Origin of the sequence: Bartonella sp. AA74HLJMH (assembly GCF_042197045.1) — a bacterium.
Lineage (GTDB): Bacteria > Pseudomonadota > Alphaproteobacteria > Rhizobiales > Rhizobiaceae > Bartonella.
The window spans coordinates 115,343-215,954 of the sequence record NZ_JBHIRJ010000004.1 but is presented as its reverse complement, the minus strand read 5'-3'; the positions used below and the strand labels follow the sequence as shown (position 1 = coordinate 215,954).

The window sequence follows — 100,612 nt, the reverse complement described above, 5'->3', positions numbered from 1 at the left end:
AAAACCGGAGGACCGATACCAGTAAAGCGAGATGTTTATCGTCATAAGAGAACACTTTCGCACTTAGTGTCGGTTATATAAGATATAATACTAAAAAATGAAATAAAGTCAATAGGTTGTGTGAAATTATTTTATATGAATCCACTCAAGAATCCACACTTTTATACGTGATTCATTTGACCATTTTTTATAAACAATTGCCATGTATGAATAGACCATAAAAAGCAAATCATGATGTAAATATTATAACGTATGTAAACGTTCAAATGAAATGAAAAGCCGATATCATTCATAACAGTTCATAAATTTTATGACACGTTTTTATCACAGCACAAATCACATTGTTTAAAAATTTAGTCGTTTGGAATTATCGATTATACGTTTAAAGAATGGTATGAGTTTTGCTCTTTTTTGAGCGAAACCTTAAAAAGGAATAGTAGGTTTAATTTATAAAGATTGCATAAAAGGATTAAGGATAAGAACGCTTTTAAAACGCTTACTAAAAGTTAAAAAACGATAAAGAGGTATTTTATATCTTATGAAATGAAAAGCCTTTTAATGAATAGATTGCAGACTAGTTTTTAAGAACGGAATTATTCGTTTCCACAAAAAAATGGAGGCGGGTAATACCATAGCAGTAAAATACTATTTTACCTTAGATATGGTACTAAAAAACGTTTTAAAAGTTACCATTTAAAAGTACAGAGCACAAATATAGAGCGATTAATTTGCAAAGAAGTTCTGTTTAAAAGAAACTTATGAAAGCCTTTCTAAATGAACGTTTAAACATTTGAAACAGATGTTTATAACAGTTTTTAAAGCCTTGCGTATTGATTGTTCTTTTCTCTAAGCTTTCTACATCTTCTAAATTTTTTACATCCCTTAAGTTATTTACATCTTCTAAATTTTCTACATTATGTACATAAAAGTTAATTTGGATATTTTCATCTTTCTTTAAAAAAAGTAAAGGAAGAAGATGATAGTAAATTTCATTATGAACTAAGTTTATATCTAACACATTTTGTTTATAAGGTCCTTCAAAAGATAAATGTGTATTCCACCATTTATCTTTTTCGCCATTTTCTTTTTTAAAAGAATCTTGTGTAAACTGTGGAGTGAAATTCAGTGAAATTTGAGCATGATGTTCATCTTTGCTAAAACTAATGATTTTAACTTCTTCGAATATTTTCAAGTAAGTAATACGTCCAACCCCTTTACATCCTTCTTGAATTTTATAATCACTTATTATAAGTAGAGAAAGATTTGATATTCTCTTTTGTAAATCCATCTCCATTATCAAAAACACTTATAGAAAAAATTGGTTGATTCTCCCACAAATCTGCATTGCCATAAAGTTAGAATAAAATATCAATTTTTGTTGCATGAGCTTGTATAGAGTTAACGATAGATTCCTTAAGAACTGTAACGATATTCGTTTCTGAAGAAAGATCGCGGATTATAGCATTAAGATTGACAAGCATAAGTACACCAATATATTTTATTTATATATCTCGTTGTAATATTTAAATTTTATAATGATATTAAACGCACTATTCCTGATGAAAAGTTAATAATTTCTCACCATAAGAGATATTGTATATGCTTGATAACGGTTTTTGTATAGAGGTATTGGACAAGATCTCCACACACTAAAAATAAAGACTAACCAAAATTTGAAAAACTTTATTAGAATCAGAATAAAATACTTATTCTTTCTAAAGGATTTTTCAAATGTTACCCCCTTTGGTAAAACTTTACGCAAACTTCGTATTGTTCGCTCAGAACGCCTCTATAGATATGGCTAAGAAATTAGACATATCTGTATCATTTTTATCTTCTGTAGAAATTGGCAAAAAATCTGTTCCTGTAGGACTGTAGGAAAAGATAATTGAACTCTATGCTTTAGATCAAGAGAAGGCTTTACTCTTAAGAAAAGAAGCTTATGTTTGTCGCAAAAGTTTGACAATCAAGACTTCTGATCCGTTGAGGCGTGAAGCTGTTGGTGAGTTTGTTAGAAATTTAGAGAATTTTTCACAACAAAACTTAGCAGAATTAAAAGACGTTCTTGAGAAAGTTTGCAAAAAAAGAGGCGTCCTATAGAGATAGGTTGAAAAATCCTATTCCCTTAACTTTATTAAAGCATCCCTCTCAGTAAAAAAGATATGAATTCCAAAAACTTAATAGGAATATAAAGCTATATGGTGGGCGATGAGAGACTCGAACTCCCGACATCCTCGGTGTAAACGAGGCGCTCTACCAGCTGAGCTAATCGCCCAATGCAATGATCAGCAATTGAATGGAGACTATTTAAGGAAGAATTTTTCTAAACGCAAGAATAAAGATGGGATTTGATAATTTTTTTTTTAAATGCAGAATCCTTCTTGACATAAACGCATGAACCCCTTACACGACCGCTTGTACCAAATTAAATTGGTTCGAAAAAAATGCGCGGGTGTAGCTCAGTTGGTTAGAGTGCTGGCCTGTCACGCCGGAGGTCGCGGGTTCGAGCCCCGTCACTCGCGCCATTTCGTGATTCCTTATGAAATTTCCTTTTTAAAATATCCATATGCTATGAGTAATGTGGTGGAGTGTTTGATCGGGGAATAAATATGTTTTTTCTTTCTTTTTATATGGTTTATAAGAATAGGGCTTGCGTCTTTCTTTGCTCTGCGTTACCTATGCCGATAAGAAAAGTATCGCTCTGTATGCCTTTGAAGCAGTATGAATAGAGTTAATAGAGCGATTGTTAAATTTGTCTGTTTGGTCACGCAATATTGAATCATTGTGTTAAACTCAGGCATTTCGTTATGATGGAAGAGGGTTATGGCTTATTTATTGAGCTCTTATTTACCAGTCTTGATTTTCATTATTATATCAGCGGTTATTGCTGGAGTTTTGTTGATTACACCTTACATTGTAGCATATCGTTCTCCCGATCCTGAAAAATTATCGGCTTATGAATGTGGGTTTAATTCATTTAGTGATGCACGCATGAAGTTTGATATTCGTTTCTATTTGGTATCAATTTTATTTATTATTTTTGATCTTGAAGTTGCTTTTCTTTTTCCTTGGGCTGTTTCATTCGAATCAATAGGTATGTTTGGCTTTTGGTCGATGATTGCGTTTTTAGCGATTTTGACTATTGGATTTATATATGAATGGAAAAAAGGAGCCCTTGAATGGAATTAAGATATAATAATTCAACGATTGAGGCTCCAAAACCAAAAGGAATCATTGATCCAAATACTGGTGGGCTGATAGGATCTGAAGATGAGTTTTTTCGTGATATCAATGCTGAATTGTCAGATAAGGGTTTTTTAGTTACCTCGGCAGATGCTTTGATTACTTGGGCACGTACCGGTTCTTTAATGTGGATGAGTTTTGGTTTGGCTTGTTGTGCTATCGAAATGATGCAGTGCTCAATGCCTCATTATGATAATGAGCGTTTTGGATATGCACCACGAGCTTCACCCCGCCAGTCAGATGTGATGGTGGTGGCAGGTACTCTAACAAATAAGATGGCTCCTGCTTTAAGAAAAGTGTACGATCAGATGCCAGAGCCACGTTATGTGATTTCTATGGGATCATGTGCAAACGGTGGGGGATATTATCATTATTCCTATTCAGTAGTGCGGGGATGTGATCGTATCGTGCCTGTCGATATATATGTCCCAGGGTGTCCACCTACAGCAGAGGCATTATTATACGGCATATTGTTGCTACAGAAAAAAATCCGTCGTACCGGATCCATAGAGCGATAGAGAGTTTTCTTGTCATGGTGGATGAAACATTGGTTGAGCTTGCTGCTTATTTGGAAAACAAATTAAAAAATAAGCTTGAAGAGACTGTTCTTGCTTTTGGTGAATTGACCATTGTGGCACGTCTTGATGCAATTATCGATGTCTTAATGTTTGTTCGTGATGATTCTCGTTGTCAATTTATTAATCTTACAGACATTAGTGGTGTGGATTATCCTTCTCGCGATAAGCGCTTTGATGTTTCTTACCAATTGTTATCTCCTCGTGAGAATTTACGCTTACGTGTAAAAGTTCGTACAGATGAAAATACTCCTGTTGCTTCAGCTTGTACGGTTTATCCTGGCGCAGAGTGGTATGAACGTGAAACGTATGATATGTATGGGATTTTATTTTCAGGACATCCGGATTTGAGACGGATTTTAACAGATTATGGGTTTGAAGGATATCCTTTACGCAAAGACTTTCCTGTGACAGGATTTGTTGAATGCCGTTATGATAATGAAGCAAAGAGGGTGATTTATGAGCCTGTTGTTTTGCGCCAAGAGATGCGTAATTTTGATTTTCTTTCTCCTTGGGAAGGAGGACAGTATACTTTGCCATGTGATGGGAAAGCAGATGAAAAAAAATAATATTGGTTTTGATAAGGCATTATATTAGGGTACTGTATTTCTTAAATAATTAAATATTTTTTTAGCGTGATAGATTTTTTTGATATTTGATATGAAGTTTTTTAAAAAGCAAGGGGTTGATTGTGGCTGAGGTCAATGTTCGAAACTTTAATATCAATTTTGGTCCGCAGCATCCTGCGGCGCATGGGGTTTTGCGCATGGTTCTGGAGCTGGACGGTGAAGTTGTTGAGCGTGTAGATCCACATATTGGGTTGTTGCATCGCGGTACTGAAAAATTAATGGAAACAAAGACTTATCTCCAAGCTGGTCCTTATCTAGATCGTTTGGATTATGTTGCTCCTATGAATCAGGAACATGCTTTTGTTCTTGCTATTGAAAAGTTATTAGATATAAAAGTTCCTAAAAGAGGGCAATTAATACGTGTTTTGTTTTCTGAAATTGGGCGTATTCTTAATCATTTGCTTAATGTAACGACACAGGCAATGGATGTTGGTGCTTTAACACCACCGCTTTGGGGATTTGAGCAACGTGAAAGATTGATGATTTTTTATGAGCGCGCCTGTGGTGCTCGTCTTCATGCAAATTATTTTCGTCCTGGTGGCGTGCATCAAGATTTACCAGAATCTTTAGTTGAGGATATTGGTGATTTTATTGATCCATTTCTTGTTTCTCTCGGAAAACTTGACGCGCTTGTGACCCCAAATCGGATTTTTAAGCAGCGTAATGTGGATATTGGCGTTGTAAGTATTGATGAAGCTTGGGCACGCGGTTTTTCTGGGGTTATGATTCGTGGAGCTGGTGTTCCATGGGATTTGCGTAAAAGTCAGCCTTATGAATGTTACGATGAAATGGAATTCGATATTCCTATAGGTAAAAATAGCGATTGTTATGATCGCTATCTTATTCGTATGGAAGAAATGCGTCAATCAGCGAAAATTATGCGCCAATGTGTGGAACGTTTACTGAGTACTGAAAAAAATGGACCAGTTTCGAGCTTGGATCGCAAAATTGTACCACCGACGCGGAGTGAAATGAAAAGCTCGATGGAAGCACTGATTCATCACTTTAAACTCTATACGGAAGGTTTTCATACACCTCCTGGAGAAGTATATGTTGCTGTGGAAGCTCCGAAGGGTGAGTTTGGTGTTTATCTTGTTTCTGATGGAACCAATAAGCCTTATCGTGTCAAGTTGCGTGCTCCTGGGTTTGCTCATCTCCAAGCTATGGATTTTTTAACCAGAGGTCATATGTTAGCAGATGCTACAGCTATTTTGGGTTCGATTGATATTGTTTTTGGGGAGGTTGATCGCTAATGTCCGTACGCCGTCTTGCAGATGATGTTTATCAGCCCGCTGAGTTTTCTTTTACAAAAGAAAATCAGATATGGGTAAAAAATACCATAAAAAAATATCCTGCAGGGCGTGAGCAGTCTGCTGTAATTCCATTATTAATGCGTGCTCAAGAGCAAGATGGTTGGGTGACACGTGCAGCGATTGAGCATATTGCTCAGATTCTTTCCATGGCTTATATCCGTGTCTTAGAAGTTGCTACTTTTTATACTCAGTTTCAGCTTAAGCCTGTTGGAACAAAAGCGCATATTCAAGTTTGTGGTACAACGCCTTGTATGTTACGTGGTTCTGATGAATTGATTAAAGTTTGTCAGAAAAAAATTCATCATGAACCTTTTGCGACCAATCAGGATGGAACCTTATCATGGGAAGAGGTGGAGTGTCTTGGTGCTTGTGTGAATGCTCCGATGGTTATGATTTTTAAAGATACTTATGAAGATCTTACAGCTGAACGCCTTGAAGAAATTATTGATGCATTTGAAGCAGGTAAGGGTTCTGAGATAGCGGTTGGTCCGCAAAATAGTCGTAAATCGTCGGAACCGATTAGTGGTTTAACTTCTCTTATTGATGATGAGAAAGAAAAAAAGATCTCTCAAGTCTTCACCAAAAAAGGATAAGGAAAGAATGGGGAACATAATTAAGTATTTTTCTTGAGAAAATATTTTATTATTCTACCCATGACGGCAACATTTAACGAAAAGTAAGAAGTCTTGAAAAGATATTTAAAAACTGCATTTGAGGAAAAGCGGAAAATGCTATGGGTAATAGAAAAAAAGGTGGGGTATGCTAACTGATAAAGATCGTATCTTCACCAATATTTATGGTTTAAAAGACAAATCATTAAAGGCTGCGATGTTGCGTGGGCATTGGAATGGTCTGAAAGAAATGATTGACAAAGGTCGTGATTGGATCATTGATGAAGTGAAGGCATCGGGTTTACGCGGTCGTGGTGGTGCTGGTTTTCCTACTGGAATGAAGTGGTCCTTTATGCCAAAGCAGAATGATGGGCGTCCTCATTATTTGGTTGTCAATGCCGATGAATCTGAACCTGGAACTTGTAAAGACCGTGATATTTTACGTCATGACCCCCACACTTTGATTGAAGGATGTGCAATCGCTACTTTTGCTATGGGAGCCAATGTTGCTTTTATTTATATTCGTGGTGAATATATTCGTGAACGTGAAGCGCTTCAAGCTGCCGTTGATGAATGCTATGATGCGGGTTTACTTGGCAAAAAAACGAAATATGGGCATGCTTGTGATATTGTTATTCATCATGGAGCGGGTGCTTATATTTGTGGTGAAGAAACAGCTCTTCTTGAAAGTCTTGAGGGAAAAAAGGGACAACCTCGGCTTAAACCACCATTTCCTGCCAATATGGGGATTTATGGCTGTCCAACAACAGTAAATAATGTAGAGTCTATCGCCGTTGTTCCAACGATTTTGCGGCGGGGTGCTTCGTGGTTTTCATCAATCGGACGAGCAAATAATGTTGGAACGAAATTATTTATGGTTTCAGGGCATGTTAATGCACCTTGTACATTTGAAGACGCTCTTGGTGTTTCATTCCGTGAATTAATTGAAAAACATACGGGTGGTGTTCGTGGTGGATGGAATAATCTTTTAGCAGTTATTCCAGGGGGGGCTTCTTGTCCAGTCGTTCGTGGTGAGGATATGATCGATGCGATCATGGATTTTGATGGGATGCGAGATGTCGGGTCTTCTTTTGGCACAGGGGGAATGATTGTTATGGATAAATCAACCGATATTATCAAGGCAATTTGGCGTATAGCTGCTTTTTTCAAGCACGAGAGTTGTGGTCAGTGTACACCGTGTCGTGAGGGGACGGGATGGATGATGCGTCTTTTAGGGCGTATGGTTGAGGGAAGAGCGCAAAAACGCGAGATTGATCTTTTGTTTGAAGTGTCTAAACAGGTTGAAGGACACACTATTTGTGCGCTTGGTGATGCTGCCGCATGGCCTGTACAGGGGTTGATACGTAATTTTCGTCCGGAAATCGAGCGTAGAATTGATGAATACACGCGAAATGTAGTCCAAAGCAAAAATATTGCTTTAGAAGCGGTTTAATAAAGGATTTTGTTTTAAGAGCAACCGAATGCAAATTTTAAGTGGGTTATCCGCAGGTTGGATGGGTGATGATAAATATCAAAGTTGATGGCAAAGAGATTGAAGTTCCTGATTACTACACGTTGCTTCAGGCTGCTGAGGCGGCTGGGGCAGAAATTCCACGTTTTTGTTTTCATGAATCTTTGTCAATTGCTGGAAATTGTCGTATGTGTTTAGTTGAGGTTAAGGGTGGTCCACCAAAACCTCAGGCTTCTTGTGCTATGGGGGTTCGTGATTTACGATTAGGACCTAACGGTGAGGCACCTGAGATTTTTACCAATACACCGATGGTAAAAAAAGCACGTGAAGGTGTTATGGAATTTCTTCTCATTAATCACCCTTTGGATTGTCCAGTGTGTGATCAAGGGGGAGAGTGTGATCTTCAAGATCAAGCAATGCTTTATGGACGAGATTGTTCTCGTTATACAGAAAATAAACGTGCTGTAGAAGATAAATATATTGGACCTCTTGTCAAAACTGTTATGACACGGTGTATTCATTGTACACGGTGTGTTCGTTTTACAACGGAAGTTGCAGGTATTTCTGAGCTTGGTTTGATCGGTCGTGGTGAAGATGCTGAAATTACGACGTATCTTGAAAAAGCTATGACATCTGAATTACAGGGAAATATTATTGATCTTTGTCCAGTGGGAGCTCTAACTTCAAAACCTTATGCGTTTCATGCCCGTCCGTGGGAATTGGTAAAAACGGAATCGATTGATGTGATGGATGCGCTTGGTAGTGCTATCCGTATTGATAGCCGCGGCCGTGAAGTTATGCGGATTATGCCGCGTACGAATGAAGATGTAAATGAGGAATGGATCTCTGATAAAACGCGTTTTATTTGGGATGGATTACGGACTCAGCGGCTTGATAAGCCATATGTACGCAAAGATGGAAAGCTTCAACCTGTCAGTTGGACAGAAGCTTTTGCAAAAATTAAAATGGTAATCTCTAAAATTTTTCCAGAAAAAATTGGAGCCATTGCGGGGGATCTTGCTTCTGTTGAAGAAATGTATGCCCTTAAAGCATTATTGAGTTCTTTGGGCTCAGCGCTTTTTGATTGTCGTCAAAGAGGGGGGGCTTTATCGCCAGAGTTTGGGCGCTCGAGTTATATTTTTAATCCTACAATTGTAGGTATTGAACAGGCTGATGCACTGCTTATTGTGGGATCTAATCCACGTCATGAAGCAGCTGTTTTAAATGCGCGTATTTTAAAGCGCCAACGGATGGGCAATTTTCCTATTGCATTAATTGGAGAGAAAGTCGATTTACGTTATCCTTATTCTTACCTTGGATCTGGGAGTGATACATTAACGACACTTATTCGTGGAGAGGATGTTTTTTTTAATGTCTTAAAAGAAGCGAAGAGGCCCCTTATTCTTATCGGAGAGGGAGCGGTTTCAGGAAGTGAAGGTTTATCTGTTTTAAAAAGTCTTGCTAAATTAGCTGATAATATAGGTGCTCTTAGTGAGACATGGAATGGGTTTGGGGTTCTTCATAATGCAGCATCGATTGTTGGAGGGTTGGACATAGGCTTTACTTCTAAGCTTGGGGTTGCAAATATACTTAAAACCTGTGAAGTTCTATTTTTGCTTGGTGCTGATGAAGTAGAATTAGCCAATACAAAAGCTTTTACAGTTTATATTGGGAGCCATGGTGATAATGGTGCACATGCTGCTGACGTTATTTTGCCTGCATCTGCTTACACTGAAAAATCAGGGCTTTATGTGAATACAGAAGGACGTGTTCAAATGACAAATCGGGCTGGTTTTGCTCCAGGTGAAGCAAAAGAAGATTGGGCTATTTTGCGTGCTTTATCGGATATTTTAGGACAAAAGCTCCCTTTTGATTCTCTTTCTCAATTAAGGCAATGCTTGTTTAATGATTATCCACACCTTTGTGCTGTTGATGATATAGTGCCTTCTGATATAAGTGGTCTTAAGGCGCTTGGTTCAAAAATGGTTTCTCTCGAGAGTCAAGCATTTACTTCTATGGTTAAAGATTTTTATTTAACAAATCCGATAGCACGTGCTTCTGCTGTTATGGCTGAATGTTCATCTCTTGCAAAAAACCGTGCTACACAAACAGTAAAGTAAGGGCAAAGGAAAAGGAATAATGATGTATGATTTCTTTATGACTTGGCTGTTGCCATTACTCATTATAATCGGAAAAACACTTCTTCTTTTGGTCGTTCTTTTGGTCTTAGTTGCTTATCTTCTTTATGCAGATAGAAAAATTTGGGCAGCGGTACAATTGCGTCGTGGACCAAACGTTGTTGGACCGTGGGGTTTGTTACAGTCTTTTGCAGATTTAATTAAATTTGTTGTTAAGGAGCCTATTATCCCTGCAGGTGCAAATAAGGGTGTTTTTCTTTTGGCTCCTTTTGTTTCAGCGACACTTGCTTTATCAACTTGGGCTGTTATTCCTGTCAATGAGGGTTGGGAGATTGCAAAGATTAATGTTGGCTTGCTTTATATTTTAGCCATTTCATCTCTTGAAGTTTATGGTGTTATTATGGGGGGATGGGCATCAAATTCAAAATATCCTTTCTTAGGAGCTCTTCGTTCGGCGGCACAAATGGTTTCTTATGAAGTTTCCATTGGTTTTGTGCTTGTGACTGTCATTTTAATAAGTGGTTCGTTAGATCTCACAACAATTGTTTTTAAACAAACGCACGGGCTTGGTACAACTCTTGGTCTTCCTTTTAACAGTTTTCTCGATTGGAATTGGTTGGTCCTTTTTCCAATGTTTATTATATTTTTTATTTCTGCGCTTGCAGAGACAAATCGTCCTCCATTCGATTTGGTGGAAGCAGAATCTGAACTTGTTGCTGGTCATATGGTAGAATATTCTTCAACGCCTTACATGCTCTTCTTTCTAGGTGAATATGTTGCGATTGTTTTAATGTGCGCATTAACAACCATTCTATTTTTAGGCGGTTGGCTGCCTCCCTTAGATGTTTGGTGGCTTAATTGGGTTCCTGGTATCATTTGGTTTGTTTTAAAAGTCTGTTTTGTATTTTTTTGGTTTGCTATGGTTAAAGCATTTGTTCCACGTTATCGCTATGATCAGCTCATGCGGCTTGGTTGGAAGGTTTTTCTTCCTCTCTCACTAGCAATGGTTGTGATAACTGCTGCTTTTTTAAAGTTTACGGATTTCGTTTAAGAGGAGATTTTACGATGTCAGGTTTTATTCAGGCGGCAAAGTCACTTCTTCTATTGGAATTTGTGAGTGCTTTTTTCTTAGCTATGCGTCAATTTTTTTCACCAAAACCCACGATTAATTATCCTTATGAAAAAGGTTTTGTATCTCAGCGTTTTCGTGGTGAGCATGCATTGCGTCGCTATCCAAATGGTGAAGAACGGTGTATTGCTTGTAAATTATGTGAAGCGATTTGTCCTGCTCAAGCGATTACAATTGAAGCTGGGCCACGGCGCAATGATGGTACACGTAGAACTGTCCGTTATGATATAGACATGGTTAAATGTATCTACTGTGGTTTTTGTCAAGAAGCCTGTCCGGTTGAGGCTATTGTCGAAGGTCCAAATTTTGAGTTTGCGACGGAAACACGTGAAGAACTTTATTATGATAAAGAAAAACTTTTATTGAATGGAGATCGCTGGGAGCGAGAAATTGCTCGAAATATATTGATGGATGCGCCTTATCGTTAAGTGTATCGTTAAATGAGGTGTCGGATATTTTTCCGATAAATTGTAATCTGGTATGAAGTTTATACCAATTGTTTGAATAATTAAGGAGAAGCCTATGCTAACAGATCTAGCGGCGGCATTTTTCTATTTGTTTGCTTTTATTATGCTAACAAGTGCAGTTATTGTTATTACAGCACGCAATCCAGTGCATTCTGTTTTGTTTTTAATCCTCGCATTTTTTAATGCAGCAGCTTTGTTTTTACTTGCAGGAGCAGAGTTTTTAGGGCTTATTCTGCTTGTTGTGTATGTTGGAGCTGTCGCTGTTTTATTTTTATTTGTCGTTATGATGCTTGACGTTGATTTTGCTGAGTTAAAGAGTGGAACTCTTCGGTATGCTCCTATTGGAGCTCTTATTGGTGTTATTATCGCTGTAGAATTGATTGTTGTTTTTATGAGTAGCTATTTTTCTCCAGTCTTGAGAACGCATGTTACGCAACCAATGCCAGATTTAGCGCAGCGAACAAATACACAAGCATTAGGTGATATTCTCTATACGGATTATGTTTTCTATTTTCAAATTGCTGGAATGATTTTATTGGTTGCAATGATTGGAGCTATTGTTTTAACACTTCGTCATAAATTAGGAGTAAAGCGGCAATCTATTGCGGAGCAAGTTTCTAGAACGGTAGAAAGTGCCATTGAAATCAAACAAGTTGAATCAGGCAAAGGTATGTAAGGGGGGCTATGCAGATGTATATTGATATTACACATTATCTCACTGTTTCTGCTTTGATGTTTACAATTGGTATTGCTGGAATTTTTCTCAACAGAAAAAATGTGATTATTATCTTGATGTCCATTGAGCTTATATTGCTTTCAGTTAATCTCAATTTTGTTGCATTTTCAGCATTTCTTCATGATCTCGTTGGTCAGGTATTCGCTTTATTTGTCTTAACCGTAGCAGCTGCTGAAGCTGCCATTGGTTTAGCAATTCTGGTCGTTTTTTTCCGTAATCGTGGTTCCATTGCGGTTGAAGATGTTAATGTAATGAAAGGCTAACCAGTGATGTATTATACGATTGTCTTTCTTCCGCTTTTGGGTTTTTTAATTGCTGCACTAGGTGGAAAAACGATAGGAGATCGTGCGAGTGAATTGATAACATGTAGCTTTATGGTTGTTGTTGCCATATTATCGTGGATAGCATTTTTCAGTACTGCACTTGGTCATATTCCAGCGATTGATGTATTGGTATTACATTGGATGACTGTTGGTGACTTAAGCTTTAATTGGGCTTTACATGTTGATGCATTAACAGCTGTCATGCTTATTGTTGTGAATAGTGTTTCGGCATTGGTGCATATTTATTCAATTGGTTATATGCACCATGACCCTTCAAGGTCTCGTTTTTTTTCTTATCTTTCTTTGTTTACATTTATGATGCTTATGTTGGTCACATCCAATAATTTGATTCAGATGTTTTTTGGATGGGAAGGTGTCGGACTTGCTTCTTATTTACTCATTGGTTTTTGGTTTCAGCGCGATTCTGCTAATAAGGCCGCAATGAAAGCTTTTGTAGTTAACCGTGTTGGAGACTTTGGTTTTCTCTTAGGAATCTTTAGTATTTTTGTTTTGTTCCAATCGGTTGATTTTGCCTCTATTTTTGCAAAAGCTGCCGACAAGAGCTTTATACAAAATATGACATTTTTAGATTGGCAATTTGGTGGGCAGACGGCAATTACCATTACATGTCTTTTATTATTTATTGGTGCGATGGGAAAATCCGCACAATTTCTTTTACATACTTGGCTGCCTGATGCAATGGAAGGGCCAACCCCTGTATCAGCGCTTATTCATGCCGCTACAATGGTAACGGCTGGTGTTTTTATGATTGCGCGTATGTCGCCAATTTTTGAACTTTCTTCAACTGCTTTGACCGTGATTATTATTGTTGGTGCAACAACAGCGTTTTTTGCAGCAACTGTGGGGTTGGTGCAGAATGATATTAAGCGTGTTATTGCTTATTCTACATGCTCTCAACTTGGTTATATGTTTGTGGCATTAGGTGTTGGAGCTTATGGCGCTGCTGTCTTTCATCTTTTTACGCATGCTTTTTTTAAAGCCTTATTGTTTCTTGGTGCAGGTTCTGTGATTCATGCTGTATCTGATGAACAAGATATGCGAAAAATGGGTGGGTTACGCAAACATATAAAGGTCACCTATTGGATGATGATGGTCGGGACCATTGCCTTGACCGGAGTTGGAATTCCAGGAACACTTTTCGGGACTGCAGGTTTTTTCTCAAAAGATGCGATTATAGAGTCTACTTTTGCATCTCATAATATTGCTTCAGGATATGCTTTTTATCTTCTTGTTTTTGCTGCCTTTTTAACAAGTTTCTATTCATGGCGACTTATCTTTATGACATTCCATGGTAAACCACGGGCAACAGTTGATGTGATGCATCATGTTCATGAATCGCCTCCAGTTATGTTGATTCCACTCTTTCTTTTATCCATTGGAGCAATATTTTCTGGTGTCGTTTTCCAACCTTACTTTTTTGGTGACTTGTATAATGCTTTTTGGAAGGGAGCATTGTTTACAAGCAGCCATAATCATATTCTTCATGATGCTCACCATGTTTTTAATTGGGTAAAATGGTCGCCTTTTATAGCAATGATTCTTGGGTTTATGTTGGCTTATTTATTTTATATTGTGGCTCCCTCTCTTCCCAAGAAAATGGCGCGTATTATGCCAGGAGTGTATCACTTTCTTTACCAAAAGTGGTATTTCGATCAATTATATAACTTTTTATTTGTTCGTCCTACCTTTAGAATTGGTTCTTTTCTTTGGAAAGTGGGAGACGGTAAGATTATTGATGGTCTAGGTCCCAATGGTATTGCAGCGCGTGTTGTTGATATTACAAATAGAGTTGTTCGAATGCAAACAGGCTATCTTTACCACTATGCATTTGCAATGCTTATCGGCGTTGCATTGCTCATTACATGGATGATGATCGGGGGCGTAAACTAATGACCGATTGGCCTATTCTTTCTACGGTTACATTTTTGCCGCTTGTTGGTGTTCTTCTGATTTTGTTTATCAAAGATGATAGTGAAGTAGCACGCCATAATATACGTAATGTCGCATTTTTTACGACTCTATTTGTTTTTATTATTTCTTTAATTATTTGGATAGGATTTGATTCTAGCAACCAAAATTTTCAAATGGTTGAAAAATCCAGTTGGTTAGGGGGTGGTATTAGCTATCATATGGGGGTCGATGGTATTTCTATTCTTTTTGTTGTTCTCTCGGCTTTTCTTTTGCCTTTCTGTATTTTAGCAAGTTGGGAGAATGTTAAAGAGAGATTAAAAGCCTATATGATTGCGTTTCTTCTTCTAGAAGTTGCGATTATTGGTGTTTTTTGTGCTCTTGATGCAATGCTATTCTATGTTTTTTTTGAAGGCAGCCTCATTCCAATGTTTATCATTATAGGTGTATGGGGAGGAGCACGTCGTGTTTATGCAAGTATAAAGTTTTTCTTATATACTTTACTTGGTTCAGTGCTTATGCTGGTTGCTCTTATGGTTATGTATTGGGAGGCTGGGACACTTGATATACCAACTTTACTCAATTATCAGTTTCCTGCTCATATGCAAATATGGTTATGGCTTGCATTTTTTGCTTCTTTCGCAGTTAAAATGCCAATGTGGCCAGTTCATACATGGCTCCCTGATGCTCACGTAGAAGCACCGACAGCGGGTTCTGTTATTTTAGCTGGTGTCTTACTTAAATTAGGTGGGTATGGTTTTCTTCGTTTTTCTTTGCCTATGTTTCCTATCGCTTCAGCAGATTTTGCGCCTTTTGTTTTCACATTATCGCTTATCGCTATTATTTATACATCACTGGTTGCACTTGTTCAAAGTGACATCAAAAAACTTATTGCATATTCCTCAATAGCGCATATGGGATATGTAACGATGGGTATTTTTGCTGCGAATGAACAGGGGATACAAGGGGCTATTTATCAGATGCTATCCCATGGAATTGTTTCAGCAGCATTGTTTCTTTGTGTTGGGGTTATCTATGATCGCTTGCATACACGTGAAATTTCAGCGTTTGGTGGTTTAGTGAATAATATGCCTAAATATGCTGTTGTTTTCTTAATTTTCACTATGGCAAATGTTGGTTTGCCTGGAAGCTCAGGATTTTTGGGTGAATTTTTAACCTTAATAGGTGTTTTTCAAGTAAATAAATTGGTTGTTGTTTTAGCAACAACAGGTGTTATCTTATCGGCAGCCTATGCCCTTTATCTTTATCGGCGTGTGGTTTTTGGTTCCTTGGATAAAGAGAATTTAAAAGTATTAATAGATCTTTCTTTAAGAGAAAAATTCCTCCTTTATCCAATGGTTATTCTTACAATATTCTTTGGTATCTATCCAACGCCTATTCTTAAGGCAACGGCGTTTTCCGTAGAAACCCTCATCAATAAACTGCACTAGATAAGGGAAGAATGCACATGCAAACTGAAATAATAGCGCAATTAGTCTTAATTCTTCCAGAGCTTTTAATTGCATTAGGAGCTGTCGTGCTGCTTATGATTGGTGTTTATTCCAATACACGTGCTTCTTTAACAGTGACAGGTTTAGCTATGGCACTTCTTGTGGCAACCATTATTATTCTTATAGTTTTTCCGAAAAATGGTTCATTTCAAACCAATGCGCTCGTTATCGATTCCTTTAGTCGTTATATGAAAATTTTAATGCTTATTGGTGCACTCTTTTCTCTTATCATGTCTGTTGGTTTTGCCAATGCACAAAAGTTTAATATATTTGAGTTTCCAGTACTTGTTCTTTTAGCAACCCTTGGAATGATGTTTATGATTTCAGCGGGTAATATGCTGTCGCTTTATATGGGGTTAGAGCTGCAATCTTTAGCTTTATATGTTTTAGCAGCGATTAATCGTAATAATGTAAAATCTTCTGAAGCCGGTATAAAATACTTTGTTTTAGGAGCATTATCTTCAGGGTTGCTTCTTTATGGTATTTCTTTGCTTTATGGTTTTACCGGTCAAATTGGTTTTCACGAAATTGCTCTTGCTTTAAAGGGCAAAAATGTACAATTGGGGGTCATTTTTGGAATTGTCTTTATTTTAGCTGGTTTGGCTTTCAAAATTTCTGCTGTTCCGTTTCATATGTGGACACCTGATGTTTATGAAGGAGCGCCCACACCGATTACAGCATTTTTTGCTGGTGCCCCTAAAGTTGCTGCAATGGCTTTAATCATCCGTATTATTGTGGTGACCTTTATTCCCCTAGGGCGTGTTGATAACGTGATGCCTGCATGGCAACAAATTTTGGTGTTCATGGCGATTACATCAATGATACTGGGTGCTTTTGCTGCAATCGGTCAGAATAATATTAAGCGCTTAATGGCTTATTCGTCGATCAGTCATATGGGTTATGCACTTGTTGGTTTATCTGCTGGAGATATGCTTGGGATAAAAAGCGTTATCCTTTATATGACTATTTATCTTGGAATGACGCTTGGTTCATTTGCCTTTATTCTTGGAATGCGCTCTCAGAATGGAAATGTTGAAAATATTTATGATCTTTCAGGGTTAGCAAAGACGAATCCGTTTATGGCTTTTGTGATGACAATACAGCTTTTTTCTTTAGCAAGCATACCTCCTATGGCTGGTTTTTTTGGAAAGTGGTATACATTTTCTGCTGCTGTCCACGCTGGACTTACGCCACTTGCTGTCGTTGGGATGATAGCGTCTGTAGTTGGGGCTTTTTACTATTTGCGAGTCATTAAAATTATGTGGTTTGATGATGCAAAAGCGCATTTTGTTGCTTTATCGAAAGAGCTTCAATTTTGTCTTGGTCTTTCTGTATTCTTTATTTTATTTTACGCGCTTTTTGGAGTTTGGTTCGCTGAGCTAGCAGAAAAAGCAGCAACAGCATTGTTTTAATGAATATGGTTTATACTTTATCAGATTTTGCACAAAAACAGGGATACACTGTTGAAGCGTATGATAGTGTTGATTCAACAAATCTTATTGCGCAACGAAAAGCGCAAACTGGTCATCAAGGTAATCTTTGGATTGTTGCACAAGAACAATCACAGGGAAGAGCAAGAAGAGGGAGGACTTGGTCTAGTCCAAAAGGGAACCTTTATTCTAGTCTTTTATTAATTGATGATATTGTTCATCAAACTGCGGCTCAACTTGGTTTTGTTGCTGGAGTAAGTGTGGCAGAGGCAATAAAACAATTGATAAAAGAGGAAAAGCAGACAAACAATATTGTGAGCTTAAAATGGCCAAACGATATTTTGCTCAGAGGAGAAAAAAGCTCTGGAGTTTTGCTTGAGATTTTAAAATTGTCATCACAACAATATGCCTTGGTTATTGGTATTGGAATAAATGTGAAATATAATTATGAAGATGCACCTTATTCCACTTCAAGCTTAAAGAATATCGGGTTGCGTATTGATGCAGAACAATTATTTACGGTTTTGACGGAGTGTTTTTCTAAAAATTACCTTCTTTGGAAACAACCAAAAGGATGTGAAATAATCCGAAAAAAATGGCTTTTATATTCCGCTCACCTTGGAAAACATGTCAAAGTGGTGAATGATGAAAAAGTCATTGAGGGTATTTTTGATGGTCTTGATAGTGATTTTAACTGCATCATAAAGCAAAAAGACGGTCAGACAGCCATTATAACAGCTGGAGATGTTCATTTTGGTTCCGCTGATTCTATTAATGCAGGTCGTTATTGAAAAATTATTTTACCATCAGATACCTTAATGATTTGGGAGATGTTTATGGTTGCAGCCAATAAGAATGAATTTGTTTTTTTACCTCTGGGAGGTGTAGGTGAGATAGGGATGAATTTAGCTGCTTACGGATTTGGTCCCCAAAGTCTTCGTGAATGGCTGCTGGTTGATATGGGGGTTAGTTTTGCTGGTTCTGAATTACCAGGTGTCGATCTTGTTTTGCCTGATATTCGTTTCCTAGAAAGTGAAAAACATAATATACGGGGTCTTGTTTTAACACATGCACATGAAGATCATTATGGGGCCGTTCTTGATTTATGTCCAAAGTTACAAGTGCCAATTTACTGTACGCCTTTTACGGCAGGGTTATTGGAAACTAAAAAACAATTAGATTTTGAATTTCAAAAAATTTTACTCAATATTTTTCAAGCTGGTGATTGTTTTCAGGTAGGTTCCTTTGCTGTAGAGGCTATAGCCGTTAACCATTCAATACCAGAATCTGTATCTTTAGCAATTACAACCTCTTTGGGGACTGTGATTCATACTGGTGATTGGAAAATTGATCATACCCCTTCACTCGGGGCTGTAACCGATGAAAAAAGATTTCGTGTTTTAGGCAAAAAAGGTGTTTTAGCATTACTTTGTGATTCTACAAATGCATGTCGGGATGGTATCTCTCCTTCAGAACAGCAAGTTCAAGCCAGTCTTTCAGAGATTATTTCTAAAGCTGAGGGGCGCGTTGCGATAGCAACTTTTTCTTCTAATATTGGTCGGATACGTTCTATTGCTCTTGCAGCTGAAGCTGCTGGACGTAAGGTGCTTGTCATTGGGCGTTCCCTTAAGCGAAGTATTATGGTTGCACAAGAGCTTGGTTATATGAATGGTTTAGCGCCATTTGTAACGGAAGATGATTATGGCTATATATCGCGAAAAGATCTTGTTTTAATTGTCACTGGGAGCCAAGGTGAGCCATGTGCAGCTTTGGCTAAACTGTCACGTGATGGAATGAAAAATATTGCACTTTCCGCTGGTGATACCGTTATTTATTCATCACGAAGTATTCCAGGAAACGAAAAAGCGATTATTGAGGTACAAAATCGTTTCATTGATTTGGGTATTGAAATTATTACGAATGAAGATGCGCTTGTTCATGTTTCAGGTCATCCACGTCGTTCAGAACTTTTACAGATGTATGATTGGATAAAGCCACAAATACTTGTTCCTGTACATGGGGAAGCAATGCATCTTAAGGCTCAGGCAACTTTAGCACGTCAAGCAGGTATTAAAACTGTTACGGATATCAGAAATGGACATATTTTACGTCTTGCACCAAAGCCTGTAGAAGTTATTGATCAAGTTCCTGTTGGCCGCATCTATAAGGATGGTTGCTTAATTGGAGATGAAGATGAATTAGGGATTCGTGAGCGCCGCAAACTAAGTTATGCTGGTCATGTTACTATTTCTCTCCATATAAATAGTAAGCATGAATTATTAGGGGATATAGGTCTAACAACATTCGGGTTACCTGAAAGTAATGGAAAGGGGGAAAGTTTAAAAGATATTCTTTTAGATATCGTAGAAAATACAGTTTATAATATCCCACGCATGAAACAGAAAAATAATGAACTTATTCGAGAGGCAACACGACGTGCAGTAAGAGCGGCTGTTCATGAAATTTGGCAAAAAAAACCTATCTGTACAGTTTTTTTACATCGGTCAAAATAAAAGAACTTTCCTATTACGTTATTTAAAAAGAGAAGAGCATTTTTATTTTATTGCTAAATAAGAAAAATAGAGAATAAAGCACAATAAATTTTTAAATGATAAGATCGTTATATTTGCAAGTATTCAGAATGCGGCTATAGATGAATAGAGGGTGTGATAAATTGTTCCGATATGATAGATCTGATTAGGAGTTAATTATTTCAATGCGTCTTTCTCAATATTTCCTTCCACTTTTAAAAGAGAATCCTAAAGAAGCAGAAATTGTTTCTCATCGCTTCATGTTGCGCGCTGGAATGATTCGACAACAAACATCAGGGATTTATTCTTGGCTTCCTTTGGGAAAAAAAGTGCTTGATAAAGTTTGTAAAATTATTCGTGAAGAGCAAGAACGTGCGGGTGCAATAGAAATATTGATGCCTACAATTCAGTCTGCTGATCTTTGGCGTGAAAGCGGTCGTTATGATGATTATGGTTTGGAAATGCTCCGCATTAAAGATCGTCAAAAGCGTGATTTACTTTATGGTCCAACCAATGAAGAGATGGTAACAGATATTTTTCGCTCTTATGTTCGTTCTTATAAAGATCTTCCGCTTAATTTATATCATATTCAATGGAAATTTCGTGATGAAATTCGTCCACGTTTTGGTGTGATGCGAGCACGAGAATTTTTAATGAAAGATGCTTATTCTTTTGATCTTGATTATGAAGGCTCTGAAACATCTTATAATCGTATGTTTGTTGCTTATTTACGCACTTTTTCTCGCCTTGGCTTAAAAGCAATTCCTATGCGTGCAGATACAGGTCCAATAGGGGGGGAACTCAGTCATGAATTTATCATTTTGGCTGAAACAGGAGAGAGTGCTATCTTCTGTGATAAACAATTTCTTGAACTTACCGTTCCTGATAGTTCAATCGATTTTAGTGATAAAGCTGTTTTAGATGATATTGTTAAGCAATGGACATCTTTTTATGCAGCAACGGAAGAAATGCATAATGAAGAGGAGTGGGCTAAAGTTTCTGATCATAATCGTCTTTCAGCGCGTGGTATTGAAGTAGGGCATATTTTCCACTTTGGTACTAAATATTCTGCTCCAATGGGAGCAAAAGTTATGGGACAAGATGGAAAAGAGCATGTGGTCTCTATGGGATCTTATGGTATTGGGCCTTCGCGTCTTGTTGCTGCCGCTATTGAGGCTTCTCATGATGAAAATGGTATTATTTGGCCAAAGTCTATGGCACCGTTTGATTTTGGGATTATCAATATGAAGCCCGATGATGAAAAATGCACACAGGCATGTGAGTTTCTCTATCAGGGATTAAAGAAGGTTGGTTTTGATCCGTTATTAGATGATAGAAATGAACGCCCTGGATCAAAATTTGCAACAATGGATTTGATTGGTTTGCCAACGCAAATCATTGTTGGTCCTAACAGTATTGCACAAAATGAAGTTGAAATTAAAGATCGAAAAACAGGAATAAAAAAATCTCTAAAGGTTGAAGATGTGCTCAGCCAACTTTCTATAATTTAATAGGAAATATTATGAAGAGGCTGAAAAACAAATGCTTTTCATCTTATGAGTGGATGATCGCTTTTCGTTATATGATTCCCAATAAAAAACATGTCGTTGCATCTGTTATTTCAATTATTTCTCTTATTGGGATTATGTTGGGCGTATTTGCTCTGGTTGTTGTTATGGCGGTGATGAATGGCTTTCGTACAGAACTTCTCAATCGTATTCTTGGTATGAATGGGCATCTTATTATTCAAACAGTTGATTCTGGTTTCTCTGATTATAAGACTCTTATTTCTTCTTTAGAAACTACAAATGGTGTGAAGTTTGCTTTACCTGTTATTGAAGGTCAAGCGCTTGTTCAAGGTGAAGTTCAAGGTGGCTCTGGCGCGTTAGTTCGTGGTATGCGCAAACAAGATCTAGAAAAGCTTAAAACAGTCTCTCAAAACATTAAATTAGGATCGATTTCTCGGTTTGATCAAGAAGAAGGTGTTGCAATTGGAAGTGGCTTAGCAGAAAAATTAGGACTGACAGTTGGAAGAGATATTCGTATTATTACTCCAGATGGTGATGAGACTCCTTTTGGCGTTACCCCACGTGTGAAAGCTTATAAAGTCGTTGCTATTTTTGAAGTTGGTATGTCTGAATATGATTCAATATTTATCTTTATGCCTCTCCATGAAGCACAAATGTTTTTTAATTTGGGAGATAAGGTTCAGTCTTTGGAATTATTTCTAAATGATCCTGATGCTGTTGATCAAATAAAACCTGTTGTAGAAAAAGCAGTTGAACAACAGGTCTATTTAATTGATTGGCGTACACGCAATCAGGCTTTTTTTTCAGCCTTACAGATTGAACGAAATGTTATGTTTTTCATTCTTTCTCTGATCGTTCTTGTTGCTGCTTTAAATATTATTTCAGGGCTGATTATGCTTGTAAAAGATAAAAGTCATGATATTGCAATTTTACGCACGATGGGGGCTCAACAGAGTGCGATTTTGCGTATATTTATCATTACAGGAATGATGATTGGTTTTATTGGAACTATATTGGGTTTAGTTTTAGGTGTTATCGCGACCGCGAATATTAATCATATCCAAGATTTTATATCTTGGTTATTTAATGTCGACGTTTTTAATCCTCAACTTTATTTTTTAACAAAATTGCCTGCACAAATTGAGTGGAAACAGACCATCTTGGTTGCTATGATGGCTTTATTCTTGTCGTTTCTTGCTGCTCTCATTCCGGCATGGCGTGCTGCTAAGCTAGATCCCGTACAAGCTTTGAGGTATGAATAATGACAGCTATTTTAGAGCTTGTAGAGATTGAAAGACACTTTTTCGAGAGTCATAAGCCACTCATTGTTTTAGATAAAGCGAATTTTATTCTTAATCGTGGAGAGCTTGTCGCACTTGTTGCACCATCTGGTGCTGGAAAATCAACACTTCTTCATATTGCTGGATTATTAGAAAAACCAACAGCTGGTGATGTGATGTTACGGGGTGTTTCTTGTGCAAAGCGCTCTGATAGTGAGCGAACAGCTATAAGACGAAATGATATTGGTTTTGTTTATCAATTTCATCATTTACTTCCAGAGTTTACGGCGTTAGAAAATGTCATGATACCCCAAATGATAGCAGGATTAAAAAAATCTATAGCAGAAGATCGTGCGCGCAAATTATTGACGTATCTGCGTGTTTCTCATCGTGCGAACCATCGTCCCTCAGAGTTATCGGGAGGAGAACAACAACGTGTTGCTATTGCACGTGCAGTAGCAAATGGCCCTTCGGTTCTTTTGGCTGATGAACCTACAGGAAATCTTGATCCAGTAACTTCAGCTTATGTCTTTCAAGCTTTATCTATCCTTGTTCGTCAGTCTGGTCTTTCTGCTCTTATTGCAACACATAATTACGCTTTGGCTAAGCAAATGCATCGTCGAATTACACTTAAAGAACAAAAGATTATAGAACTTCCTTAAAGCAAGGTAAAAATTTTATACGACTAATTGAATAGTTTATATTACTTTATTCAAGGAGATTTTTTATGACAGTTTTTGTCGTTGACAAAAATCAATTAGATGCTCGTCGTCGTCGATTGATTTTTCGTGCATGGCATCGCGGTATTCGTGAAATGGATCTCATTTTTGGACATTATGTCGATGCTCATATTACTGGGATGAATGATAGAACGCTCTCTGAGCTTGAGTATATTATGTCTTTTGATGATCGTGATTTACTCACATGGATTACTGGAGAAATTTTGCCCCCCTCTGAAGTTGATAGTCCACTTTTCCGTGATATTGCCAATTATCGTACTTGCTTAAGTTATTAATCCCGATGCCTATATTTAAAAAAATTGTTATTCCCAAAAATAATTCTGTTCGTATGATTTTAGATAGCGTTACTGATGGATTTGAAGCCTTTGCGCTTGCTAAATTAAGTTCAGAAATTGCACAAGGTAAACCGCTCATCTATGTTGTCCGTGACGGAACAAAAATTGCGCATTTACAACAAGTTTTAAATTTTATTGAACCCAATTTACCCGTACTTCAATTTCCTGCATGGGATTGTTTGCCTTATGATCGCGTATCACCAGGAATTGCTGTTATGGCACGTCGACTATCAACATTGGCACACATAGCAAATTTACGAAAAGATCCATATTCTGCAATTATATTAACAACAGCAAATGCAATTATGCAAAAGTTGCCTCCTCGTGAAATGATAGAAGCTCAGCTTATTCACGCACGTGTTGGCCAGCGCAATAACATGGGAAATCTTATTCAATTTCTAGAAACCAATGGTTTTGAACGCGTTACGGTTGTCCGTGATGTTGGTGAGTTTGCTGTAAGAGGAGGAATACTTGATATCTTTTCTCCGATGGATGTTGAACCTTTACGCCTTGATTTTTTTGGAGATACCCTAGAAAGTATCCGCGTATTTGATCCAGAAAGTCAAAGGACAACAGGCCAAAAAACTGAACTTTTATTACAGGCAATGAGTGAGGTTGTTCTTACACCAGAACGCATCAGTCGTTTTAAAAGCAATTATACCCGTACATTTGGTGTATCACAAAAAAATAACATGCTTTATGAAGCAATTTCTCAAGGTCGGCGTTTTGCCGGTATGGAACATTGGCTTCCATTTTTTTATGAAAACCTTGATAGCTTTTTTGATCATTGTGGCAACTTACCGATAGTTTTTGAGCATCTCATAGAAGAAGTCTTCATTGAGCGGTATCGTCTTATTGAAGACTATTATAATGCGCGCAAAGAGCGCGAAAGTGATGAAAAAAATTCTACTTCTTATCATCCAATAGATCCTAGTCTTTTTTATTTAACGCTAGAGCGTGTTTTGGAAGGTGCGCAACAGTCTTCACAGCGTATTGATTTTTCGCCTTTTAATGTTCCACAAAGTTTGGAACAAACTGTTATTCACACCAATGTTAAACAAGGATATGATTTTGTAAAAGAGCGTAATGCGCAGGAAAAAAATGTTTTTTCAAGTGTTATTGATCATATCGCATCTTTACGCGCTGCTGGTAAAAAAGTGCTTTTAGCGTGTTGGAGTGAAGGATCTCTCAATCGTTTGTTACAAGTTCTCGATGAGCATGGATTGAAAAAAATAGATGTTGCAAAATCTTTGCAAACAGTCAAAGCAACACCTCGGGATCGCATATTAGCAGCTGTTATCATGATAGAACATGGTTTTGTGGCTGAAGATTTGGCTATTATAGCAGAGCAAGATATCCTTGGCGATCGTTTTATAAGATCGCCAAAGCGGCGTAAGAATAATACAAATTTTATTTCTGAAATTTCTGCTTTAAATTCTGGTGATATTATTGTGCATATCGACCACGGTATTGGCCAATTTGTTGGTCTTAAAACCATCAGAACCACTGGAATTTTACGAGACTGCCTTGAAATTAGATATGCTGGAGGTGATTTACTCTTTTTACCTGTTGAAAATATTGAGCTTCTCTCACGTTATGGCTCAGAAGGAACAGAGGTAACTTTAGATAAATTAGGAGGTGTTGCTTGGCAAGCACGTAAAGCTCGGCTAAAAAAACATTTATTGGAAATGGCAGGGCAATTAATCCGTATAGCTGCAGAGCGTATGACTCGTGCTGCGCCTGCTTTACTTCCACCAATTGGACCATTTGATGAGTTTGTTGCTTGCTTTCCCTATGAAGAAACGGAAGATCAAATGAATGCAATTGATGCTGTTTTGGACGATCTAGCCTCAGGCAAGCCGATGGATCGCTTGATATGCGGTGATGTTGGTTTTGGAAAAACTGAAGTAGCCATTCGAAGTGCTTTTGTTGCAGCATTAAATGGATATCAGGTTGCTGTTGTTGTACCGACAACTTTGCTTTCACGTCAACATTACAAAACATTTATTTCGCGTTTTCAAGGATTACCGGTTAAAATTGGACATGCTTCGAGGCTTGTAAAAGCGAAAGAACTTGCACGAGTAAAAAAAGGTGTTTCAGATGGTACAATCGATATTGTCATTGGAACCCATGCATTATTAAGTGGTGCAGTTAATTTTTTACGGTTAGGTCTTCTTATCATTGATGAGGAACAGCATTTTGGTGTCAAACACAAAGAGCGTTTAAAAGAGCTTAAAAGTGATATTCATGTTCTCACACTTTCAGCAACTCCCATACCACGCACTTTAGGGTTAGCTTTATCGGGTGTACGTGAACTTTCATTGATAACAACCCCCCCCATTGATAGAATGGCGGTTCGTACTTTTATTTCACCCTTTGATGCACTTGTTATACGAGAGACCCTGCTTCGAGAATATTATCGTGGTGGACAAAGTTTCTATGTTTGTCCTCGTATTTCTGATCTGGCTTTTGTAGAAGAATATCTCAAAACACATGTGCCAGAACTGAAATTCGTTGTGGCTCATGGACAAATGCCGGCTGGACAACTTGATGATATCATGAATGCATTTTATGATGGACAATATGATGTGCTGCTCTCAACAACCATTATTGAATCAGGTCTTGATATTCCAACAGCCAATACCCTAATTGTGCATCGTGCTGAGATGTTTGGTCTTTCTGCCCTTTATCAGTTACGTGGTAGGGTAGGACGTTCAAAACAACGTGCGTATGCTCTCTTTACATTTCCTGCTGGTAAAGTTTTAACAACTGCTGCTGATCGCCGTCTTAAAGTGTTACAATCTCTTGACACCTTAGGGGCCGGTTTTCAATTGGCAAGCCATGACATGGATATCCGCGGTTCAGGCAATTTTTTAGGTGAAGAGCAATCGGGGCATATCAAAGAAGTTGGATTTGAACTCTATCAAAAAATGCTTGAAGAAGCTGTTGCTGAATTAAAAGATGGAGAGCTAAATGAAGATAAGCAATGGTCACCTCAAATTTCCCTTGGTACAACAGTGATGATACCAGAAAGTTTCGTGCCTGACTTATCATTACGTATGGGACTTTATCGTCGTTTAACAGAACTTGATGGTTTAGAACAAATTGATGAATTTGCAGCGGAGTTAATTGATCGCTTTGGTCCTTTGCCCCTTGAGGTTCAACATCTTCTTAAAGTCTTTCATATTAAAACATTGTGTCGAAAAGCACATGTAGAGAAATTAGATGTTGGACCAAAGGGGATTGTCATACAGTTTCGTAATAACTATTTCGCAAATAGTGTTGCTCTTGTTCAGTGGGTGGGAAAACAAGGTTCAATGGCAAAAATTCGACCAGATCAAAGTATTGCTCTTATTCGTGATTGGTCCTCAGCGGATGAAAGGCTTGTTGGAGCAGCGAATATTATGACACAGCTTGTCGAAATGGCAGAACAACATTCTGTTTAAAAAATTTCTTTATTGTTTCAGAACTGTTACTCATTTTTATAAAATTATTCTATAAAAACAAAAAGTTATTGATTTTTTATAAGAATAAAATTTAAGTTTATAATAAAGAACCCTTTATATATTTATTTAGTCTTTATTATATACGTATTGATATAATGAAGAAAATAGATTAGACGGTTTAACCGCATTAAATAGCACTTGCATATAATAAGCTAATAAGCTCCTGTAAATTTTTTAGAAAGAAAAAATTTAGGTAAAGATAGCATGCTTTCTTCATTACAAAAGTGTCTAACTATCGTCTTTTTATTACTCACTTTGATATATGGCGTAAAAAACGCTCACGCTGAGTTTAGCTTAACTGAATTATCTCTTTCTGGTTTAACGCTTGATGAGAAATATAAGCGTATTAAAGAAAGACTACAAGTTATTGAAAAGAGGATGAAATTCATTGAAAAGACATTTGCTGATTTAACACTTTCGCAAATACGTTCTCATAATATAGAACATGATAAGCTGCTACAAGAACACGGAGACCTTAATGAAGAGCGTTATAAGCTTTCTTCAAAACTAAGTGATTTAGCGCAAGAAATGGAGAATTTAGCATATAGAGCGCATAGGGCAAGAGAGTATAGAGTAGGAGAGTATGAAAGAAAATTAAGTAAAGCAACAGAATATCTAAGGTCTCGAAGCGCTTCTGAATTAGGAATGAGTGATGATACAGCAAATGTAGAAACTCTTAACGATAGAGCGATTGATGAAACGATACGACTCTATCCCTTTATGGTTCTTTCTTGTAAAATTCAAGAGAGTCTGTTGGACAGTGATATAGGGGATTTATTACGGAAAGATTTTGGTTGGAGGAAAAAAGATTTTAGATGGGCAAAAGATGCAATCAATTCAATAGATCCTGAATTAATAAAGCACTTTGAAGAACGAATGGTGATTAGTGTCTCAGATTTTGAAGAAGAGATAATTAGTGGTATAAAGGATATGGTGATGCGCAATCCTTCGAATGTAAAATCTGCTCCTTTATTATGTAGAAGCACGAGAGAAATATATAATATAATGCTGCCAGAAAAGAGAAAGAGTATTATGAATCGTATGCGTTCCCATGTTGAAGAGTTATTCAATTAAAAATTTACTCATATAAATACAGAGAAATTAAGCTGATATACTAAACAATAGTTAAAACATATTAGTAATAATATATTTTATTTTTTGAGTTATTACTTATTATTTATAATAAAATAATATTATACACGTAATATATTATCTGTTATTCTTATCATATAAGATTTAATATATATATTAAATAATAAACTCATATATCTTTTTTATGTTTTCTTTTTATGCATAATTTTTTGTGCTTGTAGTTTTTTATTTTTATCTGATTAATTATTTTAATGACGATACATCTCATATCATAAATATTGTTTCATTAATACGATAAGAGAAATATTTTATAGATCTAAATTGTGTTATATAGGGAAACAAAATGATACTTTGAATTCATTTTTTCTTAAAACTTAAATCATTAACGATTTATATCTTTGATGTTGTGAAAGCTGAAAAGAATTTATCATTTTAGAAGCTTCTTTTATTTGAGAAATAACTTAAAATAAATTGATAAAAGCTACATTTTTTATTCACGTTATAAAGCTGAGAGATGATATTTGTACAGAGATGCAATAATAGATGTATAATATATAAGCATAAATTTATTATGGCTTTGGGCACGTGAGATGATTCATAGGGGGGGGGCCTTTGTTCAGTAGTTTTATCTATAAAACTAACTCCGCTTGTGATGTACAAGTGGATAAATTTTATTGATTCAATATAAGAGAGGTTTGCGCTATTAGGATCTTTCATACAATATAGAAATAGAAAAAAGATAAATTATTATTATAAATTAATATGTTATTATATTTTAAGAAAGTTTATTATAAATAAAATATTTTCAGCAGTTATAGATTTTCTCTCTAAGAAAATGTGTTGTTTAATTAAGAAAAAAGCACTTCTTTAGTAGCGTATTTTTAAACTAAACTGTTTAGTTAAACGCTATGGAATATAAAATTTTTATTACAAAAGCGTATCACCATTATTTTGTAAACAAGGGCAGAAAATTGTTCATTAGCAAAAAGCTCTCTTACAATTATGCAGAAATTTTAGACAATCAGTGGTTTTAATTCATTAAATATTTCAATAATATCGTAGATAATTTTGTTTTTGTGTATCACACGAGGCACATAAGGAAAACAGTAAAATTTATCTGATATTTTGGAGCTTCCTGCATTACAACACCTGTTGCTAAGGTTCTATAAGCTTAACATGAAGAGTAATAAATGTAAAAATTTTAATTAGTAAATTTTTTAGAGTAGTATCAGAGTTTATTTTAATTAATATTGCAATATTGATTCGTTTGTGTAATCTTAGTTTAAATGCACAGAGGTGTTTTATGGATAGATTGCATCAAATACCAATGTGATGAAGAGGGGAAATGATATGAGTGTATAAAAATTAGAATGGCTCGTCGTATTTTTTTCTCTAAATTTGACTTTTTTTTTTATATTGAAGTAAAAATAGTAAAATTAATTGTTATTTCATTATAATTTAATAAATTAAGTTGGAATTATATTTAATATTTTTTTGAAGTTACTTAAGAGCGCGTTGAAAGGATTAACTTAATCATGTCGCATAAAAATGTTTATTCTGCTGTTTCAGTATTAGTTGGAGCCGCTGCCCTTTTTCTTATAGCTGGTATTTCTGCAAATGCGCAAACTTTATCACAAGGTTGGTACAAAGTTTGCAGTAAGCAGCATGATGTTGATATTTGTAATACAATGAATACTGTATTATCGAATACGGGACAACCTTTAACGGCTTTTAATCTTGTTGAAATAAAAGGGAAGCAAAATGAGAAACGTATAGGTATTCAAGTACCTACAGGTCGTTTTTTGCCAGAAGGTGTTCACATTAAAATTGGTGACGAGTTCTCTAAAAAAATTCCTTATATTATTTGTAATGGACCAAGTTGTATTGCTAATGATGTCTTAGATGATAAGCTTATAGCAGCTATGAAAAGTGGTACAAAAATGGTTGTAACCACAGTTAATTTCCGTGGTTCAGCTAATCCTATTGAATTTTCTCTTAATGGGTTTACAGCAGCCTATACTGGTCCTGGTATGGAGGAAAAAGATTTCCAACAAGAACAAATAAAGCTGCAGCAAGCCATTCAATCAAAGCAAAAAGAAATTGAAGAGCGTATGCGGGCTGAGCAAGAAAAAGCGAAACAAAAGTAATAAAACCACACCATAAAAGTTGGTCAAAACGTTTTCTATAATTGTTTATTTGAACCGCCACAGTTTTCTGTGGCGGTTTTTTTAATCCTTAATTTTTCGAAAGAGTTCTACGTTTCCACCAACCAATACGTTCAGTTTTGGAAGAATCATTAGGCGTTGATGAAATAACAACGGGTTGATTAATTGTTTCTTCAATTTGGGAAGGAGAGGTTTCGATAACTTTCTCCATCTCGATTACAGTTTCTTGCTCTAATATTTTTTGTATTTGCGTTGTCTCTTTAGAAGATGATTTTTTACGTGTTCCACGTGTTGATTTTTTACTCTTTTCAAGAGCTTTATCTTCTACCTCATGAATAGCTTTGTCTGCTTTTTTTGTTTTAGTTTTACGCACCGGACTGGTTGTAGGTTTTTCTTCAAGAGATTTTTGTTCTGCAATATTTTGATCATTCTCTAAAGAAAGTTGATTTTCTACTACTTTTGAAGAACGTGTTTTACGTTTTTTAGGTTTAATACTTGTATCATTTTTTTCAGATTCACTCTGTTGTTGTATATCTAGAGCTTGTGTATTATTTTTTGTTTCTTCAAGTTCAAAAGATTTAACAGGTGAAACACGACGTTTGCGATGCGCTGCTTTAATTTCTGCTAAAGCTTGCTTAGCAAAATCTCCTACTGGTTCTGCATAAGGAACGCGAATCTGATGAAAATTATTATCTTGATTGCGTCGACCACCACGACGTCCTCGACGACGTCCTCGACGATAAGAATCATCATTCAAAGTATCTTCTTTTTTATGAACGTTGGAGAGAGAATGATCAGTAATTTCACCGTGACGATTTTTGCGCCGACGCTTTTGGTTTGTTTCAATGGGAGAAGGATTTTCAATAGATTCACTCTTTATGAAAACAGAATCTTCAATTTCTTGCTCATTGGCATCTTCCAATGAAGATCGAGAAATGCTCTCTGCTATTGAGCCTTTAGAAATAACAAGATGTTGCGTTCCAATACTATCATCTGCTTCAATACTAATATTAAGTTTAAAGCGATCTTCTAAATTAACAAGAATATTGCGTTTATGATTTAATACATAAAGCGCTGTTGCTACGGGGGTGCGCACGATAATATTATGTTGCGAATTATGAAGAAGATATTCTTCAATTGAGCGCATGACATGTAACGCAATTGATGATTCAGAACGTATATTTCCTGTTCCTGCGCAATGTGGGCAGGGCTGTGTCGTACTTTCTAAAACCGATATGCGAATACGTTGACGACTCATTTCTAAAAGGCCGAAGTGTGAAATATGACCTACTTGAATACGAGCACGATCGTTTTTTAAACAATCTTTTAATTTTTTTTCGACCAGCTTCACATTGCGTTCTTCAAGCATATCAATAAAATCAATCACAATTAAACCAGCAAGGTCACGCAAGCGTAATTGACGCGCTACTTCTTCAGCAGCTTCAAGGTTAGTTTGTAAGGCTGTCTTTTCGACAGAGAATTCTTTCGTAGAGCGGCCAGAATTTACGTCAATAGCAACAAGTGCTTCTGTTTGATTAATAACAAGATAACCACCAGATTTTAAAGAAACCTGTGGTTGCAACATTTTATCAAGTTGAATTTCAATATTATTTCTTGCAAAAATGGGCGTAGGATCACGGTAAGGTTGCACAACTTTTGCATGACTTGGCATGAGCATACGCATAAAGTCTTTCGCTTCACGATATCCTTGGTCTCCAGAGACAAGAATTTCACTAATGTTCTTATTATAAAGATCTCGTATAGAACGCTTGATGAGATTGCTTTCTTCATGGACAAGGCATGGTGCCGTTGACTCGAGTGTCAAAGTGCGAATAGTATCCCATAACCGCATAAGATATTCATAATCACGTTTAATTTCAGCTTTTGTTCTATTGGCACCAGCGGTTCGTAAGATAACGCCCATACCTTTTGGAACGGCTAATTCTTTTACGATTTCTTTAAGACGCTTACGGTCTTGTACGTTCGTAATTTTTCGTGAAATACCACCACCACGTGCTGTGTTGGGCATTAGAACAGAGTAACGACCAGCTAGAGATAGATATGTTGTAAGGGCAGCACCTTTATTACCACGCTCTTCTTTGATAACTTGTACCAACAAAATTTGACGTCGTTTAATGACTTCTTGAATTTTATACTGGCGCCCTTGTTTTCTTTGATAAATCGGGAGCTCTTCACGGATGTCCTCAGCACCGACCATTTCAATCTCATCATAAGAGATATTGGCATTTAATGCTTCTTCTGTATTATCAATTATTATCGCTTCAGATGTGATATCATTTTCAATATCGGCTGCTATAACATTGTTTTTTTCACTTTTTTTTGTTCTTCTGGAGCGTTTTTTATTTTTAGTTGCTTCTTCCGTAAAGGTATCTACAGAATTTTCTCCTACAGCTTCTTTTTCTTCTTCTTCAAGAAGAGCAAGGCGATCAGCAATAGGAATTTGATAATAATCAGGATGAATTTCAGAAAATGTTAAAAAACCATGTCGGTTTCCACCATATTCAACAAAAGCCGCTTGGAGAGACGGTTCTACACGCGTAATACGTGCGAGATAAATATTCCCCTTGAGCTGTTTTCTATGTTCTGATTCAAAATCAAGTTCTTCAATTTTGTTGCCGTGAACAACAACAACACGTGTTTCCTCCGGATGGGAGGCATCTATAAGCATTTTGTTTGACATAAGTTAATATCCTGAAGGCGACATGCACAATTTTATTCAAACGAATGCCATAACTATTCGTAAACATAAAAGGCTGTCTGCCATAAAAGGGAGGTACCAGAAAAACAGGACGAAACACCACGTGCAAAGGCATGACTGCATTTACACCATTTCTCATCATTATTTCCATCTGTTTTTTATGACTCATATTTTCTTAAAAGTCTCCGGTAAAATAATCTTTAAAACAGTTCGGATATCCGAACCAACGAATCTTAAGTAATGCAATCCTAATGTTACAACATAGAAATTTTTCATCCATAAAAAAGTCTCAACGCATAATAGACAAAAAACTTCTAAAGACAACTTAATATGAGTTACAGATAATTTAGATGACTATTATCAGCTAGGAAGCATAAATATTCTTTTATGTTGATATCATGCGTTTGGCAAGTAACAATGTAAATCATGTATAATTATAATATCTTTATGACCTTAATTTCGTTTTGAGGTGTTTATTTAGCTTTTATTGAAAAATAGATAATAAATTGGTGTATCGTTTTATGTAACCAAGATAAATTATTACAAAGGTAATGTAGAGTATTTTGCTTATGATAAGAGTTTTTTTTACCAAAAAGCTGAAAACAGCTTATGGGGATGTTATTGTGCTCGTCACATACTTTTTATTATCTTTTTTGCTACTCCAAACTAGTGTTCAAGCCGCAGATCCTCTGAGACTTATTAATTTTCGAACCATTGGTGATAGTATTCATACGCGTATTATTGCGGTTTTTAATTCAAAACCAAATGTTCGTTTACAGATTTTGGACAGGCCCGCACGTTTGGTTATCAATTTACCTACAATTGACTTTTCGATGCAAAATACGCCTTTAAAGAAACGGAATACATTATCCGTTATGCTTTCAGATGTGCGTTATGCTTTCTCTGACATACAGACTTCACGCATTATTTTGACAAGTAAAACGGCTTTTGTGGTTGAAAAAAATGTCGTAAAAAAATTAAATAATGGTTTATGGCAGTTGCTGATTGATATTCGTAAAAGTACACAAGAAAAATTTGATGAGATATTAAAAAAACAGCAAAGAAGCAATTTTGATACAAAAACACAGTTAATGCCAGCATATAATTTCCGTGTTGTTCTTGATCCTGGTCATGGTGGTATTGATGGTGGTGCACGGGGTGTTACTGGAATTTTAGAAAAAGATGTGACTTTAGACTTTGCGCGTGCATTGCGAGACGAATTACAAAAGGATTCTCATATTACCGTTGCTTTAACACGAGATTCCAATATTTTTTTAAGACTAAGTGAAAGAGTTAAAAAAGCGCAAGAGTTTGATGCTGATCTTTTTATATCTATTCACGCAGATACGATTGATCTACATTCTCTTCGCGGTGCCACAGTGTATACCATATCAGATAAAGCCTCTGATGCCATTGCAAAATCTTTAGCTGAAAATGAAAATAAAGTTGATTTGCTTGATGGTTTGCCTGCAGATGAAACGCTCGAAGTTACAGATATTTTGATGGATCTTACACGACGTGAAACACATACATTTTCGGTTAATTTTGCAAATAGTGTTATTTCAAGTTTATCAAAGAATCATATTAACTTGATTAATAACCCACATCGGTATGCTAATTTTCAAGTTTTAAGAGCTTCAGATATACCCTCAGTCTTGATAGAGATAGGTTATTTATCCAATAAAGAGGATGAAAAGTTATTAAATGATCCTCATTGGAGAAAACAAATGGCAGCCTCTATTGCTCATTCTATTCGTCAATTTGCTGATTATAGGCAGAAAATGATACAGCCTCTTTAAATTTATGAGAAAATAGAGTATCAATATGGGCTTCTAGTGTACCCTGGTATAAATAAAAGATAGAAAACAATTTCTCTTGATCTCAATCTTGTGGTGATATCCACTTGGTGTGTTTGAAGTAACGTATTTTTTCTTTAATTAATTCTTAAGAAAGCGATAGCCGTTTTTATGATGATTTTTTTAAGATATCTTCTTCGTTTTTTTATTGCTATTGGACTTTATGGTGCAATAACGTGGGGTGTTATGACCAGTGGTCAAGCAAATGCACTCCCTGATTATGAAGTTCTTTCACTTTATGAGCCGCCGGTAATGACCCGTGTCCATGCTTCTGATGGCCGTCTTATGGCAGAGTTTGCAACAAAACATCGCCTCTATTTACCGATTCAATCAATACCAAAGCTTGTTATAAATGCTTTCATTTCGGCTGAAGACAAAAACTTTTATCATCATTTTGGTTTAGATCCTGAAGGACTTTCTCGAGCTTTGATCAATAATATTCGTAATATTGGTTCTGGAAGACGTCCAGAGGGTGCATCAACTATAACGCAACAAGTCGCTAAAAACTTCCTTTTAAGTTCAGAAACAACGTTAGAACGTAAATTTAAGGAAGCTATTTTAGCAATGCGTATTGAGAAAACTTATTCAAAAGATCATATTCTCGAACTTTATCTCAATGAAATTTATCTGGGTCGTGGCACTTATGGCATAGCTGCTGCTTCATTGACCTATTTCAATAAATCCGTCAATGACCTGACGCTAGAACAATGTGCTTATTTGGCTGCTCTTCCAAAAGGACCAGCAAATTATGATCCATTTAAGAATACACAACGTGCTATTGATCGGCGTAATTGGGTTATAGACCGGATGATTGCAAATGGATATGTAACGCGTGAACAAGGTGAAAAAGCGAAAGCTAAACCTTTAGGAGCGACAATACGTGGGAGTGATAGCTATGTTTTTGCGGCTGATTATTTTACTGAAGAAGTACGGCGTCGTTTAATACATCGCTATGGGGCTAAAACACTTTATGAAGGTGGGCTTTCCATTCGTACAACGCTTGATCCGCATTTACAACTTATTGCGCGACGTGCTTTGCACGATGGATTAATTAGATTTGATCATGCGCAAGGATGGCGTGGAGCTTATGCGCATATTGATGAGAAAGGTGATTGGGGGACAGAACTTGCAGATATCACAGGGCTAAGTGATGTTCCTGAATGGCGTTTAGCTGTTGTTCTTTCTACTAATTCCAACAAAGTAGAGATTGGTTTACAGCCACAGCGCGAAGCTTCAGGTATATTATCAAAAAAACGGGAAATTGCTGTTTTATCTGAAGCTGATTCAAAATGGGCACTCCATGTTGTAAAAGAAAATGGTTATCGAAAAACTGTTCAGAGCTTATCTCATGTTCTGCAAGTTGGGGATGTCATTTTTGTTGAAAAACTATCCAATACAAACAACACTTATCGTTTACAACAAATTCCAAAGGTTGAAGGTGCAATTGTTGCTATGGAACCTCATACAGGGCGCGTTCTTGCTATGGTGGGAGGATTTTCTTTTGCAGCATCTGAATTCAATCGTGCAACCCAAGCTTACCGACAACCGGGGTCTGCTTTTAAGCCTTTTGTTTATGCAGCAGCTCTTGATAACGGATATACACCAGCATCCGTTGTTTTAGATGGCCCCATTGAAGTTCGTCAATATAATGGTGAAGTTTGGCAACCCAAAAATTATGGGGGTACCTTTGCAGGACCTTCAACGTTGCGTTATGGTATTGAGCGTTCTCGTAATCTTATGACAATACGGCTTGCCAATGATATGGGAATGCCTCTTGTCGCTGAATATGCAGAACGCTTTGGGATCGTAGATAAATTGCAGCCTTATCTTCCCATGGCTTTAGGGGCTGGCGAAACAACAGTATTACGAATGGTTACAGCTTATTCCGTTATTGCCAATGGCGGACGCTCTATTAAACCTTCTCTGATAGACAGAATTCAAGATCGTTATGGGAAGACAATTTATCGTCATGATGATCGTATTTGCGAAAATTGTAATACGAATTCATGGAATAATCAAAGTGAACCCACATTGATTGATGAGCGAGATCAAGTTCTTGACCCTATGACGGCTTATCAAATTACATCGATGATGGAAGGGGTTGTTCAGCGTGGTACTGCGGCACGTTTACGTTATCTTAATCGACATATTGCTGCTAAAACAGGAACAACCAATGACTCTAAGGATGTCTGGTTTATGGGATTTACTCCTGACATTGTCGTTGGTATTTTTGTCGGTTATGATCAACCAGCTCCGTTAGGATATAATGGAACAGGAAGTTCATTAGCTGCACCTATTTTTGGTGATTTTATGGCAGATGCTCTTAAAGGGAAGCCAGATGTTCCCTTTAAGATGCCAAAAGGTATGATTTTAATGCCAATTAATCGGAAAACAGGAATGCTTGCCGAAAGAGGAGATCAAGATGTCATTATAGAAGCATTTAAACCAGGGACTGGGCCTGCTGATATATATCAAGTTATTGGGAGTACAAATTCTTTTCAAGAAGGTGTTCCTGCAGTAACGACTTCTCCACAAGTCAACAAAGCACTTGAAAGTGGGACAGGTGGGCTGTATTAATCGACAAAATCTCCTTTTGCCATGAGTCATGGTTTTTATCTCTTTTTTACAATGTCGGTTCTATAAATAGAGTGATAGAACTGTACCATTTTCTGATAGCAGCTATTAAATTTGTATAAAATGCTAAGAGATACAAACAAAAAGAGTTTTTAAAAATACGGTGTTAAATTATGCGAGCAGAAATAGAAACATTAGTTGATGAAATCCAGAAAGCAATACAATTGCTAAGGGGGCATCTTTGACTGGGATCAATCACTAAAGCGTCTTGAATATCTTAATCAAAAAGCGGAAGATCCATCATTATGGGATGATGCACAACGAGCACAGGATATGATGCGTGAGCGTCAACGTCTTGATAATTCAATCAATGGTCTTTTATCATTTACAAAAAAACTTGAAGAATGCATTGAGCTTATTGCGATGGGCGAAGAAGAAAGTGATGTGGAAATTGTCGCTGATGCAGAAAGATCAATACGTAATCTTAAAAATGAGATAGATAAAAGGCAAATTGACGTACTTCTTTCAGGAGAGGCAGATCCGAATGATACCTATTTAGAAGTTCATGCTGGAGCAGGGGGAACAGAAAGCCAAGATTGGGCTTCTATGCTCTTACGTATGTATATGCGATGGGCTGAACAGCATGAAATGAAGGTTGAGATTTTAGAAATTCATGATGGAGAAGAGGCAGGAATAAAGTCAGCGACTATTCTTGTAAAAGGGCATAATGCTTATGGAATGTTAAAAACAGAATCAGGTGTTCATCGCTTAGTGCGGATTTCTCCATTTGATTCGAATGCAAAGCGCCATACCTCTTTTGCGAGCATTTGGGTTTATCCAGTTATTGATGACAATATTGAAGTTGATGTTTCAGAGGCAGATGTGCGTATTGATACATATCGTGCATCTGGAGCAGGAGGACAACATGTTAACACGACAGATTCTGCTGTTCGCATCACACATATAAAAACGGGTATTGTTGTTCAATGTCAAACAGAGCGTTCTCAACATAAAAATCGCGCTACGGCTTGGTCGATGTTGCGTGCACGGCTTTATGAAGAAGAGCTTAAAAAAAGAGAAGAAGAAACCAATGCTGCTGAATCTTCTAAAACAGAAATTGGATGGGGGCATCAAATTAGATCTTATGTTCTTCAACCCTATCAGCTTGTCAAAGATTTGCGTACAGGAATTGAAAATACGGATCCACAATCCGTACTTAATGGTAATTTAGATGCATTTATAGAGGCAGCACTCGCACGGCGTATTTATGGACAAGACAAAGAAATTGAGGATATTCGTTAATTATATATCCTTCCTTCAAGCCATGTAGATTTTTTCTTAAGCTGTTCGTTTCATGGATGCTGTGATGTTATATAGCCTTTGATACTTTAAAGGTTTAAAGGGGGATTTTCTTGTTCCTTTCTTCAACTTTTTCTCACACGCTAATTCTGCTTATGATATTGCAAGTGATAGGAAGAATCTGAAATCAGAAAATTTTGCGATATTCGGGGGACTAATATAAATGTAAAACAATTCATTATCCTTATAAATCAATATATTGTAAAAATTGAATCCGTTGAAAAACTAAAATCAATTAGGGAGAATAACTTTTGCTTTTGAAGGTAAATCAAACACTCAATTTACAAGTTACCATTATGATATAAAAGTGTTGCAGTAGCTAAAACATTTTCAGCATGCCCAGATACGCTTACTTTGCGCCATTCTTCTGCTATTATTCCATTTGCATCAATTAAAAAAGTGCTCCGTTCAACTCCCATATATTTGCGTCCATACATGCTTTTCTCAACCCAAACACCATAAGCTTCGAGGGTCGTTTTTTCTTCATCAGAAACCAAGATGACATCAAGTTCATGTTTTATTTTAAATTTATCATGTTTTTTTACATTATCTGGAGAGATTCCAATAACAGAAACACCGATTTCATCAAATTTCATCTTTAATTTTGTGAAATCAAGTGCTTCACTTGTGCAACCACTGGTGTCATCTTTTGGATAAAAATATAAAACAACAGGCTTTCCTTTAAAGTCAGAAAGACACACTGTCTCTCCTCCATCGCGCGGCAAAGTAAAATCAGGAGCAAGAGCACCTTTCATTGGTCTTGTCATTGTTTTCATCTTTCTTTTTTGTGTAACAGGTATAAAATATCAGAGTACACAGAAGAAAAGAACTATTCAACTCTCTAGAATTTTATCGTTTTGAAGAGACTTTTATTTCCCTAACAAAATTTGCCCTATCACAACGATTGAATTGAAAGAACAAGCTCGACGTGAACAACATAAACAAAACAGCAAAAGATTATACTGGTTTCATCACAACATGTTTTTTCTTACCAAAAGAAAGTTTAATGGTTCCTTCTGCACTGACATCCCCTTCAATAATAAGATGTGTTTCATCCTCAATAATTTGATCATTTACACGGACACCTCCACCTTGAACGTGTCGGCGTGCCTCACTATTAGATCTAGCGAGTCCTGCTTGTACTAAAAGAGTGAGCAATCCAACACCTTTTTTTAATTCTGAGGCATTAATTTCAACAGTTGGAAGATTTTCTCCCAGAGTTTTTTCTTCAAACGTCTTGCGAGCCGTTTCTGCTGCTGCATCAGCAAGAACACGTCCATGCAACATTGCTGTAATTTCTGTTGCAAGAATTTTTTTTGCTTCGTTAATTTCAGTTCCTTGTAATAGAGAAAGTTTAAGAATCTCATCCATCGGCAATGGAGTATAGAGCTTTAGAAATCGTGTTACATCAGCATCTTCTGTATTGCGCCAGTATTGCCAAAATTGATAAGGTGAAAGTTTATCCGCATTTAGCCATACAGCCCCATTCAATGATTTACCCATTTTGGCACCGGAAGAGGTTGTCAGCAATGGTGATGTTAACGCATATAATTGCGGTGTTCCTAAACGATGTCCTAATTCGATTCCGTTAATAATGTTGCCCCACTGATCAGAGCCCCCCATTTGCATACGCAACCCATAACGTTTATAAAGTTCAACAAAGTCATAAGCTTGCAGAATCATATAATTAAACTCTAAGAATGACAAAGAGTGCTCACGCTCAAGTCTGAGTCTGACAGAATCAAATGACAACATACGGTTGACAGAAAAATGCTTTCCTACATCACGCAAAAATTCTAAGTAGTTTAAATTGCATAACCATTCAGCATTATTCACAATACAAGCATCGGTTTCTCGGTCACCGAATGTCAAATAGTTAGCAAATACCTTTTTAATACCATCAATATTTGCAGCAATATCATCTTGTGTCAGAAGGCGTCGCGCTTCATCTTTGAAGGAAGGATCACCAATCAATCCTGTCCCTCCGCCCATTAAAGCAATGGGGCGATGACCCGTTTTTTGTAACCAATAAAGCATCATAATCTGAAGAAGACTTCCAGCATGTAAACTCGATGCTGTTGGATCAAATCCAGTATAAGCGCTTACAGTTTCTTTTGAAAAAAGATCATCTAAGCCTTTTTCATCTGAAATTTGGTGGATAAAACCACGCTCGCTCATAATGTGTAAAAAATCAGATTTAAAGGCAAACACAGATTTAATTTCCTAATTTAAGAGTGCATTATTTTATATAATAGGCGATTATATAATGAATTATTAATGCGTTATCTATCATAACTGACACACACCTCACAAGAGAAAGAGACATATTGGTAATATAAAGATAATAATACAGGTATTATTTCCTTTTTACGCTAAAAAAGAGACTTTTCAGTGATAGAAAACAGGTATGCTGTTATTCTCATTTCTATCCTGAAATAAAATTTAGAAAAGTTTTAAATGCAGACTAAAAAAATTACTTTGTTATGATCAGAGACGATTTTTGCTAATTTTTTATAAATCTATCGTATGTTCCTAAGTTAGTGAAAGTATTTCAGGAGGAGGAGCGAGAAGTTCATTGGAGATATGGTTATCCAAATAGTGGGCACATCGTTCAATAAGTTCTTCATGACATCCACTGAAAAAGTGATTAGCTTCTTCCAATATTTCTTGTGTAATGATGATGCCTTTTTGTGTTTTTAATTTATCGACAAGTATTTGAACATCTTTTGGAGGGGCAACTTTATCGATACCGCCATGAATGATAAGTCCAGAAGAGGGACAAGGTGCAAGAAATGAAAAGTCATAAACATTAGGCTGAGGGGCAACTGAGATAAATCCCTCAATTTCCGGTCGGCGCATTAAAAGCTGCATACCAATCCATGCTCCAAATGAGTATCCTGCTACCCAACAATTTTTAGAGTCTGGATGTTGTGTTTGAACCCAATCGAGAGCAGCAGCAGCATCTGAAAGTTCTCCTATTCCATAATCAAATTCACCCTGACTACGACCAATACCACGAAAGTTAAAACGTAAAGTTGTAAAGCCACGTTGTTGGAACATATAAAAAAGGTCATAGACAATTTTATGATTCATAGTTCCACCAAATTGGGGATGAGGATGCAAGATGATCGCAATGGGTGCATTTTTTTGTTGTGAAGGTTGATAACGCCCTTCGAGCCGACCCGCGGGACCGTTAAAAATAATTTCTGGCATAAAATGCTCCTTAATGCAATAAAAGGCTCTCTTTGACCCTGGTCGACTTTTACCATAGAATCTCTTAAATAATTATTAGATATTCTTTTTTTAGTGCACTTTTCAAGAAAAATGCGCTATTTTTTCAATCAATTCATAAGATTAATGATTGCGATGTAAAATGGTTATAAAACGCCGATATTTTGATCATAACGCAACAACACCACTCAAAAAAGTGGCACGGATAGCGTTACTGGAATCTTTAGAGATATTTGGTAATCCATCATCGGTTCATAAGGAAGGGCGTGCCGCTAAAACTTTGTTGCAAAAGGCCCGTCGGCAAATCGCTGAAAATCTTAAAACAGATCCAGATCACGTGGTATTTACCTCTGGTGCGAGTGAAGCCGCAATGACTTTGTTAACACCTTTTTACAATATGGGGAAAGCAAAAGTTAAATTTTCTCATCTTTACCTTGGAGCGACTGAACATCCCTCTGTTGCAGAGGGAGGACGTTTTTCTAAAGAATTGATAAGCGTCATTGATGTTGATCAAGATGGGCTCATACAACAAGATAAATTAACATCACTCTTAACGGTTCACGATAAAACAAAAGGTTTACCTCTTGTTGCTATTCAAGCTGCAAATAGTGAAACGGGTGTTATTCAACCGTTAACAGAAATCGCCGCTATTGTTCGGGATTTAGGAGGCACTCTTATAGTTGATTTGACACAATATGTAGATAAAAATTTTGTGGATATTCATCAGCTAGGAGGAGACTTTTTTATACTGTCTGCACATAAAGTTGGCGGTCCTAAAGGAATCGGTGCTTTTGTTTCATGTGGTAATCTTCTCATGCCACACCCTCTTATTATTGGGGGAGGACAAGAAAAAGGTCTCCGTGGAGGAACAGAAGCATTGCCCCTTATTGCTGCTTTTGGGGCAGCAATGACTGATTGCTTCACACAGGAGGAAATAAAACAGTTAATATATTTACGCAATAAATTAGAAGCTGGACTACAAAAAATAAGTAAAAATGTTGAGATTTTTGGCAAAAGAGTTCAACGTTTGCCAAATACAACTTACTTTACCGTGAAAAATATAAAAGCTGAAACGATGCAAATTGCTTTTGATTTAGAAGGGTTTTCTTTATCATCCGGCTCTGCCTGTTCTTCGGGAAAAGTAAAACAAAGCAAAGTGTTGGAGGCAATGGGGTATCATGTTCCAAATGGTGCCATTCGCATTTCGCTAGGACGTGGCACAACTTCTGAAGATATCGATGATTTTCTGTCGTTTTTTTCTCAAATTATAAGCAGGAAAAAAGGGGAAGATTTATCATCAGAAAGTTATAAAAATTAGAATTATTTTAAAAATAAAATAAGTTTGATTGAAATTTTTGCACTTTACCTATAGCCTAGGAGATAACTTGCTTACTTTAATCTTGTAAAAAACAAGACTTTAGTTACCGGTTTTTGACGCCAAAAAATGGAGAAAATTTATGCCGGCAGTACAAGAAACGATACGCCAAGTACGTGAAATAGATGTTGACCAATATAAATATGGTTTTGAAACCAATATTGAAACCGATAAAGCTCCAAAAGGCTTAAATGAGGATATTATCAAATTTATTTCCGCTAAAAAAAATGAGCCTGAATGGATGCTAACATGGCGCTTAAAAGCTTACCGCCGTTGGCTGACAATGCAAGAGCCTCATTGGGCGCGTCTTGAATATCCTAAAATTGATTTTCAGGAGCTTTATTATTATGCTGCTCCAAAAAATCATACAGGACCAAAATCTTTGGATGAAGTGGATCCTGAGTTATTAGCAACGTACGAAAAACTTGGCATTCCCCTTAAAGAACAAGAGATTTTGGCAGGAGTAAGAAAACAGTCTGATCCCTCCACTTTTGATGACAGTATGTCTGTATCGGGGCAGGTGGCTGTTGATGCAGTCTTTGATTCTGTTTCTGTTGTAACAACATTCAAAAAAGAGCTGGCACGTGCTGGTGTGATTTTTTGTTCTATTTCAGAGGCGATTATTGAACATTCTGAGCTTATTAAAGAATATTTAGGAACAGTTGTACCTATAAGTGATAATTATTATGCGGCCTTAAATGCAGCTGTCTTTACAGATGGTTCATTTGTTTATATTCCTAAAGGGGTTCGTTGTCCTATGGAGCTTTCAACTTATTTTAGGATTAATGAACGCAACACTGGCCAATTTGAACGAACATTGATTATCGCCGCTGAAGATTCCTATGTTTCTTATCTTGAAGGGTGTACAGCACCCCAACGTGATGAAAACCAACTTCATGCTGCTGTTGTTGAGCTTATTGCCCTTGAAAATGCAGAGATTAAATATTCTACAGTACAAAACTGGTATCCTGGCGATAAAGATGGAAAGGGCGGTATTTATAATTTTGTGACGAAGCGTGGAGATTGTCGAGGTGATAGCTCTAAAATTTCATGGACACAAGTTGAGACTGGTTCTGCGATTACTTGGAAATATCCATCCTGCTTACTCCGTGGTAATAATGCGCGTGGAGAATTTTATTCTATTGCCGTTGCAAACGGTTATCAACAAATTGATTCCGGTACAAAAATGATTCATTTGGGAAAAAATACTTCCAGTCGCATTATTTCCAAAGGTATTTCTGCAGGTTTTTCAAATAACACGTATCGAGGACAAGTCACAGCGCATCGAAAAGCACAAAATGCGCGTAACTTTACGCAATGTGATAGTTTGTTAATCGGGAATGATTGTGGTGCGCATACAGTTCCTTATATTGAAGCAAAAAATGCAACAGCTCAGTTTGAACATGAAGCCACAACATCAAAAATTTCTGATGACCAACTTTTTTATGTTATGCAAAGAGGAATTCCCGAAGAAGAAGCTATCGCATTAATTGTAAATGGTTTTGTAAAAGAGGTCATTCAAAAACTTCCCATGGAATTTGCTGTCGAAGCACAAAAGCTTATTAGTATTAGCCTTGAAGGTAGTGTTGGATAATTTTATTTAATTAAATAAATAGAAGACTTTATGTAAAAAGGCTGTAACGGTAGCACATAATGCTAAAAATGACCTCTATGGTAATTACAAAAGTAGATGGATGCTAAGGTAAAATAATACGCATTGATATCTGAAAAACAGCCAAAACAGGATTAAATTATGTTAGAGATCAAAAATTTGCACGCCCGTATTGCTGAAACCGATACAGAAATTATTCGTGGTTTAAACTTGACAGTTCAAGATGGAGAAGTTGCCGCTATCATGGGACAAAATGGAGCCGGAAAATCAACTTTATCTTATTTGCTTGCTGGTCGTGATGATTATGAAATAACAGAAGGAGATATTCTCTATAATGGACAATCACTTTTAGAAATGGATCCAGCAGAACGTGCTGCATATGGTGTTTTTCTTGCATTTCAATATCCAATGGAAATACCAGGGGTAGCAACAATGGAATTTTTAAAAGTTGCGATGAATTCTCAACGCAAAGCGCGAGGTGACGAAGAACTTAAAATTCCTGAATTTATAAAATGTGTTAAAGAAGTTTCAGCCAAACTTGAAATAGATATGGATATGCTAAAGCGTCCATTAAATGTAGGTTTTTCAGGTGGAGAAAAAAAACGCGCTGAAATTTTACAAATGGCACTTCTTGAACCTACACTTTGCATTTTAGATGAAACGGATTCTGGCTTAGATATTGATGCACTAAAAATTGTTGCAGATGGTGTTAATAAACTTCGGGATTCAAAACGTTCATTTTTGGTGATTACCCATTATCAACGGCTGCTTAATTATATTATTCCTGATACGGTACATGTTCTTTATAAAGGACAAATTATCAAAAGCGGTGATAAATCCTTAGCGCTTTATTTAGAGCAAAATGGGTATGCTGATCTTATTAGGGAAGCGGTTTGAGGTTATTAAATATGAATGCACAGCAAAACTTGTTAGCGGTTGAAGAAAATATACTCAGTAATTTCAATCAGTATGTAAACCACTTACCTGGTGATAAAGCTGTACAGGAAATCCGCAAGAAAACTATTGAGCAGTTTCAAACGACACGGCTTCCTTCCCGTAAAATCGAAAGTTGGCATTATACCAATCTGCGTACCTTACTGAAGTCTATTAGCAATTTTTCAAAAGTTCAAGACAATCAATTGGTTGATGCATTGCTTTCAGAAAGTGCTGTTTTCTCCATAAACAATGGAAAAACATCGATAGAGTCAAAGGTAGACAACATTGCAGTAAAACGCCTTTCAGACGCATTAGAAGATAATTCTGTACAGATAAATCAAAACATTTCTGATGAAGATTTTATTGGACAGTTAAATACAGCTTTTGTTACAGATGGTTGGCTTTTTCACATCCCTGAAAATACAAAGTTAAATATCCCCATTGAATTACAAAATATACAAATGGGGGGACAATCTCATATTTTTTCGGATATAAAAGTTGATAAAAATAGTCAAGTTATGTTTATTGAACATCAGGTTGGCAATGATAAAGATACCTTTGTCAGTTCAATATTTTCATTAAATGTTGCTGCTGATAGTGATGTTACGTGGATTCTCATTCGCAATCGTGATTTTAATTCTACACAATTTGGTCGATTTTGTGCTGTCCTTGATCAAAGAGCGAAGTTATCACTTTATGTCATTAATATAGGGAGTCAATTAAATCGCCAAGAAATCGATATTGAATTACAGGGAGAAGAATCTGATTTTCAATTACGCGTCATAAATTTATTATCAGGACAAACACATAGTGATCTTACAATGACTGTTCGTCACGTGGAAGAAAAATCAACATCAACCGAAATTATACGCAATGTGGTTACAGATAAAGCTGTTGGTGTTTTCCAAGGAATAATACGTGTTTCTCAAAAAGCGCAAAAAACAGATGCACGCATGGCTTGTAATAGCCTTATTCTTTCAGATGATGCAGAATTTAATGCAAAGCCTGAACTGGAGATTTTTGCTGATGATGTTGCATGTGGTCATGGTGCAACAGTTGCTAATATTAATCATGATTATCTTTTTTATCTTATGACACGTGGTATCCCATTTAAAACGGCGCGTGCACTTTTGATTAAAGGATTTATCTCTGAGCTCATTGATGACATCAAGCAAGATAATATTCAAATCGTTTTGGATAATATCATTAGTAAATGGCTTGAAAAAAATGTTTAAGGTAGAAAAAATGGAAAATAACGTACAAACATTTACTTATAATGTCGAAGAAATTCGGCGTGATTTTCCTATTTTGCACCATCAAGTTTATGGAAAGCGATTAGCATATCTTGATAGTAGTGCTTCTGCCCAAAAACCAATGTCAGTACTCAATGCAATGAATAATTATTATCACTATAGTTATGCTAATGTGCATAGGGGAATGTATTTTTTAGCCAATATAGCAACACAATCCTATGAAAATTCTCGTGAAACCGTTCGTGTTTTTCTAAATGCTCAAAAAGCTGAAGAAATTGTTTTTACGAAAAATGCAACAGAAGCTATTAATACTGTTGCTTATGGTTGGGCGATGCCAAAACTCAAAGAAGGTGATGAGATTGTTCTAACGATCATGGAACATCATTCAAATATTATTCCTTGGCATTTTCTCCGTGAACAAAAAGGTGTAAAACTTATTTTTGTTCCTGTCGATGAAAATGGTGTTCTGCACATTGAAGATTTCCAAAAGGCTTTAAGCGAAAAAACGCGGCTTGTTGCTATAACGCATATGTCCAATATATTAGGAACGGTGCCTCCTGTTAAAGAGATTATTAAACTAGCACATCAAAATTCTATTCCGGTTCTTGTTGATGGTTCTCAAGGAGCAGTACATTTAACCGTTGATGTGCAAGATCTCGATTGTGATTGGTATGTCTTTACAGGTCATAAGCTTTATGGACCCACTGGTATTGGTGTTTTGTATGGTAAAGAAGATAGATTAGAAGAAATGCGTCCTTTTCAAGGGGGAGGGGAAATGATCGAGGAGGTAACAACCGATAAGGTTTTTTATAATGCTCCTCCTTACCGTTTTGAAGCAGGCACTCCTCCTATCGTTGAAGCTATTGGATTAACTGCGGCTATTGATTATATACAAGAGAAAGGTCGTAGCACGATTCATGCCCATGAGAGGTCCCTTTTAGCTTATGCGCAGGAAAAACTTAAAATGGTTGAGTCATTGCGTATTTATGGTCATTCTCCCAATAAAGGAGCTATTATATCATTTACAATTGAAGGGATTCACGCCCATGATATCGCTATGTTTATTGATAGAAAAGGGGTTGCGATACGTGCGGGAACTCATTGTGCACAGCCTTTATTACAGCGCTTTGGTCTAACATCTATTTGCCGCGCATCGTTAGCCATGTATAACACTCAAGAGGATATAGATCAATTAGTAGAAGCATTGCAAGAAACAAGGACATTTTTTAATGGCTGAATCAATTGAAGAGCGTCATTCTACAGAATCCGTTGAAACTGTAAGCGAAAATAAAAAATCTTACATATCAGCAATTCCAGCAGACGAAATTGATCGTATGACAAATGATATTATTGCTGCTCTCAAAACAGTTTATGACCCAGAGATTCCTGCTGATATTTATGAGCTAGGACTGATTTATCGTATTGATATTGAAGATGATCGTTCAGTAAAAATTGAAATGACTCTTACAGCACCGGGATGCCCTGTTGCTGGTGAAATGCCGGGGTGGGTAGAAAATGCAGTCAATGCAGTTGAAGGGGTTTCGTATGTTGAAGTCACTATGACTTTTGATCCACCATGGACACCTGATTGTATGTCAGAAGAAGCTCAAATTGCTGTCGGATGGTACTAAAAGTATTGTTAAGAGACTCTAATTTAGCCATTCATGAATAAGCTGTTTACTTTTCACAAGCATTTGAATTTAAGGACGATCGCATGAGTTATAATAAACAAAAACTAGAACTCACTTGGATTGGAAAAGAAAAACGCCCAAAACTAGAGCCTCGTATCTTATTAGAAGATCTTGAAAAATCTTATCACGCTTCGCATCGAATATCATCCCAAGATATTTTTGATAATAAACTTATTTTTGGTGACAATTTGCTCGCACTCAAAGCGCTTGAACAAGAATATATGGGGAAGGTAAAATGTATCTATATCGATCCGCCTTATAATACAGGCAATGCCTTTGAACATTATGAAGATGGTTTAGAGCATTCCATATGGCTCAGCCTTATGAGAGACAGACTAGAATTGTTACATCATTTACTGGCGGATGATGGAAGTATCTGGATATCAATTGATGATGATGAACAAGCCTATCTTAAAGTGATGATGGATGAAATTTTTGGTCGCCAAAATTTCATCAACAATATTATTTGGCAAAAGAAATATGCTCCACAAAATGATACAAAATGGCTTTCTGATAATCATGATTTTATAATGGTTTATGCTAAAGATAAAACGATTTGGCGCCCACAATTGCTTCCTCGTTCAAGCGATATGGATGCGCGCTATAAAAATCCTGATAATGATCCTCGCGGTCCTTGGAAATCAGATAATCTTTCAGTTAAGACTATGAATTTAAAAGATGTTTATGAAATTGTTACGCCTTCTGGGCGCAGTGTGATGCCTCCTGCTGGAACGAGTTGGCGCGTTAGTAAACAAAAATTTGCTAAGCTATTAGAAGATAATCGTGTTTGGTTTGGTCCAACAGGAAGTAATGTTCCTTCTATGAAACGTTTTTTATCAGAGGTAAAAAATGGTATGGTTTCAATGACCATTTGGCCTTATCAGGAAGTTGGCCATAATCAAGATGCAAAAAAAGAAGCCAAAGTCTTCAATTCTGATAGTGTCTTTACAACTCCTAAACCGGAACGTTTAATGGAACGCATTATTCAACTTGCCACTAATCCCGGTGATCTTGTACTGGATTCTTTTGCTGGTTCTGGCACAACCGGTGCTGTTGCCCATAAAATGGGAAGGAAGTGGATTATGATTGAACTTGGTGAGCATTGTCACACCCACATTATCCCTCGTTTAAAACAAGTCATTGATGGAACTGATCAAGGGGGAATTTCCAAAAGTGTCAATTGGCAAGGTGGCGGTGGATTCCGTTATTATCGCCTTGCACCTTCTCTGTTGCAAAAAGATCCATGGGGACAATGGATTATTAGTCGCGAATATAATGCTGCGATGCTTTCAGAAGCAATGTGCAAACATATGGGATTTACCTATGCACCTAATGAAAATCATTATTGGATGCAAGGGTATTCAACCGAAACAGATTATATTTATGTCACAACAAGCGCTATGACCCATGAACAACTCCGTATAATGAGTGAAGAGGTAGGCTCTCATCGCACGTTGCTGATTTGTGGTACAGCCTTTGATACAAAATCAGCATCCTTTGAAAATCTGACACTCACTAAAATCCCCCGTGCAATATTAGAAAAATGCGAATGGGGAAGGGACGATTACAGTTTAAATGTAGCTAATCTTGAACCAGTAATTGTGGTAAAAGAAAACAGCAAAAATAAAGATATTGCGCAAGCAGAATTAGATCTATTTGAATAATATATAAAAAGCGGAGTTTTTCATGAACACTGTTGAAAAAAGGATTTCTGCTCGCTTATCGTTGCGTGATCCTCAACGTGAATCTTTAAATATTTTGGTAAAAATCTTAGAAAATATAGAGCTTTCTAAAAATGCTGATTTGGTTGCAGAGTTAGAAGTGATAAAAAATCTTTATCCTTCTGTACAAGATTTTGAACGAAACTTTCCCTCTTTTTGTTTTGCTTTAGCAACGGGTGTTGGGAAAACGCGACTTATGGGGGCTTTTATCAGCTATCTTTATTTAACAGGTCGTAGTCGCCATTTTTTTGTTTTAGCGCCAAATTTGACTATTTATGAAAAGTTAAAACAGGATTTTAGTCCCCAAAGTCCGAAGTATGTTTTCAGTGGAATGAGTGAATTTATTGCCAATAGACCCGTTATTATTACAGGTGAAGATTATGAAAGTGGTAAAGGTATTCGCGTTGATGAACACCATATTCAAGGACAAAAGCGTTTGTTTGAGAATGGAGATACGGCCTTTATCAATATTTTTAATATTTCTAAAATTAATACAACGGATAATAAAAAAGGCGCACTAAAATCTAGTATTCCGCGAATTAAACGCTTACAAGAAACGATTGGTGAAAGTTATTTTGATTATCTCGCAAATCTTCCTGATTTAGTTTTGTTAATGGATGAAGCACATCGTTATCGAGCTTCTGCTGGTGCGGCAGCAATTAATGAGTTAAAACCTGTTTTAGGAATAGAGCTTACAGCGACACCAAAAACAATAGGTGCAAAACCCGTAGATTTTAAAAATGTTGTCTATAGTTATTCACTTGCAGAGGCTATGAGAGATGGTTTTGTAAAAGAGCCTGCTGTTGCTACACGTAAAGATTTTCAACCTCAAAATTATACATCTGAACAATTAGAACATATCAAATTACAAGATGCAATTCATGCCCATGAAAACGTGAAAGCTGATTTAATTGTCTATGCAAAAGATTATAACAAAAAGTTCGTTAAGCCTTTTATTTTAGTTGTCGCTCAAGATACAAATCATGCACAGAAATTGCGTGATTTATTGGAATCAGATGATTTTTTTGCAGGAGCTTATAAGGGAAAAGTTATAGAGATTCATACAAAACAGTCGAATATAGAAGAAGATCAAAATATTCAAAAGCTGATTGCAATTGAAGATTCTCATGACTCAACAGAAATTGTTATTCACGTTAATAAATTAAAGGAGGGGTGGGATGTTACGAATCTCTATACTATTGTACCGTTGCGTGCATCGGCTTCAGAAATTTTAACAGAGCAAACAATTGGGCGTGGATTGCGTTTGCCTTATGGGTATAGAACAGGCGTGGAAGCTATTGATCGTTTAACAATTATTGCGCATGATCGTTTTCAAGATATTATTGATCGTGCAAACGATCCAAACTCAATTATAAAAAAGCATATTGAGATTGGAACAGGAGGGAATATCCCCTTTGAAAAGACCGATATAGTGACAGTTCCAAGTCAAGTAGAAGCTTTATTGATGCAAACGATGGTAATACGTAATTCCGATATAAATGGAGCATCTTCTGATTTACAAGGTATCATATTACGTCATACAGATTCCCCTACATTAACACCTGAAGAGCAAGATATTGCAGCGATCGCGTGGGATCTTATCAAAGAGAATGATAAATTGCCAAGTTCTCAAATGCTTTGTTCTGCACAGATACAAGAAAAAATTGCTAATAAAGTTATGAATATTAAGCCTTCATCACAAAAGTCTCTTGTATCAAAAGTGGTGACAATTCTGACAAAACAATTAACAGAACTGATAATAGATATTCCAAATATTATACTCATTCCTTCGCGTGATGTTACTTATGGTTTTTATGATTTTGATTTGGAAAATTTAGAAAACTTAAATTTTCAACCTGTTAGTAAAGAACTTTTAATTCGAGAATTGCGTACCCATAAAAGCATTTTTCTCACATCTAAGAATGAATATGTCAAAGAGCCTTATCTTGAAAACTACATCATTCGTGGTTTGATTGATAATGACTTTGTCGATTATGATAACCATACGCTCTTATTACGAAAATTAGCTAGTCAGATAGTAGAACATTTCCGATCTTATTTACCCAATGATACAGCTGTTGAAAACGTATTAATTCACTATCAGCACAAGCTTACTAGTTTTATTGTTGCGCAATTAAGAGAACATCAATGGGAAACGCAAAAAGATTATGCGGTTAAAGTTACACGAGGTTTTACAACTTTACAACCTATCCATTATGTGTTGCCGCAAGGGACGTCTCCTCTTGACTTTCGTAATATTCCTGCCATTAAAAGCGATATTAAAAAACTTGTATTCAGCGGCTTTAGAAAATGCTGTTATCCTTTACAAAAGTTTGATTCAGTAGAAGGGGAATTACGATTTGCTCAAATATTAGAGGATGATGCACAAGTCTTGAAATGGATGAAACCCGCTCGAGGTTTTTTCAAGATAGAATATGATAAAGGATCAATCTATGAACCAGACTTTGTTGTAGAAACGAAGGATGCCAAATATCTTTGTGAGCCTAAAAAAGCCTCTGAAATGCAAAATCCTATTGTTTTAAAAAAGAGAGAAGCTGCAGTTCAATGGTGTTGTCATGCAACGCGCTATGCGGCGACTTATGGCGATAAAAAATGGTATTATGCTCTTATTCCCCATGATGCTATTAAAGCAAATAGTAGTTTTGAAGGTTTGTGTGCAGAGTTTACCATTTCAGAATCTATACTTGAGAGCTTATAACTTTTTGCTTCAAAAATAAAACACATAAGTTTTTTAATTGACGGGTGTGAGGTTTAATCAAATGTTTGAATAATTATTTTTAACTTTTTTCTAACGACGTTAAAATAAAAAGAAAAATGTATAGAAAAGTTATACAAGATTATGCTTTTGTATGGGGATTTGTAGCACATTTACACTTTTTTATAAAAGTACAATCTTATTTTCGTTATGTGAAAAGATCTTTGAGTTATAGTCATAAATTAAAAAAAATATTTTAATTTTATTGAGTAATTTGATAAATGTTCTTTTTTTAAAAAACTTAAACAGTTTATTGTTCTTTCATTTAAAACGCCTGAATATAATGAAATACCCAGAGGATAAAAGGGGGAGTTTTTCATATGACTTTAAATTTAACAAACACTGTTTTTAATTTTTTAAAGAAAAACCCGACAAAAAAGTTTACAGCTCGAGAAATTGCTCAATGGATATTTGAAAATTACCCAGAAAAATGCCGTCAAAAACAAAAGAATTCAACGGCAATAATCACTCTCCTTAATAGTGATGCAGCTCTTATTCAGCAAATTGTTGCTGAAATAGGGGCAAAACGCCCTCAGTTACAAAAGCGTTATTCAGAAATTAAAACCACTGAAGGACGACCGCGACAATATTATTTTACTGAACAAACAGATAGTGCTGAAATTGATGCAATAGAGGACAATGCAAAGAGTAGAACAGAAGATGGCTCTGTTAAAGAGCATGATCTTTATCCATTATTATCTAAATTTTTATGGTCAGAGCTTGCAGTTTATAGCAAACGCATTAATGAGAAATGTTCTCGTAATAAACATGGTGCAGGCGGAAATAAATGGCTTTATCCAGATCTCGTAGGGATGCAAGATTTAAGCAAGGAATGGAATCGTGAAATCAAAGACTGTGTTTTGCAATATTTTGATAAAAAGACAAAGCTTTGGTCTTTTGAAGTAAAAATTCTCATCAATCGTTCAAATTTACGAAAAGCATTTTTTCAAACAGTTAGTAATTCTTCATGGGCTAATTTGAGTTATTTAGTTGCTAGTGAAATTGAAGGAGTTGATACATTAAAAGAGCTTCGGATGCTTTCAAGTTTGCATGGAATTGGATTTATAAGACTTAATAAGGAAAACTCTTCCGAGAGTGAGATCTTAATTCCTGCCAAAGAACGTAGTGATATTGATTGGGATACTGCTAATAGATTAGTGGAGGAAAACAAAGATTTTCTTGATTATATTAAGCTCATTCGTCAATTTTATCAAACTGGTGAGATGCGTCCTCTAGATTGGGATCATATGTATCTATGAGGGGTATTTTTTAAAAGACTCTATTGTTTAAAAGTCTTTTTTCAGAATGATGAAAAATTACTCTAACTATTTTATTTGTCTTATTATATTGGTATAATATGTTGATTTACTAATGATAATTAGTCTTTAAACTTAAATGAGGGGAATGAATATCCTAGTATTCAATCCTTTCAAACCATCTCATATTGATATTGTATCAATTAAAATTTTTCTCACGTACCTCATGAGTAGGGTTGAGTAGGGGAAGAGTAAAAATTCTGTTTTAAGCCTGTTCTATTTTGTGCATTGAGCGTGATTCCATTAGATACTAGACTTAATGATTATAATTTATTATAAATTTGCTATTATAGAGGGTGAAATTCGACTTTTTTGCTTTGTTTACATCAAGCATAGAAAATATTACTTCCTCATATTGAAGTCTTCTTACGGAGAATTTACACTACTATTTCTTTAATTTCCATTGCTGTTCGTTTTGATGATTACTAAGCTTTTTGTTATCCGAAGTAAACATTCAAAAAAACATTAATTTTATAAAATATTCACATAGTTTACTCAATTTCTTGAAATAGATTTAAAAAATAAATTTCTCTCACACCTTATGGTAAAGGAAGTGTGTACTGTCGCAGTCTGCCACAATACTCTCTTTATTTTTCAATAATACCGCACGCTAAACGTGCACCACCTCCGCCAAGCGGTAATGGTTTATCTGATTGATTATCAGCCCCTAAATGAATGACTAAAGAGCGCCCTTTAATTTCAGAGATTTTTTTTAATCGTGGAGCAAGAACGCTCATTATGGCATATCCCTGCTTATCAACATAAAGTGCTGGTAAATCACCAAGATGACCATTGACATTATAAGGTCCTAAATGTTTTCCGGTATGTTCCGGATCATAATGTCCACCTGCGCTTCCACCAATTATGCCATCTTTTGTATCACATGAAGGATTTACATGTACATGAAAACCATGCATTCCTTCTGATAAAGTAGATAAATTAGGGATGAAAATCAAACCGTATGTGGTTTCTTCAATTTTAATGCTACCAATAGCCTTTTTGGAATTGTTATATTCTAATTTATAAATATTTACTTGTTTTGATAGTGCTAATGCAGAATTTTTATGAATTAAAAATGCCATAAAAAACAATAATGATAATAATATTTTTTTCATAAAATACCTTTATAATTATATTTTAATATATTGTTGTCTATAAATAACAATCTATATTAATGATATATTATATAAATGTCTTAAATTTAACTTTAAGAAAAATAATTTACATAGAAATATTCTGTTATTAGAAAGAGCAAATAAATTAAAGTGTGTTTATATATATTTCTGAACATAACTTTTATTTTTTGATCTATAAAAAATACAGCTTTTATGGATGGATAATTATATCTCACTTACATTTCTTCAAGAGATGCTTTTAAAAAATCTACTTTTTGAGGTATAATAAGAAATTAAATAAGGAATTTTAGTAAGTTAGCTATTATTTCATTTATAATATGATGATCGTTTCATCAAAAAAAGAACATATAATTTGTTGATGATTTAATTGTTTTTCATAGAAAAAATGACGAGAAATTTCTATTCATTATGAAATTTATAAGAGAAAAAATTATTATGATTCATATAAATTTCCCAATAAAATACAGCATATACCGACACTCCCTCCCATTCCTGATCCTATCAGTGCTCCTATTATTATTCCGGAAGAAAGTGCTACTCCTATACCCATTGCGATAACTGGACCAAATCCTGGAAGAGCAATATAACCATAAGCTGCAAGAGTTGCCGCGATAGCTCCTGATATGCTACCATTTAAACCGCCAATGAAAGAAAATTCTTTAATAGAATGGCAGTACTTTTTTAATTTTTTTTTCTTACAGCTGTGAAAAGAAACGTTGCTGTAAGTTTTTAAATCAATCATATTCTTTTCTTTCATTTTGAATGCTAACTGTTCCTGAATAGTCAACGGATACGAAAAAATGGGACTTTTTAAATTTTACTAAAGCACGCCAGATACCATTGTCATCTAAGCGCAATCGTTTAATATTCTCAAAACCATTTTGCATAAGACAATTTTTAACTTGTGAAGCAGTAAATGAGTTCTGACCTATTTTAGTGACCTTTTGAGTAGAGCTATAGGTAAAGGTTTGACAATAAGGAAGGTGAAAAACTTCACTTATTGAAGTCGTGACTATCAACGAGACACATGCAATCATTATAAAAAAAGTACTTAATTTCAAAAAATTATTTAGTGTCATCTTGTTACCATTTGTTGAAACAACACTTCATTAACCTCTGTGTTACTAACAGGTTCCAAAGATGATTTTATTTTTAATATTATACTTAACAATAAAAATTTTTGAAAATATATTGATTAAATAAAACTGTTTTTATTTATTTTCTTATTAAAATTAATTTAATGAAATAAATTTTTCAAAACGGTATTATTTTTCATTTTATTTATAGTTCTAAATTTAACAGCTATGATTTAGCAAGATATCTTTATAATTTAATTTGTAGTCTATAATTCAGTTTTCTCTTATTTCATATCAACATACTAAATAATATAATAATTTTTAATAAAAAATAATTTACAGTTATATTAATTAAACATTTTATTATTATAAATAAATCAATAAATATAATTAATTATTTTAATATAATTTGTTACTTCTTAGAAATAACAAAAATATTTTTTTACATCAGTAATAGATATGATTCAAAATACAATTTATTATTTTTTATCTTACGTTATTATTCATTATTGCTTAGTAGAGCTGTTTTGATGATTTTGTTGGAAATATTTGCATAATTTCCTTGAATCCATAACCAGGATACATTCCTTCGCGCATAAATAAATTACGTAATGGTGGGAAACTATGCAACAAACCAAGCCCAATGCTTCGTATGATATGAACAGGCAACATATGAGAAAGTAGAGCAGAGTTCAGTGTATGAACAGCTCCACTTCGGATTAATATATCTGGTTTGCGGCATTTGTTATAATGTGCAACAATCATTTCAGAGTTAGAATTGGATATTTTATTGGGTAAAATATCAATTAAAGTTTGGACATCACGGAATCCTAAATTCAATCCCTGTGCCCCAATAGGGGGAAAAACATGAGCGGCTTCACCCACTAAAATTGTTCGATTAGCAGCAAAATGATGAGAAAGAAGTCCGAAAAGCGGCCATGCTTGAATTGATGTTTCTAAGCTTAGCTTTCCAAGCATTGATTGCATTTGGTTTTCGATCATTTTTGCAATTGTTTTTGGTTCTATATTTAATAATTCCTCAGCGCGGGAAGGATGAACAACCCATACAAGACTAGATCTTCGTCCTGGTAGTGGAACCTGTGTAAATGGACCGTGTTCTGTATGAAATTCAGTTGATGTATTTTGATGAGAAAACTCATGAGAAAAGTTGAGAACAAGTGCTTTTTGGGGATAATTCCACTGTTTGACACTTATCCCTGCTGCGGCACGTGTAAGAGAGTGACGTCCATCAGCTGCAACAACAAGTGGTGCTTGAATAATTCTATGATCAGCAAGAGTAATGCATACATGGTTTTTTGTGTGATGAACAGATTTGGCTGCAGAAACAAATCTTGTAATATTGGGCGTATGTGTAACAGCGTCGACTAAAGCACTGTTCAATTTTACATTAGGTATATTATAGCCAAAAGCTTTTTCGCCAATTTCAGTAGAAGAAAAATGCACCGTAGGAGCATGCACAATTCTAGAAGTTATATCTATAATTCTCATGGACGATAAAGCAGCTGCATGTTTTTGAAGATTATCCCAAATATTGAGTTTTTGAAGCATGCGTATTGCAGGCATCATAAGAGCCGTTGTCCGTAACTCATCTGTATGAGCAGGGGGCCCAACAAGAAAAACAGAAAGCCCCTTCTGTGCAAGACTCAGCGCGGCTAACATTCCGACAGGACCTGCACCAATAACAGCAATATCTTTATGCTCTTCCTTTTCAAATATCACAACGATTTGAACCTTTATTCATTGAGAAAATATTTTAACATTTCCAAATGATCTCTCTCTTTTTATTATATGAAGCTCTTCTATTATTATAGTATGTAATAAATAATGCGATATAAAAAAGTAACCTTTTTATGATTTTTTTAAATGCTGAGTTATATCATCGTTAAAAAATGGCGTATTGATAGATGGTTGAAGACTTTAAAAACGAGGATAAGAAAACCTTGAAACGTAAATTAACAAAGAAAATCAAAACAAATGCTAAATTATTACGCCATAAAAAAGTAACAATGCCACAAGCAAAGGCCTTTTCCGTTCATTTACTAACAGCTTCGGGATCATTTTTAGCGTTTCTTTCTCTTATATCAGCCTCTCAAAAAGAATGGACAGCTATGTTCTGTTGGCTTGGGCTTGCTCTTCTCGTTGATGGTATAGATGGACCAATTGCACGCAAACTTGATGTTAAGTACGTTCTTCCAACATGGTCTGGAGAGCTGTTAGATAATATTATTGATTACGTGACTTATGTCTTAATTCCTGCCTTTGCACTCTATCAAAGTGGTTTCATGGGGGTAGGATTATCATTTTCATTGAGTGCAATTATTGTTATTTCATCTGCTATTTATTATGCAGATACTAGTATGAAAACCAAAGAAAACTTTTTTAAAGGATTTCCTGTTGTTTGGAATATGATGATTTTTACGCTTTTTGTCGTCAGACCAGGAGAGTGGATTACTTTTATCATTATTGTTTTATCGGCGATTATATCTTTTTTGCCAATTTATTTTATTCATCCAGTAAGAGTCCTTCGTTTACGTAGAATTAATTTTCCCATTTTTCTCTTATGGTGTTTTTTTGGTATTTCTGCCTTCTTTTATCAACTAGAGGCTCCCTATTGGGTTAAAATAGGAATTTCGGTAACAGGAATTTATATATATTGTATTGGCGCAATCATGCAAATATTTCCTAAACTTGGGGCAAAAAGTATAAAAAAACAATGAAATAATTGTTTTAAGAAGGGTGTGAGATGCAAATTAATTTTGGAGCAGATGATGATATTTCTTTTACGAAAGAAGGGCGTGCTGGTATTATAAAGCTCACACGTCCTTCAGCATTAAACGCTCTTAATCAACGAATGGTTTCAGCTTTAAAAAAAGCTCTCAGAACATGGGAAACAGATGATAATGTTTCTTGTGTCTTAATTGAAGGGGAAGGGCGTGCTTTTTGTGCTGGTGGAGATGTTGTAGAAATCTATCATATGGGGAAAAGTGCTGCTGCTTGTCAATACTTTAGAAATGAATATAGTTTAAATGCTTATATCAAACATTTTTCAAAGCCCTACATTTCTTTCTTAAACGGTATTTGGATGGGAGGAGGGGTAGGTATTTCTCTCTATGGCTCGCATCGAATTGTTACAGAAAATACAGTTTTTGCTATGCCAGAAGGTGCGATTGGATTTTTCCCAGATGTAGGTGCAAGTTTTTTCTTACCATCTCTTCCCAATCATTTTGGTATCTATCTTGCATTAACGGGCGCACGTATAAAGTGGGGAGATTGCTTAAATTTAGGATTAGCAACACACGCCGTTGCTGAAACTGAATTCGATATGATTAGAAAAGCTGTTATTGAGCAAGGAGATCCTACTTTAGCTTTAAACGAGCGAGCAATTACAAAAGACTATGAAACAAGTCATGAAATACGTTGTATTATTAACACTTGTTTTAGTGCACATACCTTAGAAGAATGTCTTGAGTTGCTACATAAAAAAAGCAATGAAGATGTTTTATTTGCTAAAGAATGTTATGATATTTTGCAGTCACGTTCTCCAACAAGTTTAAAAGTTATCTGGAAACAAATGAAACAAAATTCATCTCAAACGTTGGAAGATTGTATGAAAATTGAAAACCGCATAGCGTATCATATGATTCATTCACATGATTTTTATGAAGGTACACGTGCTATGTTAATCGATAAGGATAAAAGACCTCAATGGCAACCAGATAAACTTTCAAATGTGACAGATGAAATGGTAGATTCTTACTTCCAACCTGTTGAACAAGAGTTATTATTGTGAAAAATAATTCTCACAAACAGATTTCAAAAATCAATTTAATCTATAACTGTTACTTACGGTTTTTGGCATTTATTTGCTTAGTTCTAGGTATTTGTTATTGGATACGCCTTGTTGGGGTTTTTCCAGGTATTCTATGGCGTTTTGATCTTATGCCTTGGCAGTGGCAATTTGCATCAGCTATATTGGCTATTCTCTATCCTATTGCCTTAGTTGGACTTTGGATGTATTCACTATGGGGTATCATTGTGTGGTGTATTGCAGCGTTGATTGAAGCAATAACAATATATTATTCCGATTTTATTTATCAGCCATTTGTACCATCATTTCATGGAATATTGTTTTTAGCTTTTATAGTACTACAAATTGTAATTATTTTTTTTAAAAGAGTAAAAAATAAAAAAACATTGTGATTAAAATTTTCGAGCCAGAATAACAGGCTCGATTTTCGATCTTAGTTAACTTAAGTAGCTCATTTTAAAGCTTCGTTCCTCAAAACGCTGATGCTAGCTATACTTTTCCATAAAGTTCCATAATATATATTATGCGATAATATGATGCAGAAGATAAATCCTTTATCCAAAAAGAAAACCCTCCTTTAAAACATCATCATATTTATATCATACAATTTACTTTTAAAATAAAATTTGGTCTTTAAAGTACATTCCTTAAAGACCAAAAATAGTGATAGTGATAATGAAATTACGTATAATAAAACTAAGAAAAATTATTGTGCTATTTGACAACGTTTCGTACGTGCAAGATCACTCAAAACAGCATTACGGTTATTTAAAGCTGAAATTTCATTACTTTCACTGGATTTAGGATCTATAAAAAACAAAGCAGGAAGAAATACAAGACTTGTTGCTGCTAAAGCCGCATTTTTATTTCTTGCTTTATAACGCTCTCTAATTGTAGCATCGATTTGGCGCTTATTAGCAAAAAATTCCCGTTGAATATCAGAACAACTCATTGTTCCATCATGTAATGTGGTAACTGGAATATTTTTTTCTAAACGCCCCCCACATGCTGTCAAAAAAAACGCTAAAACGACAATACATACACCCCATTTAAAATTTTCTTTATACATAAAAACCTCACTTTTAACACAAAATGTTTTTAATGAGATTTAAATAGAGCAAAAGTAAGATTAAAATTTTAACAAATATACTATCAACAAAAATATATTTCGTTAATAAGTTCACGCATCTGTTTAAAAAGTAAGACCTTGATATGCAGGTTTTACATAGGATGGGACGTAATTTACGACCACATTGTAATTATGTGTGAGTAGAGCTTCAATGATGAGAACATCCAAATCCATTAATTTCGATTTGGTCTTTAAGGTATATTCCTTAAAGACCAAAAAATGAAATTACATATGATAAATAAGAAAAATTACTGTACTATTTTACAACGTTTCATACGTGCAAGATCACTCAAAACAGCATTACGATTATTTAAAGCCGAAATTTCATTGCTTTCACTGGATTTAGGATCCATAAAAAATAGAGCAGGTAAAAATACAACACCTGCCGCTGCTAAAGCTACATTTTTATTTCTTGCTGTAGAACGCTCTCTAATTGTATCATTAATCTGACGTTTATTAGCAAAAAACTCCCGTTGAATATCGGCACAACTCATTGATCCGTCATGTAATGTTGTCGTTGCAATATTTTTTTCTAAACGCCCCCCACATGCTGTTAAGGAAACCGCTAAAACCACAATACATACACCCCGCTTAAAATTCTTATACATAAAAACCTCATTTTAAACATAAAAAAGTAACATTTATGTCAAAAATAAAACAAAATAAAGGATAATCTTCAAAAAACTTTATTTAACGTAAAATATTGTATGAATAAGCTTATGCAGTTGTTTCGAAAGTAAGACCTTGATATGCAGGTTTTACATAGGATGGAACGTAATTTATAACCTTATTGTAATCCAGCGATCTGTCCATATGTGTGAGTATTGCTTGTTTCGGCTTTAAATATTCTATCCACTGTAATGCTTGATCAACAGAAAAATGACTCGGATGGGATTTAAATTGAAGAGCTTCAATGATGAGAACATCCAAATCCATTAATTTGGATAAAGTTTTTTCAGGAAATTCACTAACATCCGTACAATAGGCAACATTCCCAATCCGAAAACCTAAGGAATGAATGTTTCCGTGGTGTTGTAAATGTGTATTGACGCTTATTTCTCCACCCTGCCCCTGAATAATAAATTGGCTATCTTCATTGATAAGATGCTCTTTTAAAATGGGAGAATAAGATGAATCTTTTGGAGTTTGAAAACAATATCCGAAAGCACTTTTGAGATGCTCTAGTGTAAATCTGTCGGCATAGATATCTATTAAACATTTTTGTGCAAGTGCATAGCTGCGTAAATCATCAATACCGTGGATATGGTCTGCATGAGAATGCGTGTAAAGAGCAGCATCAAGATGGCTTACACGCGCATCGATCATTTGTGAGCGAAAATCTGGACCTGTATCAATAACGATCGTTGTTTTGCCTCCTGAAGGTTTAATACGTTCAACTAATAAAGAACTTCTGTAGCGTTTATTTTTAGGGTTATTCGGATCACATGTTCCCCAATCACCATTAGGTCTTGGCACTCCTGGAGAAGGACCACAACCTAATATTGTAAATCGGTATTGATCACACATATCTTTTGCCTTATTTCATTTTGCTAAATAAACGAAAAGCATTACGCGTTGTTATTTGAGCTGTTTCTTCAATGCTTAAGCCAATTGTTTCAGCCAAAACAGCTGCTGTATAACATACAAAAGATGGTTCATTTGTTTTGCCCCGATGGGGACTAGGTGCTAAAAATGGAGCATCTGTTTCCACTAACAAATGCTCATGGGGCACAATTTTTGCTATTTCACGGATTTCAAGTGCGTTTTTAAAAGTAAGAATACCCGAAAAAGAAATATAACCACCAAGTTCAATTCCAGCACGAGCAAGTTGCATTCCAGACGAATAACAATGGAGGATAAAGGGAAAAGCTCCTTCTTTTGTCTGTTCACGTAATATTTTCTCCATATCGATATCGGCATTGCGTGAATGTATAACAAGAGGAATCTGTGTTTCTCGAGAAGCAATGATATGTTCTTGAAAAACTTTCTTTTGCTCTTCTGGTGTAGAGTAATCATAATGATAATCAAGGCCCCCTTCCCCAAACGCAACAATTTTAGGGTGATTCGAGAGCTGTATAAGCTCTTCCGCTGTAATATTTTGTTCTTCATGCGCGTGATTGGGGTGTGTTCCAACGGAACAAAAGACTTGATCATAGCTTTGCGCAATGGCTAACAGTTTATCTAACTTATGAACATGGGTTGAAATTGTTATCATACGTTTAACGTCAGTATCTAAAGCCCGTTGGATAACATTATCCAAATCTTGTGAAAAGTCTTCAAAATCAAGATGACAATGTGTATCAATCAACATGATGAGTATCTTCTTTCTTCAAGATATAACGAGGAAAAATTGGTTCTGGTGGTGGAAGATCAAGCCCTTCTTGAATTTTTGAATGACTTATATGATACAATAACCGATCATCTTCAGCAACCGCAAGGCTATCAAGAAGTTTCGCTGCTGATTGGGGTATGAAAGGCAAAAGCATAATTCCTATTCTCCGCAAGATTTCTACAGTTATATAAAGAACTGTAGAAAATCGTTCTCGATCGTTTTTACGTAAACTCCAAGGTTGTTCGTTGGCAAAATAGCGATTGGCATCTGCTACAATTGAAAAAATAGCTGAAAGTGCTAAATGCATACTATAAGAAGACATAGCTTGGTGTACAGTTTCAAGTACTTGAAGAGATTGTTCTAAAAGCTGTTTATCTTGAGCTAAAAATGAAGCTGGTTTCGGGACTTGTGCATTACAATTTTTGGCAATCATAGACAAACAGCGCTGTGCTAAATTACCAAGATCGTTAGCAAGATCAGCATTAATACGGTTCACAAGGCTTTCATGACTATAACTACCATCTTGTCCGAATGGCACTTCACGGAGAAGGAAATAACGGACCTGATCAAGACCATAATGATCAACCATTTCAAAAGGATCAACGACATTTCCAATAGATTTTGACATTTTTGCACCACGATTAAGTAAAAAACCATGTGCAAAAATATTTTTAGGCAATTCAATTCCAGCAGACATTAAAAATGCCGGCCAATAGACTGCATGAAAACGAATAATATCCTTACCAATAATATGCGTATTTGCAGGCCAAAAATCACGTTTTTTTGAATTTTCATTGAAAAAACCTATTGCTGATAGATAATTTGTAAGCGCATCAACCCAGACATACATCACGTGCTTTGGATTCTCAGGAACAGCAATTCCCCAGTTAAAACTTGCGCGTGAAATAGAGATATCTTTTAAACCTGATTTGATAAAACTTATAATTTCATTACGCCGCTCAAATGGAGCAATAAAATCAGGATGTTTTTCATAATATTCAAGAAGAGCCTTTTCATAATGAGAAAGTCTAAAAAAATAACTTTCTTCTTCATTCCATTCAACTGGAGAGCCTAATTCTTTCTCACGACGGATGTTGTCTGCTCCAATTTCCGTATCTTTTTCTTCATAATAGGCTTCTTGGCGAACCGAATACCACCCCGTATAACGACCGAGATAAATATCGCCATTTGCTTCCATCTTTTTCCAAATTTCTTGACAAGCTTGATAATGGCGTTCTTCTGTCGTACGGATAAAATCATCGTTAGAACAATTTAATACTGCAAGCATTTTTTGAAACACCGCACTATTACGATCTGCAAGTTGCTGAGGTGTCATGCCTAATGCAGCTGCGGTTTGTTGCATCTTGAGACCATGCTCATCTGTACCAGAAAGAAAAAATACATTTTTTCCATTTAACCGTTGAAAGCGGGCTAAAACATCGCTTGCAATGGCACTATAAGCATGTCCAATATGTGGAGCACCATTAGGATAAAAAATGGGAGTTGTTATGTAATATGTGTCACGCATGTCATACTCGTTGTAAAACGCTATAAATAGAAGATATAATGACATAACGCTTGTTCATCGCATTGTCACGGAAAAACTAATTCTCATGAATGATCTTATGAACTTTAAAAAGTAAGTTAATAACAAACTGCTTTTTATCGAGATTAAACAGTTGTATTTCCTCTATTTCTTGATGAATCTCCTGCCATTTTTCCGCATATTTTTTTGAGAGAAATAAGTCTCCCTTTTCAACGAGCATGATAGCTTTTTTTTGAATTTTATTAAGAATTTCATCACAAAATTGTTGAAATTGGAATGTAGAAGAAGCAGATGAAAATGTTTGTGCAAGAGTATGTACAATTGTTGCGTTACAAACAGGTTTCTCTAGGAGAGCATCAATTGTTTTAATAACTTCAAGACCGCCATGGCAAATAAGTAAAGCGGCTTTTCGAGGACTTCCTTTAGATTTTTTAATAATCATTTCAATTGTTTTTTCATCAGGTAAATCCTGATCGGCGAAAATATGTATAATAACTTTTTTCATTTCATCGTTATTCAACGGACGAAAAGAAATTTTTTGACACCGTGAATGGATTGTTGGAAGCAATTTTCCTGAAGAATGTGCGATAATAACAAATAACGTTTTTGTAGGTGGTTCTTCAAGTATTTTGAGAATTGCATTTGCTGCATTTCTATTCATATCATCTGCAGAATCAATAATAACAATACGCCATCCATTATCTTGCGATGTTCGACTTAAAAAATGCATAATATCACGGATATCATCAACGAGTATTCCTGTTTTAAACTTTTGTGTTTTCACATCAAATCGACGTGAAATATACAAAAGACCAGGGTGACTTCCTTGTGTAATTTGGCGCCATGGGGTAGAATAAGGATCGGGTTTCAAGAAAGAACTCTGTTGAAAACTTAAAATGTTCCAAGCAAGATGAAAGGCTAATGTAGCCTTTCCAATCCCGTATTCTCCTTCAAATAATAATGCATGATGCAAACGCTCTTCTTTAAGCATTTGTGTCAAAAAATGACGCACATCCTCATGACCAAAGATAACATTGTTCTGGGATGGTGATAAAATTGTATCAATATCATCATATTGGCGTAAGGTATTTAAATTACTCATGAAAGCTGATCCAACAATACCTGATGACAAATATTTTTTATTTGATGAGCAATAGCTTCCACTGAGCCAGTGGCATCAATGACTCGAAATCTATGGGGTTCTTGTTTGGCCAATTGAAGAAAAGCCTGACGTCTTTGTTCTTGAATTTCCAACTGATCTTTTTCAAAATAATCAATTTCTTCTGTTTTTTTTCTTCGTAAATTTGCACGCTTCATACCACACATTGCTGGCATATCTAATAAAAATGTTAAATGAGGCAAAATACCATTGAGCGCAATACACTCTAAAACAGAAAGAAGAGAAGAACTGACTCTATTATTGAGTCCTTGATAAACGCGTGTAGAATCAATAAAGCGGTCACATAAAACGATTTTACCTTTTTGCAAAGAAGGTGCAATAACTTCATGAAAATGGTCAGCGCGTGCAGCTGTAAACAAAACAGCTTCAATCAACGGTCCATACTGTTGCGCCTGCCCCGACAACAAAATATGCCGGATTGCTTCTGCTCCTGGCGTTCCTCCTGGTTCTCGTGTTGTAACAACATCATAACCTTGGTGAGAGAGAGACTCAGCAAGTAAAGAAATCTGCACCGTTTTTCCTACCCCCTCCCCTCCTTCGAATGTAATAAAATAACCTGACACGTATGACCTTAACCTTATTAGCGCGTAACTACAAATATTTCCGTAACCATCCAATTGTTATTTCATAGAATGCATTTTTTACTTTTGCAAAGAAACTTCCTTCCTGAATATTCATTCCGGCAAAAACTAGTTTTTCCAGAAGAACCTTTTTATCTTCTAAAATTTGAATAACACCAACTGATTGCCCAGAAACGATGGGGGCTTTCAATGGACCATGATATTTAATTTTTGCTTTAACATTTACTTTTTTTTCATTCGAAAGCATAAAACTTATTGGTGTTTTAACAATGAGTGGAACAAAATTTTTCTTACCACCGTAAACAGAAGCACGACCAACCGTTTCTTCTTTTGTGAAAATTGTTTTGAGATCAAATGCCGTCATCCCCCATTGAAGAATGCGTTCTATTTCTTTTGTATATTTTTTACCATCTTGCAAACCATTGATTGCTAAAAAAAGCCGTCGATGATTTTTAGAAATGGTGGCAACCATTGAAAAACCTTCTTTTTCACTGTAGCCAAAACCAAATCCTTCTACACCAATTTCCTTAGAAATAAGAGGATTTTTATTACGTTGAAAAATATTATTCCATGTAAAATGAGGCTCACAATAAAGTGCATAATAATCCGGATATTCCTGAACAATATGACGTGCTAATATAATCATATCACGCACAGTTACAAATTGTCCCTCTTCGGGTAGCCCTGTAGCATTAACAAAATGACTCTGAGATAATCCGATTATTTTTGCGCGCTGATTCATCAGTTTTACAAAATGATCTTCATGTCCTGATATTCCTTCAGCAAGAATAATAGCAGCATCATTTCCATTCACAATAATTAAACCACGTAAAAGATCAGAAACACTGATTTCTGTCTTTATCTTTGCAAACATAGTGGTTGTACCGGAAGGTGCTCCACCTTTGCGCCAAGCATTTTCACTGACCTTGAATTTCTGCGTACTTTTTAATAATCCTTTTTTTAATTGATGAAATACAACTTCTGCTGTCATCAATTTTACTAATGAAGCAGGAAAAAAAGGAATATCACTTTGTTTTTCATAAAGTATTGTCTCTGTATCATCATCGAGTAATAACAGTTGTGATGCGGGAGTTTGAAAATCTTGTGCTCTCCCCCACGTATCAAATGCCAATACTCCCCATAATATCAATAAGATCCTTAATGCTGTATACATAGCTGCTCCTCCCATCCCAAAGATCAACATAAAGAATCTTATATAGGAAAAAACTTTTTGATTTCTGAAAATTGAGGAATTATTTACAACTCATAAAAAGATTTTATTTTCATTTAGCTTTAGAAAAAATAATATGACACGTTTTTTATCTTCCATGTAGGTTCAGTTTAACATTTTAAATGTATGAGAGACAAAAGATTTTTTCCTATTTTTATTGATAGTATTTTGATTTGTTATGATAAATTATCATTTTAAAATTGAAGCTAACTCAAAATACTGTAAGATTCTCTCATCCCCTCTTCTCATATTGAATTCATTAAAAATCGCTTACTTACGGGTCATAAGTAGGGTTCGTATATGGATAAAAATTATTAAAAAAGAGAGTAAAAATACTTCTTATAAACCTCTCAAGTGTTAAGAATTATCGCACAAAACATTGGGGACTTGCAAAGTGTATGATGGTGTCGATTTATATCTTCATAAGTGTAAAGATGCTGATGTCTAAAGGCGTTAACAGTTATACCATTCACAGGCGCTGTCGCAAAATAGGCTTGTAGCGTGTTAAAGTATGTCTCTTTTAAATAAGTCCATGAATTGGCAATGTAAGTGTATTTTGTTTGAGACGCTCTGTTTTTCGTGAGGGAACTTACTCCATTAAAGAACATGATAAACAAAAGCATGAGATAATGCATAATCTTTTCATAAGATATTACCGTAGATACTTTAGAAAGATGCAAGGCCGAATCAAAAGAGAATATTTTTTTACTTGTTAAGCTTTTTATTCCTCTCAAATCGATTGTACAAGTTGTTTTAGAGATTACACAAACAGACTGACACAATAATTTACCTTCGTCTAGCAAAAGCTATTACAGCAAGAAAAGTACACGCTTTATTAAGCAAGCAATATCATAAAACGACGAATAGACCAGCAATGGAGTGGAAAGTCCGTACTGAATTTATAATAATAGAACCCAACCACGCTTTTTGAAAAGGACAAAGCGCTTTAAGATAAAAATCCTACACTAAATCCGTAATTTCTTACCTTTTTTACTAGAAAATTATATAGATAAAAAATCAATGCATTTTTTCTTAAAACAGTTGTAGCCAATTAACCTTTGTTTTTTTATTTAGCTTATTCATAGAAGCAACTTGATCGAATGGTATCGGCTTATCAACCATGATAGGACCAATTTCTGGCAATTTAACTGCAACAGTTTTATTACGTTGTTCTTGTTCAACAGCAGCTGCTTTAGCTATTTCTTTTTTGTTCCTTGTATTGCGCTGCTCTTTTAACAAAACAGTTTCTCTTTTTTTCGCAACATTTTCCAACGCTAATGAATATGGGGCAGCATTTCCAGGAGTATAAGAGGACATTAAATATGCAGCATCATAATAGCCAACAGGTGCTTCAGCAATATATTCTACTTTAACATCTGCGACCCCCCTATCTACATACCCCAATATTGCCGCAGCTTGCCTTGATAAATCAATGATTCTGTCTTTCATAAAAGGTCCGCGATCATTCACTCTAACAACGATTGAAGACCCATTTTTCAAATTAGTAACACGAGCATAGCTAGGTAAAGGCATTGTAGGATGAGCAGCAGTCAAAAGATTCATGTCATAAATTTCACCATTGGCAGTTAAACGTCCATGAAAATCTGAACCATACCATGATGCTTCGCCAACACGTTTATAAGTTGGATCACTTTGAGGATAATACCACTTTCCTTTTATTTGATAAGGTTTACCAACAATCGCTCGTCCACGCTTTTTTTCTTCCGATTGATTCTTCTTATTGGATACTTGTTGAGGTAGTACAGAAGTGTTTACGTTAATTGGTTTATTATGATAGGAATCTTTTATTGAAAAATTCATAGTTTGGCTTGCGCAACAAGATACCAGTGACTGAGAAATGACAATCATAGAAAACAATTGAAGTGTTGGTTTAATCATAAAAGTAATTTTCTTTTTTCTATTTGAAGGCATCTATTCAGTCCACTTATTTCTGTTAAGCACTACTGTAAAAACCACATCACGCTTTTTGTACGCAACGGAAGAATTTACGTTTTTAAATGATTCCCCTCGCGTATATACCACTCTTGAATTGGCCCCTTTTATCAAGAAATTAACGTATTGTTAACCTTTTTATGGTTTTTATACAAAATAAATGTACTATAGTAGATGTTAAAAAGATTAAAAGTTAAATAAATCAACATCTTATAGAAAATTCATTTCATAATATAAGTGTGAATAAGTGGTAATTTTAGCAACTTGTTTTGCGAATCATGTAATGCAGTGGGTATTAAAAAATCAACCTATGGATTGAGAAAATTAGAAACCACATGTGCTGCCAACGCAGGTACAATCCTATCGTAATCTTAAAGCTCTTTTTTATTGGACAGGAGACAACATAGCATCGCTCTATTCCAAAACAGCTGATAGAAAATGACAGGTTATAGAATCAACAAAAAACTTCAAAAAGAATAGAAACAAGAAAGATTCTTAAATTTTTTATAGACTATTGATATTAATTTAAATTTGGTGAGCGCGCAGGGATTCGAACCCTGGACCTACTGATTAAAAGTCAGTTGCTCTACCAGCTGAGCTACGCGCTCTCATACAAGCTATCTAGTTTACACACTATCTAATTTGTAGAAAGTGAAGGGAACATACGGTTGACTTTCCATTTGGTCAACACCTTTTGGAGAAAAATATTATTATTTTCTTCAATTATCAATAATTTTTCGTTTTCACCCCTTTACTTCATCATTGTATAAGTACTCTTTAATCTTATTTTTGAAGTTTCAATAAAGGAAAAATTTTACTGCAAAATATTGCATAGATTCGAAGCGTTAAAATTATGAGAAATTACCCCCCTTCCCCTCACATGGGTTGTTGAGCATAATGGGTAGAGAAGAAAAAATACCTTTTATTATAATATTATTTTTATATCTTAGTGTTCAATTTTTAAATATAAATACAGATTTATAAGATAATATATTGATTTATAATAATTTACCATTTTTTTCACTTGAGTGAGAAGTCTCAAATACTGTAAGCTTATCTCATTTCAAACCTTTTTTATATTGAAACAATAAAAAGGATTTTCTTAACCAATATAAGTGAGAGAATAAAACTATAAAAAAGAAATGAAAATACCTTTTATGCCTCCTTTCAATAATCAAAATTTATCGCAACATTAGGGTTCATGAAAATAGTATATAGCAGTTGACACGTTAGACCTGAAAATGGAACAATGAGCAACAATGGCATTTTGAGAGTATAATTTTATTTATGCATAATGAATATATAACGAAAGCCAGTTTATCCTATAGAATAAAGTAGATATGAAGCAAAATTTAGTCTCATTGAAAATATCTCGAATGACTATAAATTGTGTTCACTATTAGAGCTGTAGATAATTTTACTAAGAATAAAAAAGCAGAAATAATATGCAGTATGTAAAATGATTTTAAATACCCATAGAGAGTTCTAAATATATAGAATGCCTTCTATTTAACTTTTTTATATCAGAAATTACAAAACATGTAGATATATTTTTAGAAGAAAAGGATAATACTGGTCATAAAATTTGGTGTTAGACAATTCAGTCAGAACTATAAAGTATATATATACATTATTTAATATTAATATATATAGTATATAAATAATAATTTAAATATATCGATAAATAAACATATTGATTTATTAAATGATAAGATCAAAAACAAAGAAAATAATTTTTATTTGGCGATAAAAATTGTAAAAGTGCTATATATACATGTATTTTTACTTTACTAATTTTTATTATTTTGATTGGAATATTGAATGTTAACATGTAAACAATATGAGCTACTCTTGTTTATTCATAACCATATAAAAGAAACTGGTGTTCCTCCTTCTTTTGAAGAAATGAAAAATGCATTAGAACTTTCTTCAAAGTCTGGTATTCATAAGCTCATTATAGCCTTAGAACAACGAGGTTTTATACGTCGCTTGCCCAATCGTGCTCGTGCTGTGGAGGTGATTCGACTCCCTGAAAAAATAACATTTAACCTTTCTTTAGCACGTAAAATTTCTCCCAGTATGATAGAAAGAAAGAAAAGGGAAATATCAAAAAGCTTGAGTCCCTTTGATGAAGAAGAAAAAAAAAATATCACCATTCCTATTATGGGACGTATTTCTGCGAGCGTACCCGCCTCTGCTATACTGCAACAAATAAACAGCCTTTCTCTTCCACTCGATATGGTTAATACAGGTGAGCACTACGCATTAGAAGTTAAAGATGATTCTATGATGGAGGCTGGTATCCTTGATAAAGATACGATCATTGTGAAACGTCAAAATACAGCAATAACAGGTGAAATTATTGTTGCGTTTATTGATAAAAAAGAAGCCACATTAAAACGTTATCGACGCAAAGGAGCTTCTATTGCATTAGAAGCCGCAAATCCTCATTATGAAGTACGGACATACGAATCCGAGCGTATAGAAATACAAGGAAAACTTACCGGACTTATTCGCAAATATTAAAAAATAAACCTTATAGTACGCGATAGATATCGCAGTAAGAAGCTATTGAGTATTTTTTTTATTGTGCCACACGCAATTGACTTCTTCTCCACAGCCAAAGGATGCCCCCAATTCAGTTTATAAACAATCCAGATCCTTATCGAGCGGGTTTCACTTTCCCTTCCCTCCATGTTCTTCACTTAATGCAAGGCTTGACAAGTAAGTTTTAAAATATTCACCACGTACTTTGAAAAGAACTTAAATGCTTTGAAGGAAGCTGTCTTATATCATCATCCTCAATAACGGAATTTTACGATATAATAAGACAAAATTGTATGCATGCATAAAAACACATAAAATTTTGTAGAAAAAAATCAAATAACTTTGTAACAGATTGTATTGCATAGGTATAAAAATAAAGAACATTATTTTTAAATTAATAAAAGCGTAACTCAATCATTCATAGTAATTGTAGGATCATCATGGTAGCACCTCGTATTAGTTTTGTCTCCCTCGGATGCCCAAAAGCACTCGTAGATTCTGAGCGAATTATTACACGCCTTCGCTCTGAAGGGTATGAGATTTCACGTCAACATCAAGGAGCTGATGTCGTTATTGTGAATACCTGTGGTTTTCTTGACTCGGCAAGGAGAGAATCATTAGCCAATATTGATGAAGCTCTTAAAAAAAATGGAAAAGTTATTGTAACAGGGTGTCTTGGTGCTGATCCTGATGCTATTCGCCAAACATATCCTAATGTATTGGCTATTACAAAACCGCAAGCTTATGAAAGCGTTATAGAAGCTGTTCATACAGCAATTCCTCCTGTTCATGATCCTTTTCTTGATTTAGTTCCTCCCCAAGGTATTCGTTTAACACCTCGCCATTACGCCTACTTAAAGATTTCTGAAGGATGCTCTAATCGGTGTAGTTTTTGTATCATCCCTACTTTGCGTGGTGATCTCACTTCACGTCCCATCAGCGATGTTCTTCGTGAAGCTGAAAAACTCGTGCAAGCGGGTGTAAAAGAACTTTTGGTTATTTCACAGGATACGAGTGCTTATGGTGTTGATCTTAAATATCTCGAAAATTCTTGGAAAGATCGTACAATCAAAACTAAATTCTTTGATCTTTGTCGCGAACTAGGCGATATGGGTATTTGGGTACGTATGCATTACGTTTATCCTTATCCCCATGTTGATGAAGTTATCGAACTTATGGCTGCAAAAAAAATTCTTCCTTATCTGGATATACCTTTTCAGCATGCATCACCAACTGTTTTGCGTCACATGAAGCGTCCCGCACTTATGGAAAAAACAAATCGTAGAATTGAAAAATGGCGGAAAATATGTCCAGATCTTACTTTGCGATCAACATTTATCGTTGGTTTTCCTGGTGAAACGAATGAAGATTTTAATATACTTCTAGAATGGCTAGAAGAAGCAAAAATTGAACGCGCGGGGTGCTTTAAATATGAAGAAGTAAAAGGAGCTGCCGCAAATGATTTGGGATTAGAAAATATTCCTGAAGAGGTGAAAGAAAACCGCTGGCATCGTTTTATGGCAAAACAACAACAAATTTCTACACATCTTTTAAAGAAAAAAATTGGAAAAAGACTCCGAGTGCTTATCGATGAAAGTCAAGGAAAAGTTGCCAAAGGACGTAGTCAGTACGATGCTCCAGAAATAGATGGTGTTGTCCATATATCATCACGACGCCCACTGCGTGTTGGTGAATTTGTCACCGTTAAAATCGAACAATCGGATGCCTATGACCTTTATGGTATAGCAGTTTAAAAATTTAACTCCTTCCCTGTCCTCAATGATGAAGATTTCTATCAGCATTGGTTTATAAAAAAGCGACTTTTCATAACAAGAACCGATCATGTGACTTACTTCATGAGAATTTACGAGCAATCCTTACTCTGAATGTTTGCTATACACTCCCAAAATACCAAGCAGTTATATATTCTCTTAATTTAATGCCTTAAATGAGCTTTAAATGGCGGTGACGGCGGCGCAAAAGAATAAAATCCACAAGGCTCACCATTTTTAATTAACAAAAGAAAAAATCGACAACCGTACTATTTTCCCATTTTTCATATTACGACAGTCATTGGTTAGTGAAAGGAAACTTTTTTCAAGAGTGTTTTATGCACACAAGAATTTCCTTTGTGATATGCAAACGGATGTTTTTTATGGAAGCAATATAAGAGAATTTGAAACAAAACAATCTGACGATATTTAAATGAAAAAAATAAATTATCATTATAAATAAGTATCTTATCTTAAACTCTTTAAACTTATTTTTAAAATATCTAATTTTTATTAACACGTTTTAAAATCAAAGAATTTCTTATCAAGCAAATGACTTGGGCGTACATTTGTTAAAGCGCGAATCATCGTATCTTTACGTCCTGGCATTTGTCTTTCTATATTTTTCAGCATTTCTTTCATTGCATTACGTTGTAATCCATCTTGACTACCGCAAAGATTACAAGGAATAATTGGAAATTGCATTTCTTGAGAAAATTTTTCCATATCTTCCTCAGCAGCATAAACAAGAGGACGTAATACAAAAAGATCTCCTTCATCATTTTTAAGTTTTCCAGGCATGGCAGCTAATCGGCCACCGTGAAACAAATTCATAAAAAATGTTTCTAAAACATCATCACGATGATGACCTAAAACTAATGCAGAACATCCCTCTTCACGTGCAATACGATAGAGATTACCACGTCGTAATCGAGAACAAAGTGAACAATATGTCTGCGACTCTGCCAATTTATCTGTAACAATGGAATAAGTATCCTGATATTCAATACGATATGGAATTTTATAAGAACTTAAAAAGTCTGGAAGAATATGCTTAGGAAATCCTGGGTGCCCTTGATCAAGATTACAGGCTAGAATTTCAACGGATAAAAGACCTCGCCACTTTAAGTCTAAAAGAAGCGCTAATAAACCATAAGAGTCTTTTCCACCCGATAAAGCAACAAGCCATTTTTTCCCTGTAGAGAGCATAGAAAAATCATCCAAAGCTTGTCGCATATGACGTAAAAGTCGTTTGCGCAATTTATTAAATTCTACGCTTGAAGGAGCAACACGAAACATTGGATGACAATTATCTGCTTCGCTTATTAAAGGATCATCTCTCCCTTTGTTTTCTTCTATTGCCTGATATTCAACTGAAACATCATTCATAATACCATATCCTGCACAATAAACGGCTCGTTTTGCAAAGATAAAAACAAATATTAAAGCAAGCTTACATTTATGTTTTTTGAATTTATAAATTAGATACACAAAAAAGAAATGGAACTATACAAATTTATGACTATAAAACATAGCAATAAACTTAATATAGAACCATTTACAAAAAGAACTTATTAACTTCAAATATTGTAAGAATAACACAATATTTTGAAGTTATCATAATAGAAGAGAGAAACAATTTCTCTTACAGAAAAATTATCGAGAATAAAATTCAACAACCAGATTAGGTTCCATTTGCACAGCATAAGGAACATCTGCAAAAGCAGGAATACGTGTAAAGGTTGCTTTCATCTGTTTATGATCTGCTTCAATATAATCAGGGACATCACGTTCTGCCAATTGCACTGATTCTAACACTAAAACAAGTTGTTTCGATTTTTCCCGAACCTCAATAACATCACCTGGTTTACAACGATAAGATTGAATGTTTGTGCGCCGCCCATTGACATTAACATGACCGTGATTGATAAATTGGCGAGAAGCAAAAATCGTAGGTACGAATTTTGCACGATAAACAACAGCATCCAAACGTGATTCTAACAGACCGATAAGATTTTCACCAGTATCGCCCCGTCGACGAGCTGCTTCTTCATAGGTTTTATGAAATTGTTTTTCTGAAATATCTCCATAAAACCCTTTCAATTTCTGTTTAGCGCGCAACTGAACCCCATAGTCAGAAAGTTTTCCTTTACGACGCTGTCCATGCTGACCTGGACCATAATCACGACGATTGACAGGAGATTTTGGACGCCCCCAAATATTTTCTCCCATACGACGGTCAATTTTATACTTTGTTGTTTCGCGTTTACTCATCGCATTTCCTTATAAAATAAAACACGAGATCTTAAGACCCCAAGGAAACGCGCCCTCCTCTGCCTTTAAATACTAAAGACTGACAGAATACCTTAACATATCAATATGCAAAGTTATCCACGGGACACGTCAATTAATGCTATTTTCTTGAAAAAATAGCTAGATCATCATTATTGGTCTCGTAACCCAAAGTCAACTCCTTTCATGAGTTTTAAGCCAAATCCTTTAAACAAATTCTCTGTTAAAGAAGTGATATTTTTTGATGTCAACAACGCAAAATCTTGATATTTCTTTATATATTGATGGTGTATCTTTCCCGACAATGGTAATAAAGATCTGATATGTTTGGCGATCGCTTTCGCCGGATCAATCCACTCAACGGACCATAAAGCATGTTCACGAAAGAAATTAATCAAAAAAGGATAATGTGTGCAGGCTAAAACAATAACATCCGTATATTGTCCATTTTTTTCCACAAAACATGGCAGGATTTCTTTTCTTAACTCTTCTGAATCGATAGATTTTCCCCGTAAATAATCTTCAGCAAGTCCAGCCAGCTTTTTACTTCCCACAAGCTGAACATGACACTGTCCAGCAAAAGAGTTAATTAATTCATTTGTATAAGCACGTTTAACTGTTCCAGGAGTCGCTAATACGGAAATAAAACCAGATTTTGTTTGTTCAGCAGCTGATTTAATTGCAGGAACCGTTCCTACAAAAGGGACATGAGGAAAATTCTGTCGTAAATCTGCTATCATCAGTGTAGAAACAGTGTTGCAAGCAATCACACATAAAGCTGGATTGTAACGTGTTAAAAGATTTGTAAAAATCTTCAAAATACGCTCTTTCAAAATATTTTCTTTCCAATTTCCATAAGGAAATCCTGCATCATCAGCAACATAGATAAATTGCATGTCAGGGATAAGAATACGCGCTTCCCTGAACACTGTTAAACCACCAATACCGCTATCAAAAAAAAGAACAGGTCGTTCATCCATTAATTTTCACACTTATTTTTAATTTTTTTACGATCACGCTCTTCCGGTGCTCTACTCCCCCGTGGATATTGTGGCGAAAAATGATCCAAAGAAGATATAATGCCTCGCAATAAACGAACCTCAGGTTCACTAAAGTTAGCGCGCGTAAAAACAGAGCGCAAATTTGCAAGCATTACTTCTTTACGTTCTGGTGGTCTAAAATACCCACGGATATTCAAAGCCTCTTCTAACTGAGATAAAAAACCATGGAATATTGTTTTATTTGCAGGTTCCATCTCTGCTGCACGAAATGCCGTATCGCTGACATTCTCTAAACCAGCTTTCATCCATTCGTAAGACATTAAAAGAACCGCTTGCGCAATATTAAGTGACGCAAAAGCAGGATTAACTGGAAAAGTAATAATTTCATCAACAAGGCTGATTTCATCATTTTCTAGTCCCCATCTCTCTCTTCCAAAGACAATCCCAGTCTTATGTCCGATACTTTCACGCTGACGTAATACGCTTGCTGCTTCGACAGCACTTTTTACAGTTTTAAATCCACATCTTTCACGTGCTGTTGTGGCAAAAACATAGTGTAAATCTGCAATTGAATCACGCAATGTGTTAAAAATCACAGCATTGTTAATGACATGATCAGCTTTACTCGCAGCAGCTCTAGCTTTTTCATTTGGAAACATCTCTCGAGGATTGACTAATCGAAGCTTAGAAAGCCCAAAATTTGCCATTGCCCTTGCGACCATACCAATGTTTTCAGGAAGCTGCGGTTCAACTAAAATAATAATGGGACCATTTGTTAAATTTTCACGATTCCTATTCGTTCCTGCCATCAATTTTACCTAGTTTCACTTAAACTATCTCCCTCTCCACTATTTTTACGAAACCTTTTTCACAATACTCTAATGCTGTTTAATAATAAATTATAGATAATCTATCTTTTCATTCAAAGATAATAGTTTCTAAACCTAATAATAAATTTTAAAAGCCATTAAAGTGAACGATGGAATTTATAACAATTTATATAAGATATCGTAGCGTTTTTTACATCAATTTTATCTTTTTTAATAGGGAACAGCCCCTATAAATCATAATCTCAGTTGAATTATGAAATCATAAATCCTAAAAAAGGGATATGCACTTTATTCCCAAACTTTTTCCTGCAAAGCTTATCCGTCGTTATAAACGTTTCCTTGCGGATGTTCAACAAGATGATCAGCATGTCCTCACCGTGTCTGTACCTAATACAGGATCAATGCTTGGATTAACAGCTTTCAACACCAATATTTGGCTTTCTTATCATAACAACATCAAACGAAAATATGCCTATCAATTAGAAATTATTGAAGCCGATAATACTTTGGTTGGTATTAATACTTCTTTACCCAATAAACTTGCGTTAGAAGCAATTCAAAACGGATTACTACCAGAATTAAATGGATATAAAACAATTTTAAAAGAACAACGCTATGGGACACAATCACGAATTGACTTTCTTTTACGTGATGACATTCTTCCTGATTGTTACCTAGAAGTCAAAAATGTTCATTTTATTCGTCAGAAAGGATTAGCAGAATTTCCTGATAGCGAAACAAAACGTGGTGCACGTCACCTTGATGAGCTCATAGGAGTTGTACAACAAGGAAAACGAGCTGCTATGCTTTATATTATTCAACGAGAAGATTGCTCAGCTTTTACAATTTGTCATGATCTTGATCCACTCTATGGACGTAAGTTTGATTTAGCATTAAAATCAGGAGTAGAATGTTATGCTGTAAAGTGTCATGTAAGTGTAGAAGGCATTTTTCCGATTCAGAGAGTAAAAATAGAAAATAGAAGAAACAATGACTGAGTATATCGAATATAATAAAATCCCTTTAAAATTTAATGGAAAAATCCGCATTTTCGATGATTATGCTTTTGCTAAAATGCGTGAAGTTGGTCGTATTGCTGCAGAATGCCTTGATGCGCTTACAGATATTATTAAGCCGGGCGTTACTACGCAAGAAATAGATGATTTTGTATTTATTTTTGGAGCTAAGCGAGGAGCACTTCCTGCTGATCTAAATTATCATGGATACAGCCATTCATGCTGTACATCTATCAATCACGTTGTCTGCCATGGCATTCCCAATAAAAGACCTTTGCAAGAAGGTGATATTGTAAATGTTGATGTAACCTTTATCCTTGATGGTTGGCATGGGGATTCAAGCCGAATGTATCCTGTTGGAAAAATTAGGCGTGCCGCAGAACGCTTGCTAAAAATAACCTATGAAAGTCTTATGCAAGGAATCGCTGTCGTTAAGCCTGGAGCAACGACAGGTGATATTGGGGCAGCCATTCAACAGTATGCAGAATCTGAACGCTGTTCAATTGTGAGAGATTTTTGCGGACATGGTATCGGCCAGCTTTTTCATGATGCTCCCAATATTCTCCATTATGGAAATCCTAGAGAAGGAGTTGAATTAAAACAAGGTATGATGTTTACAATTGAGCCTATGATTAACCTTGGTAAACCACAAGTTAAGATTTTATCTGACGGTTGGACTGCTGTTACCCGTGACCGCTCTCTGACAGCACAATATGAACATACAATTGGTGTTACAAATGAAGGGTATGAAATATTTACACAATCTCCTAAAAATATTTTTTATATTCCAAATTCCCATACCTAACGCAATGTAGAGATGTTATGGCTAAAAAATTAAATCAAAAGGAAGATACTCAAAGTAATCACTTTGCATTAACATCGAGTTCTCCACTCACCCCAGTATCAGAAAGAAAAAGTGAAGAGCCTCAGAAAAACGCACAGCTTCATAAACATTATCAAGGCCATCGTGAACGTCTTCGGAAGCGCTATTTAAAGTCAAAAGGAAATGCAATTGAAGATTATGAATATCTTGAATTATTGCTTTTTCGCACAATACCCCGTGCAAACACAAAACCCATAGCTAAAAATTTGATAGCGCGTTTTGGTTCATTAGCTGATGTGTTGGGAGCGGATATTCACCGACTTCAAGAAATTCCAGGATGTGGTCCCGCCACTGCAGTTGATTTAAAAATTATTTCAGATGTTGCTGGACGTCTTGCTCGTGCGCAATTGTTTAAGCGCGATATTTTTTCATCATGGGATAAAGTGTTAGCGTATTGTAAAGCTGTTATGGCTCACGAAACACGTGAACAGTTTCGTATTTTGTTTCTTGATAAGAAAAACGGCTTACTTGCTGATGAGGTGCAACAAACTGGAACCATTGATCATACCCCTGTTTATCCTCGTGAAGTTATTTCTCGAGCTTTAGAGTTATCCGCATCAGGACTTATCTTAGTCCACAATCACCCTTCTGGCGATTCCACCCCCTCTAATGCAGATATAACAATGACATATAGATTAAAAGATGCAGCAAATGCATTAGGCATTATTATCCATGACCATCTTATTATTGCACGAAATAACCATACGAGTTTTAAAGCGTTAAAACTTATATAAATCTTATGGGATAAAAAAGACTTCATTCAACTACGAATAACGAATCAATTTTCTAAATCAATATCTAATATAGCCATTGAGAAATTATAGGAGAGCTCATCTTCATCTTCATCTCGATAGATAATGCCTAAAAACTCATCTCCCATATAAACCTCACAAGAATCACTCTTTTTAGGCCGTGCTCTGACTTGCAATGCTGAGTTTTGGAATATATTTTTAAAATAATTATCAAGTTTTTTTATTTCATCAGCATTCACTATGCTCTCCTGTTTTTTTGAAACGATTAAAATAATTGCGTGTCGTGCAAATAAGACACTCTTATGATTCTGTAAAGTCAGTAAAAAAGCATAATCTGAATATTTACTTAATATTACATATATTCACAACGTTCTTTATACATTCATAAAGAACGTTTACAAAAGGAGTCTATCATTATTAAATATACCCGTATAGATTAAAAAATGGCAAAAAAACTGTATATTTTTAATAATTTTACTTTATCTCCAATTTTAGCATCTGTATTTAAAATGCATATTCGTAAGAATAAATTGATCAATAATTTATAATTTTGTTTATTTTGTAAAAAATACAAATAAAAATATTTTTTTATTTAAAACTACATTTTTTAGCAAAAAATATTTATTACATCATTCGAAAATAATTCTTTTTAATAACCTTTAAAGTATAATTATCTAATCTTAGAAGAATTACCTCTCTGGAAAATATACAAAATAAGCTAATAAGAGTTTATTTTTCTTTTCATTTTTTATAAAAACTTACGTCATAACAGAAAGATTTTTTAATAAGCTTTTTTCAATTTATACGAAATAAAAATATTGGGTATTTCTGTAAATTCTAAAAGCTATGAAGAGTTCTTATTTTATAGGATAACGAGAAAGAAAATCGATAACGCCTTTTTTATAAACTTTATCGCCTACAGCAAGCATATGATCTCGATCAGGAATTGATAAAGCTTCACCACAAGGCAACAAGGCTGCCAATGGCTCTGCATCACCGCCAATTTCATCTAATGAACCAACGGCAACAAGTGCTGGTTGTTTGATTTTGTAAACTTCAGACGCCGTTAACTCCTGTTTTGATGTAATGATACAAGCAGCAAGAGCACGCCTATCGCTTTTCGTTTGATCTGCAAATTTACGGAACATTAAACCGCGCGTATTAGTAATAGTGGAAATATCTTCTGCTAAAAGGGCCTCAGCAACAGGCTCCCAATTTCCTGCTCCCGTCACCATACCAATACCTAAACCACCAAAAATAACACTGTGTACATATGTTGGATGCAAAAGAGCCATGAAAGCACTAATACGAGCCCCCATAGAATATCCCATAACATGGGCTTTAGATAACTCTAAATGCTGCAGTAACTTTACTGCGTCGCCAGCCATAGCTTGAGGTGTATAAAAGATAGGATCATAACTTTTAACTGAATCTCCGTGACCGCGATTATCAAGAGCAATAACACGATATCCTGCTTCCGTGAGAATACGAAACCAACCTGTTGCATACCAATTCACCCGTGCAGAAGATCCAAAACCATGGATCAACAAAACAGGAGCGCCTTGTCCTTCTTCTCGATAAGCAAATCGCAAACCATTATATTCAAAAAAACGAATATCTTCAGCGGTCATTTTTTATTGCACTTTCCACAAAGTACAGGATGAATAACACGTTGTCCTTTTTGTATCTGTTTTTCAGAAACTTCACCAGCATTAATTTCAAGTGCAAAAGCTGCAGGAACTTCTGATGAAATGGTATTTGTTGAAAATGGAGAAGTATTTTCAATAATCGATACAATAATTCCCTCAGAGTTTAAGAAAATCATATCTAAAGGTAAAGGCGTATTTGCCATCCACATAAAAATTTTCTGCTCATCTCCCGATGGATAACTTTTTTGCTGCTTAAAGAGCATTGCACGATCGCGTGGAAAATCAGTTCGATACATTAAACCAGCTGCTGCTTGAGATGGCGTAAAAGCAATCTCTACCTTATAAAAAACCGGACCTTGCTTTGTATGTATTTCTAAAGGAATCGGATGCACAGGAATCTCTATGGGCTCCTTTGCTACAACAACACGCATATCTAACATAAAAAGCATCACCAATAAAACAATATACCCCTTTTTAAAAGGCTTTAACATTCTTGTCTCCACCACAGAAAAATTTTAAATTTTGTTTCTAAAATAAAAAGTACCAGAGTTTAAAAGTCAAAAAAAAGAGGATTGCTTCCTTGTTATTTTCTAGTTTTTTTCAACGTAATATGCGAAATTTTCTTCATTTGGTTTATGGATTAACGAGAGCCATATTTTCTTTAAAAATCTACCTCTATAGCAATTTACGGAATAACCATCTTTAAAAATATAGAAAACACACTGATTTCACTCGTGAAATTCAATGCGTAGCTAAAGGAATGCCTATGTCCGGATAAATCTCTGCTGTCATTAAACCTTTTTCTCCTTTACCAAAACGTACAAGAACAACTTGACCGGAACGAAGCTCTGCTAAACCAAAACGGCGCAATGTTTCCATATGAATAAAAATATCTTCTGTTCCTTGCCCTCGGCTAAGAAAACCGTATCCTTTGTCACGATTAAACCATTTAACAATTGCTCGTTCTAGTCCACTTTCTGGAGTAACAACAACATGGGTACGGGCAGGAACTTCTGATGGATGAATTGCTGAAGAACAATCTATGGATTTCACCTGAACGCACTTTAACCCTCGTTCAGTTTTTTCCACAGCACAAATGACTTTAGCTCCCTCTAAAGCTGTTTGAAAACCATCCCTTCGCATTACCGTAACATGCAATAATATATCTGGAAAATGAGGTAAATCAGGTACAATAAATCCATACCCCTTACTACCATCAAACCACTTAATGACACCACTGATTTCGATAATCTCCCCACAAGCACCTATACTATCCTCAGATGGGGAACAATCCTTTAATGCATCCTTACTCGTCATAATAACGTGATCCTGTAGCTTATAAATTGTACGATATTGATTCTCTAGGTTTAAGTAAACATTGCTCTTGTATCAACACGCAAGCCCCAAGATAAGATTTCCCCACATTGTCGTATCTTCTATGTTAATGTCAGAGAATATCAACATGAATATTTATAAAACTATTTGATTGTACACTTTACATACCTTACAAGAAGTGCCCTACAAAAGAGGTCATATAAAAGTTTTTTTACATAATGATATTTTGATTAATGTGTAACTTGCATGATGAAGAAGTTCAATATAAGGTGAAAAAACGACAATTCAATTAAGGAAAATGCGCAATGCAATTGAAGAAAATCCTTACGATAATCGCAGCATTTATGGCATTTACAGCAAATGTTTATGCGAGTGAACCTATTAAGATTGGTGTTTATCTTCCATTAAGTGGTCAAAATGCATTTGGAGGTCAGCTTGAAATTAGAGGTATAGAATTAGCCCATAAAAAAGTTCCAGAAATTTTAGGACGTAAAGTGGAACTTGTTATTATTGATAATAAATCTGATAAAGTAGAAGCGGCTAATGCTGTTATGCGTTTAACAGCAAGTGAAAAAGTGAGTGGAATCATTGGTAGCTATGGTTCTTCACTTTCGTTAGCAGGTGGTGAAATATCTGAAAAGGCAAAGACTCCAACCATTGCAACGTCCTCAACAAGTCCCCTTGTTACACAGGGTAAAAAATATTACTTTCGTGCTTGCTTTATTGATTCCTATCAAGGAGTAGGAATCGCAACTTATGTAAGCCAAACTTTACGCGCAAAAAAGGCTGCTATCCTTAAAGATATTTCAAGCGATTATGCTATTGGTCTTGCAAGTTATTTTACGCGTGCTTTCAAAAAATTAGGTGGTGAAGTTATCTCAAATTTAAATTATAATTCTGGAGATCAGGACTTTTCAGCTGTTCTCACGCAAATTATCGCCCAGAAACCTGATATCTTATTCATTCCATCTTACTTTTCTGAAGGTGCTATCATCATGAAACAAGCACGAGAATTAGGGGCTAAATTTCAAATTATGGGTGGAGATGCTATGGATAATCCAGAAACCATTACGATTGCAGGAAAAGCTGCAGAAGGTTTCTTACATACGACACTTCCCTATAGTGAGGATATGCCAAATATGTCAGTAGCTGCGCAAGAATTCACAAAAGAATGGAAAAAAGCTTACCCAGACAAAGAGCCAAATATCAATTCTGTTTTGGGATACACGAGTTATATGATGTTCATGAAGGCTATTGAAAATGCTGGTAGCACTGATCGTGAAAAAATTACTATCGCACTTAGCCAATTAAAAGATTTTCCTACCCCCTTTGGGGATATGTCAATGGATGAAAATCATAACCCTAAAATTCCTATTGGTATCATTAAAATACAGGATGGAAAACGTGTTTATTTAGAAGAAGTTAAACCTGCTTTTTAATTAAAAAGTTTTACTTACTAAAATGCAAGAATTGGTTGAGGATTTTTTTCTCAACCAAATTTAGAAATTTCTTATTGTCCTATGTAAATTAACAAATGTGGAAGGATGAGAGATGAGCACTGAAATGTTCATCCAGTACTTTTTTAATGCACTGGCATTGGGATCTCTTTATGGGCTTATTGCTATTGGCTACACCATGGTCTACGGTATACTGAGACTCATTAATTTTGCTCACGGTGATATCTTTATGCTGGGAGCATATTTTGTTTTCTTTTCCACAATTGGCTTTATGCCTGCTTGGGCAGCTTTTCTTCTTTTGTTCCTTGCTGCTCTTGTTTATTATTCGGTCTTTATAGGCTTTAAAAGGCGTCCTCCAATTTATTGGATTGCTGCTTTTTTAATTCTTGCGCTAGGATTTGTTTATTATTTTAAAATTTCCCCGCAAGACTTTACACCGATTTGGGTTTTAGCTCTTTGTTTTTCCATTTTTATTACAAGTGCTGTGGGTGTTGCTGTTGATCAATTTGCTTATAAACCTCTACGCCATGCTCCGCGTATTTCGGCACTTATCGGTGCAATTGGTGTTTCTTTTTTTATTGAAAATCTTGCTACTGTACTCTTTAGTGGTGTTCCGAAAGGTGTACAACAGCCAGACTTTCTTGTAACACCATTTTTATGGCATCTAGGATCAGGAGCAGATGGTATCATCAGAATTGCTCCCATGTCTCTGATCGTTCCCTTTGTGTCATTAATTCTTATTTTATTACTGTTATGGATTATCCATAAAACAAAACCGGGTCTTGCTATGCGCGCAATCTCCCATGATATTGAAACAACACGTTTGATGGGTGTGTCTGTCAATAAAGTTATTGCGTTTACATTTGGAATAGGCTCAGCTCTTGCCGCCATAGCTGGCATTATGTGGTCTTTACGTTATCCTCAAATTCAGCCTTATATGGGTGTTCTTCCTGGTCTCAAAGCATTTATCGCTGCTGTTATCGGAGGTATTGGTTCGATACCAGGTGCAATGTTGGGAGGATTATTATTAGGGTTTATTGAAATTATGATTATCGCATTTTTCCCCGCGCTATCTGGATATCGAGATGCCTTCGCTTTCATTTTATTGATTCTGATTCTATTGATATTGCCCACAGGATTAATGGGTAAAAGAAATCAGGAGAAAATCTAATGGCAAAGTCAGCGACAACTGTTTTATCGTGTATAAGTGTTTTAGTTCTCATAGGTTTTTTATTTTATGCTGATAGCCATTTTAATGACTATACGCTTCGTATCATCAATCTGATTGCTATTAATGCGATATTGGCAATTTCGCTTAATTTGATTTACGGTTTCACAGGTATGTTTTCTCTTGGACATGCTGGATTTATGGCTATTGGTGCTTATGTTTGCGCAATTTTACTTCTTTCCCCTGAACAAAAAGAAATGATGTGGATTCTTGAGCCTATTGCTGAACCATTATATCATTTGCAGTTACCTTTTTTTATCGCTGTTGTTGTAAGTGGTTTGTGTGCTGCTGTTGTAGGTTTATTAATTGCTTTACCAATATTGCGTCTTGGTGGCGATTATCTTGGAATTGCAACATTAGGTTTTGCGGAAATTATTCGCATTGTCATTACGAACGCAACATCGCTCACAAATGGCTCTTTGGGAATCAAAGGAATACCTCAAAATGCAACATTATGGTGGAACTATGGTTGGCTAGCAATTACAGTTCTCTTTATTGTCCTCTTACTGCAAAGTAATACTGGTAACGTATTACGTGCTATTCGTGATGATGAAATAGCTGCGAAAACTATGGGAATTAATGCTTTTTTCTACCGTAGTTTTTCCTTTACTGTTGGAGCATTTTTTGCAGGTATAGGTGGCGCATTAATGGCGGCTCTTATTTCAACCATTGATCCAAAAATGTTTAATTTTCTTCTGACTTTTAATATTTTAATGATTGTTGTTGCTGGTGGTCTCGGTTCAATTACAGGGAGCATTATTGGCAGCATTATTATTACAGTCATGCTTGAATGGCTTCGTATTATTGAAAGTCCATTTGACTTAGGTTTTATACATATTCCAGAAACCCCAGGGCTTCGTATGGTTGTTTTTTCTCTTTTATTGCTGGTAATTATCTTGTTTTGGAGAAAAGGGTTAATGGGACAACGAGAATTTTCATGGAATGGAATTTATAGCTTTTTGACACGCAAAAAGCTTTCTAATACTGAGGGAAAGCTATGAACGACAATATCCTTTCACTCAATAATATTGTAATGCGTTTTGGCGGATTAGTTGCTGTAAATAATGTTAATATGGCAATTAAACGAGGAAGTATTACTGGATTAATTGGTCCCAATGGTGCTGGAAAAACAACAGTTTTCAATATGATTTCTGGATTTTATGCTCCTACAAGCGGCATCATTCTTTTTGATGAGAAAAAAATTTCTGGAGCGTCTCCTTATATTATCTGTAGAAGCCATATTGCCAGAACATTTCAAAATATTCGTCTTTTCTCAGGGTTAACGGTTTTGCAGAATGTTATGGTAGGAGCGCATGTTCGACAAAAATATCCTTGGTTTTCTTCAGCTCTCTTTTTTTCAAAAGCAATAAAAGAAAAGAAGGAAGTTTATAAAAATTCCTTGGAGCTCCTTGAACAGCTACAACTTGATCATCTTGCCAATCAATCGGCAACAGCTTTACCTTATGGTGTGCAACGACGTCTAGAAATTGCACGTGCGTTAGCCACAAAGCCCAAATTGCTTCTTCTTGATGAACCTGTTGCTGGCATGAATCCACAAGAAAGTGAAGATCTTAGAAAATTCATAGCAAAAGTGCAAAAAGACTTTGATCTTACAATTCTTCTTATTGAGCACGATATGAAAGTGGTTATGGGGCTTTGCCAACATATTTTGGTTATGGAATATGGCTGTTGCATTGCCAGTGGTACACCAGATGAAATTCGTAATAACCCTAAAGTTATTGAAGCTTATCTTGGCGGAGATGTTTATGGATATTCTTAAAATAAAAAATCTTTACGTTCATTATGGCGCCATTAAAGCTGTCCAAAATCTTTCTATGTCCATAAAGCGGGGCAGTATTGTCACTTTAATTGGAGCCAATGGTGCAGGAAAAAGCAGTATTGTACGTTCTATTACAGGGCTTAATCGCTCTGTTTATGGAGAAATTACCTATAATGGCAAATCTATTATTAAAAAATCACCAGAAGAGATTTTGCGATTAGGGATTGCTCTAAGCCCTGAAGGACGACGTATCATGCCCCATCTCACTGTTTTAGAGAATCTTCATCTAGGCGCTTATATTCGTCACGATAAGCAGGGAATTTCCCGTGATATTGAATGGATATTTGACCTTTTTCCGCGCCTACGTGAAAGAGCAAAACAGTTGGGAGGAACAATGTCAGGTGGTGAACAACAGATGGTTGCTGTGGGCCGTGCACTCATGAGCAATCCTGATATGGTCATATTAGATGAACCCTCGTTGGGGTTAGCACCACTTCTCGTTCGAGAAATTTTTTCGATTATTCGAAAAATTAATGATATGGGGAAAACTGTTCTTCTTATTGAACAAAATGCATTTGCTGCACTTTCCATAGCTGACTATGCTTATATTTTAGAGGTAGGACATATTTTATTTCACGGTGAAGGAAAAACTATGCTCTCTGATTCGCGTGTTAAAGAAGCCTATCTTGGTGGGTAAGACTACGAATTAAGGAAATAGAGCTCATCCCTCCACCATTTAAAAGAGCATTTCTCATTAAGGATGAGAAATGCTCCTTTGTGAATTTTGACTATTACATCCACCATTTTTCTGCACTGAATATTCCTGCTTCTTGTTCAATAATGTGCGCTATCTGAAAAATGACTTCTTCAGAAAAAGGTTTACCAATCAATTGCAATCCTAGAGGTAAACCATTTGATGACAGACCAGCAGGAACAGAAATTCCTGGTAATCCAGCCATATTAACTGGTACAGTAAAAATATCATTAAGATACATTGCTACAGCATCATTTTTTATTTTTTCATCAGCAATACCAAAAGCAGATGTTGGTGTTGCTGGTGTCAAAATAGCATCAATGCCTGAAGCAAAACATTGATCAAAATCACGTTTTACGAGTGTTCTTACTTTTTGAGCTCTTAAATAACAGGCATCATAATAACCTGATGAAAGAACATAAGTCCCAACCAAAATGCGCCGTTTGACTTCATCACCAAAACCAACAGAACGCGTATTTTCATACATCTCAATGATGTCTTTCCCAGGCATGCGCAAACCAAAACGCACACCATCATAACGCGCTAAATTAGAAGAGGCTTCTGCAGGAGCTATAATGTAATAAGAAGGTAGAGCATATTTTGTATGGGGCAAAGAAATATCTTTAATCTCAGCACCTGCTTCTTTTAACCAATTTATTCCTTTTTGCCAAAGCTCAATAATTTCTGGAGACATTCCATCCACATGATATTCTTTTGGAATACCGATTTTCATTCCTTTGATTGATTGACCAAGATAACTTTCATAATCAGGAACTGGTAAATTGACGGAAGTAGAATCTTTTTCATCAAAAGAGGCCATTGATCTGAGTAAGATAGCACAATCACGAACATCTCTAGCAACAGGTCCAGCTTGATCAAGAGATGAAGCAAACGCGACAACGCCCCATCGCGAACAACGTCCATAAGTTGGCTTTATTCCCACAGTTCCAGTAAAAGCTGCTGGTTGACGTATTGAGCCACCTGTATCGGTTGCAGTTGCACCAGCACAAATTTGTGCAGCAACAGCGGCTGCGGATCCCCCCGAAGAACCACCGGGTACGAGTTTTTCATTTGAGCCTTTTTTTCTCCATGGACTAATAACGGGACCATAATATGATGTTTCGTTGGATGAGCCCATAGCAAACTCATCCATATTAAGTTTTCCTAACATCACAGCACCATCTTGCCATAAATTAGCCGTGACAGTTGATTCATAGTGCGGTTTAAAACCATCAAGGATATTTGAACAGGCTTGAGTATGAACACCATAGGTTGCAAAAAGATCTTTAATCCCCAAGGGAATTCCTTCCAAAAGCCCTCCCTGCCCTTTCGCTAAGCGACTGTCTGATTCAGCAGCCATTTTCATTGCCTGTTCTGCTGTTATTGTTACATAAGCATTCAAAGTTGGATTCGCCAACTCTATTGCTTGTAAATAAGCTTCCGTTAATTCTGTTGCTTTGAGATTTTTCTTTGTTAGAGCATCACGAGCTTGCGCAATTGTGAGAGTTGTTAAATCAGTCATATTGGTTCTCAAATTTCAAAAATATAAAAAGTTACTCAACAATTTTTGAGACAAGAAAAAAATTTTCTTCTGTAACAGGGGCATTGGCTACAATATCTGCTGCTTTATCGCCATCTGTAACACTATCTTCACGCATTCGTAGAGTCATCGGCATCACAGATGTTAATGGCTCAACTCCACTGACATCAACTTCATTCAATTGCTCTACAAAACCTAAAATAGCATTGAATTTTTTTGTCACAGGTTCTATCTCATCATCGTGGAGGGCAATCCTTGCTAAATGTGCTATCCGCTTGACTGTCTCTTGATCAACAGACATACTCTTTACGCCTTTCTGCTTTTTTGTTTATTTATTTGATCTTTATTCTGGCTATACAAGGCTGCACTTGTAAGTGCAAGAATATTAGATAACATGAATAAAGAATATAACTATAGATCTGAAACATTAAAAAACGTATTATACCTTTATGACTGTTATTAATATAGATGAAGTTATAAAACATCTTTTGCCTAGACAAACAATAGCAGGCTTAGATTTAGGGACAAAAACTATCGGAATTGCGATTTCTGATATGGGGCTGACTGTCTCAAATCCGCGTCCTGTACTACAGCGAAAAAAATTTACAGAAGATGCTTACACACTTATTAAAATTTTTGACCGTGAAAATGTAGGCGTTATTATCATTGGCTTACCTCTTAACATGAATGGAAGCAGTGGCTCTCGTGTTCAAGCAACCAGAGCTTTTGTGAGCAATATGAAAGCTTATACAAAAATTCCATTTGTTTTTTGGGACGAACGTTTATCAACAATTGCTGCGGAACGGTCTCTTTTAGAAATGAATGTATCGCGCGCTAAAAGAGCAAGCCGTATTGATTCGGCAGCCGCCGCTTTTATATTGCAAGGTGCTCTCAATAGAATTCAAAACTTTCATCATATGGAAGGATAGAGAACATTGAGCAAATGCCCTGCATTATATCGTGCAATGAGCATCCCGTAAGAAGATCTCCATTGTCCCCCAAGGCGGCTTTCCATATAGGCATTCGCAACATGTTCTATGTCTGTAGAACGTAATGCTGCTGCTGCTGCTGCATAAGCTACTTGTTCAACAAAAAATCTTCCTGCACCTTCATTTGCTGATGCCATATCACCTGCTGACTTAATAATTTCAATTGCTCGGGGTCCCGCTGGTCCAATATCAAGAGCAATTTTTTCCAACAATTTCTGAAACAATCCCGGTGCTTTTTCAGCAATAAGAATGGCATCCTTTACCAATTGATTAGCAGAACTATTTCTCACAATTCGCGCAGGCCCATTATGCAACATTTGTGATAATGGATTATTCTCTATAAAACTTTCAATACCAAGTTGTGCAATAATTTCACCAACAATAGGCACAACCAATTGACTTACATGATAAGCAATAATAGGTGTCATAATGCGGGCAAAAGCCGCTTCAGAACGGTCATTTGCTGCATTGTCAAATGCTCTCGCTAAACGCAAAACCAATGCTTGTGAGGCAGCTATATCTAATGCAATATCTGCAAAAATACGTTCTGTCAGTGGAGGTAACGGCTGATTGGGCATTTTTTTCCGGAAAAAATCCATACCAAATTGAAGAGCCGCTCGTAAAACACCTGCCGATATGACAGATTGATCGAAACGCATCATCGTCTCGATATCTTTAATAACTTTAAGCCCTTCTCCAGCATTTCCCAAAAGCCAGCCATAACTGCCTTGGAAGTCGACAACCCCCTCTGGTGTTAAAAGTTCTCCAGATCGCTGAATTAAATGACGAATCGATATAGATCCATTTAATGCGCCATTTTCTTGTATGCGTGGAATAAAAAAACAACTTAAATGACCATCTAAATCTGCACTAACAAGATATCCGTCAGCGGTAGGATTAATAACGTTGGTTTTTACAACATTTAAACGATATAGATCACGTTCCATACTTTCATCGAAAGAAATTTTCTTAACACTTGGAAAATTGAAAGCGTATTTTTCAATATCGTCAAATGCACAAGTTAGAGAAGCAGCCTTTTTATGATGAATAGGCTTTGATGAGGAATCATATTGGCGTGATAAAAGTACATTTTGCCATTTTTTGAAGAGCTCAATATCACTAATTAAAACAGCAATAGCTGCACTCGTTATGATAACTTCATTCAAATGTCCTGTTTCTAAACCAGCAGATAAAGCTAAACGAATCGCACGCGCTTGATAGCGTACTCCATTTTCTGAGCTCGTATTTTCCCAAAGCGAGGTAACCAAACCTGCTTGTCTAGAATATTGTTGAAGAGCTTGATAGGAAGAATGGATCTCTAATCTTTCTGTTGGTTGGCCCCATTCATCATTATAGCATAGTAAAGGCTTATAATGATTCGCTAAGCAAGAAAGTTTCCATGCTTCTCGACTCGCGGCAAAATCCCCTATTTCTTCAAAACTTGCTAACAAAAACTTAGGCAAAGTAGAAGCAATACGAAACATAAGCGTATCGCTAAGAAATGTATTTTTTCGACGAGTATTTTGCGCAGATACAGCACTCATAGGTATATTCCTACATTCAAATCATTCATATCATAGACTATTTGTCTTTTTAGAGTTAAGAAACATTTATCATATTCAAACAAATGCTTGTTTAACCTGTTTAGAGAGAGATAAAGAAGAATGCTATGATGCAAGATAATTTTTTCCCACTTTTCCCTCATCAACATCTTTTAGCTATTAAAGATCTGAGTGTACAAGATCTTAATACATTGCTTGATCGTGCAGAAGCAAATATTATCCTTTCTAACAAAATTGATAAAATAAAATCTACTTTGCATGGACGGACTCAAATTAATCTCTTTTTTGAAGCCTCTACGCGAACACAATCTTCTTTTGAATTAGCGGGTAAAAGGCTAGGTGCACACGTGATGAGTCTTGCGATCGGCAACTCATCTGTAAAAAAAGGAGAAACATTACTTGATACAGCTATAACTCTCAATGCGATGAAGCCAGATATACTGGTTTTTCGCCATAACAGTGCAGGAGCGGCAGCTTTATTAGCACAAAAAGTTGATTGTTGTGTTATTAATGCAGGTGATGGTGCTCATGAACATCCAACCCAAGCTTTATTAGATGCTCTAACCATTAAAAGGGCAAAAGGTCGTATTGAAGGATTAACTGTTGCGATTTGCGGAGATATCTTACACTCACGTGTTGCCCGTTCCAATATCCTGTGTCTCAATGCTTTGGGTGCTCGTGTTCGTGCTGTTGCTCCCTCAACACTCTTACCCGCAGAAATCGCTCATATGAGTGTTGAGGTTTTTAACACGATGAAAGAAGGTCTTAAAAATGCTGACGTTATCATGATGTTGCGCTTACAGCATGAACGGATGACAGGCTCTTTTATTCCCTCTACGCGTGAATATTTCCATTATTTTGGCTTACATAAAGAAAATTTAGCCTATGCCAAAAATGATTCTATTATTCTGCATCCTGGCCCATTAAACCGTGGTGTAGAGATTGCATCCGACATAGCAGATGGACCACAAAGTATGATTCATACACAAGTAGAAATGGGAATTGCAGTGCGTATGGCTGTCATGGAGGCTTTATTAGATTCACGCGCAAAGATCAGTGGAGAAAAAAAATGATAAAACCAATTGTTTTTCAAAATGCTCGTATTATTGATCCTTCGCGCGCAATCGATGAAATTGGTACAGTTATTGTTGAAAATGGACGAATTATAGCCGCTGGAAAAGAAGCTCTGAATCAGGGGTTTCCTGAAGAAGCAGAAGTTATTAACGCACAAAACAAAGCAATTCTCCCTGGACTTGTTGATGCGCGCGTTTTTGTTGGAGAATTAGGGAATGAACATTGTGAAACAATTACATCAGCAAGTTACGCGGCCGCAGCAGGTGGTATTACTTCCTTTCTTATGATGCCAAACACGCATCCAGTTATTGATAATGTAGCACTCGTTAAATTTATTACGCATACAGCACAGGAAATGTCATTGGTCAATATTTATCCCGTTGCTTCAATCACACAAGGTTTCAACGGACAAGAAATAACCGAATTTGGTTTGCTCAAAGATGCTGGAGCCGTTGCCTTTAGTGAAGGAAAAAAAACACTTCAAAATTCATCTGTTATACGGCGTGCAATGACTTATGCACGTGATTTTGATGTTCCATTGATGCATGAAACGCAAGATAAAGATCTTACAGGGCAAGGTGTGATGAATGAAGGACTGCTTGCCAGTTGGCTTGGTCTTTCTGGCATCCCTCGCGAAGCAGAAGTTATCCCACTTGAAAGAGATCTACGTTTAGCAGCATTAACGCAAACACGCTATCATGCCGCTCAAATATCGACAGCACTCTCTGCTGATGCACTTCGTTTAGGTAAAAAACGCAGTGAGAAAATTTCAGCGGGTGTATCTATTAATCATTTATCTTTCAATGAAAATGACATTGGACAATATCGCACTTCTTTTCGCTTAATGCCCCCATTGCGTACAGAAGAAGACCGTGTAGCAATGATTGAAGCAATAAAGGATGGGATTATAGATGTTATTGTCTCTTCTCATGATCCTCAGAGTATCGACACAAAACATTTACCATTTAATGACGCGGCAATTGGCGCTATTGGTATGGAGACCTTATTGAGCGCAGCCTTACGTCTTTATCATAATGAGAGCCTATCTCTTCTACGGATAACGGAACTTTTGTCAACGGCGCCTGCAAAGCTCTTTGGACTCAATGCAGGAACACTCAAAAAAGGGGCTCATGCAGACCTTATTGTGGTTGATCTTGAAGAACCATGGGTTGTTTCGAAAGAGAAGCTCTATTCACGTTCAAAAAATACCCCTTTTGAGAATGCACGTTTTCAAGGACGCGTGCTCCAGACCTTTGTGAAAGGGAAAAACGTTTTTAAACTTGATCAACAAATTTAATGAGATTCTTAATGAATGAAGCAGAAATATTTTTTCAATCCACTCCATGGTTTATTTTCCTCATATCTTATCTCATTGGCTCGATTCCATTTGGGCTTCTTTTTACGAAATTGTTCAAAATTGGTGATATAAGAACAATCGGTTCCGGCAATATTGGAGCAACAAATGTTTTACGAACAGGAAATAAAAAGCTTGCTGCTCTAACACTTCTTTGTGATATGTTGAAAGGAACTATCGTTGTTTTCGTTATAAAGTTTTTTAGTGATCCGCTAGACAATAGTATCCTTGTTTCTCTAGCAGGCTTTTTTGTTTTCTTAGGACATCTTTTCCCCGTATGGCTTAAATTTAAAGGTGGCAAAGGTGTTGCTACCTATCTAGGAGTCTGCTTAGGAATCTATTGGCCTGCAGCAATTATTTTTATTATTGTATGGAGTGCGATTTTTCTCCTCATGCGTTATTCTTCATTATCTGCGCTTATTGCTGTTACGATCACACCGATATTTGTTTTTTATTTTTCCGCTTCTTATTTCTATTGTATGCTGATTGTGATGAGCGTATTTGTGTTTATAAAACATTCTGCAAATATCGGTAGATTATTAATTGGGGAAGAAAGTAAGATTGGTACGCAACACGGAGATAAATAAAGGAATCCTGCTTACTGATCATCAACGTCTAAGCTGGTTACGGTTATTGCGCAGTGAAAATATTGGAGCTGTTAGTTTTCGCAATCTCATTGATCATTATAAAACAGCAGAAAATGCTCTGGCAGCACTGCCAGAGCTTAGTAGAAAAGGTGGTGGTTCTGTATCTATTAAAATAGCAAGCTTAGAAGATGCAGAAAAAGAAATGCAAGAAGCTGAAAGATTAGGTGTCCGGTTTATCGGTATGGGAGAACCAGATTATCCAGCATTTCTTAAGGTTACAGAAGCCCCTCCGCCGCTTATTGCTATCAAAGGTAATGTTTCAATTTTTCAAAAAACTTCTATTGGAATTATAGGTTCTCGAAATGCTTCAGCTGCGGGAAAAAAGCTTACAGCTCAATTTGCGCGTTTTCTCGGAGAAGCAGACTTTGTAACAATTTCTGGGCTCGCTCGTGGAATTGATAGCGTTGCGCATCAAGCAAGTTTAAAAACAGGAACTGTTGCAGTCATGGCGGGAGGAATTGATCATATCTATCCTCCTGAAAATAAAAAGTTGCATGAAGATATTATTGCCAACGGTGGAGCCATCATCAGCGAAATGCCCATTTCTTGGAAGCCGCGTGCTATCGATTTTCCAAGAAGAAACCGTATTATTGCAGCTCTATCACTTGGTCTCTTGGTTGTAGAGGCAGCCCTGCGCTCAGGGTCCTTAATTACCGCACGTCAAGCAGCTGAAATGGGACGGCTAATTTTTGCCATTCCCGGTTCTCCACTTGATCCAAGATCTGTTGGTACAAACAATCTTATCAAAGACGGTGCTCTACTCACCACACATCCTTCTGACATTATAGAAACACTTACGCCATTAATTTCACCGCTTCCAAATTCGCAACTCAATTTTTTTGAGGAACCATCCTCCTTACAACTTGAAAAGGAGAATTTTAATTTAGCAGATGAAAAAAACAGCGATCTCTCTTTAGCAGATGATGATGCAGCACGTGCAGCAGTTCTCTCCGCTCTTTCAACAACGCCAATCGATTTAGACACACTCAGTATCCATTCAGGTGTTTCACTCCCAGCTCTCTACCTCTTGTTGGTAGAACTCGACCTTGCTGGAAAGCTTATTCGACACTCTGGTGGTTGTGTGTCATTGTCGAATCTTGATCTTCCCCAAGAGCTTCAGCACTATTAATAATGCTTTGCCCTTCTTTGGCAACCATATCCAAAAGCAATGCTAAAAGCGGACTGTGCGCCTGACGTGCCATCTGATTCATTTGCTTTGACATGTCTGTAATATATTGGATAACTTTTAAATGATTTATAAACATAATCCTCTATCCTTGAGCATTTCCCCTCCTACCTCTCAATAGACGTTATCTTAGTATTTCGCCGTATGTTTTTGTAATAACAGTGGAAAATAAATCGTGTAATTCTATATAGGGTGTACTCTAATAATGACAATCATAAGTTGTACAATATTCATGTTTTTTATATGGCTAATATTTTTTTATGTGCTCTTAAGCAATTGGCATTAGCTATTCGCGTAAAAGGCGTTTATAAAAAAATTTTTATTTCAATATTTGGGTAAAATTATGAATATCGTTATCGTTGAATCTCCAGCAAAAGCAAAAACAATTAATAAATATCTTGGGTCTCAATACAAAGTTGTCGCATCATTTGGACATGTTCGTGATTTGCCTGCAAAAGATGGTTCTGTTTTACCGGATCAAGATTTTTCTATGAAATGGGATATAGATTCTGCTGCCGCTAAACGTTTAAATGAAATAGCAAAAGCCGTTAAAGAAGCTGATAGCCTTATATTAGCAACAGACCCTGATCGTGAAGGGGAAGCTATTTCATGGCATATTCTGGATGTTCTTCGTCAAAAAAAAGTTTTAAAAGATAAACCTATTAAAAGAGTTGTCTTCAATGCCATCACCAAAAAGTCTGTGCTTGATGCTATGAATAATCCACGTGATATTGATACATCCCTTGTCGATGCTTATCTTGCACGTCGTGCTCTCGATTATCTCGTTGGTTTTACACTTTCACCTGTTTTATGGCGTAAACTCCCTGGTGCGCGTTCAGCAGGACGCGTTCAATCGGTTGCTTTGCGTATTATTTGTGATCGTGAATCAGAAATAGAACATTTTATCAAAGAAGATTATTGGTCCATTACAACACAGTTAAAAACCATCCGAAATGATAGTTTCCAAGCAAGATTGACAATGTTTAATCAAAGAAAAATAGGCAAGCTTGATATTCAATCTCAAGAACAAGCAGACCAAATTCGCTTTATGCTGGAGAAAGCGCAATATCATACACTCAGTGTTGAAGCAAAACCTACAAAGAGAAATCCTTTTCCTCCATTTACGACCTCTACACTACAACAAGCAGCTTCTTCAAAACTAGGTTTTTCAGCTTCTCGCACTATGCAAATTGCCCAAAAGCTTTATGAAGGCATTGAAATTAATGGTGAAACGGCAGGGCTTATTACTTATATGCGTACCGATGGTGTGCAGATAGCACCAGAGGCTATTGATTCAGCACGAAAAGTTATTCATGAAACTTTCGGAAAAGACTATATTCCTGAAAAGCCACGTTTTTATTCAACAAAGGCAAAAAATGCACAGGAAGCACATGAAGCGATCCGCCCAACAGATTTTCAACGCAATCCTAGTCAAGTCCGTAATTTTCTCGATAGCGATCAAGCAAAGCTCTATGATCTGATATGGAAGCGTGCCATTGCCAGCCAAATGCGCTCTGCTGAAATTGAACGTACAACTGTTGAAATTGAAGCACAGACAGGAGAAAACTGTGCAAATCTACGGGCAACAGGATCTGTTATTCGCTTTGATGGCTTTATTTCCGTCTACACGGATCAACGAGACGAAGAAAATAATGAAGAAAATGAAACAACACGTTTACCACAAATAAACACTGGTGAAGCACTTACAAAAGAAAAAGTTGAATCTGTACAACATACCACAGAACCCCCTTCTCGTTATTCTGAAGCTTCATTAATTAAAAAGCTTGAGGAGTTAGGAATTGGTCGTCCTTCAACTTATGCATCCACATTAGCAACATTGTGTGACCGTGGATATATTGTCATTGATAA

Annotated in this window: 84 protein-coding genes, 3 tRNA genes and 4 pseudogenes (1 of these 91 only partly in view); 57 read left to right on the top strand and 34 right to left on the bottom strand. The window is 35.9% G+C overall.

Translation table 11 applies throughout. The features are described 5' to 3' along the window. Window positions 1–745: 745 nt before the first annotated feature. Window positions 746–1,288 (bottom strand): hypothetical protein, encoded by a 543-nt coding sequence (locus ACFINH_RS04550; protein ID WP_375632255.1) that lies wholly within the window; start codon window positions 1,286–1,288, stop codon window positions 746–748. A 67-nt stretch (window positions 1,289–1,355) separates the two neighbouring features. Further along, window positions 1,356–1,481, bottom strand: a complete 126-nt coding sequence (locus ACFINH_RS04545; RefSeq protein WP_375632254.1) for a hypothetical protein — start codon at window positions 1,479–1,481, stop codon at window positions 1,356–1,358. Between the two features lie 216 nt (window positions 1,482–1,697). On the opposite strand from ACFINH_RS04545, the pseudogene ACFINH_RS04540 reads away from it, so the two are divergent. Next, window positions 1,698–2,100 (top strand): annotated as a pseudogene (locus ACFINH_RS04540) (helix-turn-helix domain-containing protein). Window positions 2,101–2,199: 99 nt separating this feature from the next. On the opposite strand, the gene ACFINH_RS04535 reads toward ACFINH_RS04540, so the two are convergent. Further along, window positions 2,200–2,275 (bottom strand) — tRNA-Val (locus tag ACFINH_RS04535). Between the two features lie 173 nt (window positions 2,276–2,448). On the opposite strand from ACFINH_RS04535, the gene ACFINH_RS04530 reads away from it, so the two are divergent. The 24 genes and pseudogenes from ACFINH_RS04530 to ACFINH_RS04415 all read left to right on the top strand — a co-directional run bounded on the left by ACFINH_RS04530 (window position 2,449) and on the right by ACFINH_RS04415 (window position 30,665). Continuing rightward, window positions 2,449–2,525, top strand: a tRNA-Asp gene (locus ACFINH_RS04530). 298 nt (window positions 2,526–2,823) lie between these two features. Next, entirely contained in the window at window positions 2,824–3,189 is a 366-nt protein-coding gene (locus ACFINH_RS04525) for an NADH-quinone oxidoreductase subunit A (protein ID WP_375632253.1), read from the top strand. Beyond that, window positions 3,180–3,761 (top strand): NuoB/complex I 20 kDa subunit family protein, encoded by a 582-nt coding sequence (locus ACFINH_RS04520; RefSeq protein WP_375621224.1) that lies wholly within the window; start codon window positions 3,180–3,182, stop codon window positions 3,759–3,761. Before ACFINH_RS04525 ends, ACFINH_RS04520 begins: the two co-directional genes overlap by 10 nt. Before the next feature lie 14 nt (window positions 3,762–3,775). Further along, on the top strand, window positions 3,776–4,387 hold the full coding sequence (locus tag ACFINH_RS04515) for an NADH-quinone oxidoreductase subunit C (protein WP_375613458.1): 612 nt from the start codon (window positions 3,776–3,778) through the stop codon (window positions 4,385–4,387). A 122-nt stretch (window positions 4,388–4,509) separates the two neighbouring features. Further along, the gene (locus ACFINH_RS04510; RefSeq protein WP_375613457.1) at window positions 4,510–5,700 is read left to right on the top strand and encodes an NADH-quinone oxidoreductase subunit D; all 1,191 of its coding nucleotides are present in this window, start codon (window positions 4,510–4,512) and stop codon (window positions 5,698–5,700) included. After that, window positions 5,700–6,390: pseudogene (nuoE, locus tag ACFINH_RS04505) on the top strand (NADH-quinone oxidoreductase subunit NuoE). Before ACFINH_RS04510 ends, nuoE begins: the two are co-directional and overlap by 1 nt. Before the next feature lie 129 nt (window positions 6,391–6,519). Continuing rightward, window positions 6,520–7,824 (top strand): NADH-quinone oxidoreductase subunit NuoF, encoded by a 1,305-nt coding sequence (nuoF, locus tag ACFINH_RS04500; protein ID WP_375632252.1) that lies wholly within the window; start codon window positions 6,520–6,522, stop codon window positions 7,822–7,824. A 68-nt stretch (window positions 7,825–7,892) separates the two neighbouring features. Next, window positions 7,893–9,962 (top strand): NADH-quinone oxidoreductase subunit NuoG, encoded by a 2,070-nt coding sequence (gene nuoG / locus ACFINH_RS04495; protein ID WP_375632251.1) that lies wholly within the window; start codon window positions 7,893–7,895, stop codon window positions 9,960–9,962. A gap of 22 nt (window positions 9,963–9,984) precedes the next feature. After that, complete coding sequence (gene nuoH, locus ACFINH_RS04490; protein ID WP_375632259.1) at window positions 9,985–11,031, top strand: NADH-quinone oxidoreductase subunit NuoH; 1,047 nt, start codon at window positions 9,985–9,987, stop codon at window positions 11,029–11,031. Between the two features lie 14 nt (window positions 11,032–11,045). Continuing rightward, window positions 11,046–11,537, top strand: a complete 492-nt coding sequence (nuoI, locus tag ACFINH_RS04485; protein WP_273723184.1) for an NADH-quinone oxidoreductase subunit NuoI — start codon at window positions 11,046–11,048, stop codon at window positions 11,535–11,537. Window positions 11,538–11,631: 94 nt separating this feature from the next. Next, window positions 11,632–12,252, top strand: a complete 621-nt coding sequence (locus ACFINH_RS04480) for an NADH-quinone oxidoreductase subunit J (RefSeq protein WP_375611880.1) — start codon at window positions 11,632–11,634, stop codon at window positions 12,250–12,252. A gap of 14 nt (window positions 12,253–12,266) precedes the next feature. After that, the gene (gene nuoK / locus ACFINH_RS04475) at window positions 12,267–12,575 is read left to right on the top strand and encodes an NADH-quinone oxidoreductase subunit NuoK (protein ID WP_273791275.1); all 309 of its coding nucleotides are present in this window, start codon (window positions 12,267–12,269) and stop codon (window positions 12,573–12,575) included. A gap of 6 nt (window positions 12,576–12,581) precedes the next feature. Next, on the top strand, window positions 12,582–14,546 hold the full coding sequence (nuoL, locus tag ACFINH_RS04470) for an NADH-quinone oxidoreductase subunit L (RefSeq protein ID WP_375632250.1): 1,965 nt from the start codon (window positions 12,582–12,584) through the stop codon (window positions 14,544–14,546). Next, a complete protein-coding gene (locus ACFINH_RS04465; protein ID WP_273791287.1) occupies window positions 14,546–16,015 on the top strand; it encodes an NADH-quinone oxidoreductase subunit M in 1,470 nt (489 codons plus the stop codon). The genes nuoL and ACFINH_RS04465 overlap by 1 nt, the downstream gene beginning before the upstream one ends. A gap of 17 nt (window positions 16,016–16,032) precedes the next feature. Beyond that, on the top strand, window positions 16,033–17,487 hold the full coding sequence (nuoN, locus tag ACFINH_RS04460) for an NADH-quinone oxidoreductase subunit NuoN (RefSeq protein ID WP_375632249.1): 1,455 nt from the start codon (window positions 16,033–16,035) through the stop codon (window positions 17,485–17,487). After that, on the top strand, window positions 17,487–18,296 hold the full coding sequence (locus ACFINH_RS04455) for a biotin--[acetyl-CoA-carboxylase] ligase (protein ID WP_375632248.1): 810 nt from the start codon (window positions 17,487–17,489) through the stop codon (window positions 18,294–18,296). The genes nuoN and ACFINH_RS04455 overlap by 1 nt, the downstream gene beginning before the upstream one ends. Before the next feature lie 45 nt (window positions 18,297–18,341). After that, the gene (locus ACFINH_RS04450; protein ID WP_375632247.1) at window positions 18,342–20,018 is read left to right on the top strand and encodes a ribonuclease J; all 1,677 of its coding nucleotides are present in this window, start codon (window positions 18,342–18,344) and stop codon (window positions 20,016–20,018) included. Window positions 20,019–20,221: 203 nt separating this feature from the next. Further along, window positions 20,222–21,547, top strand: a complete 1,326-nt coding sequence (gene proS / locus ACFINH_RS04445; RefSeq protein WP_375632246.1) for a proline--tRNA ligase — start codon at window positions 20,222–20,224, stop codon at window positions 21,545–21,547. An 11-nt stretch (window positions 21,548–21,558) separates the two neighbouring features. Continuing rightward, window positions 21,559–22,827 (top strand): lipoprotein-releasing ABC transporter permease subunit, encoded by a 1,269-nt coding sequence (locus ACFINH_RS04440; RefSeq protein ID WP_273791270.1) that lies wholly within the window; start codon window positions 21,559–21,561, stop codon window positions 22,825–22,827. Then, window positions 22,827–23,507, top strand: a complete 681-nt coding sequence (locus ACFINH_RS04435; protein ID WP_273791269.1) for an ABC transporter ATP-binding protein — start codon at window positions 22,827–22,829, stop codon at window positions 23,505–23,507. Before ACFINH_RS04440 ends, ACFINH_RS04435 begins: the two co-directional genes overlap by 1 nt. Window positions 23,508–23,572: 65 nt before the next feature. Further along, on the top strand, window positions 23,573–23,860 hold the full coding sequence (locus ACFINH_RS04430) for a succinate dehydrogenase assembly factor 2 (RefSeq protein ID WP_273791268.1): 288 nt from the start codon (window positions 23,573–23,575) through the stop codon (window positions 23,858–23,860). Window positions 23,861–23,865: 5 nt separating this feature from the next. Continuing rightward, window positions 23,866–27,366 (top strand): transcription-repair coupling factor, encoded by a 3,501-nt coding sequence (gene mfd / locus ACFINH_RS04425; protein ID WP_375632245.1) that lies wholly within the window; start codon window positions 23,866–23,868, stop codon window positions 27,364–27,366. Window positions 27,367–27,630: 264 nt separating this feature from the next. Further along, window positions 27,631–28,500, top strand: coding sequence for a hypothetical protein (locus tag ACFINH_RS04420; RefSeq protein WP_375632244.1), 870 nt, complete (start codon window positions 27,631–27,633; stop codon window positions 28,498–28,500). Between the two features lie 1,553 nt (window positions 28,501–30,053). Next, window positions 30,054–30,665 (top strand): invasion associated locus B family protein, encoded by a 612-nt coding sequence (locus tag ACFINH_RS04415; protein ID WP_273791265.1) that lies wholly within the window; start codon window positions 30,054–30,056, stop codon window positions 30,663–30,665. Between the two features lie 88 nt (window positions 30,666–30,753). On the opposite strand, the gene ACFINH_RS04410 is transcribed toward ACFINH_RS04415, so the two are convergent. After that, window positions 30,754–33,384, bottom strand: coding sequence for a ribonuclease E/G (locus tag ACFINH_RS04410; RefSeq protein WP_375632243.1), 2,631 nt, complete (start codon window positions 33,382–33,384; stop codon window positions 30,754–30,756). Window positions 33,385–33,971: 587 nt separating this feature from the next. On the opposite strand from ACFINH_RS04410, the gene ACFINH_RS04405 reads away from it, so the two are divergent. The 3 genes from ACFINH_RS04405 (at window position 33,972) to prfB (ending at window position 39,134) form a co-directional block, all read left to right on the top strand. Next, on the top strand, window positions 33,972–35,201 hold the full coding sequence (locus ACFINH_RS04405; protein ID WP_375613445.1) for an N-acetylmuramoyl-L-alanine amidase: 1,230 nt from the start codon (window positions 33,972–33,974) through the stop codon (window positions 35,199–35,201). A gap of 168 nt (window positions 35,202–35,369) precedes the next feature. Further along, a complete protein-coding gene (locus ACFINH_RS04400; RefSeq protein WP_375632242.1) occupies window positions 35,370–37,835 on the top strand; it encodes a penicillin-binding protein 1A in 2,466 nt (821 codons plus the stop codon). Between the two features lie 170 nt (window positions 37,836–38,005). Next, window positions 38,006–39,134 (top strand): peptide chain release factor 2 gene (gene prfB, locus ACFINH_RS04395; protein WP_375632241.1). Its coding sequence is split into 2 segments (ribosomal slippage): window positions 38,006–38,074 and window positions 38,076–39,134, totalling 1,128 coding nucleotides; the frame shifts between segments, so codons are not numbered across the junction. A 338-nt stretch (window positions 39,135–39,472) separates the two neighbouring features. On the opposite strand, the gene ACFINH_RS04390 is transcribed toward prfB, so the two are convergent. The 3 genes from ACFINH_RS04390 to ACFINH_RS04380 form a co-directional block, all read right to left on the bottom strand. Then, window positions 39,473–39,958 carry a peroxiredoxin gene (locus ACFINH_RS04390; protein WP_375628092.1) on the bottom strand — a complete coding sequence of 162 codons (486 nt, stop codon included), beginning with the start codon at window positions 39,956–39,958 and terminating at the stop codon, window positions 39,473–39,475. Window positions 39,959–40,148: 190 nt separating this feature from the next. After that, on the bottom strand, window positions 40,149–41,402 hold the full coding sequence (tyrS, locus tag ACFINH_RS04385) for a tyrosine--tRNA ligase (protein ID WP_375613442.1): 1,254 nt from the start codon (window positions 41,400–41,402) through the stop codon (window positions 40,149–40,151). 321 nt (window positions 41,403–41,723) lie between these two features. Beyond that, on the bottom strand, window positions 41,724–42,404 hold the full coding sequence (locus tag ACFINH_RS04380) for an alpha/beta hydrolase (RefSeq protein WP_375632240.1): 681 nt from the start codon (window positions 42,402–42,404) through the stop codon (window positions 41,724–41,726). Between the two features lie 160 nt (window positions 42,405–42,564). On the opposite strand from ACFINH_RS04380, the gene ACFINH_RS04375 reads away from it, so the two are divergent. From ACFINH_RS04375 to ACFINH_RS04335, 9 genes are all read left to right on the top strand, one after another. Further along, on the top strand, window positions 42,565–43,740 hold the full coding sequence (locus ACFINH_RS04375; protein WP_375629814.1) for a cysteine desulfurase family protein: 1,176 nt from the start codon (window positions 42,565–42,567) through the stop codon (window positions 43,738–43,740). A 139-nt stretch (window positions 43,741–43,879) separates the two neighbouring features. Continuing rightward, window positions 43,880–45,391 carry a Fe-S cluster assembly protein SufB gene (sufB, locus tag ACFINH_RS04370; protein ID WP_375613439.1) on the top strand — a complete coding sequence of 504 codons (1,512 nt, stop codon included), beginning with the start codon at window positions 43,880–43,882 and terminating at the stop codon, window positions 45,389–45,391. A 159-nt stretch (window positions 45,392–45,550) separates the two neighbouring features. After that, entirely contained in the window at window positions 45,551–46,306 is a 756-nt protein-coding gene (sufC, locus tag ACFINH_RS04365) for a Fe-S cluster assembly ATPase SufC (RefSeq protein ID WP_375618156.1), read from the top strand. Window positions 46,307–46,317: 11 nt separating this feature from the next. Beyond that, window positions 46,318–47,580, top strand: a complete 1,263-nt coding sequence (gene sufD, locus ACFINH_RS04360) for a Fe-S cluster assembly protein SufD (protein WP_375632239.1) — start codon at window positions 46,318–46,320, stop codon at window positions 47,578–47,580. Window positions 47,581–47,590: 10 nt separating this feature from the next. Beyond that, a complete protein-coding gene (locus ACFINH_RS04355) occupies window positions 47,591–48,835 on the top strand; it encodes a cysteine desulfurase (RefSeq protein WP_375618154.1) in 1,245 nt (414 codons plus the stop codon). Beyond that, on the top strand, window positions 48,828–49,229 hold the full coding sequence (locus tag ACFINH_RS04350) for an SUF system Fe-S cluster assembly protein (RefSeq protein WP_375632238.1): 402 nt from the start codon (window positions 48,828–48,830) through the stop codon (window positions 49,227–49,229). The genes ACFINH_RS04355 and ACFINH_RS04350 overlap by 8 nt, the downstream gene beginning before the upstream one ends. A gap of 83 nt (window positions 49,230–49,312) precedes the next feature. Further along, window positions 49,313–50,953 carry a site-specific DNA-methyltransferase gene (locus ACFINH_RS04345; RefSeq protein ID WP_375632237.1) on the top strand — a complete coding sequence of 547 codons (1,641 nt, stop codon included), beginning with the start codon at window positions 49,313–49,315 and terminating at the stop codon, window positions 50,951–50,953. Window positions 50,954–50,975: 22 nt separating this feature from the next. Beyond that, entirely contained in the window at window positions 50,976–53,729 is a 2,754-nt protein-coding gene (locus tag ACFINH_RS04340) for a DEAD/DEAH box helicase (protein WP_375632236.1), read from the top strand. 377 nt (window positions 53,730–54,106) lie between these two features. Next, on the top strand, window positions 54,107–55,045 hold the full coding sequence (locus ACFINH_RS04335) for a COG2958 family protein (protein ID WP_375632235.1): 939 nt from the start codon (window positions 54,107–54,109) through the stop codon (window positions 55,043–55,045). Between the two features lie 644 nt (window positions 55,046–55,689). Here ACFINH_RS04335 and sodC read toward each other — a convergent pair. The 4 genes from sodC to ACFINH_RS04315 all read right to left on the bottom strand — a co-directional run bounded on the left by sodC (window position 55,690) and on the right by ACFINH_RS04315 (window position 59,054). Continuing rightward, the gene (gene sodC / locus ACFINH_RS04330) at window positions 55,690–56,217 is read right to left on the bottom strand and encodes a superoxide dismutase [Cu-Zn] SodC (protein ID WP_375632234.1); all 528 of its coding nucleotides are present in this window, start codon (window positions 56,215–56,217) and stop codon (window positions 55,690–55,692) included. A gap of 454 nt (window positions 56,218–56,671) precedes the next feature. Then, on the bottom strand, window positions 56,672–56,995 hold the full coding sequence (locus ACFINH_RS04325) for a hypothetical protein (RefSeq protein ID WP_375628109.1): 324 nt from the start codon (window positions 56,993–56,995) through the stop codon (window positions 56,672–56,674). After that, a complete protein-coding gene (locus ACFINH_RS04320; RefSeq protein ID WP_375611907.1) occupies window positions 56,973–57,317 on the bottom strand; it encodes a hypothetical protein in 345 nt (114 codons plus the stop codon). Before ACFINH_RS04320 ends, ACFINH_RS04325 begins: the two co-directional genes overlap by 23 nt. A 510-nt stretch (window positions 57,318–57,827) precedes the next feature. Then, window positions 57,828–59,054 (bottom strand): UbiH/UbiF family hydroxylase, encoded by a 1,227-nt coding sequence (locus tag ACFINH_RS04315; RefSeq protein ID WP_375632233.1) that lies wholly within the window; start codon window positions 59,052–59,054, stop codon window positions 57,828–57,830. 185 nt (window positions 59,055–59,239) lie between these two features. Here ACFINH_RS04315 and pcsA point away from each other — a divergent pair, with 185 nt between their 5' ends. From pcsA to ACFINH_RS04300, 3 genes are read left to right on the top strand one after another with little or no spacing between them, the layout of a single operon-like run. Then, on the top strand, window positions 59,240–60,052 hold the full coding sequence (pcsA, locus tag ACFINH_RS04310) for a phosphatidylcholine synthase (RefSeq protein ID WP_375632232.1): 813 nt from the start codon (window positions 59,240–59,242) through the stop codon (window positions 60,050–60,052). A 26-nt stretch (window positions 60,053–60,078) separates the two neighbouring features. Next, complete coding sequence (locus ACFINH_RS04305) at window positions 60,079–61,125, top strand: enoyl-CoA hydratase/isomerase family protein (RefSeq protein WP_375632231.1); 1,047 nt, start codon at window positions 60,079–60,081, stop codon at window positions 61,123–61,125. After that, window positions 61,122–61,535, top strand: a complete 414-nt coding sequence (locus ACFINH_RS04300; RefSeq protein ID WP_375632230.1) for a DUF6163 family protein — start codon at window positions 61,122–61,124, stop codon at window positions 61,533–61,535. Before ACFINH_RS04305 ends, ACFINH_RS04300 begins: the two co-directional genes overlap by 4 nt. Window positions 61,536–61,849: 314 nt before the next feature. Here the strand turns inward: ACFINH_RS04300 and ACFINH_RS04295 are convergent, their stop codons facing one another. The 10 genes and pseudogenes from ACFINH_RS04295 to ACFINH_RS04250 all read right to left on the bottom strand — a co-directional run bounded on the left by ACFINH_RS04295 (window position 61,850) and on the right by ACFINH_RS04250 (window position 71,074). Next, window positions 61,850–62,212 (bottom strand): hypothetical protein, encoded by a 363-nt coding sequence (locus ACFINH_RS04295; protein ID WP_375618144.1) that lies wholly within the window; start codon window positions 62,210–62,212, stop codon window positions 61,850–61,852. Between the two features lie 123 nt (window positions 62,213–62,335). Next, window positions 62,336–62,464: pseudogene (locus ACFINH_RS04290) on the bottom strand (MBL fold metallo-hydrolase); the annotation flags it as partial. Between the two features lie 56 nt (window positions 62,465–62,520). Next, the gene (locus tag ACFINH_RS04285; protein ID WP_375632229.1) at window positions 62,521–62,880 is read right to left on the bottom strand and encodes a hypothetical protein; all 360 of its coding nucleotides are present in this window, start codon (window positions 62,878–62,880) and stop codon (window positions 62,521–62,523) included. A gap of 109 nt (window positions 62,881–62,989) precedes the next feature. Then, window positions 62,990–63,799 carry an MBL fold metallo-hydrolase gene (locus tag ACFINH_RS04280; RefSeq protein WP_375632228.1) on the bottom strand — a complete coding sequence of 270 codons (810 nt, stop codon included), beginning with the start codon at window positions 63,797–63,799 and terminating at the stop codon, window positions 62,990–62,992. A gap of 10 nt (window positions 63,800–63,809) precedes the next feature. Next, window positions 63,810–64,583: a TatD family hydrolase gene (locus ACFINH_RS04275; RefSeq protein ID WP_375632227.1), complete on the bottom strand. Its 774-nt coding sequence runs from the start codon at window positions 64,581–64,583 to the stop codon at window positions 63,810–63,812. Continuing rightward, window positions 64,573–66,132 (bottom strand): methionine--tRNA ligase, encoded by a 1,560-nt coding sequence (gene metG, locus ACFINH_RS04270; protein WP_375629838.1) that lies wholly within the window; start codon window positions 66,130–66,132, stop codon window positions 64,573–64,575. Before metG ends, ACFINH_RS04275 begins: the two co-directional genes overlap by 11 nt. A 76-nt stretch (window positions 66,133–66,208) precedes the next feature. Further along, entirely contained in the window at window positions 66,209–67,252 is a 1,044-nt protein-coding gene (locus tag ACFINH_RS04265) for a DNA polymerase III subunit delta' (RefSeq protein WP_375632226.1), read from the bottom strand. Then, on the bottom strand, window positions 67,249–67,893 hold the full coding sequence (tmk, locus tag ACFINH_RS04260) for a dTMP kinase (RefSeq protein ID WP_375632225.1): 645 nt from the start codon (window positions 67,891–67,893) through the stop codon (window positions 67,249–67,251). The genes ACFINH_RS04265 and tmk overlap by 4 nt, the downstream gene beginning before the upstream one ends. Before the next feature lie 28 nt (window positions 67,894–67,921). Further along, complete coding sequence (locus ACFINH_RS04255; protein ID WP_375632224.1) at window positions 67,922–69,085, bottom strand: D-alanyl-D-alanine carboxypeptidase family protein; 1,164 nt, start codon at window positions 69,083–69,085, stop codon at window positions 67,922–67,924. A gap of 1,089 nt (window positions 69,086–70,174) precedes the next feature. Beyond that, entirely contained in the window at window positions 70,175–71,074 is a 900-nt protein-coding gene (locus ACFINH_RS04250) for a septal ring lytic transglycosylase RlpA family protein (protein WP_375632223.1), read from the bottom strand. 276 nt (window positions 71,075–71,350) lie between these two features. Here ACFINH_RS04250 and ACFINH_RS04245 point away from each other — a divergent pair. Then, window positions 71,351–71,537 (top strand): annotated as a pseudogene (locus tag ACFINH_RS04245) (integrase); the annotation flags it as partial. Between the two features lie 90 nt (window positions 71,538–71,627). On the opposite strand, the gene ACFINH_RS04240 reads toward ACFINH_RS04245, so the two are convergent. Beyond that, window positions 71,628–71,703, bottom strand: a tRNA-Lys gene (locus ACFINH_RS04240). Between the two features lie 1,213 nt (window positions 71,704–72,916). Between ACFINH_RS04240 and lexA the strand changes: the two genes are divergently transcribed. Further along, entirely contained in the window at window positions 72,917–73,621 is a 705-nt protein-coding gene (gene lexA / locus ACFINH_RS04235) for a transcriptional repressor LexA (RefSeq protein ID WP_375621262.1), read from the top strand. A 461-nt stretch (window positions 73,622–74,082) separates the two neighbouring features. Next, a complete protein-coding gene (gene rimO / locus ACFINH_RS04230; protein WP_375629851.1) occupies window positions 74,083–75,396 on the top strand; it encodes a 30S ribosomal protein S12 methylthiotransferase RimO in 1,314 nt (437 codons plus the stop codon). Between the two features lie 531 nt (window positions 75,397–75,927). Here rimO and ttcA read toward each other — a convergent pair. From ttcA to ACFINH_RS04210, 4 genes are all read right to left on the bottom strand, one after another. Next, window positions 75,928–76,803: a tRNA 2-thiocytidine(32) synthetase TtcA gene (gene ttcA / locus ACFINH_RS04225; RefSeq protein ID WP_375628128.1), complete on the bottom strand. Its 876-nt coding sequence runs from the start codon at window positions 76,801–76,803 to the stop codon at window positions 75,928–75,930. Window positions 76,804–77,070: 267 nt separating this feature from the next. After that, window positions 77,071–77,688: a 30S ribosomal protein S4 gene (gene rpsD / locus ACFINH_RS04220; RefSeq protein WP_273722651.1), complete on the bottom strand. Its 618-nt coding sequence runs from the start codon at window positions 77,686–77,688 to the stop codon at window positions 77,071–77,073. Between the two features lie 170 nt (window positions 77,689–77,858). Beyond that, window positions 77,859–78,686: a glutamate racemase gene (murI, locus tag ACFINH_RS04215; protein WP_375611921.1), complete on the bottom strand. Its 828-nt coding sequence runs from the start codon at window positions 78,684–78,686 to the stop codon at window positions 77,859–77,861. Beyond that, window positions 78,686–79,516, bottom strand: coding sequence for an RNA methyltransferase (locus ACFINH_RS04210; protein ID WP_375632222.1), 831 nt, complete (start codon window positions 79,514–79,516; stop codon window positions 78,686–78,688). The genes murI and ACFINH_RS04210 overlap by 1 nt, the downstream gene beginning before the upstream one ends. A gap of 302 nt (window positions 79,517–79,818) precedes the next feature. Here ACFINH_RS04210 and sfsA point away from each other — a divergent pair, with 302 nt between their 5' ends. The 3 genes from sfsA to radC are packed head-to-tail and all read left to right on the top strand — an operon-like array spanning window position 79,819 to window position 82,170. Beyond that, window positions 79,819–80,535: a DNA/RNA nuclease SfsA gene (gene sfsA / locus ACFINH_RS04205; protein WP_375611922.1), complete on the top strand. Its 717-nt coding sequence runs from the start codon at window positions 79,819–79,821 to the stop codon at window positions 80,533–80,535. Next, the gene (gene map, locus ACFINH_RS04200; protein WP_375632221.1) at window positions 80,528–81,358 is read left to right on the top strand and encodes a type I methionyl aminopeptidase; all 831 of its coding nucleotides are present in this window, start codon (window positions 80,528–80,530) and stop codon (window positions 81,356–81,358) included. The genes sfsA and map overlap by 8 nt, the downstream gene beginning before the upstream one ends. Before the next feature lie 17 nt (window positions 81,359–81,375). After that, window positions 81,376–82,170, top strand: coding sequence for a DNA repair protein RadC (gene radC / locus ACFINH_RS04195; protein ID WP_375613419.1), 795 nt, complete (start codon window positions 81,376–81,378; stop codon window positions 82,168–82,170). Between the two features lie 44 nt (window positions 82,171–82,214). Here radC and ACFINH_RS04190 read toward each other — a convergent pair whose 3' ends face one another. The 4 genes from ACFINH_RS04190 to ACFINH_RS04175 all read right to left on the bottom strand — a co-directional run bounded on the left by ACFINH_RS04190 (window position 82,215) and on the right by ACFINH_RS04175 (window position 85,154). Then, window positions 82,215–82,427, bottom strand: a complete 213-nt coding sequence (locus tag ACFINH_RS04190; RefSeq protein WP_375621268.1) for a DUF3126 family protein — start codon at window positions 82,425–82,427, stop codon at window positions 82,215–82,217. Between the two features lie 618 nt (window positions 82,428–83,045). Further along, window positions 83,046–83,819 (bottom strand): alpha/beta fold hydrolase, encoded by a 774-nt coding sequence (locus tag ACFINH_RS04185; RefSeq protein ID WP_375613418.1) that lies wholly within the window; start codon window positions 83,817–83,819, stop codon window positions 83,046–83,048. Beyond that, on the bottom strand, window positions 83,816–84,328 hold the full coding sequence (locus ACFINH_RS04180; RefSeq protein ID WP_375632220.1) for a DUF192 domain-containing protein: 513 nt from the start codon (window positions 84,326–84,328) through the stop codon (window positions 83,816–83,818). Before ACFINH_RS04180 ends, ACFINH_RS04185 begins: the two co-directional genes overlap by 4 nt. Window positions 84,329–84,578: 250 nt before the next feature. Next, entirely contained in the window at window positions 84,579–85,154 is a 576-nt protein-coding gene (locus ACFINH_RS04175; protein ID WP_273791031.1) for a cold-shock protein, read from the bottom strand. A 323-nt stretch (window positions 85,155–85,477) separates the two neighbouring features. Between ACFINH_RS04175 and ACFINH_RS04170 the strand changes: the two genes are divergently transcribed. From ACFINH_RS04170 to ACFINH_RS04150, 5 genes are all read left to right on the top strand, one after another. Next, window positions 85,478–86,611, top strand: a complete 1,134-nt coding sequence (locus ACFINH_RS04170; RefSeq protein WP_375632219.1) for an ABC transporter substrate-binding protein — start codon at window positions 85,478–85,480, stop codon at window positions 86,609–86,611. A gap of 112 nt (window positions 86,612–86,723) precedes the next feature. Beyond that, window positions 86,724–87,800 (top strand): branched-chain amino acid ABC transporter permease, encoded by a 1,077-nt coding sequence (locus ACFINH_RS04165; protein ID WP_375611928.1) that lies wholly within the window; start codon window positions 86,724–86,726, stop codon window positions 87,798–87,800. Further along, window positions 87,800–88,858 carry a branched-chain amino acid ABC transporter permease gene (locus ACFINH_RS04160; protein WP_375632218.1) on the top strand — a complete coding sequence of 353 codons (1,059 nt, stop codon included), beginning with the start codon at window positions 87,800–87,802 and terminating at the stop codon, window positions 88,856–88,858. The genes ACFINH_RS04165 and ACFINH_RS04160 overlap by 1 nt, the downstream gene beginning before the upstream one ends. Continuing rightward, window positions 88,855–89,637, top strand: a complete 783-nt coding sequence (locus tag ACFINH_RS04155) for an ABC transporter ATP-binding protein (RefSeq protein WP_375611930.1) — start codon at window positions 88,855–88,857, stop codon at window positions 89,635–89,637. Before ACFINH_RS04160 ends, ACFINH_RS04155 begins: the two co-directional genes overlap by 4 nt. After that, window positions 89,624–90,334: an ABC transporter ATP-binding protein gene (locus tag ACFINH_RS04150; RefSeq protein WP_273791026.1), complete on the top strand. Its 711-nt coding sequence runs from the start codon at window positions 89,624–89,626 to the stop codon at window positions 90,332–90,334. Before ACFINH_RS04155 ends, ACFINH_RS04150 begins: the two co-directional genes overlap by 14 nt. Before the next feature lie 94 nt (window positions 90,335–90,428). On the opposite strand, the gene gatA is transcribed toward ACFINH_RS04150, so the two are convergent. After that, entirely contained in the window at window positions 90,429–91,913 is a 1,485-nt protein-coding gene (gene gatA, locus ACFINH_RS04145; RefSeq protein WP_375611931.1) for an Asp-tRNA(Asn)/Glu-tRNA(Gln) amidotransferase subunit GatA, read from the bottom strand. A gap of 31 nt (window positions 91,914–91,944) precedes the next feature. Continuing rightward, a complete protein-coding gene (gatC, locus tag ACFINH_RS04140; RefSeq protein WP_375606898.1) occupies window positions 91,945–92,232 on the bottom strand; it encodes an Asp-tRNA(Asn)/Glu-tRNA(Gln) amidotransferase subunit GatC in 288 nt (95 codons plus the stop codon). A 148-nt stretch (window positions 92,233–92,380) separates the two neighbouring features. Between gatC and ruvX the strand changes: the two genes are divergently transcribed. Next, window positions 92,381–92,860: a Holliday junction resolvase RuvX gene (gene ruvX, locus ACFINH_RS04135; RefSeq protein WP_375611932.1), complete on the top strand. Its 480-nt coding sequence runs from the start codon at window positions 92,381–92,383 to the stop codon at window positions 92,858–92,860. Here the strand turns inward: ruvX and ACFINH_RS04130 are convergent. Beyond that, the gene (locus ACFINH_RS04130; RefSeq protein ID WP_375632217.1) at window positions 92,845–94,464 is read right to left on the bottom strand and encodes an acyl-CoA dehydrogenase family protein; all 1,620 of its coding nucleotides are present in this window, start codon (window positions 94,462–94,464) and stop codon (window positions 92,845–92,847) included. The genes ruvX and ACFINH_RS04130 overlap by 16 nt on opposite strands. Before the next feature lie 125 nt (window positions 94,465–94,589). Here ACFINH_RS04130 and ACFINH_RS04125 point away from each other — a divergent pair, with 125 nt between their 5' ends. From ACFINH_RS04125 to dprA, 4 genes are read left to right on the top strand one after another with little or no spacing between them, the layout of a single operon-like run. Continuing rightward, window positions 94,590–95,555: an aspartate carbamoyltransferase catalytic subunit gene (locus tag ACFINH_RS04125; RefSeq protein ID WP_375632216.1), complete on the top strand. Its 966-nt coding sequence runs from the start codon at window positions 94,590–94,592 to the stop codon at window positions 95,553–95,555. Then, a complete protein-coding gene (locus ACFINH_RS04120) occupies window positions 95,552–96,853 on the top strand; it encodes a dihydroorotase (protein ID WP_375632215.1) in 1,302 nt (433 codons plus the stop codon). Before ACFINH_RS04125 ends, ACFINH_RS04120 begins: the two co-directional genes overlap by 4 nt. Window positions 96,854–96,864: 11 nt before the next feature. Continuing rightward, window positions 96,865–97,497: a glycerol-3-phosphate 1-O-acyltransferase PlsY gene (gene plsY / locus ACFINH_RS04115; protein ID WP_375613412.1), complete on the top strand. Its 633-nt coding sequence runs from the start codon at window positions 96,865–96,867 to the stop codon at window positions 97,495–97,497. Then, window positions 97,454–98,686 (top strand): DNA-processing protein DprA, encoded by a 1,233-nt coding sequence (gene dprA, locus ACFINH_RS04110; RefSeq protein WP_375632214.1) that lies wholly within the window; start codon window positions 97,454–97,456, stop codon window positions 98,684–98,686. Before plsY ends, dprA begins: the two co-directional genes overlap by 44 nt. Here the strand turns inward: dprA and ACFINH_RS04105 are convergent. Next, window positions 98,616–98,822 carry a hypothetical protein gene (locus ACFINH_RS04105; protein WP_005773510.1) on the bottom strand — a complete coding sequence of 69 codons (207 nt, stop codon included), beginning with the start codon at window positions 98,820–98,822 and terminating at the stop codon, window positions 98,616–98,618. The two genes, dprA and ACFINH_RS04105, sit on opposite strands and share 71 nt — an antisense overlap. A gap of 264 nt (window positions 98,823–99,086) precedes the next feature. Between ACFINH_RS04105 and topA the strand changes: the two genes are divergently transcribed. Further along, a protein-coding gene (gene topA, locus ACFINH_RS04100) for a type I DNA topoisomerase (RefSeq protein WP_375632213.1) crosses the window boundary here: on the top strand, window positions 99,087–100,612 show its 5' portion. The gene runs 1,048 nt beyond the window's last position; only the first 1,526 of its 2,574 coding nucleotides appear in the window; its start codon is at window positions 99,087–99,089; its stop codon lies beyond the right edge, outside the window.

Excerpts from the sequence above, each read along its gene's own strand:
- sufD (WP_375632239.1), top strand. The coding sequence starts at position 46,318 with ATGAATGCACAGCAAAACTTGTTAGCGGTTGAAGAAAATATACTCAGT.
- ACFINH_RS04545 (WP_375632254.1), bottom strand. The coding sequence starts at position 1,481 with ATGCTTGTCAATCTTAATGCTATAATCCGCGATCTTTCTTCAGAAACG.
- sufB (WP_375613439.1), top strand. The coding sequence starts at position 43,880 with ATGCCGGCAGTACAAGAAACGATACGCCAAGTACGTGAAATAGATGTT.
- ACFINH_RS04350 (WP_375632238.1), top strand. The coding sequence starts at position 48,828 with ATGGCTGAATCAATTGAAGAGCGTCATTCTACAGAATCCGTTGAAACT.
- rimO (WP_375629851.1), top strand. The coding sequence starts at position 74,083 with ATGGTAGCACCTCGTATTAGTTTTGTCTCCCTCGGATGCCCAAAAGCA.
- ACFINH_RS04320 (WP_375611907.1), bottom strand. The coding sequence starts at position 57,317 with ATGACACTAAATAATTTTTTGAAATTAAGTACTTTTTTTATAATGATT.
- nuoI (WP_273723184.1), top strand. The coding sequence starts at position 11,046 with ATGTCAGGTTTTATTCAGGCGGCAAAGTCACTTCTTCTATTGGAATTT.
- sufC (WP_375618156.1), top strand. The coding sequence starts at position 45,551 with ATGTTAGAGATCAAAAATTTGCACGCCCGTATTGCTGAAACCGATACA.
- ACFINH_RS04325 (WP_375628109.1), bottom strand. The coding sequence starts at position 56,995 with ATGAAAGAAAAGAATATGATTGATTTAAAAACTTACAGCAACGTTTCT.
- ACFINH_RS04380 (WP_375632240.1), bottom strand. The coding sequence starts at position 42,404 with ATGCCAGAAATTATTTTTAACGGTCCCGCGGGTCGGCTCGAAGGGCGT.
- rpsD (WP_273722651.1), bottom strand. The coding sequence starts at position 77,688 with ATGAGTAAACGCGAAACAACAAAGTATAAAATTGACCGTCGTATGGGA.
- ACFINH_RS04150 (WP_273791026.1), top strand. The coding sequence starts at position 89,624 with ATGGATATTCTTAAAATAAAAAATCTTTACGTTCATTATGGCGCCATT.
- ACFINH_RS04520 (WP_375621224.1), top strand. The coding sequence starts at position 3,180 with ATGGAATTAAGATATAATAATTCAACGATTGAGGCTCCAAAACCAAAA.
- ACFINH_RS04435 (WP_273791269.1), top strand. The coding sequence starts at position 22,827 with ATGACAGCTATTTTAGAGCTTGTAGAGATTGAAAGACACTTTTTCGAG.
- ttcA (WP_375628128.1), bottom strand. The coding sequence starts at position 76,803 with ATGAATGATGTTTCAGTTGAATATCAGGCAATAGAAGAAAACAAAGGG.
- mfd (WP_375632245.1), top strand. The coding sequence starts at position 23,866 with ATGCCTATATTTAAAAAAATTGTTATTCCCAAAAATAATTCTGTTCGT.
- ACFINH_RS04155 (WP_375611930.1), top strand. The coding sequence starts at position 88,855 with ATGAACGACAATATCCTTTCACTCAATAATATTGTAATGCGTTTTGGC.
- radC (WP_375613419.1), top strand. The coding sequence starts at position 81,376 with ATGGCTAAAAAATTAAATCAAAAGGAAGATACTCAAAGTAATCACTTT.
- ACFINH_RS04405 (WP_375613445.1), top strand. The coding sequence starts at position 33,972 with ATGATAAGAGTTTTTTTTACCAAAAAGCTGAAAACAGCTTATGGGGAT.
- ACFINH_RS04120 (WP_375632215.1), top strand. The coding sequence starts at position 95,552 with ATGATAAAACCAATTGTTTTTCAAAATGCTCGTATTATTGATCCTTCG.
- ACFINH_RS04335 (WP_375632235.1), top strand. The coding sequence starts at position 54,107 with ATGACTTTAAATTTAACAAACACTGTTTTTAATTTTTTAAAGAAAAAC.
- ACFINH_RS04345 (WP_375632237.1), top strand. The coding sequence starts at position 49,313 with ATGAGTTATAATAAACAAAAACTAGAACTCACTTGGATTGGAAAAGAA.
- metG (WP_375629838.1), bottom strand. The coding sequence starts at position 66,132 with ATGCGTGACACATATTACATAACAACTCCCATTTTTTATCCTAATGGT.
- sodC (WP_375632234.1), bottom strand. The coding sequence starts at position 56,217 with ATGAAAAAAATATTATTATCATTATTGTTTTTTATGGCATTTTTAATT.
- nuoG (WP_375632251.1), top strand. The coding sequence starts at position 7,893 with ATGATAAATATCAAAGTTGATGGCAAAGAGATTGAAGTTCCTGATTAC.
- ACFINH_RS04185 (WP_375613418.1), bottom strand. The coding sequence starts at position 83,819 with ATGACCGCTGAAGATATTCGTTTTTTTGAATATAATGGTTTGCGATTT.
- ACFINH_RS04165 (WP_375611928.1), top strand. The coding sequence starts at position 86,724 with ATGAGCACTGAAATGTTCATCCAGTACTTTTTTAATGCACTGGCATTG.
- ACFINH_RS04515 (WP_375613458.1), top strand. The coding sequence starts at position 3,776 with ATGGTGGATGAAACATTGGTTGAGCTTGCTGCTTATTTGGAAAACAAA.
- proS (WP_375632246.1), top strand. The coding sequence starts at position 20,222 with ATGCGTCTTTCTCAATATTTCCTTCCACTTTTAAAAGAGAATCCTAAA.
- ACFINH_RS04455 (WP_375632248.1), top strand. The coding sequence starts at position 17,487 with ATGAATATGGTTTATACTTTATCAGATTTTGCACAAAAACAGGGATAC.
- gatC (WP_375606898.1), bottom strand. The coding sequence starts at position 92,232 with ATGTCTGTTGATCAAGAGACAGTCAAGCGGATAGCACATTTAGCAAGG.
- ACFINH_RS04250 (WP_375632223.1), bottom strand. The coding sequence starts at position 71,074 with ATGCCTTCAAATAGAAAAAAGAAAATTACTTTTATGATTAAACCAACA.
- ACFINH_RS04465 (WP_273791287.1), top strand. The coding sequence starts at position 14,546 with ATGACCGATTGGCCTATTCTTTCTACGGTTACATTTTTGCCGCTTGTT.
- lexA (WP_375621262.1), top strand. The coding sequence starts at position 72,917 with ATGTTAACATGTAAACAATATGAGCTACTCTTGTTTATTCATAACCAT.
- map (WP_375632221.1), top strand. The coding sequence starts at position 80,528 with ATGACTGAGTATATCGAATATAATAAAATCCCTTTAAAATTTAATGGA.
- ACFINH_RS04105 (WP_005773510.1), bottom strand. The coding sequence starts at position 98,822 with ATGTTTATAAATCATTTAAAAGTTATCCAATATATTACAGACATGTCA.
- ACFINH_RS04210 (WP_375632222.1), bottom strand. The coding sequence starts at position 79,516 with ATGGCAGGAACGAATAGGAATCGTGAAAATTTAACAAATGGTCCCATT.
- ACFINH_RS04275 (WP_375632227.1), bottom strand. The coding sequence starts at position 64,583 with ATGTTGATTGATACACATTGTCATCTTGATTTTGAAGACTTTTCACAA.
- ACFINH_RS04130 (WP_375632217.1), bottom strand. The coding sequence starts at position 94,464 with ATGAGTGCTGTATCTGCGCAAAATACTCGTCGAAAAAATACATTTCTT.
- ACFINH_RS04420 (WP_375632244.1), top strand. The coding sequence starts at position 27,631 with ATGCTTTCTTCATTACAAAAGTGTCTAACTATCGTCTTTTTATTACTC.
- murI (WP_375611921.1), bottom strand. The coding sequence starts at position 78,686 with ATGGATGAACGACCTGTTCTTTTTTTTGATAGCGGTATTGGTGGTTTA.
- ACFINH_RS04255 (WP_375632224.1), bottom strand. The coding sequence starts at position 69,085 with ATGTATACAGCATTAAGGATCTTATTGATATTATGGGGAGTATTGGCA.
- ACFINH_RS04415 (WP_273791265.1), top strand. The coding sequence starts at position 30,054 with ATGTCGCATAAAAATGTTTATTCTGCTGTTTCAGTATTAGTTGGAGCC.
- ACFINH_RS04400 (WP_375632242.1), top strand. The coding sequence starts at position 35,370 with ATGATGATTTTTTTAAGATATCTTCTTCGTTTTTTTATTGCTATTGGA.
- ACFINH_RS04265 (WP_375632226.1), bottom strand. The coding sequence starts at position 67,252 with ATGAGTAATTTAAATACCTTACGCCAATATGATGATATTGATACAATT.
- nuoN (WP_375632249.1), top strand. The coding sequence starts at position 16,033 with ATGCAAACTGAAATAATAGCGCAATTAGTCTTAATTCTTCCAGAGCTT.
- ACFINH_RS04525 (WP_375632253.1), top strand. The coding sequence starts at position 2,824 with ATGGCTTATTTATTGAGCTCTTATTTACCAGTCTTGATTTTCATTATT.
- ACFINH_RS04280 (WP_375632228.1), bottom strand. The coding sequence starts at position 63,799 with ATGTGTGATCAATACCGATTTACAATATTAGGTTGTGGTCCTTCTCCA.
- pcsA (WP_375632232.1), top strand. The coding sequence starts at position 59,240 with ATGGTTGAAGACTTTAAAAACGAGGATAAGAAAACCTTGAAACGTAAA.
- sfsA (WP_375611922.1), top strand. The coding sequence starts at position 79,819 with ATGCACTTTATTCCCAAACTTTTTCCTGCAAAGCTTATCCGTCGTTAT.
- ACFINH_RS04430 (WP_273791268.1), top strand. The coding sequence starts at position 23,573 with ATGACAGTTTTTGTCGTTGACAAAAATCAATTAGATGCTCGTCGTCGT.
- ACFINH_RS04440 (WP_273791270.1), top strand. The coding sequence starts at position 21,559 with ATGAAGAGGCTGAAAAACAAATGCTTTTCATCTTATGAGTGGATGATC.
- plsY (WP_375613412.1), top strand. The coding sequence starts at position 96,865 with ATGAATGAAGCAGAAATATTTTTTCAATCCACTCCATGGTTTATTTTC.
- ACFINH_RS04160 (WP_375632218.1), top strand. The coding sequence starts at position 87,800 with ATGGCAAAGTCAGCGACAACTGTTTTATCGTGTATAAGTGTTTTAGTT.
- ACFINH_RS04180 (WP_375632220.1), bottom strand. The coding sequence starts at position 84,328 with ATGTTAAAGCCTTTTAAAAAGGGGTATATTGTTTTATTGGTGATGCTT.
- ACFINH_RS04480 (WP_375611880.1), top strand. The coding sequence starts at position 11,632 with ATGCTAACAGATCTAGCGGCGGCATTTTTCTATTTGTTTGCTTTTATT.
- gatA (WP_375611931.1), bottom strand. The coding sequence starts at position 91,913 with ATGACTGATTTAACAACTCTCACAATTGCGCAAGCTCGTGATGCTCTA.
- ACFINH_RS04375 (WP_375629814.1), top strand. The coding sequence starts at position 42,565 with ATGGTTATAAAACGCCGATATTTTGATCATAACGCAACAACACCACTC.
- nuoH (WP_375632259.1), top strand. The coding sequence starts at position 9,985 with ATGTATGATTTCTTTATGACTTGGCTGTTGCCATTACTCATTATAATC.
- ACFINH_RS04410 (WP_375632243.1), bottom strand. The coding sequence starts at position 33,384 with ATGTCAAACAAAATGCTTATAGATGCCTCCCATCCGGAGGAAACACGT.
- ACFINH_RS04295 (WP_375618144.1), bottom strand. The coding sequence starts at position 62,212 with ATGTATAAAGAAAATTTTAAATGGGGTGTATGTATTGTCGTTTTAGCG.
- ACFINH_RS04175 (WP_273791031.1), bottom strand. The coding sequence starts at position 85,154 with ATGACGAGTAAGGATGCATTAAAGGATTGTTCCCCATCTGAGGATAGT.
- ACFINH_RS04450 (WP_375632247.1), top strand. The coding sequence starts at position 18,342 with ATGGTTGCAGCCAATAAGAATGAATTTGTTTTTTTACCTCTGGGAGGT.
- nuoK (WP_273791275.1), top strand. The coding sequence starts at position 12,267 with ATGTATATTGATATTACACATTATCTCACTGTTTCTGCTTTGATGTTT.
- ACFINH_RS04285 (WP_375632229.1), bottom strand. The coding sequence starts at position 62,880 with ATGTATAAGAATTTTAAGCGGGGTGTATGTATTGTGGTTTTAGCGGTT.
- ACFINH_RS04550 (WP_375632255.1), bottom strand. The coding sequence starts at position 1,288 with ATGGATTTACAAAAGAGAATATCAAATCTTTCTCTACTTATAATAAGT.
- ACFINH_RS04355 (WP_375618154.1), top strand. The coding sequence starts at position 47,591 with ATGGAAAATAACGTACAAACATTTACTTATAATGTCGAAGAAATTCGG.
- ACFINH_RS04125 (WP_375632216.1), top strand. The coding sequence starts at position 94,590 with ATGATGCAAGATAATTTTTTCCCACTTTTCCCTCATCAACATCTTTTA.
- nuoL (WP_375632250.1), top strand. The coding sequence starts at position 12,582 with ATGTATTATACGATTGTCTTTCTTCCGCTTTTGGGTTTTTTAATTGCT.
- ACFINH_RS04170 (WP_375632219.1), top strand. The coding sequence starts at position 85,478 with ATGCAATTGAAGAAAATCCTTACGATAATCGCAGCATTTATGGCATTT.
- ACFINH_RS04305 (WP_375632231.1), top strand. The coding sequence starts at position 60,079 with ATGCAAATTAATTTTGGAGCAGATGATGATATTTCTTTTACGAAAGAA.
- nuoF (WP_375632252.1), top strand. The coding sequence starts at position 6,520 with ATGCTAACTGATAAAGATCGTATCTTCACCAATATTTATGGTTTAAAA.
- ACFINH_RS04390 (WP_375628092.1), bottom strand. The coding sequence starts at position 39,958 with ATGACAAGACCAATGAAAGGTGCTCTTGCTCCTGATTTTACTTTGCCG.
- ACFINH_RS04340 (WP_375632236.1), top strand. The coding sequence starts at position 50,976 with ATGAACACTGTTGAAAAAAGGATTTCTGCTCGCTTATCGTTGCGTGAT.
- ruvX (WP_375611932.1), top strand. The coding sequence starts at position 92,381 with ATGACTGTTATTAATATAGATGAAGTTATAAAACATCTTTTGCCTAGA.